We start from the raw sequence: 115343 nt of genomic DNA on the forward strand, positions 1-115343 counted from the left end.
GCATGGTGCTCACCGTGGGGGCGGAGCCGCAGCCGAGTTGACGTCCGGGCCGTGGGACGGCGCCGGAAGGCCGCCTCCGGTCTCCTCGGTGGCGGCTCCCAGCGCCGGCCGACGGCGTCCCCGCGTCGGCTCCGCGTCCGCCCGCGCGCCGGCCCGGAGCCGATCCGGGCCGGCCCGCGGGCGCCCCGGCGGCGGCGTCCCCACGGTGCGTCCTCGCCCGCGGTCAGGGCCCCGGAGGGAGCCGGCCGGGTGGGGTGCGCTCCGCCACCCGGCCGCCCGGGCCCGCCGGGGTCCGTGCGTCAGTGGCCCCCGGCCGGCCGCGGGGTGAAGTAGTGGCCCTGGTCCAGGTCCTCCAGCAGCCCGGGCCCGGTCGGCTGCCAGCCCAGCAGCTCGCGGGTGCGGGTGCTCGACGCGCGGGTGTCCATGGCGTAGAGCCCGCCGAGCCAGCCGAAGTGCCCCTCCGCGTCCTGCGGCGCGACCGGGACGGCCGGCAGGCCGAGGTTCGCTCCGATGGACTCGGCGATCGCGCGCGTCGGCACGCCCTCTTCGGCGACGCCGTGCAGCACGGTGCCCGCCGGAGCCTGCTCCAGGGCCAGCCGGAACAGCCGCGCCGCGTCCGACCGGTGCACCGCGGGCCAGCGGGCGGCACCGTCGCCCACGTAGCCGGCGGCGCCGCGCTCGCGGGCGATGCCCACCAGGAGGGCGATGAAGCCGTGGTCGCCCTCGCCGTGGACCGTCGGAGGCAGCCGCACCACCGACGAGCGCACCGCGTGCTCGGCGAGGTCCAGCGTGGCGCGGGCGTTGGCGGCGCGGGGTGCGAAGGGGGAGCCCAGGGTCAGGGCCGGGAAGTCCTGCTCGGTGGCCACCTGGCCCGGCGTGAACCCGGCCACGCCGGAGGCGATGACCAGCGGCCGGCCCGATCCCTCCAGCGCGGAGCCGAAGGCGGCGACGGCCCGCGCGTCGATCGCGGCGGAGGTGGCGAAGTCCGGGAAGGCGTGGACGAAGGCGAGGTGGACGACGCCGTCGCTCTCCGCGGCGCCCTTCCGTAGGGCGTCGAGGTCCTCCAGATCGCCGCGGAGCACCTTGGCCCCGGCCGCGGTGAGGGCCTCCGCGGAGGCGTCCGACCGGGCGAGGCCGGTCACCTCGTGCCCGGCGCCGAGGAGTTCGGGGACGACGGCGGAGCCGATGAAGCCGGAACCGCCGGTGACGAATACGCGCATGGGAGTCCTTCCGTGTCCGACCGCTGCCGGCGAACTGCCGGGAGCGATTCGTTGTCAGCGACTGACATCAACCGTAGCACCCGATGTCAGTCGCTGTCATGGTGATGGGCGTCGCGTAGAATCGCGGACATGGGACGTTGGGAGCCGAACGCGCGCGGTCGCCTGGGGAAGGCGGCGATGGAGCTGTACGCCGAGCGCGGCTTCGACCAGACCACCGTCGCGGAGATCGCCCGGCGCGCCGGGCTCACCGAGCGCACGTTCTTCCGCCACTACGCCGACAAGCGCGAGGTGCTCTTCGGCGGTGCGCCCTTCATGGAGGAGCAGTTCGTCGGCGCGGTCGCGGCCGCGCCCGCGCCGGCCGGACCCATGGACGCGGTCGCCGCCGGCCTCTACGCCGTCGGCACCATGCTCCAGGAGGGGCGGGAGGCCGCGTCGCTGCGGCAGTCGGTCATCTCCTCGCACCCCGAACTCCAGGAGCGGGAGCTCGTCAAGCTCGCCTCGCTGTCCGCCGCGCTCACCCGGACGCTGTGCGAGCGCGGAGTCCCCGAGTCGGACGCGAGTCTGGCCGCCGAGGCCGGGATCGCGGTGTTCAAGGTCGCCTTCGGCCGGTGGATCGCGGACCTGGACGGGCCGGAGCTGCCCCAGGTCATGCGCGAGTCGCTGGACGAACTGCGGACCGTGGTGGCGGGGGACGGCTCGGCCGCGAGCTGAGGCCGGCGGATTCGGAGCCGGATTGGGAGCCGGATTCGGAGCCGGAGCGGCCGCTGGGGCGGCTCCGTCGCCACCCGCCGGGGCGGGAGCGGGGGCAGGACCAACGGCGGTGGCCTACCCGGTAGTTGGTCGGGTTTCAGCGGGTGGGACGGGGTCGGCCTTGTCGGCCGAACGGCGGCATGGCTACTGTCGTTTCGTGGTTCTCGAACCATCGAATCAGTGCCCTGTGCCCCGTCGCCCGACCCGAGGGAGACCGCGACCATGAGCCAGCCGCCGACCCACGACTTCCCCTTCCCGCCCGGCCCGCTGGCCGAGCCGCCCGAGCAGTACGCGGAACTCGGCGCCGGCTGCCCGGTCTCCCGGGTCCGGCTGCCGAGCGGGGACCAGGCGTGGTACGTCACCGGATACGACGAGGTGCAGGCCGCGCTCTCCGACGGCCGCCTGTCGCGTGCCGCCCTGCGCGAACCCGGAGCGCCCCGCGTCGTCACGGGGCCGGACTTCTCCGACAACCCCTACAACCTGCTCAACCAGGAGGGCCCCGACCACAAGCGGCTGCGCCGCCTGATCAGCCCGGCCTTCACCCCCCGTCGGGCCGCCGCGCTGCGCGGCACCGTCCAGCGGATCGCCGACGAGCTGATCGACGACCTGGTGGCCGCCGGACCCGCGGGCGACCTGCACCGGGACTACGCCGCCGTGCTCCCCGTCCACGTCATCTGCGCGCTCATCGACGCGCCCCGCGAGGACCGTCCGAAGATCCAGCTGTGGACCGACCGGCTGGTCAGCATCACCGCGCACACCCCGGAGGAACGGCTCTCGGCCCGCGAGGAGTCGGCCGCCTACGTGGCCGCCCTGATCGGGCAGCGCCGCGCCGATCCCGGTGACGACCTGCTCAGCGAGCTGATCAAGGCGCACGACGAGGGCGACCGGCTGACCGGGCAGGAGCTGGTCTGGCTCGGCATCAACCTGCTGGTCGCCGGGCACGACACCACCGTCGGCGCGATCAGCCGCGGCCTGTTCGCGCTGCTCCGCCACCCCGAGCAGTACCGGCTGCTGGCCAAGGCCCCAGACGACCGCGGACTCCTCGGCCACGCCGTCGACGAGCTGCTGCGCTACGCGCCGCCGTCGGACTTCGGGTTCATCCGGGTGGCGACCGAGGACCTCACGATCGGCGGGGTGGACGTCGCGGCGGGCGAGGGCGTCATCCCCGCGATGCACGCGGCGGGACGCGACTCGCGCCATGTCACCGACCCGGACATCCTCGACCTCACCCGCGGCGACGCCAACCACCTCGCCTTCGGCCACGGCGCGCACTACTGCCCCGGCGCGGGCGTGGCCCGCCTGGAGCTGGAGATCGCCTTCGGCAGCCTGGCCCGCCGCCTGCCGGAGCTGCGGCTGGCCGTCCCGGAGGACCAGGTCCGCTGGATCGGCGGCCTCCTGACGCTGCGTCCGGAGGTGCTGCCCGCCGAGTGGTGACGGGCCCCGGAACCCGGTGGGCGCGGCGGACGGGTCACAACGCCGGGGCGGCGGCGAGCAGTTCTCGCGTCCACGGGTCGGCCGGACGGGCGAAGACCTGCTCGACCGGCCCGCTCTCCAGGACCCGCCCGTCGCGCATCACCATCACCTCGTCCGCGATCTCGCGGATCACCGCGAGATCGTGCGAGATGAAGAGCATGGCCAGGCCGAGCCGGTCGCGCAGCGACCGCAGCAGCTCCAGGACCTGGGCCTGGAGCGAGACGTCCAGCGCGGAGACCGGTTCGTCGCAGACCAGCACCCGCGGCCGGGCCGCCAGCGCCCGGGCGATGGCCACCCGCTGGCGCTGCCCGCCCGACAGCTCGCGCGGCCGGCGCCGCAGGTGGCTGTCGGAGAGCCCGACCATCGCCAGCAGTTCGGCGCATCCGGCGGCCCGGTCCGCGCGCGGTACGCCCGCCGCGGCCAGCGCCTCGCCGAGCAGCCGCCGTACGGCGTAGCGGGGGTCGAGGGCGCTGAGCGGGTCCTGGTCGACGAGTTGGACGAGCCGCCGGCGCGGCCGTCTGGCCCGCTCCGGTATCCCGCTCCACGCGGCGCCGTCGAGCAGGACGGTACCGCCGTCCGGCCGTTCCAGGCCCAGCACCAGCCGGGCCAGCGTCGACTTGCCCGACCCGGACTCCCCGACGACGCCCAGGGTGCGGCCGGGGGTGAGGGTGAGGGAGACCTCGCGCACCGCGTCGCGCCAGCCGCCGTCGGGGCGGCGGTAGCGGAGGCTCAGGCCGCTCGCCGACAGGACGGGCCCCTGGCCGCCGGCCCCGGCCGCACCGGTTGCCCCGGCCGCACCGGTTGCCTCGGTGACTTCGGACGCCCCGCCTGGCTGGGCGGCACGCGGCGCCGGACGCCGGCCCGGTACGGAGTCCAGCAGGGCGCGGGTGTAGGGGTGTCGGGGCGCGGTGAGGACGCGACGGGCGGGCGCCTGCTCGACCACGACGCCGTCGCGCAGCACCGCGATGTCGTCCGCCACCTGTGCCACCGCCGCGAGGTCGTGGCTGATCAGCAGCACCGCCGTGCCGGCGTCGCGCAGCTCGCGCAGCAGCGCGAGGACGCGGGCCTGCACGGTGGCGTCCAGCGCGGTGGTGGGCTCGTCGGCGATCAGCAGCCGGGGGCCGCCCGCCAGGGCCGAGGCGATCAGGGCGCGTTGGCGCAGGCCGCCGGAGAGCTCGTACGGCCGCTGGCGGGCACGCTGCGCGGGCTCGGGCACCCCCACGGAGTCGAGCAGTTCCAGGACGCGGGACCGGACCTCGTCCCGGGGGGCGCGGCGGTGGGCGGTGAGGGCCTCGGCGATCTCGCGGCCGATCGGCCGCAGCGGGTCGAGCGAGACCAGGGCGTCCTGGGAGACCAGCCCCACGTGGGCGCCGCGCACCGCCCGCCACTCGCGCTCACCGTGCCGCCGTACGTCCTGGCCGCAGATGTCCAGCCGCTCGGCCCGCACCCGCGCTCCGTCGCCGACGAGCCCGAGCAGGCTCCGCGCGGTGACGCTCTTCCCCGAGCCGGACTCGCCGACCAGCGCCAGGCAGCGGCCGGCGGCGAGGCGGAAGGAGACGCCTCGGACGGCCTCCACGGTCCCGCCGGGCGTGTCGAACCGTACGTGCAGGGACGCGACGTCCGCGACGAGCGAGGAGCCGGGGACGCTGTCGACGGGGGCGTCGTCGACGGGGTCGGGGGCACGCGACGGGCCGCGGGCTCCGGTGACCGCGGGTGCGTCGGCCGCGCCGGCCGTGTCGGTTGCGCCGGCTGTCCCGGTGGTGCCGGCTGTCCCGGTGGTGCCAGTGGTGTCGTCCGTGTCGGACATGGTCGTGGACTCCTCTTCGGAGAGCGAGTGAGGTACGGGCTCGGCCCGCGTGGCGCACGCCGACGGGGAGCCGGGCGGCTCGCGGGGGAGCGGTGCGCGGGTCCGGCCGCGGCGACGCCGTCGGCTCCGGCCCGGCTCCCGCGCCGGACCCGCCCCGGGGGCGGGTCCGGCGGACGGCTCACGTCGCGGCGCGGCCCGCGAAGCGGTGGTGCAGGGAGCGGCCCGTGACGCTGATCGCGACCGCCGCCACAGTGACCGCCAGGCCCGGGAAGACCCCGATCCACCAGGCGATCGGCAGGTACTGCTGGCCCTGCGCGAGCATCGCGCCCCACTCCGGAGAGGGCGGCTGCGGGCCGAGGCCGAGGTAGCTGAGCGCCGCCCCGGAGGTGATCGCCGAGCCGGTGCCGATCGCCGCGACCAGCGCCAGCGGCCCGACGGTGTTGGGCAGGACGTGACGGGCCGCCAGGACCACCGGGCGCTGGCCCAGGCACACCGCGGCCCGTACGTATCCGGACTGCCGGACCGACAGCGCCTGGCCGCGCACCAGCCGCGCGTACCCCAGCGCGGCCGGAACCGCGATGGCGACCGCCTCGGCACCCGCCCCGCGCCCCGCCACGGTCAGGACGAGCAGCGACACCAGCAGCGCGGGCAGCGCCAGCAGCGCGTCCACCAGCCGCATGAGGACGGCGTCGACCACCCCGCCCGCCAGCGCCGCGACCAGCCCGACCAGCAGCCCGGCCACCGCGGCCAGCGCGGTCGCGCCCAGCCCGGTGGCCAGCGACGTGCGCGTGCCGTACACCACGCGGGTGAGGACGTCGCGCCCCAACTGGTCCGTGCCGAACGGGTGCGCCGCGCTCGGCGGCCGCAGCACCGCGTCCAGGTGCGGCGCCAGCGGCGACCCGTCGCCGAAGAGCCACGGCAGCGCCGCCACCGCGGCGAGCAGCAGCAGGACGAGGACTGCGAGCACGGTGCCGGGCCGAGGGCGCCGCCGCCCCCGGGCCCCGGCCAGGGCCCGGACCGGCACGCCGTCCGGTGGCGCGCCGCCGCCCCCGCGCGCCGTGGTCCTCTCCTCGACGTTCGTCATACCGCCGCCCTCCGCACCCGGAGCCTGGGATCGACCGCCAGGCACAGCAGGTCGACGACGGTGCTCACCACCGCGAAGGCCGCCGCCGCGGCCATCACCACGCCGAGCACTACGGGGATGTCACGCGAGGTCACCGCTTCGAGCGCGACCTTGCCGAGGCCGGGCCGCGCGAAGACCGTCTCCACCAGCACCGCCCCGCCGAGCAGGTGCCCGACGAACCAGCCGGCCAGGTTGAGCGCCGGCAGCGCCGCGTGCCGCAGGGTGTGCCGGGCGCGTACGGCGCGCTCGGACAGCCCCCGCGACCGGGCGGTGAGCGTGAACGGCTCCTGCCAGGCGGCCTGCATACCGTCCCGCAGCACCTGGGAGAGCAGCCCGGCGGCCGGCAGTGCCAGCGTCACCGCCGGGAGGAGCAGCGCGGCCAGGCCGCCCTCCCCGGCCGCCGGCAGCAGCCGCAGCCGGAAGGAGAAGACGGTGAGCAGCAGGATGCCGAGCCAGAAGGACGGCAGCGAGATCGCCGTCAGCTCCACCCCGGACACCAGGCTCCGCCCGAACCGGCCCACCCGGGCCAGCGGGCCGCGGCCCGCACCGGTGCCGGCGGTCGCCAGGGCGAGCAGCCCGGCCACCAGCACGACCAGCACCGTCGCCGCCGCCGCGAGTTGGAGGGTCGGTCCGAGCTGCTCCCCGATGATCGCGGTCACCGGCCGCTGCTGCTGGTAGGAGGTGCCCAGGTCGCCGTGGAGCAGCCGGCCCAGGAACCGCGCGTACTGCACGGCCAACGGCCGGTCGAAGCCGTAGTCGTGGCGGATGCGGTCGGCCATGCCGGGCGAGGCCTGGTAGCCGTTGCCCAGCATGATCTGCACCGGGTCGCCGGGCAGCAGGTGCAGCACCAGGAAGGCGACGGAGGCCGCCGCCCACACGACCAGCAGCGCGGCCGCGACCCGGCCGGCCAGGTACCTCGCGACGCCCGCGCCGGCCCTCATCGGCGCGTGGTCCAGGCGCGGGCGAAGAGCGGCCACCCGGAGACGTCGAAGGTGATGCCGTGCAGCGACTTCGAGGCGCCGACCAGGTAGGAGCCCACGTACACCGGGACGGTCACCGCGTGGTCGATCACCCACTGCTGCACCTTGGCGTAGTCGGCCCTGCGCTGAGCCGGGTCGGTGGTGGACGCGGCGGCCAGCAGCCAGGAGTTGACCTGCGGGTCGTCGGTGCGGGCGGCGTTCTGCCCGCCGTGCTCCGGGTTGGCGCCGCCGAGGTAGAAGCCGCGCAGGATGTCGCCGTCGCCGCGGGCCCAGCTGACGTCGAGGATGTCGTAGTCGCTGGTGTAGGCGTCCTTGTAGTAGGTGCCCTCGTCGGTGACGACCTGCTTGAGCTGGATTCCGACGGCCTTGGCCTGGGCCTGGAAGCCGTCGGCGAGGGCACCGCGCTCGTCGCGGACGCTGGCCGCCGCCACGGTGGGCCACACCAGGGTGAGGCGCCTGCCGTCCTTGGTGCGGTAGCCCTGGGCGTCACGGCCGGTCCAGCCCGCCTGGTCGAGCAGCGACCCGGCCTGCTTCGGGTCGTACGTCCAGGTGTTCTCCAGCGCCGCGTCGTAGGAGTTGGGGGTGGAGGGGCTCAGCGGGCTCCACGCGCGCTGGTAGACGCCCAGGTAGACGGCCTTGACCAGGCCGCCGATGTCCAGGGAGTGCAGGAGGGCGAGCCGCACCCTCTGGTCTTCGAGGGGTCCCCGGACGGTGTTGAGCTGGAAGCTGTAGACCTCCCCGGGCGCCTGGTGGGAGAGCAGCTGCAGCTGCGGGTTGGCGCGGACCGAGGCGGCGGCGGTCACCGGCAGCACGGCCGCGTCGATCTGGCCGCTGGTCAGGGTGCCGACGCGGGTCGTGTCGTCGGTGAGGAAGCGGATGGTGAGGGTGGACAGGTGGGCCGGGCCGGTCGGGCCGCCGTCCTGGGGGCCCCACCTGTACGCGGGGTTGCGGCTGAGGACGAGCTGCCGCCCGACGGTGCGGGAGGTCTCCTTGAACGGCCCGGTGCCGACCGAGTGGGTGCCGGCCGCGCACAGCGCGCTCTGCCCGGCGGCGAGGGCCTTGGGCGACTCGATGCCCAGGTAGGTGGTGCTGACGCCCTGGAGGAACGGCGAGAACGGGCTGCCGAAGGAGACCCGCAGGGTGTACCTGCCGGTGACGGTGGTGCCCTTGTAGTCGGGCCCGAACAGGCTTGCCGCGTACTGGGACTTGGTCGCGGGGGCGGTGATGTGGTCGAAGTTCGCCTTGACCGCGGCGGCGTCCAGGTGGGTGCCGTCGTGGAAGGAGACGTCGTCCCGGAGGGTGAAGTCGTAGGTGCGGCCCCCGTCGCCGATCTTCCAGGAGCGGGCCAGCCACGGGTGCGGGATGCCCTTGGCGTCCTCCTCGACCAGGGAGTCGAAGACGCCGCGCTGGATCACCGCGGTGGCGTCGGCGGGGGAGACGTGCGGGTCGAGGCAGGACGGCTCGACGTTGATGGCGTAGGTGGCGTTCCCGCCGTCCACGGGCTCGGCCGAAGTGTCGGCGGCCGTACCGGCGGTGGAGCTGGTGGCGGTGCAGCCCGCGGTGGCGCTGAGCACGACGGCGAGCAGGGCGGCGCCGGCGGCGGTCGCGGCGCGGCGGAGCGGGGTGGGCATGGCTGATCTCCTCGGGAACCGGTGGCGGTGCGGGGGGCCGGACGGAGCGGTCGGCCCGGACACGCCGCGGCGCAGACCCGGAGCAGATCGATGTGGCGCCGCCGGACCAGCGGCGGCGTGCGGCGGGACGGCATCCGGATCAGCCTTCCGCCACGGCCGCCGCCGGCATCGCGACGCGCCGGCCGGCGAAGTGGCCCGCGGTGTCCTCGCCGCGGAACAGGCCCTCCGGCGACGCGAGGCAGGCGCGCACCGGCGCGGGCCGGCGCAGCGCCGCCGGCGAGGGCGGCCGGCGGCCTCCGGTCGCGACGCCGGCTTCCCGGGCGACCCGGACGGCCGGGAGGGGCGGCGAGGTCGTCATGAGTGCCTCCGACTGACGGGGAGCGGTCGCGCACAGTCTGCGGTGCGCGGCCCTCGGGGTGCCTCGGCCGCAAGGCGGGACTGCGGCACCGGCCGAAAGGCCGTCAGAATGCGCCCGTCACCCGGACTTTGGGCCGGACCGGCCTACCAGCGGTCCCAGTGGACGACCTGGTCGAGGTCCGCTCGCGGGCCCGGCCGGAAATCGGTGCCGACGGTGTGTGCGAGCGGGATCAGCGCCGCCTGCTGCACCTCCTGGTAGTCGATGCCGAGCAGTTCGGCCGCCTTCTCCTCGTAGTGCAGGTGCGGGGTGGTCCACGCCGTGCCCAGGCCCCGGGAGCGGGCGGCGAGCATGAAGCTCCAGACGGCCGGCAGGATCGAGCCCCAGGTGTTGGCCTGCTCGACGACGGACGGCGGCTGCGCGGAGCGCACGGACCGCACGCACGGCACCACCATCACCGGCACCTCGTGGAGGTGCTCGAAGAGGTGGCGGCCGCTGGCCATGCCGCGCTGCCGCGAGGCGGTCCCGGCGGCGCGGTCCACCCCGTCGTCGGAGATGTGCTGGGTGGGGTGGGTGAGGCCGAGCCGGTAGAGGTCGGCCAGCCCGGCGCGCAGCCCGGCGTCGGTGACGATCACGAACTCCCAGCGCTGGCGGTTGCGGCCGCTGGGCGCCTGGGTGGCCAACGCGAGGCACTCCTCCAGGAGTTCGCGGGAGACCGGGCGGGTCAGGTCGAGGCGCCTGCGCACCGCGCGGGTGGTGGACAGCAACTGGTCGGGGGAGAGGTCGAGCACGGTCGGCTCCTTGGGAGGTGGTCGGTGCCGCTAGTTGTTTGACGCAACCGAAACATTCAAATTAACGGATCGGGGGTCCGGCCGCGCCGGAACCGGCAAGCCCGTCCGAACCGCCCGCCGCGGCCTGTTGGGCGGCGCTGGTGGAGGCGCTGCGCGAGGAGCTGGGCGGGCGGCTGCCCTTGGGCGGGGCGGGCGGCACGACGCCCAGGGCGTCCACGAGTACGGCCGGCCCGGCGCGGCCGCCTGCCGGCCGTGGAACGAGCCGCGCACCGGTCTGGGCGCCGTCTTCCTCGCCCGGCGGCCGCCCGCCCCGGGCGGTACGTACCGGTGGCGGCCCGCCCGCGCGGCCTCCTCGCCGAGTCGGTGCGGGACGAGGCGTGACGCCGACCCCCGCCGGAACCCGCACGCGCCTCACGCGAACCGGAGCCGACGTACCGCCGGGTTGTCGGGGCCTGGTGCGCGGGCCGCCGGTGAGGGCACCGCGCGCCGTCCGCGTCGTCGGTCCCCGGGCGGGGCCGAACCCCCGACCTCGGTCGAGCTTGCCCGGGCGCGGACGGGGCGGATAATTTTCGTCCATGGTTCACAAAGCTTCGAACGATGCCGCCGTCCCGCCCCCCGTCTCCCGGTACACGCACCTCAACTCCGTACCCGCCGACCACGAACTCGTCCTGATCTCCGGCCAGGTGGGCAACCTCCCGGACGGTTCGCTGGCCGGGGAGGACGCGCAGACGCAGGCCGCCCAGGTGTTCGCCAACATCGAGGCGCTGCTGAGGGGGATAGGGGCCACCCCGGCGCACCTCCTCAAGTTCACCAGCTTCGTCGTCGGCCGCGAGAGCCTCGCCGCCTTCCGGGAGGCCCGCGACCGGTCCTTCGACGCGTGGTACCCCGAGGGCACCCCCGTGCCGGGCCACACCCTCGCCATCGTCGCGGGGCTCGCCGACCCGCGCCTCCTGGTCGAGGTCGAGGCCGTGGCCGCAGTCCCCCGAGCCGCGCAGCCCACGGACTGAGCGGACGTGTCCGCCACCGTGGACAGTTCGCGCTTCCGGCGGCTCTTCCCCGCCCTGCGGCGGCAGGTCTGGCTGGACACCCCCGGCAGCCCGCCGGCCGCGGCGCCCGTCGCCGAGGCGCTGCGCGCCGCCGTCACCGAGTGGAGCGACGGCGCCTTCCAGTGGACCGACTGGGACGCCGAACCCGCCAATACCCGGGCCCAGTTCGCCGAACTCGTCGCAGCGCCGCCCGAACAGGTGGCGCTGCTCGGCTCCGTCGCCGAGGCCGCGGCGACGGTCGCCGCCGCGCTCCCGCCGGGACGCGTCGTGGTGTCGGCCGACGAGTTCCGCAGCAACCTGCTGCCCTGGCTCGCGCTCGCCCGGGACGGGGGGCGCCACGAGGTGACCGTCGTGCCCGCCGAGGCGGGCCGCACCCGCAGCGAGGGCCTGGTCGCCGCGCTCGACCGGCCCGCCGTGCTGGTCGCCGTCAGCGAGGTGCTCTCGTTCGACGGGGTGCGTGCCGATCTGCCCGCCCTGCGCCGGGCGGCCGACCGGGCGGGTGCCCGGCTCTTCGTCGACGCCAGCCAGTCGCTCGGCGCCCTGCGCCCGCCGCCGCCCGACGCCCGCCCCGACTACCTCGCCGTGCACGGCTACAAGTGGCTGCTGTGCCCGCGCGGTGCCGCCTGGCTGACCGTACGGGCCGACCGGGTCGGCGAACTGCGCCCCCTCCTGCCGGGCTGGAAGTCCACCGCCGGCGGCTACTTCGGCCCGGTCCCGTACGCGCCGGGCGCGGCGGCGCTCGACACGTCGACGGCCTGGCTGCCGTGGATCGGCGCCCGCGCCGCGCTCCGCCTGCTGTCCACCCTGGACCAGGCCGCCGTCGAGGCGCACTGCCTGCGCCTGGCGGCGCGGTTCACGGCAGGGGCCGCCGAGGCCGGGTTCACGCCGCCCGCCGAGGGACCGGCCAGCCAGATCGTCGCCGTCCGCGTCCCCGACGGCCCGGCCGCCGCGGCCGCGCTGCGCGGGGCGGGCGTACGCGCCGGGGTGCTCGGCGACCGGCTGCGGGTCGGCTTCCACTACTTCAACGACGACGAGGACGTCGACCGCGTCCTGGCCGTACTGCGCCTCCTGCGCGCAAAGGCCGCACAGGCGTGACGAACCATCAGCTGCACTCCGAAGACCCCTGGTTGAGCTGGAACGGCACCATCGGGCTGCGGCGCGCCGACCGCTCCGTCCGGGCGGCGGAGTCCCGCCGGGGCGGAGCGGTCGGCTACGGGCTGGTGGAACGCGGGGCGAACCGGGACCGAGGCACGGGGACGGGGGCCGGTGCCGGCGCCGCCCGGTACGGTGCTCGCGGTGCGGTGGGCCGACCGGTGGGCCCACCGCGGCCGGTTCAGTCCACCAGCGCCTGGTAGGCCAGCTGCCGGACCCGCGAGTAGAGCGGATGACGCCGTACGGGGACGAGCTGGGCGAAGAACAGCCCGATCAGCCGCTCCACCGGGTCCACCCAGAAGAACATCGACGAGGCCGTGTACCAGGAGAACTCGCCCTCGTTGGAGATCACCTTGGCGGCCGCCGCGTCCTGGACCGTGGCGAAGCCGAAACCGAAGCCGAGGCCGCCGAACGAGGGCAGGCCGAAGAGCACCGGCCGTCCGATGGTGGCGAGGTCGGCGCCGCCCGGCAGCTGGTTGCGCGTCATGTAGCGGACGGTGCGCGGGGAGAGCAGGCGTACGCCGTCGAGTTCGCCGCCGTTCAGCAGCAGGTGCAGGAAGCGGTGGTAGTCGCCCGCGCTGGTGATCAGGCCCGAGGAGCCGGACAGCAGGCGGGGCTTGACGGTGGGGTTGCCGCCGAGGGCCTCGTTGCGCACCGCCTTGCCGTCGGCCGGGTTGGCGGCGTAGAGGCCCGCGAGCCGGTGGGCGTCGGCCTCGGGGACCCAGAAGCCGGTGTCGGTCAGGCCCAGCGGCTCGAAGACGCGCTCGGCGAAGAACCGGTCGAGGGTCTGCCCGGAGACGATCTCGATGACGCGGCCGAGGATGTCGCTGCTCACGCCGTAGTTCCACCGCTCACCCGGGTGGTGCAGCAGCGGCAGCCCGGCCCAGGTGTCCACGGCCGTGGCGAGGTCCATCTCCGGCGGGGCGCTCCACTCGAAGCCCTCGGCCGTGTAGATCTCGTCGACCGGGTGGGCGTGGTGGAAGCCGTAGGTGAAGCCCGCGGTGTGGGTGAGCAGGTGCCAGATGCGGACCGGTTCGGCGGCGGGCACGGTGACCGGGGCGGCGACCGGGCCGCGCTGGTAGACGCGGACGTTCGCGAGGGAGGGGATGTAGTCGGAGACCGGCTCGTGCAGCCCCAGGCGGCCCTCCTCGTAGAGGATCATCGCGGCGACCGAGGTGATGGGCTTCGTCAGCGACCAGGTGCGGAAGAGGGTGTCCGACTCGACGGGCAGGCCGGCCTCCTTGTCGCGGTGGCCGGCGGTCTCCAGATGGGCGATACGGCCGTCGCGGCTGATCAGCGACAGCCAGCCGGCCAGCCGGCCGTCCTCGACGTAGGCGCCGAAGTGGCTGCCGATCCGGGCCAGCCGTTCCGGGTCGAAGCCCGCGTCCGCGGGGTCGATCTCGACCTTCAACTCGGCCATGAGTTACGTCAACTCCCTCTGTAGGCACAACTCTTGCCGTTACGGGGAACTCACCCTATCGTTTGTTTCATGGTTTTGGAACTCTCGAATATGAGGCTCCATGCGAACGTCCCAGGAGGGTCGATGTTCGACTATCGAGGCCACTTCTCCCTTCGGCTCGACGAACTGCGCGCGACCGGCGGCTACCGGAACTTCCTCGATATCGAGCGGGTCGCGGGGTCCTTCCCCGCCGCGATCCGCCACCGCGGGGCCGGCGAGCCGCAGCCCGTCACCGTCTGGTGCAGCAACGACTACCTGGGCATGGGCCAGCACCCCGAGGTGCTCGCCGCCATGCGCGCCACGCTCGACGCCACCGGCGCGGGCAGCGGCGGCTCCCGCAACATCTCCGGCACCAGCCACCTGCACGGCCGGCTGGAGGCCGAACTCGCCGACCTCCACGGCAAGGAGAGCGCCCTGCTCTTCCCCTCCGGCTACAGCGCCAACGACGCCGCGCTCACCGTCCTGGGCAGGCTGCTGCCCGGCGCGGTGATCCTCTCCGACGCGCTCAACCACGCCTCACTGATCGCCGGTATCCGGCACAGCGGCGCCGACAAGCGCGTCTTCCGGCACAACGACGCCGCCCACCTCGACAGCCTGCTCGCCGAGATCCCCCGCGACCGGCCGAAGGTGGTGGTGCTGGAGTCCGTCTACTCCATGGACGGCGACATCGCCCCGCTGCGGGAGCTCGCCGCCGTGGCACGCCGGCACGGCGCCCTCACCTTCCTCGACGAGGTGCACGCGGTCGGCATCTACGGCCCGCGCGGCGCCGGCATCGCGGCCCGCGACGGCGTCGCCGGCGGCTTCGACGTCGTCATGGGCACCCTCGCCAAGGCGTTCGGCGTCGCCGGCGGCTACATAGCGGGCGACGCGGAGATCGTCGACGCGGTCCGCAGCTTCGCCTCCGCGTTCATCTTCACCACCTCGCCCGCCCCCGTCGTGGTGGCCGGCGCGCTGGCCGCCGTCGTCCACCTCAAGCGCTCCACCGTCGAGCGCGACGTCCTGTTCCGCCACTCCGCCCTGCTCCACCGGCTGCTGCGCCAGGCCCGCATCCCCGTGGTCTCCGACGCCACCCACCTGGTGCCGGTGCTGGTCGGGGACGCCCGGCAGTGCGCCCGGATCGCCGCCGACCTGCTGGAGGAGTACGGCCTCTACGTCCAGCCGATCAACGCGCCCAGCGTGCCGGCCGGCACCGAGCGGCTGCGGGTCACCCCCACCCCGGCGCACACCCCGGAGCGGATCGAGGAGTTCGCGACCGCGCTGGACAAGCTGTGGACCCGCCACGGCCTGCCGCGTCTGGAGGCGCCCCGCGTCGCCGACCGCTCGGACGCCCTGCTGCTCACCCACTGACCCACGGACCCGCCGACCCCCCGGCCCACCGTCTCCCCGACCCGCCGTTCCACCGACCTGGAAGCCTCCCAAGGAGATCCGCGTGCCAGAGCCGCAGAGGCGCTTCGGCCTCACCCTGCCCGTCCCCGTGCTCTCCCTGCCCGAACACCGGCAACTCATCGAGGAGTTGCCCGACGCCGGATACACCGACGTGTGGACCGGCGAGGCGTCCGGGGCCGACGCCTTCACCCCGCTGGTGCTGGCCGCGGCCTGGAGCGACACCCTGCGCCTGGGCACCGCGATCGTGCCCGTCCACACCAGGGGGCCCGCCGTTATCGCCCAGCACGCCGCCGCCCTCGCCGAGCTGGCGCCCGGCCGGGTCGTGCTGGGCGTCGGCTCGTCCGGACCCGCCTTCGTCACCGCCTTCAACGGCATCCCCTTCAGCGAGCCGTACCGCAGGGTGCGCGACACCCTGCGGTTCCTGCGCGGCGCCCTGGACGGCGACTACGTCACCGGCGACTTCGACACCTTCAGCATCGGCGGCTTCCAGCTCGGCCGGCCGCCCGCGGTGCCCCCACCCTGATGACGGGCGCGCTGCGGCCGGGGATGCTCCGGCTCGGCTGGCGCGAGGGCGGCGGGGCGATCACCAACTTCCTCGGCCCGCGCGACATCCCGGCGGTGCGCGGCGCCGTGGACGGCCTCGGCCTGCCCGACCGCGAGCTGGTCTGCCGCATCTTCGTCTGCCCCACACCGGACACCGCCTACGCGCGGGCGGTGGGCCGCTCCATGCTGGCCCGCATCCTGACCCGGCCCACCTACCACGCGTTCCACGCATGGCTCGGCCGCGGCGACCTGATGAAGGAGACGGTGCGCCGCGCCGAGGCCGGCGACTGGGCGGGGGCCGCCGCGGCCGTCCCCGACCAGATCGTCGACGACCTCCTCGTCCACGGCGACATCCCGACCTGCCGCGCCAAGATCCAGGCGTACGTCGAAGCCGGTGTCGACACCCCGGTGTTGATGTTCAGCGGGCTGCCGGAGCACCGGCTCGACGCGTCCGCGATCAGCGAGCTGGTTCGGGCGCTCGGCCCTGCGGCTTCGGACTGACGTCCTGCTCCTCGCCGCGCTCGCGGACCAGGAACACCACGATCGGCACCACCACCACGGCGCACCCGCCGCACAGCACGCCCACCGCCCAGAACCCGGCGCCGGCGCTCAACAGCGCCGCCGCCGCGGCGGTGCCGGCCATCATGCCGCCGTACTGCGCCGAGGAGTTCAGTGCCAGGGCCGTCCCCCGGGCCCGCGGGCTCAGCTCGCTGACCAGCGTGGTCAGCGAGGACTGGCCGAACCCCACCGCCAGGCCCCACACCGCCTGGACGGCGACGGCCGCCGGCAGCGAACCGGTCAGCAGCGAGAAGGCCACCACCGAGCCGGCGGCGACCGCCGAGGCCGCCGCGATGATGCCGCGGCGGCCCACACGGTCCGCGATCCGCCCGCCGTACACGTTGCCGATCACGCTCGCCGCGCCGCCGCCGGCCAGCGCCAGGCCCGCCTCACCGGGCGTCAGCCCGAACTCGCGGTTGTAGAAGAGGCCGGCGTTGGCGAACATCCCCTGGAGCCCCGCCGTCCACAGCAGCGTGGACAGCAGGGTGAACACCACCGGCGGCAGCGACAGGGCGGTCCGCAACCGGCTCGCCCACTCCCGCACCGGCCCGGTCGAGGGGTCCGCCACGGCCGGCGGGGCGTCCGGCAGGGCCGCCCACACCGCCGCCAGCAGCACCACGGCGGCGACCGCGACCAGCCGGAACGTCCACCGCCACGACACCACCTGGGCGATGGCCGAGCCCAGCGGCACGCCCAGCACCGAAGCGGCCATCATGGCGCCCACCACGATCCCCATGGCCGCGCCCCGCCGCTCGTACGGCACCCGGTCGGAGATCAGGGCGAAGATGCTCGGGACCACCATCGCCGCCCCGACCCCGGAGACCGCCCGGAAGACGAGGATCAGCGCGAAGCTGTCGCCCGTCCCCGTCAGGGCGGTGCCGCCGAGGAAGACCAGCAGGCCGGCGAGGATCATCCGCTTGCGGCCCCAGCGGTCGCAGATCGGCCCGAAGAGCGGCGCGCCCAGCATGAACAGCAGCGCGTACGCCGTCACCAGCAGGCCGCCGTAGTCGGTCGTGGTCCCGGTGGCCCGGGTGATGGACGGCGCGAGCGGCGAGACCACCAGCGAGTCCAGCCCGACGAAGAAGCCGCAGACGGCGCAGAGCCACAGCCAGGTCCGGCCGCCCTCCCCGGAGTTCCCCGCGTTCTCGGCGCTGTCGCGTTCTTCGACTTCCCTGTCGCCCTTCTCTCCGGTGCCTTCGGTGGAACTGGTGTCGCTCACAGTACGATCCTCACGTTGTACTCGGTCAGCCATCGGTTGAGCAGCAGTGCCCGCGGCAGCCACGGCGGCGGGGTGAACGTGCCGTTGGTCCACGGCCCGTCCGGTGACGCCAGCCGGCGCAGCGCGTCCGCGTCCAGCAGGGCGAGGGCCGGCGCCGACGGCTCGTCGTCGACCAGCCGCAGCACCCCCGCCCGCACCGCGTCCAGGTACTCGGGGCTCTGCCCGAAGGGGAAGCCGCTCTTCGGGCGCCTGACGACCAGCTCCGGCAGTAGGCCGGAGACGGCGTCCCGCAGCAGGCTCTTCTCCACCCCGCCGGTGCGGCGCAGCGACCACGGCACGTTCCACACGTACTCCACCAGCCGGTGGTCGGTGAACGGCAGCCGCACCTCCAGGCCGGAGGCCATGCTCATCCGGTCCTTGCGGTCGAGAAGGAACGGCAGGAACCGGGTGAGCTGGAGGTACGTCACCTCCCGCGCGCGCCGCTCCGGCCTGCTCTCCGCCCCCAGGTAGGGCACCTCGGACAGGGCCTCCCGGTAGCGGGACTCCAGCGCCGCGTGCAGGTCGAGCTTCTGCCGCAGCTCCGGCGCGAGCACCGCGTTGCGGTCGGTGACCCCGGCCGACCACGGGAAGGAGCCGCTCGGCCGCTCCGCCTCCGCGCGGAACCACGGGAAGCCGCCGAAGATGTCGTCGGCGCCCTCGCCCGACAGCGCCACCGCCACGTGGCGGCGCACCTCGCGGAAGAGCAGCAGGAGGGAGGCGTCGAGGTCGCCCACCCCGGGCATGTCCCGGGCCCGCAGCGTGGCCCCCAACTCAGCAGCCAGCGCGGGGGGTTCGAGGAGCACCTCGGTGTGTGCGGTGGCCAGGTGGCCGGCCACCGCCCGGACGTACGGGGCGTCCCGGTCGACGTGGAGCGCGTCGGCGGCGAAGTCGCGCTCGCCGCCGGCGAAGTCCACCGAGTAGGTGCCGAGCTTCCCGGCCCGGCGGCGACGGCGGTCCGCGGCCGCGAAGGCGGTGATCGCGCTGGAGTCGATACCGCCGGACAGCAGCGCGCCGAGCGGCACGTCCGCCCGCGACCGCGCGGCCACCGCGGCGTCCAGCAGGTCGCGGACCCGCTCCACCGTCTCCGCCGGGCTGTCGGTGTGCGGCTGCGCGGTCAGCTGCCAGTAGCGCCGGTGGTGCGTCTCACCGCGCGCGAAGCAGACCGTCCAGCCGGGCCGCACCTCGTGCAGGTGGCGCAGCACGGCGTCGCCCGGCCGCTTGCCCGCGACGATGAACAGGTCGGCCAGCCCCTCCGGATCGACCTCGGCGGTGAAGCCCGGGTGGGCCAGCAGGGCCTTCGGCTCGGAGCCGAAGACCACCCCGCCGGGCACCTCGGCCCAGTAGAGCGGGGTGACACCCAACCGGTCCCGTCCCAGGACGAGTTGGCCGCGCCGACCGTCCCACAGGGCGAAGGCGAAGTCGCCGACCAGTCGGGCCGCGCCGGCCTCGCCCCACTCCAGGTGGGCGCGCAGCACCAGCTCGGCGTCGGTCGGGTTGGCCAACCGGTGGCTGTGCCGGGTGAGTTCCTCGCGCAGATGTGCCGTCTCCAGCAGTCGCCCGTCGAACACCGCCGCGGAGGGGGTGGGCGTGAAGACGGCGGAGAAGGGTCGGACGTCCGCCTGACCGTCGACGCCCTCCAGGCGCGCGGCGGAGCGCGGCAGCGCGGCCGCGTGCAGCCGGTGCCCGAGCGCGGCGCGCGGGCTGTGCCAGCCGCCGCCGGCCTCCGGGCCGCGGTGCCGCAGCGCGTCGGTCATCCGCCGCAGCAGTACCCGGTCGTCGGCGGCGACGGGGCCCTCGGCGGGGCGGGAGAAGTCCACGAAGCCCGCGATGCCGCTCATACCGCCACCCCCACGCTGCGCAGCGTCTCCCGGACGATCCCGTTGATCGGCTCGGGGAGCCGCTCCCAGTTCCGGCTGTCCGTCACGTCCAGCACCCGGGAGAGCTTCCAGCCCAGGTACTGGCCGAGCGAGGCCAGCGGAGGCAGCTTCTCCACCGCCCGGACGGCCAGCTCGTGGCGGGGGAAGAGCGGTGCGAGCCGGCCGGCGAGCGCCGCGCCCCACTCCTCGTCCGGTTCACCGGCGGTGGTGGTCAGCACGACCACCGTCTCCTCGTGCACGACGAGCATGTAGTTGAAGACGGCGGGCCCCGGCGCGTCCTCCGTCCACAGCGCGGCCTCCAGGTCGTCCTGCCGGATGCCGTTGCCGTCCAGGGTGATCACGTCCTGCGCGCGGCCCAGCGTGCGCACCCCGGCGGTCCGCACCCCGCACGGGCACGGCGAGGGGTCTATCTCCACCAGGTCGCCTATGCGGTAGCGGATCAGCGGCCGGGCCGGGATGTCGAGGGTGGTGACGATGAGCCGGCCCCGGTCAGGCCGGTCCCCGGCGAGCCTGATGCCCGTGCCCTCGGCGTCGTCCTCCAGCTCCAGCAGGTAGCTGTGCTGCTGGAGGTGGAGCCGGCGGTGCTCGCAGGTGACGGCTATCGTGCCGGTCTCGGACGAGCCGTAGCTGCACACGTACGCCCGGGCGCCGGTCAGCCGCTCCAGATGGCGGACGAACGCCGGCCCGGTCTGCTCGGCCATCAGCAGCAGCCGGTCGAAGCGGGGCGCCGGGTGGCCGTTGCGGTGCGCGAACTGCACCAGCTCCAGCAGCCGGGAGGGCGGGCCGACGAAGACGTTGGCCCCCAGCTGGTCGACCAGCCGCAGCACCCGCGTGTAGTCGCCGGTGATGTTGTCCACCCAGGGGCGGAAGGAGAGGATCTGGAGGTACTCCAGCACCTTCTCGAACTGGTAGGCGGCGGGCGCGAAGGGCGCGTTGATGAGGATGATGGCCCGGTCCGACGGATCGAGCAGCCGGGCCCACAGCTCGCCGATGTTCACCGTGTTGATCAGCAGGTCGTCCAGCGCCTTCGGCGCGGCGACCGGCTCCCCGGTGGTGCCCGAGGACTCGTAGTAGTGGAGGAAGTCGCCGAGCCGGCGGGTGAACGCCGTCGGTCCCGACCGGCTCAGCTCGCCCTTCTCCAGCAGCGGCAGCGCCGGGAAGACCTCCTCCAGCGCCCGCCGCGGGGTCAGCCGACCCTGTGCGGCGTCGTCCACCAGGCCGCGGGGGAGGGTGTCCCGGTACAGGGCCGAGTCGCGGGCGGCGGCGAGGGTGGCCACCAGCTTGGCGCCGTGGACGGCCGGCAGGTCGGCGTCGCCGGCGGCGACCGACCGGACCTGGGCGGCGTGCTCGCGCGCCCGCCGGGCCACCTCGTCCAGCACCTTCTCGTCACGCAAGAGCAGCACGGGGGTCTCCGTTCCCGAGGTCGTCGGAGTCGGTGAAGAGCGGGTCGGCGACACCGGTCGCCCGGCGCAGCGCCCCACTGCGGATGAGCCCGGCGACGGCGGTGATGTCGCGGTCCATCCGCCGGTCGCCGGTGAGGAAGGGCACGTGCCGCCGGATCAGCGCGTGGGCGCGGCGCACGGCCGGGGAGACCGAGTCGATGCCGCGCAGGTCCAGCGCCTGGGCGAGGGCGATGAGATGGATCGCCGTCACCTGGCCGGTCAGCTCGGCGATGGTGCGGGCGTCGCGGGCGGCGATGGTGCCCATGGACACCTTGTCCTGGTTGTGGGCCTCCGTCGAACGGGAGAAGACGGTGGCCGCGCTCGCGGTCTTGAGCGCCTCGGCGGTGACGGCGGAGGCGGCGATCTGCATGCCCTTGAAGCCGTGGTGGAGACCGGCCTCGTCCAGTGCCGCGGAATGGGCGATGAGGTTCGGGGTGAGCCCGTTGTTGAACTTCTCGTCCACCACCAGGGCAAGTTGACGGTCCATCAGGTCGGCGATGCTGGCCAGTGCCGGCTTCAGGGCGTCCATCGCCTGCCCGACATGCCCGGCGTAGAAGTTGCCGCCGTGGTGCACCTCGCCGCCGCCGTCCTCGTCGCCGGGGACGAACAGCGGGTTGTCGGTGGCGGAGTTGACCTCCACGGTCAGCCACTCGCGCACCCACGACAGGGTGTCGCGCAGCACCCCGACGACGTGCGGGGCACAGCGGATCGAGTACTTGTCCTGGATGCGCTCGCCCAGCAGCTGGTGGCTGCGGCCGCCGAGCGGGCTGTGCCGGACGAGGATCTCGTCGTAGCTGGTCGACAGCGCGGACCCGGCCAGCAGCTCCCGCACCACCGCCGCGCTGCCCAGCTGGCCCGGGTGCGGCTTGGCGGCGTGCAGGGCGGGGTGGAAGTGCGAGCCGTTGCCGAGGAGCGCCTGCCCGGCCATGGCCGTCGCGAGGTCCGCGGCGTGCGCGATCTCCTGGGCGTCCCAGGCCGCCAGCACGGCGAAGGCGGTGGTGAAGGAGGTGCCGTTGATCAGCGCCAGGCCCTCCTTGGGCTCCAGCACCGCGGCGGTCAGGCCCTCGTCGGCGAGCGCGGCCGCGGCCGGACGCGGCTCGCCCCGGTGGCGGACCTCCCCCTCGCCGAGCAGGGCGGCGGCCACGTAGCACAGCGGCACCAGATCCCCGCTGGCCCCGAGCGATCCGCGCTCGGGCACCAAGGGGGCTATGCCGGCGGCAAGTTGGGCCAGCAGCAGGTCCACCACCTCGGGGCGGATCGCGGACAGCCCGCGGGCGAGGCAGTTGGCGCGGATCAGCTGGGTGGCGCGGACCACTTCGTCCGCGGCGTCGGGGCCGACCCCGTTGAGGTGGTAGAGGACCAGGTTGCGCTGGAGCGCGGCCGCCCGGTCGGGGGCGATCTGGCGGGTGACGGAGTCGCCGAAGCCGGTGGTGACCCCGTAGACGGGGACGTTCGCGGCCAGGAGCTGGTCCCGCAGCGCGACGGAGGCGCGCATACGGCGTTCGGCGTCCTCGGAGAGGACGATCCGGGGCGGCGGTTGGGGTGCGGACGGGCGTGCGGTGGCGACGACGTCGCGCAGCCGCAGTGATCCTCCGTCGAGCACGAGCTGGGCGTGGGGCGTGGTCAGAACCTCGGTCACGGTGCTTGGGCCCTTCGGTGCGGACAGCGGTGGAGTCCTCGACAGGCGAAGTGATCGATACCGGCAGTCTCGCCCGGCGGCGGCCCCGCCTGCTTCGGGCGTAAGAGCGGAATCAGGTACCGGCCCAAGTGCCGGGGAGCCGCCGGTCGCGCCGGACTTTGGGCCTGGACCGTCCTGGTCGGGAATCGCTTGCTGTTCGGAGGTGCGCGGGGGATATCTTGGGGGCATGGATACGGCGATGGCCGAGTCGTGCGCCCCCCAGCCGTTGGCGGTTCACGCCACCTGTGCCTTCGTGGTCAGCTGCTCATGTCGCCGTCGCGCGGGCCGCTGTACCGCCTGAGCGGCGTTCCGCGGCGTCTGCCGCCGTTGGCGCAGGATACTGATTCGGCGAAACTGAAACCATCGAACTTTAGGCGGGCATCGGCGCGCGCCCCGTACCCGCGGGCCGCTTGCCGCGCCGTCTCAACAGGGGAGAGCCCATGTCCAGGTCCTACACAACCCCGGAAGCCTCCGCCCGTCCGGTCAGCGCCCTCCCGCCGCGCTGCGACCCCGCCGCGCCGAGCGCCACCCGCGTGCTCCTGGGAGCGGGGAGCCCGGTGGTGCGGGCCGGGCTGCGCACCATCTTCCTGGCGGCCGGGGGCATCGAGGTCGTCGCCGAGGTCTGCAAGGGACGGCACGTCCTGCGCAAGGCCGCCGAGGCCCGCCCGGAGGTGGTCGTGCTGGAGGACGGCGGGCTGGACGGCGACGTCGCCGACCTCGTCCGGACGGTGGTCGCGCGCGGCGCCGGCGACGTCGGCATCGTCGTCCTGACCGGCCGCGAGGAGGTCCGGGTGGGGGCACTGCTGCGGGCCGGGGCGAGCGCGCTGGTGAACCGGGACGGCAAGGAGCAGGAACTGCTGGCCGCGGTCGGCGCGGTCGCGGCGGGGCACGCCTACTTCTCGCCGCCGCTCGCCCGCATCGCCCTCGACCTCACCACCCCCTACCTGCCCGCCCAGCCGGGCGACGGACCGGCCGCCGCCGGCGCGCTGCGCGAACTCACCCCCCGGGAACGGGAGATCCTCGACCTCGTGGCCACGGGGATGTCCAACGCGGAGGTGGCAGCGGAGCTGCACCTGAGCGAGAAGACGGTGAAGTTCCACGTCTCCAACGTGCTGGCCAAGCTCCAGGTCCGCAGCCGCACCCAGGCCGTCGTCTACTTCCGCACGCTGCCGGCGGCCGCCTCCTGATCCCGCGCCCTCCGGACGGCGCCCCCACGCCATGGTTGAGTATCCTGGAACCGTCAAACGACAAGGCCGTGAGAGTCGGGTTTCCAGCCGATGGGCCGTGGATCCGGAAGGGGGCGCCGCCCATGCGCACACCGAGCCACCCCAGGGCCGAGGAGATCGAACTGGCCTCGCTCTTCCACGCGTTCAGCGACCCGGTGCGGCTGGCCATCGTGGGACTGGTCGCCACCAGTGAGCTGTCCTGCGGCGCGATGGAGATCCCGCTGTCGAAGTCGACCCTCTCGCACCACCTGAAGATCCTCCGCGAGGCCGGAGTCACCTCCACCCGCATCGAGGGCACGCACCGCTTCATCTCCGTACGGCACGACGACCTGAACGCCCGCTTCCCCGGACTCGTCGACGCGATCCTCGCCCAGCTCCCCCACTCCCCGCTGACCCTGATCGGCGCGAGCGGCTGAGCCGGGCGCGCGGCCGTACGGCGCGTCCGGGGAGCGACGGCGCACGACCGGCGTGCGGACGGGACCTCCGCCGGCACGTTCCCATGAAAGCCCGGGAATCGGGCAGGCGCTCTTCACAACACCGGTGAGGAGGCGTTGAGATGGGGATCACCTTTCGGAAGTCCTTCCCGATCTTTCCCGGGGTGCGGCTGAACATCAACCGGCACTCGTGGTCGATCACCATGGGCCGGCGCGGCGGCCCCCACTACACGCGGTCGTCCACCGGCCGGCGGACCGTCAGCTCGGACCTTCCCGGCCCCTTCGGCTACCGCCGTACCACGCGACACTGACGACCTGTCAGCATGCCTGCCGGTCGGCGTCGTTGGGATGAGCTGACCACCGGGAACGGCGGAGTGCCGGAACAGGTTGCCGCGGGGACAGGGGGTACGCCGGCCCCGGGCGGGGCGTCAGGTCGGCGGCCAGGGGCGGGCCACCGCGCCGAGCCGGTTCCAGGCGTTGATCACGGTGATCGCCCAGACCGGTTCGGCTGGTTCGGCTGGTTCGGCTGGTTCGGCCGGTTCGGCCGGTTCGGCCGGTTCGGCGTCGGTGAGGTGCGCTCTGGCCTCGTCCAGTGCGGAGTCGGAGACCGGCCCGTCGGTGAGCCGGGTGGCGCCTCGGCCGGCGCGACGGCTGCCCGCTCCCGCGCGGTGAGAACGGCGTCTCGGTCCACACCGGCAGCGCGTAGCGGCGCTGCTCGCTCTCGCCGCCGGGCCGGGCCCTCTTGGCATGGGTGTCCACGCGGTAGGCGCGGCCGTCGAGTTGGGAGGCGCGCAGCCGGACCAGCTCCAGCTGTGGCGCCTCCAGGCCGACCTCGCGGGCGGCGGCGTCCAGGGCGTCCACGGCCCGGTTGGTGTTGCGGGGCGGGGAGCCGACGGCCAGCCGGACGGGCGGTACGACACGGACGGCTCACGTCGGGGCCGAGGCCGGGCCGGTGGGCGCGGCGGGTGCGGTGTTCGTGCTCATGGGTCCTCACCCGGAAAGCAGGTGGACCGCGGATAAGATCCGTGTCCATGTCCGCATCGTGGTCCACGTCGAGCGCGGCCGGCGTCGACCTCCACCTGGATCTGCGGCTCGACCTGCCGTCCGGGTCGCGCGGTGGCCGCCGCGCGGCGCTGGAGCAGGCGCTGCGCGACGCCGTCCGCGACGGGCGTCTGGCCCCCGGGGCCCGACTGCCCTCCACCCGCAGGCTTGCCGTCGAGGTGGGCGTCGCCAGGGGCACCGCCAAGGCGGCCTACGACCAGTTGGTGGCCGAGGGGTACCTGGACGCGCGGCAGGGCTCCGGCACCGTCGTCGCCGAACGGGCCGCCGCAGCCCCGGAGCACCCCGCCGGCCCCCGGCGCGAGCCCCGGACGCCCCGTTCGACCTGCGCCCCGGCCGCCCCGACGTGGGCTCGTTCCCGGTGGCGGCCTGGCTGCGGGCCGGGCGCCGGGCGCTGACGGCGGCCCCCTCCACCGCGTACGACTACGGCGACCCGTGCGGCCGGCCCGAACTGCGCACCGCGCTCGCCGAGTACCTGGGCCGCGCCCGCGGGGTGGCCGCGGATCCCTCGCGGATCGTGGTGACCTCCGGCTACGTCCAGGCGCTGGCGCTGCTGGTGCGGGCGGCGGCGCGCACCGTGGCCATGGAGGACCCGGGGCTGCCCTTCCACCGGGAGGTGGTCCGCCGCGCGGGCGGCCGGGTCGTACCGCTGCCCACCGACGCGCACGGTGCCCGTACCGACACGCTCACGCTCGGCCTTGAGGACGCGCCCGGGTCGCTCCGGCCGGACGCGGTGGTGGTCACCTCCGCGCACCAGTACCCGACGGGCGTCACCCTGCACCCGTCGCGGCGGCACGCGCTGACCGCCTGGGCGCGGGAGAGCGGCGGACTGGTCGTCGAGGACGACTACGACGGCGAGTTCCGCTTCGACCGCCAGCCCGTCGGCGCCCTCCAGGGCACCGCGCCGGACCACGTGGTGTACGTCGGCACCGCGTCCAAGACACTCGGCCCCGCGCTGCGGGTGGGCTGGATGGTGCTGCCGCCGCACCTGGTCGCCCCGGTCGCCGAGGAGAAGCTGCACACCGACTTCCACACCGACGCGCTCACCCAGCTCACCCTGGCCGAGCTGATCCGCACCCACGGCTACGACCGCCACGTGCGCGCCGCCCGGCTCCGCTACCGGCGCCGCCGCGACCTGCTGGTGGCCGGCCTCGAACGTGCCTTCGGCACCGGCGGCCCCTACGGCCTGGAGGGCGTCGCGGCCGGCCTGCACGCGCTGGTCACCCTCCCCCCGGGTGAGCTGACCGAGGCCCGCCTCCAGCGCCGCGCCGCCCGCGCGGGCGTGGCCGTCGGCCTGCTGGGCCACCACTGGCACGATCCCGGCCCGCATCACCGCCAGGGCCTGGTCGTCGGCTACGGCACGCCCGGCGAGGGCCGGTACGCGCAGGCGCTGGACGCCCTGCTGCGCGTCCTCACCCAGCCGTGACGGCCCGCGAGGTGCGGTGCCCCCCCACGGGTGCCCTCAGCCTCCCGCCTCGCGGTTGACGACGGTTGCGGAGCGCGCCGGCGTGCCGTCTGCGACCGGCGGCCCCCGCCCCCGCGCGTGGCACACCGCCGTTCGGGTCAGTCGTCTGCCGCGACGAGGAGTGTGATCCGTCCGGCGGAGCGGTCGATGAGCACGAACGCGTGGAGGCCGATGTGCGCCCCTCCCCAGTCGTGGAAGGCGTCGCTCCCCAACCCGCGAAGACGGTGGATCCGGCCGGCTGCCGTCAAGGGCCGGACACCTCCCGCAGCGGATCCGCCTCCAGTGCGACAGGTACCTCCAGGTGGAGGTCCGCCCACCCCCGGACCGGCCCGCTGCGGGGCCCGAACCGGGATGCCGGGACCGACCCGACGGCCGGGCCGGCGCCCACGGCACGGCCGGCCCGAGTGCCGTGGACCCGCGCTCCACGGGCCCGAGCGCAGCCGGCGCGTCCGAGCGCCGCCGTCTCCGCGCCCCCGCCCGCGCCCGTGACCGCCGACACGCACCCGCGCCGTCCCCGGGAGGGTGCCGTGTCGCGGGCACACTGCTGACGTGGAACGGGTGGAATGGAGTGCGCGGGCCGGGGCAGGCACCCGGTACCGGGCACAGGCCGTCGGAAGGGGCACGGTGGCGACCAGTCAGGACACGGCGGAAGAGGCGCGGCGGCGCCCTGCCGGGGTCCGGCACGCCGCGTCCCTGTGGCGCTTCGGCCGCACCTTCGGCCGCGCGCTGGCCGCGTCCTGGGACAAGGACGTCACCGAACGGGCCGCCGCCCTCACCTACTACGCCGTGCTCGCCATCTTCCCGGCGATGCTGATGACCATCTCCCTGCTGAGCATGGCCGGCGGTCCCTCCGAGGCCAGCCTCGCCGACGGGCTCACCGCGCTGATGCCGGCCGAGTCCCGGACGGTGGTGGCCTCCGCGCTCCAGGACATGGCCCGCGACCACTCGGCGACCCTCTCCCTGGCCGTCGGCGGGGGACTGGGCGCGATGTGGTCGGCGTCCAGCTACGCCGCCGTCTTCCGCCGCGCCCTGCACGCCATGTACGGCACGGAGGCCCGGCCGTCGGCCCTGCGCGCGGCCCCGCGGGTCGTGCTCACCTCCGCCACGCTGCTGGTGCTGCTCGTCGCGGGCGCGGTGACCCTCGTGGTCAGCGGCGCCCTCGCGCACCACCTCGGCTCGCTGCTGCACATGAACGGCCCCGTCCTCGCGGCCTGGCACGTGCTGCGCTGGCCACTGCTGCTCGCGGTGGCCGCCGCGCTCGTCCTCGTCCTCTTCCGCAGCGGTCCGCGCGGCACCCGGTCGCTGCGCGCGATGGCGCCCGGCGGGGCGCTCGCCGTCGGCCTGTGGCTGGCCGGCTCGGCCGCCTTCGCCGCCTACACCGGGCGGATGGGCACGTACAACCGGCTCTACGGTCCGCTGGCCGGGACCGCCGTGTTCCTGGTGTGGCTGTGGTTCTCGAACCTGTCGCTGATGATCGGCGCCCACTTCAACGCCGAGCACGCCCGCGGCCGCGCCACCCGCACGGCGCGCGAGAAGCCGTCCGCCGGCCCCGCGCCGTCGGCCCCGCTCCCGGATGCCGACGCGCCGACCCCGGCCGCCCCCGCGGGCCGGGCCGGCCGCGGGGCCGCGCCCGGAGCGGGCGGCCTCCGGCGCCGCTGAGCCGCGGGTGGCCTCGCCGAGCACCCGGCGGGGTCCCGTCCCGCCGCCGGAAGCGTGCCCGGCACCGTGCTGACGGGTGCGAGGATGGCGCCATGCGATCGGAACCCCCGTTCGGGGAGCGGCTGCTGGCCGAGGTGGGAACGCCCCGGCGGGTCCGGCTGCTGGACAGCAGCCCGCGCTCGCACGTCTGGCAGGCGGAGGTGTCCGGTACGCGCGTCGTCGTCAAGCAGCTGGTGGACGCGCCCGAGGCGGACGAGCGCTACGCCCGCGAGACCGCTGGGCTGAGCCTGGCCGGGCGGGCCGAACCCCCCCTGGTTCCGAAGCTGCTGGGCGTCGACCCGGAGCGGCGCCTGCTGGTCCTGGAACACGTCGAACACCGGCGGCCGGGCGAGGACTGGGTGGTCGGGTACGCCACCGCCCTGGCCCGGCTGCACGCGGTGGCCGTCGGCCCTGACAGCGACGCCGCACCCGTCCTGCCGGCCTGGTCCGGCCCGACCGGGGCCGACGCCGACGCCTTCCTGAGGCTCGCGCACGCCCTCGGCGTAGAGGAACCAGGCGGCGTGCGAGGCGAGTTGGACGACCTCGTGGACCGCCTGGGCCGAGGCGGCGGCCGCTCCCTGCTGCACGGGGACCCCTGCCCGGGCAACGACCTGCACACGGCGGAGGGGGTCAGGTTCATCGACTTCGAGCAGGCCGCGCTCGGCGACGGCATCGTCGAACTGGCCTACCTGCGGGTCGGCTTCCCGACCTGCTGGTGCGCCACCCGTCCGCCCCGGCCGCTGCTCGACGCGGCGGAGGCCGCGTACCGGACCGCCTGGCGCGAGGCCACCGGAACCGAGGCCGGAGGCGGTCTCGCCGACGCCTGCGCGGGCTGGCTGCTGCGCGGCGACGCCCTGGTCGAGCGGGCGCTGCGCGGCCGGGCGGACCACTTCGCCCGGGTCGTGGACGGCGACTGGAGGTGGGGCACCGCCACCGCCAGGCAGCGGCTCGTCCACCGGCTGGGCGTCGTCAGCGCCATGGCGGAGGACGCGGCGGCGTTGCGCGCCTTCGGGCAGCTCGCAGCCGCCCTGCGTGAACGCCTGCCGGCGGTCTGGCCACGGACACGGCCGCTGCCCGCGCGGGGGCGGTAGCGGCGCGGAGGTCCATCCAGGCGTTCCGGGACGCGGTAGGCGGTCCGTGCGCGGACCATTGACGCGGTGTGCCCGCGTGGCTAGCGTCGCGAGAGCGTTCTCCACCGCCGTCGGCTGCCCCCACTGTTTCCGGCCAGGCCAGGAGCCCCATGCGTGCCCGTCCGCCGTGCGTCGCCGCCCGCGTCCTGACAACGATGTCCAGCGCATCGTCGCGGGACGCCGCGCGCGTGCGGCCCGACGGACCCGCCACCTCCGCCGCGCCCTCTCCTCCGGAAGCGGCCTCCGACAGCCGGTGCGCGCGAACACCCGCCCCCTGACGAAGGGTTGCCCCCCATGGCCCGTCAATGGCGCTCCGCCGTGCTCTGCGTCCTCGCCCTCCTCGCCGCGCTGCTGGCCGCCGTGCCCACCGTCGCCCGAGCGGCCGGGCCCACCGCGATCACGCTGGACGGGACGAAGGGCGGGCGGACCTTCGACGGCATCGGCGCGATCAGCGGCGGAGGCGGCAACTCCCGTCTGCTCAGCGACTATCCGGCCGCGCAGCGCTCGCAGATCCTGGACTACCTCTTCAAGCCCGGCTACGGCGCCGACCTGCAACTGCTCAAGCTGGAGATCGGCGGTGACGCCAACTCCACCGACGGGTCCGAGCCGTCGATCGAGCACACCAAGGGCCAGATCAACTGCGACGCCGGCTACGAGTTCCAGCTCGCCGAACAGGCCCGCGCGCGCAACCCCGCGATCAAGCTCTACGGGCTGGCCTGGGCCGCGCCCGGCTGGATCAGCGGCGGCTTCTGGTCCACCGACACCATCGACTACCTGATCTCCTGGCTCGGTTGCGCCAAGCAGCACGGCCTGGACATCAGCTACCTCGGCGGCTGGAACGAGCGCGGCCACGACGCCGGCTGGTACGTCCAGCTGCGCTCCGCGCTCGACGCCGCCGGATACGGGTCCGTGCGGATCGTCGCCGACGACAGCGGCTGGAGCGTCGCCGACGACATGGCCGCCGACCCCGCCTTCGACGACGCCGTCTCCGTCATCGGCGCCCACTACCCGTGCGAGGGCGGCGACGGCGGCAGCGCCGACACCTGCTCCAGCACCGACACCGCCAAGAACAACGGCAAGCCGCTGTGGGCCTCGGAGAACGGCTCGCAGGACATGGACTCCGGCGCGCCCGCCCTGGTCCGCTCCATCGTCCGCGGCTACGTGGACGCGAGGATGACCGCCTACCTCAACTGGCCCCTGGTGGCGGCGATCTACCCCAACCTGCCGTACGCGACCGTCGGGTTGGCGACCGCCGGCTCGCCCTGGTCCGGCCACTACAGCGTCGGCGAGGACACCTGGGCCACCGCGCAGTTCACCCAGTTCGCCCAGCCGGGCTGGACGTTCGTCGACTCCGCCTCCGGCTACCTCGGCGGCGCCGAGTCCAACGGCTCCTACGTCAGCCTGAAGTCGCCGAACGGAACCGACTGGTCCACCGTCCTGGAGACGACCACCGCCACCGCCGCGCAGACGGCGACCCTCCACGTGCAGGGCGGCCTGTCCGCCGGCACCGTCCACGTGTGGGCCACCGACGTCGACAACCCCAGCGCCGCGACCGACCTCGCGCACACCCAGGACCTCACCCCCTCCGGCGGCACCTACACGCTGACGCTCCAGCCGGGCTACGTCTACACCGTCACCACCACGACCGGCCAGGGCAAGGGCACCGCCGCGGCGCCCGCCGACCACGCGCTCGCGCTGCCCTACTCCGACGGCTACGACGCCGACGCCACCGGCACCGAGGCCCGCTACCTGTCCGACATGCAGGGCTCGTTCGAGGTCCGGCCGTGCGCCGCGGGCCGCTCCGGGCAGTGCGTGCAGCAGGTGACACCGGTCAAGCCGATCGAGTGGCAGGACGACTCCGACGCCTTCACCCTCGGCGGCGACCCCACCTGGTCGGACTACACGGTGAAGACCGACGTCGACCTCCAGCAGGCCGGCACCGTCGACCTCCTGGGCCGTGCGAACACCCAAGCGCGGCCGCAGAGCCACCAGGCCGGGTACGAGCTGCGGATCGCCGACACCGGCTCCTGGTCCATCGTCCGCGGCTCCACCTCGGGCACCCTGACCACCCTCGCCTCCGGCAGCCACGCCGCGCTCGGCCTGAACACCTGGCACACCCTCGGGCTCGGCTTCTCCGGAGACCGGATCACCGCCACCCTGGACGGCGCCACCCTCGGCACCGCCACCGACAGCGCCTACCACACCGGCCAGATCGGCTTCGGCACCGCCGGCTACCAGACCGACCAGTTCGACAACCTGTCCGTCACCGCCAACCCGCCCGGTGACATCGGCGGCGTCCTCAAGGGCCGCCAGTCCGGCCTGTGCGCCGACGTCACCGCCGCCGGGCACGGCGACGGCACCCCCGTCGCGCTGTGGGACTGCGACGGCGCGGCCAACCAGCACTGGACAGCCACCCCGGCCGGCCAGCTCACCGTCTACAGCGACAGCACCTGCCTGGCCCCGGCCGGCGGCGGCACCGCCGACGGCACGGCCGTACAGATCCACGCCTGCGACGGGAGCACCGCGCAGAAGTGGACGGTGAAGGCCGACGGCAGCGTCGTCAACGCCGCCTCCGGCAGCTGCCTGGACGCCACCGGCCAGGCCACCGCCCCCGGCACGGCCCTGGAGCTGTGGGGGTGCAACGGCGGACCCAACCAGCTGTGGGACCGCGGTGACACCAGCGGGCCGCTGCGCGGGCAGGACTCCGGGCGCTGCGTCGACGTCCCGGCCCTCAGCCAGGACGACGGCACCCGGCCCGCGCTGTGGGACTGCAACGGCGGCGGCAACCAGGTGTGGACCTCCACCGCCGGCAACCAGCTGACCGTCTACGGCACCAAGTGCCTGGGCACGGTCGGCGGCGCCACCGCCGACGGGACCGCTGTGGAGATCCGCGCCTGCACCGGAGCCGCCACGCAGGCGTGGCGGGTCCGCTCCGACGGCACCGTCGTGAACGTCGGCTCCGGCACCTGCCTGGACGTCACCGGCGGCGGCACCGCCGACAGCGCCCCGCTGGAGATCTGGACCTGCCACGACGCCGGCAACCAGAAGTGGGCCCGCGCCTGACCCGGGTTCCGTCAACCCGCCGCGCCCCCGCGGCCCCCTCTCGCGCGGGTCGCGGTGGGAGGTCCGGGGAGCGCCGGCCGGGTCCGGCGGGCGCCCCGGGCGGCCGGCGGCTCCTCTCCTGGGGTGAACGACGGTTGTGCCTGGCCCGTCCGGGCGGCGCGGGCCGATAGGAAGGAGAGCGGCAGGTCGGACCGGGCAGAGGAAGAGGGCTGGGGCATGGACGCGGACAAGGGGCGGCGCCCCCGCCGGACACCCAGGCCCCGCCGGGAGTCCGGCGAACGAGTCGACCGGCTCTACCGCACCCTGCTGCGGCGTCAGAAGAGCGCGCTGTCGCCGCAGGACGTGGCGGTCGCGGACCTGCCGAAGGTGCGCATCGCCGTCGGCGCCGCCGCGCTCGGCAACACCATGGAGTGGTTCGACTTCGGCGTCTACGCCTACCTGGCCGGCACCCTCGGGAAGGTCTTCTTCCCGTCCGGCTCCTCGGGCACCCAGGTCGTGTCGACGTTCGCCACCTTCGCCGCCGCGTTCCTGGTGCGGCCGCTCGGCGGGTTCGTGTTCGGGCCGCTCGGCGACCGGATCGGGCGGCAGAAGGTGCTGGCCATCACGATGATCATGATGGCGGCCGGCACCCTCGCGGTCGGCGTACTGCCCAGCTACCACACCGCCGGGTTCGCGGCGCCGGTCCTGCTGCTGGTGTGCCGCCTGGTCCAGGGGTTCTCCACCGGCGGCGAGTACGCCGGCGCCACCACGTACATCGCGGAGTTCGCGCCCGACCGGCGGCGTGGCTTCCTCGGCAGCTGGCTCGACTTCGGCACGTTCGTCGGGTACTCGTTCGGCTCCGGCCTGGTCACCGTCCTCACCGCGACCCTCGGCAGCGGCCGGCTGGAGGACTGGGGCTGGCGCATCCCGTTCCTGGTCGCCGGCCCGCTGGGCGTGATCGGCCTGTACATGCGGCTGAAGCTGGAGGACACACCCGCCTTCAAGGAGGAGGCCGAGGCCGCGCAGGCCGCCTCCGAGAAGGAGGCGGAGGGCGCGCCCGTGGAGGAGGCCCGGCAGTCCGGCCACGGGCGGCTGCGCGACATCTTCGCCCACCACTGGCAGGCCATGCTCATCTGCATGGGCCTGGTCCTGCTCTACAACGTCACCAACTACATGGTGACCTCCTACCTGCCCACCTACATGACGTCCACCCTGCACCAGGACGACACCACCGCGCAGCTGCTGGTGCTGGGCACGATGCTGCTCGTGGTCCTCACCATCACCCTGGTGGGCCACAGCTCGGACCGGTGGGGCCGCAGACCGGTGTTCATGGTCGGCAGCGTCGCGCTGGTGGCCCTGTCCGTTCCGGCGTTCCTGCTGATCCAGCAGGGCGGCATCGCGCTGCCCGCGGTCGGCTGCGCCATCCTCGGCCTGCTCCTCGTCACCTACGCGGGTACGTCGGCGGCGACGCTGCCGGCGCTGTTCCCGACCCGCATCCGCTACGGCGCGCTGTCCATCGCGTTCAACATCTCCGTGTCGCTGTTCGGCGGCACCACCCCGCTCGTCACCTCGGCGCTGGTGGCGGCCACCGGCGACAAGATGGTCCCGGCGTACTACCTGATGGTGGCCGGCGTGGTCGGGCTCGTCTCCACCTTCTTCCTGTGGGAGACGGCCGGACTGCCGCTGAGAGGGTCCCGGGCGATGGTCGAGACGCCCGGACAGGCCCACCGGCTGGTGGCCCGCAGCCGCACGGCGGCCGGTCGGCAGGCGCGTGACGTGTGGCTGCGCATCCGCGGCCGCGGCGGACACCACGACGAGTAGGGCGCCGGCCGCCGCGGGACGGAGGCGGTCTGACGGGCCGCCGGCGAAGGAGGGCGTCCGCCGCCTCTGGGAGACCCCTACGGCGGGGGCTGCTTGTACGACCGCACCGCCTCGGTGGTGGCCGCCATCGCCTCCGTCGTCTGGTCGTAGGTGCGCTGGGCCACCGCGACGTAGAGCAGGTCGAGCACGGCCATCTGGGCGTGCCGGCTGAGGATGCTGGCGTGCCCGGGCGCGTCGGTGGGCACCGCCGTGGTGAGCAGCAGGTCGACGCGGCGGGCCAGCGGCGAGCGCGGGTCGTTGGTGAGGCCGACGGTGGTGGCCCCGCGCCCGGCGGCCTCACCGGCCAGGTCCACCACCTCGCGGGTGCTGCCGCTGTGCGAGATGGCGACCATGACGTCCAGCGGGCCGAGCAGCGCGGCGCCGGTGAGGGCCACCTGGGTGTCGCTCCAGGACCACACGGGAACGCCGATCCGGAAGACCCGGTGCTGGAACTCCGCGCCCATCCCCGCGCTGCCGCCGGTGCCGCAGATCTCCACCCGGCGGGCTCCGGCGATCGCGGACGCGGCCCGTTCGACGGCCGGCAGGTCCAGCCGGGCCAGGGTGTCGCCGACGGTGTGCCGCACGGCGGCCGAGATCGCGTCGGCGACCTGGGCGAGCTCGTCGTCCTCGGAGATCTGCCGGCCGATGTTGGCCTGCCACGTCTCACGCCCGGAGCGTCCGGTGTCGGAGGCCAGCGCGATCCGCAGCGACGCGTAGCCGGGCAGCCCGAGGGAGCGGCAGAAGCGGGTGACGCTGCCCGTGGAGACGCCGCAGGCGTCGGCGAAGTCGAGGATGGTCATCCGGGCCGCGGCCGCCGGGTCGTCCAGGATCAGCGCGGCGGCGGCCCGCTGTGCCTCGGGCAGCCCCGGCAGGAGGGCGCGGATGCGCTCGACGACGCCGTCGTCGGCGAGCTCGAAACCTGGACGCATGGGGCGAACCTCCCGGGAGGCGTGAACAATTATTCTTCATTTCATGGTGATGCTGTGTCAATTCCCTTGCCTGAACGCTGTCTGACCTCTTGACGGCAACCGGAAGCAGCGTCCAGAGTCCTCCGCCAGTGGAGAATAATTTTTCTTCGACTGGGAGCCCCGCCATGACATCCCCTGACGCCGCCGGCCGCACCACCACGCCGCGCGCCCGCACCCTGCCGAGATCGCTGGCCGCCGGAGCGGCCTGCCTCGTGCTGACGTCCGCCGTCCTCGCCGGTACCGGCGCCGCCGCCGTGGCCGCCACGACGGGCACCGCCGCAGCCACCACGGCCGCCGCCGCGCCCGCCGCGATCCCCGCGCTCGACGCCTGGACGCCCGCGCGCGGTTCGCTGCGCCTCGGCCCGACCACGCGGATCGCCACCGACGCCGCCGACCGCGCCACCGCGGCCACCCTCGCCGGGGACCTGCTGCAGGCCCGCGGCTGGCACGTGCCCGTCGTCAACGGCCCCGCCCGGCCCGGCGACATCGTGCTGCGCGCCGACGCCGGGAAGACCGCCCTCGGCGCGGAGGGGTACACCCTCAGCATCGGCTCGCAGGCACTGATCACCGGCCGCACCGACGACGGCGTCTTCTACGGCACCCGCACCCTCCTGCAGATGCTCACCGCCGGAACCACCCTGCCGGCCGGCAGCACCACGGACGTGCCCAGCGCCAAGGAGCGGGCCGTCGGCGTCTGCGCCTGCTACACGTACAACACCGACGCCTGGTTCGACCGCCTCATCAAGGACATGGCGTACCTCAAGCTCAACACCCTGCACGTCGAGCTGAAGGTGAAGAGCACCGAGTACCCGGGCGTCAACACCTTCTCGTACTACACCCCGGCCGAGGCCAGGTCCCTCGTGGCGCTGGCGGCGAAGTACCACGTCACGGTGATCCCGGAGATCAACTCGCCCGGCCACACGGACCCGTACATCGCCGACTACCCCGACCTCCAGCTCACCGACAAGAACGGCACGAAGGACCCGACGCGGCTGGACGTCACCAACCCCGACGCGTTCACCTTCTACACCCACCTGGTCGACGCCGACCTCAAGCTCTTCCCCGGCCCCTACTTCCACATGGGCGCCGACGAGTACATGGTCAACTCGGCCTACTCCAACTTCCCCCAGCTGCTCGCCTACGCACAGGCGAAGTTCGGGCCGAACGCCACCGCGCAGGACGCCTACGTCGACTTCGTCAACCGCGTCGACGACTACGTCCGCTCCAAGGGCCGCACCCTGCGGATCTGGAACGACGGCCTGACCGGCGCCAACACCGTGCCGCTCAACAAGGACATCGTCATCGAGCACTGGCTGCCCGAGCAGGAGACCACCCAGCAGCTCCTGGACTCCGGCTACCAGGTGATGAACGCCAGCGACTCCTGGTACTACGTGCGCGGCGGCTACCAGCCCCCGGCCAAGAGCCTGTACGAGTCCGACTGGAACCAGCTCGACTTCGCCGACCAGACCGTCACCGACCCCGACGGCCGCGTCACCGGCGCCGAGTACATGGTCTGGCCGGACAACTACGGCAAGGAGAACGAGAACACCACCCAGACCCAGATGTTCGACTCCCTGCGCGTCTTCGCCCAGGAGGTGTGGGGCAGCCCCCGGCCCACCGCCGACTACGCCGGCTTCACCGCCATCGCGAGCGCCCTCGGCCACGCCCCGGCTACGGCCCCGACTGGGTGCAGCCGCTGGCCGCCGGCACCTACAAGCTGACCGACGCCGGCCGCGCCCTCGGCTCCGCCGCCACCCCGGGCACCGCGCTGGCCACCGGCTCCACCGCCGGCAGCTGGAGCCTGGCGCCGACCAGCGACGGCTACTACACCCTCACCGACACCGCCACCGGGCTGTGCGCCGACGTCAAGCACGGCACCACCAACGGCATGGGCGTCGTCGAGCAGGAGGGCGCCGGCGCCACGGCCGAGACCTGCGCCCCCACCGAGAGCCAGAAGTGGCAGCTGGAGCCGGTCCCCGGCGGCTACCGGATCGTCGACGCCATCACCCAGCAGGCGCTCCAGGCGCCGGCCGCCGGAGGCCCCGTCGTCCAGCAGCCCCGCGACGCCGCGCGCGGCTACGTGTGGCGCTTCACCACCATTGGAGGCAAGAAGTGATCAGCCGCCGGAACCTGTTGCGCACCGGGACCGCCGCCGCCGTGGCGGCCGGCAGCGGGCTGAGCGCCGCCACGGCCGCCCAGGCCGCGCCCGCCGGCGGCGCGGACGCCGTATCGCCCGCCGGCTCCGGCCCGATCCGGCCCGCCTCCGTCATGCCGGTCGAGGCCGGTGACACGGCGGAGCAGATCCTCGCCAAGGCCGCCGCCATCGTCCCGCGGGCACCCCAGGTGGCCTGGCAGCAGCGGGAGGTGACCGGCTTCACCCACTTCGGGATGAACACCTTCACCGACCGCGAGTGGGGCTCCGGCTGCGAGGACGAGGCGTGGTTCGACCCGGCGGACGCGGACGTCGACCAGTGGATGCGCGCCTACAAGGCGGCGGGCATGAAGCAGGTGATGCTCACCGCCAAGCACCACGACGGCTTCGTGGTCTACCCCACCCGCTACTCCAACCACTCCGTCATAGCCAGCCCCTGGTGGTACCGCGGCGGCACCCCCGACGCCGAGGCCACCCGTGCCCGCGCCCGGGCCGAGGCCGCCCGCGGCACCGACCCGTCGGCCTACTGGCGCATCCGCCAGGCCGGCGACACCAACCCGCACGGCGACATCCTCGGCAGCTACCTGAGCGCCGCCCGCCGGGCCGGCCTGCGGGTCGGGGTGTACCTCTCGCCCGCCGACGGCTCCGAACTCCCGCACGCCTGGCACCAGACGTTCGTCCAGCAGATCGTCGCCAAGCACGACGCCGGCCACTCCCTCAGCATCGAGGAGCAGTCGACCTACGACGACCGCGACCGCACTCCGGCCGGCATGGGCCGCTACGGCAGCGGCAGCGCCGTCACCACCCGCACCATCCCCACCCTGGTCGAGGGCGACGACCGCGCGCAGGCACTGGCCGCCGGCCGGCTGCCGAAGTTCACGGTCTCCTGCGACGACTACAACGCCTACTACCTCAACCAGCTCTACGAGCTGTTCACCCAGTACGGCCCGATCGACGAGCTGTGGCTGGACGGCGCCAACCCGTGGACGTCCAGCGGCGTCACCGAGACGTACGACTTCACCACCTGGTTCAAGCTGATCCACGCGCTCTCCCCGGACACCGTCACCTTCGCCGGACCGCAGGGCACCCGCTGGGTCGGCAACGAGGACGGGGCCGCCCGCACCACCGAGTGGAGCGTCACCCCCGCCACCGCCGACCCCGCCACCGCCCACGGCGAGGGCCTGCTGCCCAACGGCGCCCAGGTCGACGACATCGGCTCGGACGCGGCACTCACCGCGCCCGGCGTCCGCTTCCTCCAGTGGTTCCCCGCCGAGGCGGATGTCTCCATCCGCCCCGGCTGGTTCTGGCATGCCGACGAACAGCCCAAGACCGCGGCGCAGTTGACCCAGATCTACCGCGACACGGTCGGCCGCAACGCGGTGATGCTGCTCAACGTCCCGCCGGACAAGGCGGGCCGCGTGGACGACGCCGACGTCGCCGCGCTGACCGCCTTCGGCAGCGCCGTCGAGGCGACCTACGGGCACGACCTGCTGGTCCGGGCCAGGCCCGCGGCGCTGGCCCGCACCCTCACCGACGGGCGGCTGGAGACCTCCTGGTCCCCGTCGCGCGGCGCCACCACCGGCACGGTGGAGCTGGAACTCGCCTCCGGCACCGTCTTCGACCAGGTGCGGCTCGGGGAGGACATCCGCACCGGCCAGCACGTGCAGGCGTTCACCGTCTCGGTGTTCGACGGCACCGCCTGGACCACCGTCGCCGAGGGCAGCACCATCGGCTACGCGCGCGTCCTCCAGGTGGCCCCGCCGGTCGGCGCCAGCCGGCTGCGGGTGGCCGTCACCCGCTCCCGCGGCCCGTTCCGACTGGCCACGCTGGGCCTGTACCGGACGGCGCCGACCGCCGGCTGAGCGAGGCGCGGGAGGGGAGGGGCCGCGCCGGCGGGCGCGGCCCTCCCCTCCCGGCGTCCCCGAGCCCGGCCCGCGGGCTTCCGACGGCCGGGCCGGCCGGGGCGCCTCACGCACACGCCCGGGCGCGTTTTGCCGCCCGGCCGGGCGTGTGCGGCGGCCGGCGGGCACGGGGAGCGGCGGCCCCGCCGCACGCCCCTTGGCCGGGCGCGGCGGGCCGCCGCACCGCCTCTCCCGCGCTTCCGCACGCCGGGCCGCGGAGTGTGAGCGCCCCGCGTGGCGCGGGGCATGTTCCAGCGCGAGGCCGGGAGGGTCCCGGCGGGCCGGGAGGGGACATGACGCCGGAGCACGCTGACGTCGTCGGGGTCGGGGTCGGGGTCGGGGTCGGGGTCGGGGTCGGGGTCGGGGTCGGGGTTGCGTTTGCGGTCGGGGTCGGGGGAGGGGCATGGGCGATCGGCCCGGCCGCTGCGCGGTGGGCCGCGCGGCGGGGCCGCTCCGCGGTGGTCGCCGAGCGCCACCGGTTCGGCCACGGGCCGGGCGGCTCCGGCGAACCGGAACGGCCCTTTCCCCTGGGGGCGTTGACCCGGCGCCTTCCGGACGCCGAGCCGTTGGTGCCGCGGGCGGGCGGCCGGGCGTCCACGTTCGTGCCCGCGTCCGGGCGCGGGTGCGCCGACCCCGAACTGGACGGAGCGGCCGGGCCGGCAGGTGCCCACGACCCGGCACCGGCGCTGTGACGCCGCCGGCCGGGCCGGGCAGGCCCGCGGAACCGGTGTGGAGACGCGCCGGGAGCGGCGGTCCGCCCCGTACGGCGGGCGGGGCGGGCGGCGCGGGCGCCGGCAGGGCGGAGGTCAGGAGCATCGCCGCGGCCGGCGGCGTCACCGTCCACGTGGCGACCGCGGCGGGCGGCCCGGGCCGCCCGCCGCCGGCCAACGGCGGGCTGCGGGTGCTGCCAGGCCGCGGCGGCACCGCGGACGGCGTGCTCGGCCCGCGGCGGCTCAGCGCCCGGCTGGCCACCGAGACCCTGGTCGGACACCAGGTCCACCACACCGGGTTCTGGGGCGCGAAGATCGTCGTGTCCGGAGCCCCCACCGTCGACGCCACCCTCCTGCGGCTGGTCGCGGCCGTCCTCGACGGCTACGGCGGCACCGTGTACACCGGCGCCGACATGGGTGTGACCACCGAGGACATGGCCGCGCTGGCACGGCTGAGCCCGTACGTGCTCAACGCGGTCGGCAGCGGCGTCGGCCCGCACACCGCCACCGCGCACGGCGTGCTCGGCGCGATCGAGGCATGGGCCGGGGGCCCGACCGCCGGGTTGCGGGCCCTGGTCCACGGCACCGGCAAGGTCGGCTCCGTCGTCGCCCGCGAACTGGCCGCGGCCGGCGCCACCGTGTTCACCTACGACACCGCACCGGGCGCCGCCGCCCTCCCCGGCTGCCGCCCCGTACGGGCCTGGGCGGACACCCCCGTCGACGTCTTCGTGCCCTGCTCGGTGAGCGACCTCATCGGCCCCGCGCTGGCCGGCAACCTGCCGTGCGGGGCCGTCATCGGCTCGGCCGACGCGCTGCTCGCCGACGAGGCGGCCACCGCCGCCGTGCTCGACCGCCGCGGCGTCACCTACCTCCCGACACCGCTGGTCAACGCGGGCGCGGTCATCGTCGACTCCATCGAGCACTACGCCCCGGCGGCCTTCCGGGAGGCCGCCCCGGGGGAGGTCTACGCCTTCGTGCGGCAGAACGTTCGGGCCGCGGCGGCCGCCCACCTGGAACGGGCCGGGAAGCGGCCGGCCGGCACCCCGCTCCACCTGCCCCCGGCACCGGACGGCGAGGTCTGCGGCCTGCGGTTCGCCGCCGGCCGCGGACCGCAGCCGGCCCTGGACGCCGGGCGCGGCGCTCCGGCGGTCCCCGGCAGAGCCGCGCCGCCCCCGACCCCGGGGCCGTCCTGCCGGGTCCCGCCCCCGGCGGTGTCGCGGCCCCGCCCGTCGGCCCCGGCTGAACGGTCGAGGCGGACGCCCTCGCGCGGAGGCCGGACCCCTCCAGCGGCGGCGCCGCGTCGCCCGGCCGTCCGCCCTGCCGGGCTGGAGCAGCGGGCGCAGCCCTCGTCAAAGCGGTGCCCTACACGGTTGAATGGCCCGCATGACCACGCTGGCCTGCCTGTCCGCCTCCTCGGCGGTCCGACCTCCGCACCGGACGGCACTCCTGTCGGCCCGCACCTGCGAACGCCCGACTGCCCCGGCCGCCCCGGCCGCCATGGACGAGCGCGGCCGGTGGGCCGCCGTGCCGAACGGGGGCCTCGCGTGAACGTCGCGAAGCGCCCTGCCACGGGCGCGCTGGTCGGCCTCGCGCTCGGCGACGCCCTCGGGTTCCCCACCGAGTTCAACTCCGTGGAGATGATCGAGGCCAAGTGCGGCCCGTGGCGGACCATGGAGCTGCCGTCCCCGGCGTTCATCACCGACGACACGCAGATGACGCTCGCCTTCGCCCGGGGCCTGCGCACGGCCGCCGCACGCGGCCCGGTGACAGAGGCGAGCACAGCGGGACCGGTACGCGACGAGTTCGTCGCCTGGTGGCGCTCACCGGACAACAACCGCGCGCCCGGCGCCACCTGCCTGAGCGCCTGCGCGGACCTCTCCCGCGCCGACCTGCGATGGCAGCAGGCCAGCCGCATCGGCTCCAAGGGCTGCGGGGCGAACATGCGGGTGGTCCCGGCCGCGCTGCTGCCGGGCCTGGACGAGTCCGCCCGCTCCGGACTGGCCCAGTTCCAAGCCGCGTTGACGCACGGCCACCCCACCGGCCTGGCCGCCTCCGACCTGACCGCGCACACGGTCCGGCTGCTCGCCGACGGAGTCCGGCCCTCCGAACTGGTCGCCCTGCTGCGCGGATACGCCACCGAGCGCCGCGCCGCCTACCGCGAGGACTGGCTCGGCGACCTGTGGCAGCACGGCCACGACCCGGACGCCGCGCGGTTCACGGCACGCGGCTGGGACGAGTGCCTCGCCGCCCTCGACCGGCTGGAGCAGGTCCTGGCCGCACCCGATCCCGAGGCCGACCCCTGCCTGGCCACCGGCGCCGGATGGATCGCCGAGGAGGCCCTGGCCACCGCGCTGCTGTGCTTCCTGCTCTTCCCGGAGGAGCCCGTGACGACCCTGCGCCGGGCCGCCTTCAGCTCCGGCGACTCGGACTCGCTGGCCTGCCTGGCCGGTGCCTTCGCCGGCGCGTACCACGGCGCCGACGCCTGGCCGGCGCCGTGGGTGGAGCGGCTGGAGCACCGCGACGAACTCCTCGCGATCGGCGCGGCCTGGGACAGCGGCCGGCTCTGACCAACGGCGTCCCGCGGCAGGCGGGTTCCGACACCGAGCACGCACGGACGTGCCGTCCGCGCCGGCCGCGCCGGCCGCGCCGGGCCACCGCGGCTGACCGGCGGCACCGGGGGCCCGGGGCCCGGCGGCCGGGCGGCGTCACGCGGAGGGCGTACGGTCCAGGTGCTCCACGTCCCGGTCCTCCATGTCCCGGTGCTCCACGTCCTGCGGCCCCGGCTCCCGGGGCGCCTGGTCGAGGGGAGCCCCGTCGTGCCGGGCCGCGGGCCGCCGGGCCCGCCGTACGTCGCGGGCGACGGCCCAGGCGTCCGCCACCGGGCCCATGTGCGTGAGCTTTTCGGGGTTGAGCACCAGGCGGATCGCCTGGACCCGCCCGTCGAGCACGTCGAGCGCCATGGTGTGGAGCACCCTGCCGTCCCGGTCGCGGAAGACCGCTCCCGGCTGGCCGTTGACCTCCTGCGGTGTGAACCCCACGTCGATCCGCGCCATCAGCGGGAAGACGGAGGCGAGCAGCCGCGCCACCTTCTCGGCGCCTGCGACGGCCCTGGCCAGCTGCGGGGCCTTGCCGCCGCCGTCGCCGACCATCGCCACGTCGGCGGCGAGGAGTTCCCGCAGACCCTCGACGTCGCCCTCGCGCAGGGCGTCGAAGAACCGCGTGGCCAGCTCCTCCCGCTCGCCGCGGTCCGCGGTGAAGCGCGGCCGGCCCGCGGCCATGTGGCGCCGTGCCCGCACCGCCAGCTGACGGCAGGCCGCCTCGGAACGCCCCACCGCCGCCGCGACCTCGGGAAAGCCGAAGTCGAACACCTCCCGCAGCACGAACACCGCCCGCTCCAGCGGGCTGAGCCGCTCCAGCAGCAGCAGGGCGGCCATCGACACCGAGTCGGCCAGCTCCGCCGACCGCTCCGGGTCCTCGTAAGGGTCCGCCAGCAGCGGCTCGGGGAACCACGGCCCGACGTAGCTCTCCCGCCGGACCCGGGCCGAACGCAGCACGTCGATCGAGATCCGCGTCACCACCGCCGACAGGAAGGCCCTGGTCGACCTGGGCTGCGTCGGATACGCCTCGAAGCGCAGCCAGGTCTCCTGGACCGCGTCCTCGGCCTCGCCCACGCCGCCCAGTATCCGGTAGGCGATCGAGAACAGCAGCGGGCGCAGCTCCTGGAACTCCTCGATCCTGCTGCTCATGCCGGCTCCTCCCGCACAGCCATCACCCTCCACGACCAACCCCCGACTCCTCAACCCCTTTGCAGCGGCGTCCTGTTCGTCGAACCTCATTCTGAAACCCACTCCGCGGACCGTCAGGTCGGCGTGACCAGCGTGACCTGTGAGTGACTGCGTGACCGGCATGACCAGCGTGACTTTCATGACCGGCATGACTGTCATGACCGGCGTGTCCGGCGTGTCCGGTGCGACCGACGGAGCTCCGGGCGTCAGTGGACGAAGGACGCCGGACCGAAGCGTCCCCACGCGATGAACGCCGCGAGCGCGAGGTAGCCGAGGTTCAGCACCACGAACGCGATCTCCGCGCGGCGGCCGTGGGTGATCATCGCGCCGACCATCAGCGCGACCCAGCAGACGGCCGTCACCGGAACCAGCACCGACGCGATGTGCAGCGCGCCCGGCAGCACCAGCCCCGCCGCGGCGAGGAGTTCGAGGACACCGAGGGCCTTGACGAAGCTGTCGCCGGCGTCCCCGGTCCACCCTCCGCCATGGGCCGCGGCCAGCTTCTCCCTCGGTACGAACGTCTTGCTGACGCCGCCGGCCAGGGCGACCACGGCCAGCAGCCCGGTACCGATCCACAGGGCGAGGTTCATCTTCCACTCCTTCAGCAAGGTTTGGCTTCGTCCGTACGACGAGACGGCCGCCTTCGCCTGTGACATCCGCGAACGCCCGGACCGTGAGCCGTCCGCGAGGGCCGCTCTCCTGCGGATGCCGCGCCGCCGGGCCGATCCACGTCCTCAACCGTGCCCAGGAGCAGACCGGTTGACGGAAGGCGGAAGCGGAGACAGGGAAGCAACCTTCCTGCGGCTTCGCCGGTCGAAGAGTGCGATCGATGTCGACACCAGGAGGCCCACCGATGTTCTCCCCGCGTTCCGCCGCCCGTTTCCTGGCGCCCCCCGCCGCGGCCGCCCTGGTACTCCTCGGGACGGCGGTGCCGGCGGCACACGCCACCCCCCGGCACACCACTCCCAAGGCCACCGCCCCCAAGGGGAGCGACTTCAACGGCGACGGCTACGCCGATCTGGTCGTCGGCGTACCGGCCGCGACGGTCTCGGGCGCGGCCGGCGCCGGCTACGTCGTGGTCATGTGGGGCTCGGCGCACGGAGTCTCCACGACCGACCGCCAGGTCATCAGCCGCTCCACCGCGGGCGTGCCAGGGAACGCGACCCTCTCCGAGGGGCTCGGCTCCCACGTCTCCAGCGCCGACCTCGACGGCGACGGCTACGCGGACCTCGTGATCGACAGCGTCGAGGGCACATCGCTCGTCCTGTGGGGCGGTCCGAAAGGGCTGTCGCAGCCCGTAGAGCTCACCGGCTACGACTTCTCGGCCACCGGCGACTTCAACGGCGACGGCAGGCAGGACCTGCTCGTCCTGCACACCGGCGGTGGCGGGGACGAACCGCTGGGCACCAAGGGCGCCATCTGGGACGGCCCGATCTCCCGCACCGGAAAACCCGCGTCCACCAGGGACTTCGGCAACGAGGACACCCGTTTGGACAACGTCCTGGAGGCCAGGTCCGGGGACATCAACGGCGACGGTGTGGACGACCTCGCGCTCTCCGTCTGGATCGGCCAGGACGACAACGAAGTCCAGGTCTACCTCGGCAGTCGCGACAACGGCCCCGTCACCAAAGGACGTTACGTCGACGGGCTGCGGGGCCACGGCCACGCGGTCGCCCTGGGCGACGTCAACGGCGACGGGTACGCCGACATCGTCGCCGGCGTACTGGACAGCGGTGGTGCCGGCAAGGTCGTCGTGGACTACGGCTCCGCCGACGGTGTCGCCCGCACCGGGCAGACCACCCTCGACCAGAACTCCCCCGGGGTACCGGGCGTGAACGAGTCGGAGGACTACTTCGGCATGTCGCTCGACGTGGCCGACACCAACGGCGACGGGTACGCCGACGTGGCCGTCGGGGTGTCCGGCGAGGCGCTGGGCGACATCTGGGACGCGGGCGCGGTAATCCTGATGAACGGCTCCGCCCGGGGCCTCACCGGCACCGGAGCCGTGACGTTCACCCAGCACACCAAGGACGTGCCCGGCGCCGCCGAGACCGGCGACCACTTCGGCGACCAGGTCCGGCTGCTGGACACCAGGAAGTCCGGCCACCCCGACTTCTACGCCACCGCGGACGGAGAGAACTCCAGCACCGGCGCTGTGTGGGACCTCCCCGGCACCGCCAACGGCCCCACGGCCACCGGCTCCTGGGCCTTCGGCCCGCCGGCACCGACGTCCCCTCACACCTGGCCCGATTCGGCACCTACCTCCACTGATCCCCTCCCGCTCGGGTTCAAGATCCCCGCAAGCGCGGGGACGACACACCGGACCGCGAACGGCCGCGGTGCCGGAGAGGACGACCCCCGCGCGTGCGGGGACGACAACCCCACGCGCCTTCGCTGAGGCCGGCTACCAGGACCACCCCCGCGCGTGCGGGGACGACGGCGGTCGACGCAGAGCCCGAGGAGATGTTCCAGGACCACCCCCGCGCGTGCGGGGACGACCAGCACGCCGACTCCGTCGCCGCCGGATGGCAGGGACCACCCCCGCGCGTGCGGGGACGACGGCACCACCCGCACCACCCGCCCCTGCCCCGGGGGACCACCCCCGCGCGTGCGGGGACGACTAGCCAAACTGGTCAATCTGCAGCTCAGGGAGTGGACCACCCCCGCGCGTGCGGGGACGACTTCACGCCGTGCTTGCGGGTCGGGCGGCCCAGCGGACCACCCCCGCGCGTGCGGGGACGACGGTGATGGTCATGTGGGTGATGCTCCTCTCGGGGGACCACCCCCGCGCGTGCGGGGACGACCGGGGGGTGGTGAGAATGGCGATTCCCGGCAACGGACCACCCCCGCGCGTGCGGGGACGACCAGGTGACGGCCGTGTCGGGGGTAAGCCAGTGAGGACCACCCCCGCGCGTGCGGGGACGACGCGGCGACCAGCCGCGGCATAGACGTGTCCAGCGGACCACCCCCGCGCGTGCGGGGACGACGTGAAACCGGGCGAGAAGGACGCGGTGAAGTCCGGACCACCCCCGCGCGTGCGGGGACGACCAGCGTGCGGATATCCGCACGGGGCGGCGTCGCGGGACCACCCCCGCGCGTGCGGGGACGACGCCTGCTTGCGCTCGTCGTCGCCCCACGTGATCGGACCACCCCCGCGCGTGCGGGGACGACCCGGCGTTCTCCGAGTCCGGAGCGGTCGGCGGGGGACCACCCCCGCGCGTGCGGGGACGACTAGGGGCACCGGTAGGTGTAGCCCTGCACGTACGGACCACCCCCGCGCGTGCGGGGACGACATGTTCGACCTCGGAGTCATCCGGCACCGCAACGGACCACCCCCGCGCGTGCGGGGACGACCGCGCCGCCGAACTCGACCTGCGAGCCTGGCACGGACCACCCCCGCGCGTGCGGGGACGACCTTGAACACGACGTTCTGGTTGTAGTACCCCGCGGACCACCCCCGCGCGTGCGGGGACGACGGTGATGGTCATGTGGGTGATGGTCCTCTCGGGGGACCACCCCCGCGCGTGCGGGGACGACGCCGACGTGTTCTTCGCCACCGATCCCGGCGAGGGACCACCCCCGCGCGTGCGGGGACGACGACGGCGGCACACCTTCCAGACACGAGGGAAGGGGACCACCCCCGCGCGTGCGGGGACGACGTGATGCAGCCCACCGCCCTCCTCCTGGCCAGCGGACCACCCCCGCGCGTGCGGGGACGACCGCTTCCACGATTTTCGGGTCCACACCCCCGATGGACCACCCCCGCGCGTGCGGGGACGACCGTTCAACGCGTCCTGGTCGGGGGCCACCGCCAGGACCACCCCCGCGCGTGCGGGGACGACCGGCATCCCCTCCGTGAGCCTCTACACGGAGGAGGACCACCCCCGCGCGTGCGGGGACGACCGCGTCGAGCTGCAGCTCGGTTCCCTCCACGGCGGACCACCCCCGCGCGTGCGGGGACGACCGGATCTCGGCGTCGGTGAACTCCAACACGGTGGGGACCACCCCCGCGCGTGCGGGGACGACTGACGTCATGGCGCCGTGGCGGCGTGGCGTCATGGACCACCCCCGCGCGTGCGGGGACGACACCACGAGCGGCTCTGGAACGCGCTCGACGCGCGGACCACCCCCGCGCGTGCGGGGACGACTACGTCCGGGCCCTGGTCCTCGGGCTCGGGCGAGGACCACCCCCGCGCGTGCGGGGACGACGTCCGTGCAGGAAGAGGGGTATCGTGCAACACCGGACCACCCCCGCGCGTGCGGGGACGACACCCGAAGGGACCTCCCCAGTGAGCATCAGCACGGACCACCCCCGCGCGTGCGGGGACGACACTTCGTGACCTGCGGCGATGCTAGCGCGGGTGCCGGTTTTCGTTCACCTGCTTCGGTGTCATGCTTCCGCGTCCGGGGGCTGTGTCAGTGGTGTCACCTAGGGTCAGGTCCACTGTACGCACGCTGGTTGGGGAGTTGGGGAACGTGGTGGAGGAACGGTCGGTCGTCCGGCTCATGCGGTTATGGGGTGTGCCCGAGGAGACGGCCCTGCGGGTGGGGCGGTTGTGGGGGAAGTCGGCTGCGCGCAACGGGGGCAGGACGCACCTGCTGATCGGTCATCTGCTGGACACAGCTGCGGTGGCCGGAGTGATGTGGGACCGGTACCTGGCGCCGTCGTTCCGGCGGCGGCTGGACGAGATCAGCGGTGGGCGCGGGCGGGCGTGGCTGATGTGGGTGTGCGGGATCCATGACTGCGGGAAGGCGTGTCCGGCGTTCCAGGCGATGGATCCCGCCGAGGCGGCGCCGGTGCTGGCGGCCGGGCTGACGTGGGGGCGGTTGGCGGCTGGTCGGGAGAAGCGGTGGCGGCACGACGTCGCGGGTGCGGCGATGCTGCTGCCGCGGTTGCGTGACGAGTGGGGTGATCCGGAGGCTGCCGCCTGGTTGTGGCCGCTTGTGGCGGGACACCACGGGAGCTATCCGTCCATCCTGGGCCTGGAACCGCCGCAGCGGGACGCGTTGGGCAGGGGGGCGGCCTGGGCGGAGACGCAGCGTGCGCTGGTGGACGTCTTCACCCGAGCCGTGGGGTTCGAGGATCTGGCGGCGGCACGGCCGCTCGCGGCGCTGCGCAAGGCGGAGCAGTTGGCGTTGTCGGGCCTGGTCGTGATGGCGGACTGGATCGCGAGTGACAGCGAGCAATTCGAGGGGCTGGGCGATGCCGGTGACATCTCACCGGCCGGGTCGTGGCGCCGGGCCGAGGCCGCGTGGCGGCGTCTGGGTCTGCGCGGCGGGTGGGGCGGGTTGACCGTGCCCGCGTCCGTGCAGGAGCCGTTGCACGGCCGGTTGGGCGTTCGGCCGCGTGCGTCGCAGGTGGAGTTGGTGGAGCGGGCGTGGGCCCTGCCGGCCCCGGGGCTGCTGGTGGCCGAGGCTCCGATGGGTGAGGGCAAGACGAAGGCGGCCCTCGCGGCGGCCGAGGTGCTGGCGGCCCGCTTCGGCCTGGACGGCGTGTTCGTGGCGATGCCGACGCAGGCGACGAGCGATCCGATGTACGCGCAGGTGCTGGAGTGGGTGCGGACGTTCGATCCCGCGTTGGAGCCCCACGTCGCCCTCCTGCATGGCAAGCGGCGCTTCAACCCGAGATGGCGCGAGATCTGGGAGGCCGGGCGTTCGGCCGGGACGGGCGAAGCCGACGAGGCGCCGGCGGACCCGTGGGACGTGTACGGCGCGATCGACGAGGACGACGACTTCTTCGGCCCGGGACGCTCCCACAACGCGGTCGAGGAGGCCGGACAGGCCAGAGAGGCCGCGGAGGGGGAGAACGCGGGTCCGGCCCAGTGGTTCCTGGGCCCCAAGCGGGGCCTGCTCACCGCGTTCGCCGTCGGCACGGTGGACCACCTGCTGTACGCGGCGACGCGTACCCGACACGTGATGCTGCGGTTCGCCGGGCTGGCGGGGAAGGTCGTGATCGTGGACGAGGTGCACGCCGCCGACGTCTACATGCGGCAGTTCCTGCTGGAGGCTCTGCGCTGGCTCGGGCAGGCGGGGGTACCGGTGGTGCTGCTGTCGGCGACGCTGCCGCCCGCGCAACGGCAGGCTTTCGTCGACGCCTACCTCTCGGGTGCCGTGGGCGCCGCGGACGTGGTGCAGCCGGTGCCCCCGCCGGCCGGCTACCCCTGCGTGACGTCGGCGCATGCGGCGGAGGGGCGGCCGGTGGCGGAGAGTTCGCGGGTCGCGGTGGCGTCCTGGCGGGAATCGGTGCCGACGCGGATCGCGTGGTTGCCGGACACGTCCAAGGACGGAGCGGTCGTGGCCGACGCGGTGCGGGACGCGGTGGCGGACGGCGGGGTGGTGCTCGTCGTCGTCAACCAGGTGGACCGCGCGCAGGCGATCCACCGGCGGCTGGAGCGGGACGGCTTCGACGGGCGGCTGTTCCTGCTGCACGGGCGACTGTGCGCCACCCACCGTGCGGACCGGAGCGCCGAGTGCCTGCGGCTGATGGGCCCGGAGGCGGGGTCGGAAGGGGCGGACCGGCCCGGGCGCATGGTGGTGATCGCCACCCAGCTCGCGGAGCAGTCCTTCGACGTGGACGCCGACCTCCTGATCACCGACCTCGCGCCGACGGACCTGCTGCTCCAACGGATCGGCCGGCTGCACCGGCACGCGGGCACGCGGCGTCCCGCGGCTCACGCGACGCCGCGCGTCCTGGTGACGGGAGTGGCCGCCGACCGGCAGGGGCGTCCCTGCTTTCTCCCCGCCTCGGAGGGGATCTACGGTGCGTGGCCTCTGCTGCGCGCGGCGGCCCTGGTGGCCGAGGCGGCGGGCCCGCTGCGCCCGGACCGCGGTGTCTCCGGCCGGGAGCCGGCCCCGTGGAGTGTTCCGGCCGACGTTCCGGACCTGGTGGCCCGCGCCTACGGGGATGCCGAAGTCTGCCCGCCGGAGTGGGACGAGTCCGCGGCTGCCGGCGTCTGGCGCGCCAAGGAGGCCGAACGGCAGAAGAAAGCGGAGGGGTTCCTGCTGACGCGAGCCCGCGAATGGGGGACGACGACCTTGGAGGGACTGCACTACGGCGGCGTCCGCGTCAGACGGGAGGAGGAACTCGACGCCTTGGTACGCGACGGCGAACAGGGGGTCGAGGCCGTGATCGTGCGCCGCGTGCCCACAGGCTATGCGGCCTTCGACGGCACGCGGCTCGGCGTGCACGGCGAGGTCCTGGACGAGCCGGTGGTCGAGCGACTGCTCGGCGGATCGGTACGGCTCCCCGTCGGTCTGGCGGAGGAGGCCGGACGGGCGTTGGATCCGCTTCCGGGCTGGACCGCCCACCCGTGGCTGCGTTACGCCCTGGCGCTGGTTCTGGAGGAGGACGGCTGGGCTCTGGTCGGCAAGGACCGCGTGTCGTACGACGACGGGTTGGGACTGGTCGTCGAACGGGGGTGAGCGCGGGGCGCCGCCACCTCCGCGCGGCGCCGTGCGGGCACCCCCGTACCAACGGGGGTGCACACCATGCCGTCACGGCACGCCTGGTCACTGAGGTGCGGTTGGCGCCCACAAACGATCGCGCATCGCACATAAATGGCCACAGCTTGAAGTGGCGGCTGGTCATATGCAAGAGTGATGAACTGACTGATCTCCTAACTTATGCCGAAAAAGCATGAGTTGGGCTTGTGGAGTGAGGGTCCTCCAGCGGGCCCTGCTCACCTGGGAAGCGGGAGAGGGAAGCACCGTGGAATCGACAGGCGATCTCGTCCAGGGCGGCTGGCTGCCGGCCGTCCGGACGGATGGCGAACTCCGCAGCGCGGGCTTATGGGAGGTGCTGTCCGAGGCACACGCCGTCCGGCGCATGGACCTGCCGGTGCCCATGATGCTGGCGGCACTGCTGCGACAGCTGCTGCTGCCGGTGACGGTGGACGCGCTCGGCGCGCCTCGGACCCGCGCGGAGTGGGGAAGGCGGTTCGCTCAGGGGCGGTTCTCCCCGGAGGAGGTCGAGCGGCTCGCCGACTACCTCGGCCCTCGCTACGGCAGCCGTTTCCGGCTCCTCGACGCCGAGCGGCCGTTCGCGCAAGTGGGCGGGCTGACGGCGCTCAGCGGCGACGCCAAGCCGTCCACGCTGCTTGTCCCGTCGATCGCCTCGGGCAACAACGTGCCCCTGTTCAGCGCGCTCAGCGAGGCCGACCACCTCGACCTGACCCTGCCCCAGGCGGCGTTGTGGCTGTTGCACGCGCACTGCTGGGACACCGCCGCGATCAAGACCGGAGCTGTCGGCGACGGGCAGGCGAAAGCCGGCAAGACGACGGGAAACCCGACGGGACCACTGGGCCAGCTCGGCGTGATCGTTCCCACGGGCAGCACGCTGTACGAGACGCTGCTCCTCAACACCCCGGTCGTGCCCGACGGGCTCGACCCGGCCGACCGTCCCCAGTGGGCGTGGGACGAGCGCCCCGCGACGGCCGGTTGGAGGGCGCCGTCAGGGCCCGAGTGGTCCGCGCGGAACGTCGGCGGCCTCCTGGACCTTCTGACCTTCCAGTCCCGCCGAATCCGGCTGATCTGCACCGAGACCGAAGAGGGCCCGCGCGTGCGGGAGGTGGTCGTCTGCGCGGGGGACCGCCTCACGGAGACGCCGCAGGTCGAGCCGCACACGGCGTGGAACCACACGGCCAAGCCCAAGGCGGGCCAGCCACGGCACCGACCCCGCCGCCACTTCTCCGGGCGCGCCGCCTGGCAGGGCCTCGACGCCCTCCTCGCGCTCGCCCTCCCCGAGGACAGCGACGGCCCCTTCACCTCCCTGCTGCTGCGTCAGATCGGGGCCCTGCACAGTGAGGGCCACCTGCCGGCCGGCTACCCGCTCGGAGTGGAGACCAGCGGGCTGGAGTACGGAAACCAGTCAGCCGTGGTGGAGAACGCCATCACCGACAGCCTCCCCCTCCCGGTCGCGGCCCTCACCGCCACCGACCCCTGGCTGCGGAGAGCGCTGCTCGACTGTGTCGAGCAGGCCGATCGGGTCGGTCGCGCGCTGGACATGCTCAACAGCGATCTTCGGCGCGCGTCCGGCGGGGACCCGCTGCCCCGCAACAGCGGCGACCGCCCCTCGGCCCGCTTCCTGCACGCCGTGGACGCCAGTATGCGGCGCCTGCTGGCCGGACTGAGCACCGTCGGCGACGACGACCTGCTGGAACGTGCCCGACTGGCCTGGGAGCTGACCTTGCGCCAGGCCGCGGTCGCGGAAGCCGACAGCCTGGTGGCGGCCACCCCCGCCCGAGCGGTGATCGGCCGGAAGGTGAGAGTGAACGGCAAGGAGACGGTCTTCCGCAGCGGCAGGGCCGGCGCGGCCTTCCACGGTGCCCTGCGCCAGATCCTGGCCAGAGTCGCCGAAGCCCGTTCCGCACGAGGGGACGACGCCGCGTGAACACCACGACCACCACGACTGGCCGGTCCTACCGGCCCTACTTCTGGGACGAGTTCACCTCCGCCCCCGCCCCCCGCGGGGACGGAGGCCAGTCACTCCCGGCCTGGGCCGAAAGGGGCCTGCGCAGCCTGCGGGACGGTCTGGGCCGCGAGCCGGGAAGCGTGCCCTCCATGCGGCAACTTCACCGGGTGCGACCGACCGACGCGGACCGGAACGCCGATCGGCTTCCGGCGTCGTACCGCGCCGAGCACGCCGTGCTCACCCTCTTCGGCCTCCACCAGACCGGCGCCGCCCATTCGGCGCACCGGCCGGGGGTCGGACTCGGGACCGCGTGCCGGGGCCTGCGCGGCTCGCTCTCCGAGGCCGCGGTCCGACGGCGCCTGGCCGCCGCGGCCACCGCGCAGGACCTCGACGAACTGGTGCAGCACCTGCGGGGAATCGTCCCCCTGCTGCGACAGGCCGACACCGGCCTGGACTACACCCGCCTGTACCGCGACCTGTGCGACTGGCTGACGCCCCGGCACACCAAGGTGCTGCGCGCCTGGGGCCTGCAGTACACCGACCCGACCGGCGCCCCGGCCGAGACCCGCGCGGACGGCCCGCAGGGTGCGAAGCCCCGCACCGCGGACCAGCCCCTCTGGGCCACCTTCGACCCGAAGAGCGGCAGCGCGGGCGCCGACCTGGCGGCGCTGCGATCCGGTCTCGGCGCCGAGGCCGGCACCGTACCGGCGATGTGGCGGTTCTACCGCACGAGCCTGTCCACGGAGCTGCGGGCCAAGGGCGCTCTCACCCGCGACCTGGTGGCCGAGCACACCGCCCTCGCCCTCTTCGGGGTGCACCAGCACGGCAGGCGCGTACCGATGCACACGCACGGAGTCAGCCCCGGTGCCGCCTGCCACCGGCTCCTCGCGAGAGACGGCCAGGCGGACCGCACCGCGATCGAGCGCCGGCTCGGCGTCCTGCTGACCTCCCTGGACGGCGAGGAACTGGCCCACCACCTGCGCGGGCTGGTCACCCTGCTGCGGGCGAAGGACATCGGGCTCGACTACGACGCCCTGCGACGGGCGCTGCGGCACTGGGACGACTCCGAGGGAGCCGAGGAGCAGTCCCGCATCCGAAGCCGGTGGGACCGCGACTTCCGCGTCGGCGACGCGCCCCCGCGCGACTGACCGACCGCCGTCCCGGCCACCGGACATCCAGCTGCCACCGGCTTCGTAAGAGCCGCTGCCCTCCTGCACCGACGGCCCCGACATCTCCGGGCGCCCGTGCCGGAGCGGCCGCGCGCACCCAACTGCCCTTCCCACACGCCGAACGGCGTCACCTCCCGTACCCAAGGAGCCGATCATGCCCAACCCCAACCCCAACCCCAACCTCTTCGTCGAGGCGCACATCCTGCAGAGCCTTCCACCGTCCAACATCAACCGAGACGACTCGGGCACGCCGAAGCAGGCGCAGTACGGTGGTGCCCGCCGCGCCCGCGTGTCGTCCCAGGCGTGGAAGCGCGCCACCCGGATGGAGTACGCCAGGGCGGAACCCGCATGCGACCGCGCCACCCGCACCAAGCGGATCGCGGCCCTTCTCTCCGACCGTCTGGCCCAGCCCGCCGCCGACGGCGGAGCCGCTCTGGAAGCCGCCCAGGCCAGCCGCCTGGCCGCCGCCCTGCTGGAGCCCCTCGGCATCAGCAAGTCCACCAAGAAGGACGACCACTCCGCCTACCTGCTCTTCTTCGGCAAACGCCAACTCGACGCCGTCATCGGGCTCCTCGACGGGCGCGCCGCCGACCTCAGCGCCCTCCCGGACAAGGAGCTCAAGGCCGAGATCGACACGCTGCCCGTGGTCTCCGCCCTGGCCACCGGGCACCCCGCCGAGGTCGCCCTGTTCGGCCGGATGGTGGCCGACCTCAAGGACCTCAACGTCGACGCCGCCGTCCAGGTCGCCCACGCCCTGTCCACTCACGCGGTACGCACCGAGTTCGACTACTACACCGCCGTCGACGACGAGAACGTCGAGGACAGCGGCGCCGGCATGATCGGCACCGTGGAGTTCAACTCCTCCACCCTCTACCGCTACGCGGTCCTCGGCGTCCACCAGCTCCGCGACAACCTCACCTCGCCCGAGGCCACCCGCGACGCCGCCGTCCGCTTCGTGGACGCCTTCACCCGCTCCATGCCCACCGGACACCAGAACACCTTCGCCCACCGCACCCTGCCGCACCTGGTCCTCATCACCGTCCGGACCGACCAGCCCGTCAACCTCGTCTCCGCCTACGAGGAGCCCGTCACCGGCCACGCCGGACTGGCCGCCGAGTCCGCCGCGCGCCTGGCCCGGGAGCTGAAGGAGGTCGGCGAGACCTGGGGCACGGTCCCCTCGCGGACCCTGGCCACCTACGCCCTGGAGGGCGACAAGCTCTCCGAGAGCTTCGGCCCGTCGCTTCCGTTCCCCGCTCTCCTCGCCTCCGTCGGGGACCTGGTCGCCACCTGGCTCGCCACGGGAGAGATCACGGCCGCCATCCCCGCGCAGGCCACAGCCGGCGCCGCCGCCACCACCGTCGACGTCACCGCTGGAGCGGTCGAGTGACGACCGACCAGGCCGTCCTCGTCCTGCGACTGGCAGCGCCCCTCCAGTCCTGGGGCGGGCCTTCGCGCTACAACCGCCGCGACACCCTGTCCCAGCCCACCAAGTCCGGCGTCCTCGGAATGCTGGCCGCAGCCGACGGACGCTCCCGCGAAGCGTCCATCACCGACCTGCTGGGGCTGCGGCTGGGCGTACGAGTCGACCAGCCCGGCAGCCTCCTGCGCGATTACCACACCGTCAGCGACCACCGTGACGTGCCCATGCTCGCGGCCAAAGTGGACGCCCGAGGGGCGCAGAAGAAGACCAGCCCCGCGAAGTACACCGGCGTCACGCAGCGCACCTACCTCCAGGACGCCGTCTTCGTCGTCGCGCTCCGCGGCCCCGCCCAGCTCCTTGAGGGTCTGGAGCACGCCGTGCGCCACCCCGTCTTCCCCCTTTCGCTCGGCCGCCGCTCCTGCCCCCCGCCGGCCCCGTCAGCCGGGGGCTGCGCGCCGACGCCGAACTCGCCGACGTCCTCGGCGACGTGCCCTGGGAGGCGTCCGAGCACCGCCGCAAGCAGATCCGGGGGCACGAGGTCCCACTGGAAGCCACGATCGAGGACCCCGAAGGTCCACTGACCGAAGACGACGTGCCCGACAGCTTCGACCTCAGGACCGGCACCGTCTTCGCCCGGCGCTCCGTGCGGCACCTGTGGGTCACGGTCCCCACCGGCCACCCGGCGCCCAGCACCGCCGCCGCTCCGTCCGCCGACCCGGCCGCCTCAGGCCACGACCCGTTCGCCCTCCTGGGCTGGTGACACCGAATGCCGTACCTGTCGAAGATCGCCCTCAACCCCGGCCGCCGCGGCGGCCTCGCCCTCCTGTCCAACCCCCACCGGCTGCACGCCGCCGTCCTGAACGGCCTCGCCGAACAGCCCGTACGCGAACGCGTCCTGTGGCGTGTGGAGAGCGACACCCCCCACCGCACGGACGTCCTCGTCCTCACCGAGAGCCGCCCGTCCTGGCATCGGCTGGTCGAAGACGCCGGCTGGCCCGGTGCCGACGGCGGCGACCCGCTCATCGCCGACTACACGCCCTTGCTGGAACGCCTCGTAACCGGACGGGAGTTCGCCTTCCGTCTGACCGCCAACCCGGTCCACAGCGTCCAACGCCCCGAACGGCCCAGCGCCGAGCAGACGCAGCGTATGAAGGCCGACACGGACGCCCCGGAACGCCGTCGCGGATTCCGTGTCGCGCACCGCACCGCCGCTCAGCAACTCGACTGGCTCCTCGGCCGCGCCGAGCGCAACGGCTTCACGATCCCCCTTACCGAAACCGCCCCCGGCATCGACCTCGGCACCAGCACCCCCACCAGCGAAGCCCCTGCCGTCTCCCTGGTCGCCCGCGACATCCTGCGCTTCCGCAAGCACCGGAACGGCCCGCACGTCACCATCTCCAGCGCCACGTTCCAGGGCAGACTGCGCGTCACCGACGCCAACGCCCTGCGCGAGGCCCTGCTCAGTGGCATCGGCCCCGCCAAGGGCTACGGCCAGGGCCTTCTCACCCTCGCGCCCCTGCCCGGGGAGGCCGCACGTGGCTGAACCCTGGTGGCGCACCGGCCCGCAGGACGTGCACAGGCTGGAGGACCGCGTCTCCAGCCTGTACGTCGAGCGGTGCCACATCGACCGGGACGACAACGCCATCGTCCTCATCAACAAGGCCCGTGTCGTCCACGTCCCCGCGGCCTTCCTCGCCGTGCTCCTCGTCGGACCCGGCAGCCGGATCACGCACGCCGCCGTCACCCTCCTCGCCGACTCCGCCACCGCGATCTGCTGGGTCGGCGAGCACGGCGTACGCCTGTACGCGTCCGGCCTCGGCACCACCCGGAGTGCCCAGCTCCAACTACGGCAGGCGTGGCTCGTCACCCGCCCCAAGGAACGGGTCGCGGTCGCCCGCCGCATGTACGACCTGCGCTTCCCCGGAGAGAAGACCGCCGGACTGACCCTCCAGCAACTCCGCGGCAGAGAAGGCACCCGCATCCGCAAGCTCTACGCTGCACACGCCGCGCGCACCGGCGTCCCCTGGTCCAAACGGGAGTACAAGGCCGGCGACGCCTTCGCCGCAGGCGACGACGTCAACCGCCTGCTGTCGGCGGCCAACTCCGCGCTCTACGGCATCTGCCACGCCGTCATCGCCGGCATCGGCGCCAGCCCGGCCCTCGGCTTCGTCCACACCGGCTCCGCCCTGTCCTTCGTCCTGGACGTCGCCGACCTGTACAAGGCCGAGTTCACCATCCCGCTCGCCTTCGACTTGGCAGCCCAGGGCCTGACCGCCGAACGCGACGCCCGCACCGCCCTGCGCGACGCCGTCGTCCAGGGCTCACTCCTGCCCCGCGTCGTCGCCGACATCAAGCAACTCCTCGTCCCCGAGGGCGCGGACCTCCCGGAGGAGGAAGCCGGCGGACTCTGGGGCGACGGCGACACGGTTGTCAGCGGCGGCCGCAACTGGGGCGAAGCCTTTGCCCCGGGCGAGCACCTCACGGTGATTCCGCCCCAGCCGGAGCCCCAGCAGTCCCCACCGGAGGCGGAAGGCGCCGGCCCGGAACAGGACCGGCAACGGTGAGCGCCGCAACAACCGTCGTCGTACTGATCGCCGCTCCACCCGGCCTGCGAGGCCACCTCACGCGGTGGTTCGCCGAAGTAGCCCCCGGGGTCTTCGTGGGCACCCCCAACTCCCGCATCCGCGACCGCCTCTGGACCATCCTGGCCGAACGCATCCGTGACGGCCAGGCCGTGATGGTCGAACCCGCCCCCACCGAACAAGGCTGGACCGTCCGCACAGCGGGCCGAGACCGCTGGACGCCCGTCGACTTCGACGGCCTCACCCTGATGGCCCGCCCCCGGGGTAGCTCAGCGGCACCGGGCTGGCAGCCGACGCGGCAAGTGAAGGAAAACCCGTGATCCCCGGGACATCAGCCCAGCTCACGAAGTGTCCTCCCCGCGCCCGCGGGGGTAGTCCAGCCGCGGACTCGTCCCACTCCGGCGGGCAGACGTCCTCCCCGCGCCCGCGGGGGTAGTCCCCGCCCCTGTAGCGGGCACGAACCACCCCCCGAGTCCTCCCCGCGCCCGCGGGGGTAGTCCTCGGGGTGCTGCTGCTGGCCGATTTGCATGAGCGTCCTCCCCGCGCCCGCGGGGGTAGTCCCGCCGGTACAGTGGGGACCGCTGAGCCCACCTGGGTCCTCCCCGCGCCCGCGGGGGTAGCCCGATGATCAGGAGGTCCGTACTGGTCGGCTCCGGGGTCCTCCCCGCGCCCGCGGGGGTAGCCCGGTGGACCCCAGGTAGACGACGCTCGGGCCGCGGTCCTCCCCGCGCCCGCGGGGGTAGCCCATCGAACCCTGTACCGGGGGTGGCAGCAGTGCCCGTCCTCCCCGCGCCCGCGGGGGTAGCCCGTCCTACGGGCACCAGACGGTCAAGACGGTGACCCTCCTCCCCGCGCCCGCGTGGGTAGCTCCAGTCAGCCGGGTACGGCGGTGGGACACGAAGACCTCCATGCGGTGTGGGCCTGGGCAGCTCCACCGCATGGAGGTCTTCGCCGTGATCAAGTGCTGACGGCGTCAACAACGCTCGTGGTCAGTACGGTTAGTCGCCTCCGCCTCCGGAGCCGCCACCGGAGCCGCCGCCGTCACCTCCGCCGGAGCCCCCGCCGTCGCCGCCGCTGCCTGAGCCGCCGTCTCCGCTGCCGCCGCCGTACCCGCCGGAGCCGTCACCGCCTCCGCCGTAACCACCGTCGCCTCCGCCGTAACCGCCGTAGCCGCTGTCGCCGCCGTAACCTCCGTCGGAGGAGCCGCCGTACCCGCTGTCACCCCCGCCGTAGCCGTCGCCTCCGCCGTAGCTGCCGTCGGAGGAGCCGCCGTCGTCGCCGGAAGCCGCGGCGCTGCCGTCATCGCCCGAGTCCGACGCGGCGGCCGAGTCCGTGCCGTCGTCGCCGGGTGCGGACGCGGCGGCCGCATCCCCTGCTGGGGCTGCCGGGGCTGCGGGGGCCGCCGGAGCGGAATCCGCAGGGGCTGCCGGGGCGGAATCCGCCGGGGCTGCCGGGGCTGCCGGGGCTGCCGGGGCGGCGGCAGGAGCCGCGTCGTCTGCGGCAGCGGGAGCCGCCGCAGCGGGTGCGGCCGGTGCGGCCGGTGCTGCGGGGGCCGCCGGTGCTGCGGGAGCCACCGGTGCCGCCGGTGCCGCGGGGGCCGACGCGGTCGTGCTCGTGGTGGTCGCGCCCCAGGGCGAACCCAGCATCGCGCCCGGCGTGCCGGCGATCGACCCGCTGTAGGCGCTCGCGGAGACGCTGGTCCCGGGCGGCCCGGAGATGCTCGCGGGAGCGGCGCCGGGCGCCTGTGCCGTGGCGGTTCCGCCGTCGGGAGCCGAGGCGGTCGCCGAGGAGACGCCGCCGAGCGGGCCGCCGATGCCGGTCGAGGTGGCCGAGGTCGGTCCGGAGCTGCTGGTGGCGGACGCCTGTGCGTTGCTGCCGCCGGCTTCGCTGCCGGCCGCGGACGAACCGGCCGCGGAGGTGCTCGCCGACGCGCCGGTCGCGCCGATACCGGCCTTGGCGGCGCTGCCGAGCGGCCCCGAGGCCGCGCTCGCGGAGGTGTCGCCGCCCGGGCTGGAGGCCGCCGCCGAGGAGGAGACGGCGCCGGAGTCCGCGTTGGCGCCGGAGAACCCGCCGCCCTTGGTGCTCGCGGAGGAAGCGGCGCCGGCCTGGCTGGAGCCGCTGGTCGCGTTGGCGCCCTGGCCGCCGCCGTAGGCGTCGGATGAGGCGGTGCCCTTGCTGGTGGACGCGTTGGAGTCGGCGCCGGAGCCGCTCCCGGTCGCGGTGGCGTCTCCGACCGAGAGGCCGCCGCCGGGACCGGCCTTGGCGGCGCCCGCGCCGGCCGAGTTCGTACCGCTGCCGTACGCGTCGGCACCCGCGCCGGTCTTCCCGTCTCCGACGCTCGCGCCGGCGGCGGCCGGGGCGCCATGGGAGCTGTTCCCGTAGGTCGCCCCGAGTCCTATCGCGCCGGACTCCGGCCCCGAGCCGTTGCCGCTCCGGCCGGCCTGCCCGCTGCTGTCGCTGCCGTACGAGCCCGCCCGTGCCCCGCCGTTCGCACCCGGCGGATCCGCGAGGGCGCCCCCGGTCAGGTGCAGGACGCTCAGCACCGACGTCGCGGTCAGGATCGACGCCGTGCGCAGCGCGCGCCCCTTTCGGCCTCCCCCCGTACGGTCCGCCGGCCGGCCCGTACGGGTCACCGGAGGTCGGGCGCCATCCTCCGGTGACGACTCTTCTGCTGCCATGCGCGGCTTCCTTTCAACGACACGTTCCTGGCACGTTCCTGACGCGTTTTTGACGTGTTCCCGGCGTGTTTCCCCGCCCGTTCCACAGGCCGCTCCTCGTACCGACTGCACCAGCAGCACCGGTGTCCTCGGTGGTGTCGGCCGCACCGACACCTTCGCGTACCGCCTTCCCGTTGGGCAAGGGCTCACGCGCGGACCGCGCCCCGTACCCGCGCCGGTGGTAGGGGCGGGTACGGGGCGCGGAGGTGGGGCCGACGCCGTCGGGGGGGGTGCCTCTATGTCTTTCGTCAAGTTTGGGGTGGTCATGCGGTGGCTGCATCGGATTGGGGTGGGTCGTAGAAGGTTCCGTCGCGGAGCATGGCGAACAGGACGCTGATGCGGTGGCGGGCGAGTCGGAGGAGGGCTTGGGTGTGGGTTTTGCCGCGGGTCCGGCATTTGTCGTAGTAGGTGCGGGAGGCGGGGTCGTGGAGGGCGGCGAAGGCGGAGAGGAACATCGCGCGTTTGAGCTGGCGGTTCCCGCTTCTGGGGGCGTGCTCGCCGTGGATCGAGGTTCCGGAGGATCTGGTCGCTGGTGCCAGGCCGGCGTAGGAGGCGAGGTGGGCGGCGCTCGGGAAGGATCTGCCGTCGCCGACGGTGACCAGGAGGACTGCGGCGGTCCTGACGCCGACGCCGGGCAGTGACGTCAGGACCTGGGAAAGAGGGTGGGCCTCCAGGAGTTCGCTGATCTGGGCTTCCAGGGCTCGGCGTTGCTCGTGGACGGCCGCGAGGGAGCGGGCCAGGGACGGGACGACGATGTCAAGGGTGCCGGTGCCGGGGACGGTGACGGTCTGTTCGTCGAGGGCGTCGAAGATGTCGTCGATGAGTCGGGTGGCCATGCGGGGGGCCTTGGGGCGGATCAGTTCGACGAGCTTGCGGCGGCCGGCTGTGCGTAGGGCGGTCGGGGATCCGTGGCGTTCCAGGAGCCAGGTGACGGCCTGGTGGTCCAGACGCGGGCCCAGGACGCGTTCGAGGCTGGGGTGGAACTGGGTGAGCAGGCCGCGTATCCGGTTGGAGGTGCGGGTGGCCTCTGCTGCGAGGTCCTGGTCGAAGCCGATGAGGACGGTGAGTTCGGCGGTGATCTCGTCGGTGAGTTCCAGCGAGCGCAGGGTGTGGGGCATGGTGCGGGCGGCGTCTGCGATCACTGCGGCGTCTTTGGCGTCGGTCTTGGCCTCGCCCGGGTAGAGGTCGGCGATCCGGCGCATGGCAAGGCCCGGCAGGTAGGCGACCCGGCAGCCCGCGTCGCGGGCCACGGCCAGTGGCAGGGCGCCGATCGAGGCGGGCTGGTCCACGACCACCAGCACGGTGCCGAACTTCGCCGCGAGCTTGCCGAAGACCGCCCGCAGCTTCGGTTCGCTGTTGGGCAGCTGCTTGTCGAAGACCGTCTTGCCGGTCGGCGTCAGGCCGTGCCCGTGGTGGGTGCTCTTGCCGACGTCCAGTCCGAGGAAGACGCCCACACCGCTTGTGTCGATCACCGTGCCCCCACATGCTCGTTGCCTGCTGGCCTGGGCATCGGGGCCGTTCTCGCGCATCCACGTTATGCAGACCTGCCGCCCGCGGATGGCCGGGCATTGCGCCGGGCCGGGCGGCGGCCGGACCTCTCATCAGCGTCTCCGACGGCACCCCTCGGGCCCGGTGACACCACCCCCCAGGTCATCCGATCGACAGGGGGCAAAAGTCATACCGGGCCCGGAGGCCAGCGGCCCTCTTGCAGGACCACGAAAAACATAACGGGGGCGGCGGGCCGGGGGCTGGCGGTGCGCACCCGCCAGCGGTCAGTTCGCGCAGGTGAGTTGGGCCAGCCCCCAGTCGGCGTGGTCGTAGTTCTTGCCGTCGCCTCCGTCACCGGCCGCCAGTGTCAGGGTGTGCACGCCGGTGACGTCGGCGGTCAGGTCGGTCGCGTCCTGGCCGCCGTGGAGCACGCCGGTGGCCGCGAGCTGCCTGCCGTCGCCCAGCACGGTGAACGTGACGCTGCCCTGCCCGCTGGTCTCGTCGTCGACGCCGACGTGGGCCTCGAAGCGGGTGCAGCGGCCCTGGACGTCGATCTGCACCTGGGCCGGCGCGTTCATGCCCAGGCCCTTCGGGTACACGGTGGCGCCGATGGTCAGGGGGTGTCCGTCCTGCCCGCCGGCCTCGCCGTTGGACTGGTCGCGCTCGACCGGCCCGTAGCCGTTGGTCTCGGTGAGGAAGGGCTGGTCGCTGGCGTAGACGGTGCCGTGCAGCGGGATGGAGACCCGCGCGATCTCCTCGACGTGGATGGGCGGTGCCTTCCCGCCGGCCGGGTTGGCGTAGGTGGCCACCACGGGTACGTCGACCTCGCCGCCGGGCTGGTCCTTGCCGACCGTCACGGTCCAGCGGCCGTCGAGCGCCCTGCCCGCCGGCAGCGAGCCGGCCGTCACGTCCCGGCCCGAGGCGGTCCAGCCCGCGGGGAGCCGGTCGCGGTCCACCGTCAACCGCACCTGGCGCAGGGCCGTTCCCTGCGGCAGTTCGAACGTCGCGTCGATCCCGACCTTCGCGCCGGGGCCCGCGGTCGTGGCCGACGGGTCCAGGGCCAGGGAGGTGGCGGGCGCCGTGATCACCGGATGGTCGCAGTCGGTACGGCCCTTGGTCGCGGGGCAGGCCAGGGCGACGAACCCGCCGTTGGCGGCTGCCGGGACGTCGAGGGTCTCCTTGGCGGTCACCGTCCGCACGGTGCGCTGGAGTTGGCCGTCGCTGTCGCCGACCGTCTCCAGTAGCCACGTGCCCTTGCCGAGGAAGCCGAGCGGTGCCGTCATCGTGTCGCCCGGGCCGGCCAGGATGCCGCCGACGAACCAGCGGTCGCCGTTGCGGCGGGCTATGACGGCCTGCCGGTCGCCGGCCGGCTGCTGGCCGGGGCCGCCGGATACCAGGTGCGTCTCGTCCCAGGTGGTGGGGAGCTGTTCGAGGTAGCGCTCGGCCACCGGTTGGGCGGCGAACCCCTCGGGGTTGTCGCCCAGCGACGTCCAACCGGACTCGTAGACCACGGGAAGGGCCAGCTCGTGCGCCAGGGAGTCCTGCCGGTTCGGGCGGGAGAACCACGTCGGGGTGTAGTCCATCGAGCCGACGATGTTGCGGGTGAAGGCGAGGAAGATGTCGCGGGTCGGGTTCTGCCCGTTCTCCTCACCGCGGACCGCCTCGACGCTCATCACCTGCGGCCAGGTGCGCTGCAGGCCGCGGGGGATCGTCGCGCCGTGGAAGTCGACCATCAGCCGGAGCCTCGCCGTGTCCCGCAGAATCGCGTCGTACCACTGGAAGGTGGACTGGGAGTCGGAGTACATGTAGTCGACCTTGACGCCCGCGACGCCCCACGCCTTGACCTTGGGGAGCCAGTCGTCGCGCTGCTGCTGCGTCTTGAGGTCGTTCCAGTCGAACCACAGGATCACGTCCACACCGCGGGCCCGCGCGTAGCGGACCAGCTCCGGGACCCAGCTCGCCTGCCATCCGGCGTCCACCAGGGTGTACTGGAGCCCGTGTTCGGCGGCGTAGTCCACGAAGTCGCGCTGCCGGTCGTAGTCGCCGGGGCTCGAACCGTCGCTGAGCCAGGACCAGTCGTCCACGCCCGGCCGTATCCAGGAGGTGTCCTCGACCTTCGAGGGCGGCGCGAGGTCGTCCACGAGGGTGGAGCCGACCAGCGTGTCCAGGTCTCCCACGATCGCCGTGCGCCACGGCGTCGCCAGCGGCCCCTGCGAGGTGACGGGCGCGTCGTCCGCGAGCGCGACGGAGTACGCGCCGCTGCCGTCCACATGGTCGAGGTGGCTGCCGGAGTACCGGCCGTCGACGTCCGCCTCCGTCAGCAGCACGTATGTGCCGCCGACCTGGAACAGCGTCGGGTAGCCGAACGAGCAGGTGTCGCCGGTGCAGGTCCGGGGCTGCGCAGTGTTGGCCGCGCCCGCGGTGGTCTCGGTGCGCTCGGTCTCGTAGCTGGTCGCGTAGGGCTGGACCCATGCCTCGGCGTCCGTCGGCAGGTCGAACGTCGACGCCTCCTGGGTCACGGTCACCGTGCCCTTGTCGTCCAGCAGGTACCGGTAGGCCACACCGTCGTCGGACACCCGCACGGCGACGCCCAGTTGGGCTCCGTCGGCGCCGCGGAAGGTGAACGTCGCCTCCCGCATGGTGGCCGAGCGCCGCAGCTGCTTCCCCGTGGTCATCCGGTAGGACTCGTGAACCGTGCGATCCTGACGTCTGATCAGTTCCAGACCCGTCGTCAGATCGTGCTGGTCGGTACGGATGCCGAGTCGGCCCGGCAGCAGCACGGGCGCGCCGCCGCGGTCGACCGCGAGGTGGAGCTCGCCCGCGGAGTCGAGGTCGAGCTGCGCGGTGAGCGTCGAGCGGCCGGGGTCGTCCACCGTCCACGTGTCGGTCGAGTGCGGTGCGGCGGTGGACGGCGCGGCAGCCGCCACGACCAGTCCGCTGCCCAGCAGCGCCGACAGGGCCACGCCGGTCACCACCCGCCGGAGTCTTTCACGCCTGAGTCGCATGCATGTCCTTTGCCGTGGACTGCCGGACGCCGCCGGAAGCGATCCCTGCTCTGTCTCCACTACGGGCTCGACAGTCGTTGGATGAACAACTACGAACGTTTTCCGAGGTTTTCCATCACATGTCACCGGAGTCCCACACGTGCGTCAAGCGTTTGGACCGAGTTGGATCGAGCTCGCCGCGGCTGGCTCCCGCTCGTGCCGCGGGTGGTGCCGACGGACGGGCCCGGCGCGGGCGGCACCGGACGGTCGTGGGCGGGGCGGACCTCGTCCCGGAAGCACGGCTGCCGGCCCGGCGCGGCTTGGACCTCATCGGCGGTGCCCGGCGCGGGGCAACGCCTCGGCCGGGCGGACCTTCACCGCGCGGCACACCTCGGCCGGGCGGACCCTCACCGCGGGGCGTGTGACGCGCGGGCGCGGGCTGCTCGCCCGGGCGCCCGGGAAGAGCGGCTGGCAGCCGCCGAGCGGGCGGGCCGCGCCAGCCGCGGCGGCGTCCAGCGCCTGGTCGGCGGCGCGACGTGGGAACCCCGAGGCGCCCCGACGTCGCCAAGACCCCCGACGTCCCCGGTGAGGGCGATGGCCGCGTGTGCCGCGCGCGTGCTGACCGCGGCGCGGCCGGAGACGGTTCCACCCTCGAACGGCGGCCTCCGGATCCAGGCCGCGGCCTCCCCGCTCCCGGCTCCCTGGCCTCCCCGCTCCCGGTCGGCGGCGCCGGGGCGGCCCCTGCCTGCCGTGGTCCGCCCGCAGGGGGAGGGTGCGGGGGTGGGGCGGGGCGGCGCGCCGAGCTGTGGGCCTTCACGCCGGCGGCCCGGGTGTCCGGGCCGGTCCGGTGGTCGACGTCCGTCTGGGCGGGCCGGGAAGGCGCGCCCCGGCGATCACACCTCAGACGTTCTTGATCGCCGAGATGTCGAAGTTGAGCTTGATCTTGTCGGAGACCAGGACGCCACCGGTTTCCAGCGCGGCGTTCCAGGTCAGGCCCCACTCGGAACGTGAGATCTCCGCCTTGCCCTCGAAGCCGACCCGCTCGTTCCCGAAGGGGTCCTTGGCGGCGCCGTTGAACTCCAGGTCGATGGTGAGCGGCTTCGTGGTGCCGAGGATGGTCAGGTCGCCGGTGATGCGGTAGTCGTCGCCACCCAGGGCCTCTGCCGCCGTCGACCGGAAGGTCATCGTCGGGAACTCGTCCGTCGTGAAGAAGTCGGCGCTCTTGAGGTGGCCGTCGCGGTCCGCGGAGCCGGTGTCGATGCTGTCCATCGTGACGTCGAGGGTCGCCGTGGACCGCTCCGGAGCCACGCCGTCCAGGTGCAGCGAGCCGGTGAACTCGGAGAACTTGCCCTTGACGTTGGTGACCATGGCGTGGCGCGCGACGAAGCCGATGGTGGAGTGTGCCGGGTCGAGCGTGTAGTCGCCGGTCAGGGCGGCCAGGGCGGGGTTCACGGCCGACGGCGTCGCGGCGGTGGTGGTGGCGGTGGCGGTGGCGGTGCTGGTGCCGGCAGTGCTCTTGCGGCTGAAGATACCCATGACGTGCTCCTGGGGACGGGCGCGACTCCGGGGTGGAGCCTCGACATTCTGTTGAACATTCAACCGCTTCAACGAGGGTGGTCGCCGGAGTATTCCGTCCGCGGCGGATGTTTTTTCCGCCTCCGAATGGCACGTAGGGTGACCGACGCTGTGCGGAACGCGGCGACAGTGGGCAGTCGTGAGGCGGGACGGGGGCCGAGGGCCGCAGGGAAGCCCCGGGCTCCCCTGCGGGATCGGCACGTCCTCCGACGAGGGTGCGGCCGGGCCGCGACGCGCCTCGGGAGGCGGTGGGGAGGGCGTGGATACTGGCCCCATGCGCATCGACTTCGACCCGCGACAGCAGGGCCGCAACGACTTCTACAAGCTCATGACCTCGGTCATCGTGCCCCGGCCGATCGCGTGGGTGTCGACCACGTCCGCGTCCGGCACGGACAACCTCGCGCCGCACAGCTTCTTCAACGTCGCCTGTGTGGAACCGCCGATCGTGCAGTTCGCGTCCGTCGGGCGGAAGGACTCGGTGCGGAATGTCGAGGAGACCGGGCAGTTCGTGGTGAACCTGGCGCCCGAGCACCTCTTCGAGCAGGTCAACGCGACCGGAACGGCCTTCCCGCGTGAGGTCAGCGAGTTCGACCAGGTCGGTATCGCCCGCGAACCCAGCCTGCGGGTCAAGCCGCCCCGGGTGGCCGCGTCGCCGGTCGCGCTGGAGTGCGAGCTGCACAGCACCCTGCGGCTGGGAGACTCGACGGTGGTCTTCGGGCGCGTGGTGCACGCCGCGGTCTCCGAGTCGGTCATGGTCGACGGCCTGCCGGCTGTGGAGCGGCTGCGCCCGCTGTCCCGGCTCGGCCGCGACGAGTGGGCCACCGTCGGCGAGATCCTGGAGATCAAGCGCATTCCCGTCGAGGAGTGGCCGAACCCGTTGGGCTCCTGACCGGTCCCGTCGGGCCGCCCGGCCGACGCGGTTGGGGCTCCTGGCCGGTGCCCTTGGGGGCTCCTGGCCGGTGCCGCGCCCGGTGGCCCTCCGTCGGCGGTGACCGGTCAGCCGGCAGGGGCGTCGACTCGCTCCTCGACCGGCGCCGCCGCGCGGTCCGCTGAACGGCGGGAGCGGCGCGCCCAGGCCGTCGCGGCCACCGCCGTCACCCCCAGAAAGCCCAGGGCCAGCAGGAACACCGGCGAGGTGGGCGAGGCGGCGCGGGCTCCGGCGACGACGTACGCGGCGGTGTTGGCCACGCTCCCGACCGCCGTCGCGGCCAGGAACGGGCCCAGCCGGGCGCGGGAGAGGGCCGCCGCGTAGTTCGCCGCGGCGAACGGCACGCCCGGGAAGAGGCGCAGCGCCAGGGTGCTGCGGAAGCCGTGGCGGCTCAGTTCCTGGTCCAGCGAGAGCACCCACCGCCCCCGCAGCAGCGGCCGCAGCGCGTCGCGCCCCAGGTACCTGCCGAGCAGGAAGGCGAGCCCGGCGCCCAGCACCGTGCCGCCGACCGCCGCCGGGAGGCCCGCCTGGATGCCGTACAGGGCTCCCGCCGCTGCGTTGAGCAGCGGGCGCGGCACGAACGCGACGGTGGCCAGGCCGTAGGCGAGGGCGAACACCAGGGCGGCGCCGGAGCTCGACGTGTGCGGCGGCCAGCCCTGCGTCAGCAGCCGTTGCGGGTGGCAGGCGAGCGCCACCCCGATCGCGGCCCCCAGCACCGCCGCCAGGAGGGCGAACCGGGCCCAGGGGGACGCGGCCGGCCGCAGCCGCCGCACCGCCCGTCCGGGTGCCGGGTCCGGCGACGGCACCGGCCCTGGCCGGAGAAAGGCCGGGCCGGAGGACGGGAGCGGAGCCCCCTCGGCCCGGCTGTCGGGTGCGGGCGCGGGTGCTGGCGGCGGCGCTGTGGCGGAGTCGGGCACCCGGCGAGCGTAGCCGAGCCGTCGGCAGTGGTCACCGGCCCGCGTCACCGGGCGGGCGGGACGGGCCCGGGCCGCACCCGATCCGCACGGCGCGCGCCGTGCGGGGCGGTCCGTGGGGGAGGCGGGGCGGAGCCGGGCCTCAGGCGGGGCGTCGGGCGCCCGGGACCGCCGGACGGTGAAGGCGCCCCCGGGCGGGGCGCGCCCTCACTGTCCGGTCCGGCACCGTCACGAGTGTTCGAGAACCTCGTCGCGCACCCGCGGGCCGCCCTCGGCGACGACGGGGGAGACGGTGGACGCCGCGCCCGGACGGCGGTCCAGCACCCCCGCGGTCACCGCGATGCCCAGGCCGACCACCGCGAGCACCGCGCCCACCAGGGCGGGCGACGTCCAGCCCCAACCGGCCGAGATGGCCGCGCCGCCGAGCCACGCGCCACCCGCGTTGGCCAGGTTGAACGCGGAGTGGTTGGAGGCGGAGGCGAGGGTGGGGGCGTTGCGCGCCTTGTTCATCACCAGCACCTGGAGCGGTGTGGTGGTCATGAACCCGACCCCGCCCAGCAGGACCACCGCCACGGCGGCCGTCACCTTGTCGTGCGCCATGAAGGGGAAGACCACCAGCACCACCGTGAGGGCGGCCAGCGAGCCGTAGAGGGTGGGCCGCAGGGCCCGGTCGGTGAGCGGTCCGACGGCCAGCGCGCCCAGCGTCATGCCGATGCCGAAGAGCGCCAGCAGCAGGGTCACCGAGGAGTCGGAGTACCCGGTGACCTTGGTCATCATCGAGGCCAGGTAGCTGTAGACGGCGAACACGCCGGCGAAGCCGAAGACCGCGGTCAGCAGCCCGAGCACCACCTGGGGTTCGCGCAGCGCGCGCAGCTCCGGGCCGACGCCGGCCTGCTGGCCCTCCGGCAGCCGCGGCACCAGCAGCCCGAGCGCGGCCAGGGCCAGCAGGCCGACCGCCGCGACGACCATGAACGTGGCCCGCCAGCCCAGGTGCTGGCCGAGCGCGGTGGCGGCCGGCACGCCGACGATGTTGGCCACCGTCAGTCCGAGGAACATCCCGGCGACCGCGCGGGCCCGCCGCTCGGGGGCGACCAGCCGCGAGGCGACGACCGCGCCGACGCCGAAGAACGCGCCGTGCGGCAGCCCGGAGACGAACCGTCCCGCCAGCAGCGTCCAGTAGCCGGGGGCGAGCGCCGAACCGAAGTTGCCCACGATGAACAGCCCCATCAGCAGCAGGAGCATCTGCTTGCGGGGCAGGCGCGCGCCGAGCGCGGTGAGCAGCGGCGCGCCGACGACGACGCCCAGCGCGTAGGCGGATACGAGGTAGCCCGCGGTCGGCACCGACGTTCCGAGGTCACCCGCGACGTTGGGCAGCAGACCCATCATCACGAACTCGGCGGTGCCGATGCCGAAGGCACTCACCGCCAGGGCGAGGATGGCCAGGGGCATGGAAGGTTCCTCCACGGAAGACAGAGACACACGGAAGACGGAGACGGAAGACGGGTGGCGCGGGCGGGCCGGCGACCCCGGAACGCCTTAAGTTTAGCTGCGGAACAAAGTCTGCCACCACCGGAATTCCTCCATGTCACACCCGGGTGACGAGAACTCGACGTTCCCGTATCCGGGAGGTGCGGAGCCGGTCCGTCCTCCCTTCGGGAGCCCCGGCCTCCGCGCACCGTGGCCGCGCCGCCGCCCGTGGCCGCGGCGGTGCGGCCACGGGCCGTACGAAGCCGCCGGCGGGACGACGGGACTTGCGGGCGGCGGACGGCGGGCCCGGCGCACAGGAGGGCGCGGGCCCCGTGGAGGGCGCGGCGCGGGCGTCCGGACGGAGGGGGCACAATCGTGGCGTGCACGACGAGCCGACCCCCGTGACCCGCCGTGTCGACCTCGGCACCGCCAAGCTCCTGCCGGACCTGGACCGGCCCCGCGCCTGGCTGCTGACCGTGGACGACGCCCCCCAGTCGTACGTCGACCTCGACGACCCCGAGCACCTGGAGTTCGAGTACGTACGGCGCGTCGCCCACGTGGCGGAGGCCGCCTGCGCCGCGCCCGTCGACGTGGCGCACCTCGGCGGCGGGGCTCTCACCCTTCCCCGGCGGTTCGGCCGGACGCTGCCGGGATCACGCCAGGACGTCGTCGAGTTCGACCGGGGCCTGGCCGCGCTGGTCGCCGAGCACCTTCCGGTCGCCGACGACGGAGTGCGCACCTGGACCGAGGACGCCCGGGAGTGGCTGGCCGGCAGGCCCTCGGGGAGCCTCGACCTGATCGTGGCGGACGTCTTCGGCGGCGCGCGGGTGCCGGCCCGGGTCACCTCGGTCGAGTTCGCCGCGCAGGCGGCCCGGGTGCTGCGCCCGGACGGCGTCTACGTCGCGAACCTCGCCGACCGGGCCCCCTTCGCCTTCCTCGGCGGCCAGCTGGCCACGCTCCGCGAGGCGTTCGGGCCCGAGGCGGAGCTGGCCGTCCTCGCCGAACCCGGCGTACTGCGCGGGCGCCGCTACGGCAACGCCGTGGTGGTGGCCGCCCGGCGCCCGCTGCCGTGGGCGGACCTCACCCGCCGGTGCGCCGGCGACCCCTTCCCGGCGCGGGTCCTGGACACCGCCCAGGCGCTGCGCGCCTTTCCGGGCGCACCGGTGCGGGACGGTTCGGCGGCCGACTCCCCGCCCCCGCCGAGCGGGGCCTTCACCGTGGGGTGAGGCCCTCGCGGCGCCACGGCGGGCGGCGCGCCCAGCGCGGGGCCGTCCCAGTCCGCCCGGTTCAGGGCCGCCCCAGCTCGGGCCCGCCCGGTTCAGGTGCCGCCTGGTTCAGGCGCCGGCCGTGGCTTCGGCCTCGGCGACCGCGGCCTTCCCGCCCGCCGCGGGGACGTGGCGACGCTCAAGGCGTCGCACCTCCGGCAGCACCAGCACCAGGCAGGTGAGCAGGACGACCAGCCCGGCCGCGCCCCACAGGGTGTGCGTGCGCCCGAACGCCGACGCGGCCGGACCCGCCAGCGCGGCGGCGACCGGCGTCAGCGAGACGGAGCCGAGCCAGTCGTACGCCGACACGCGCGACAGCTTCTCCTCCGGGATCTCCTGGTGGAGCGCCAGCATCCAGCCGACGGCGAAGACCTCGATGGCCGTGCCCGCCGCGAACATCATCAGCGACAGCAGCCAGGTCGGCACGACGAGTGCCAGCGCCACCGGAGGCAGCGCCAGCGGGAAGACGCCGAGCGTCCCCACCAGCAGCATCCGGCGCGGGCGCCAGCGCATCATGAGCAGCCCGCCGCCGACCGTGCCCGCGCCGGCCGCGGCCAGGGCCAGGCCCCAGGGCCCGGCACCGCCGAGGTGCTCCCGGGCGACCAGCGGGCCGTAGACCGACTCGACGGCCATCACCACGCTGTTGACCACGCCGAACTGCACCACGATCCCCCACAGCCACGAGCGGGAGGAGAACTCGCGCCAGCCGTCGCGCAGGTCCGACAGGACGCTTCCGGAACGCGGCCCACTCTCGCGGGCCGAGACGCCCAGCCGTGAGCGCATCGCCGCCGCCAGCGCGAAGCAGGTCGCGTCCACGGCCAGCACCCAGCCCGGACCGACGGCGGCGACGAGGGCGCCGCCCACCGCCGCGCCCATGATCATCGCGCCGTTCATGGAGAGCCGGTACGCCGAGAAGGCCCGGCTCGCGTGCGCCGGATCGACGCTGGAGAGCACCAGTCCCTCGGAGGCGGGGGAGAAGAACGCCTGGCCGACGCCGCCCAGCCCGACCAGCAGCGCCATCGTCCACAGGGACGGCGAGCCGGTCAGCACCAGCAGGGCGAAGGCGGCCTGCGAGGCGGCGTTGAGAACGTTCGCGCCCACCATGACGCGCTGCCGGGGCAGCCGGTCGGCCACCGCCCCGCCGACCAGGAGGAACACCACGAGCGCCAGGACCCTGGCCGCTGTCACCAGGCCGACGTCCGTGGCGTCGCCACCCTGGTCGATGACCGCGTAAACGGCGGCGATGGAGGCGCCGGCGTTGCCGAGGTTGGATATGAAGGAGGCGCCGAGGACGAGGCGGAAGTCCCGTCCGACCCACTCCGGCGGCTTCGGCAGCAGCCTGCGGCGGCCGGCTGCGGGTGTGGGGGAGGAGGGCGGGGCGGCGGTACTCACCGAGGCACTATCCCTGACGAGGGGCTTTCGCCGCCACCTGGTCCCCGTCCGGGGCCCGGCGCCGGCCCGGCGGCCCGCGCCCGCCGCCGGCTCCGTCCGACGGTGCGCGCGCGTCCCCTCATGGGCGTAAGAGGGGACGCGCCACGGTTGGCGCGCCACGGTTGTAAGGGGACGTCCCCCTGCGATGTACCCCTTACAACCGCTGGCAAGAGGGGCCCCACTCCGTACGCCGCGGCCGCCCATCGGCCTCGGACGTGTGGCGGCCGGTGCGGCGCCGGAGCGACGGGGGCCGTGAGTTCCGTACGCCGTGGCCGGTGATTCAGTCCTTGAGCGGCCGGATGGTGCTCTTGATCCTGTCGACGACCGACTGGGCGAGCTGGTCGTTCATGCCGGTGTCGGCGTAGAGCACCCACACGACCGGGGTCGGGAGCCTCTGCGACGGGTCCATCCACGCCACCGTGTAGGCGATGCCGCCGGGCGGCGAGCACTTGTCGGCCTTGGGAAGGCCGGTGGCCGTCGCCTGGGCCTGCCAGCCGGAGATCCCGTGGTCGTTGTGGAACGCCCGGCTGTCCTCGGCCTTCGAGAAGGTGCCCTTGCCCTTGTCCTGGTAGGCCCAGTACGCCCACGACGCGGCCTCGGTCTCCGCCGCCTCGCGCAGGCTCCCGGCGCCCGCCGCGCCCTTGGTGCCCACGGCGCCCCGGTCCGCGCCGACGGAGTCGCCCGGGTCGCACCAGTCGTGCTGGTAGTACGCGGGGGAGCTCATCACCTCCTGGGGTTTGCCGTTGTCGTCCTCGAAGCCGATGCTCATGCTCTCCGCGTCCACCGTCCAGTCCGGCGGAACGTCGAAGGCGACGTTCCGCTCGCCGCCGCGGACCACCTTCCAGCCGGGTATGACGGACTTGACGCCGACGGAGTCCGGGGCGCCGCGAGGGTTGTCGGTCTGGCCGCCGTCATCCGACCGCGGCGCGGAGGGGGACGGTGCCGCAGCGCGCGTCGCGGTGGTGGCCGCCGTGGTGTCCTTCGCGGCCGGCCTCCCGCCGCCACCGCCGGTCAGGACGGTCACCCCCACCCCGACAGCGGCGGTCACGGCGACCGCCGCGACGACCGAGAGGACAACCGTGGTCCGGTTGCGGCCACCGCCCTGCGGCGGGAGACCCGGCGGCGGGGTGCCCGGCCCGAACCGCCACTGCGGGTGTCCGGCAGGGTGGGGGTAGGGCGGGGTCGGCGGACCGAACCCCGGGGCCGGCTGCCGGTAGGGACCCGGTTGGTAGGGCGTCCGCGGCTGCTGCGGAGGGTGGCCCTGGGCGGGCTGCCGCGCGTGGCCGTGATCCTCGTTCGGGCCGGCGGACGGCGGCGGCGCGTAGGGGCTCCGCGGCGGCGGACCCGGCGGCGGGGGCTGCCGGAACGGCCGCGAGTACCGCGGGGTGGTGGGGGGATCGCCCTGCGGACACCGCTCGCCCCCGGACTGCTGGTCTCCTGGCCACATGGCGGGAAACAGTAGGGGAGGCTCCGTCGGCAATGCACCTCCGGATTTCCTACCCGTTGGTAACCTGACGGTATGCCCGAGATACAGGCTCAAGACGCCCTGGCGGACGGTGCTTCCGCCGCCGCACCCGCGACTCCGGTGACTTCGACGGCCCAGGCGGACGAACCGGCCCGCCCCGCCGGTCCGGACGGCGCCCCCGCGCCCGACGAGGCCACCCGCTCACTCGGCGCGCTGCTCGCGTCGACCGTGCCCATGGTCGCCACGCTCAAGCTGGAGTACGTGGAGGTCACCCCGGAGCGTGCGGTGCTGCGGCTGCCCGATCAGCCCGAGTACCGCAACCACGTGGGCGGCCCGCACGCGGGAGCCATGTTCACCCTCGGCGAGTCCGCCTCCGGTGCCGTGGTGCTGGCGGCGTTCGGTGACACGCTCGGCAGGGCCACCCCGCTGCCGGTGCGCGCGGAGGTCGACTACCGCAAGATCGCCCGCGGCGACCTCGTCGCCACCGCGGTGCTCGGCCGCCCGGCGGGCGAGGTGCTCGCCGAACTGGACGCGGGGCAGCGCCCGGAGTTCCCCGTCGAGGTCTCCACCGTCCGCCCGGACGGCGCCGAGACCGGGCGGATGACGGTGGTGTGGACACTTCGGCCCAACGGCTGAGCGGTCCGGGGCCGCGGCCCGCCGACCCGTCCTGGGCGCCGGTCCCGGACGCCGGTCCTGGACGCCGGCCCGGCGTCCAGGACGGGGGCCGTATAGGGCATGCGGGGGTGCGCGGCAGGTGCTGCGGGGTGGTCGGGGCGACCGGCGCCGGCGGTCCGCCGCAACGGTGGGATCGCGAGCGGAATACCCGATCATCCGCCTGTTGTTCGGTTGTCGGGTGGTTGCGGCCGACCGGGTCCGCGGACCCTTCGGCTAGGCTTCCCGTAGCGTCGGCGCCCCAGGCTGACGCGGACCACCGTCCGACACGGGAGGGCACCGGCAGTGAACGCGCAGGGCTGGCTGGACGGCCTTCCCCCGCTGGCCGTCTACCTGACGGTGGGTCTGGTGGTCGGCGTCGAGAGCCTCGGCATCCCGCTGCCCGGCGAGATCGTCCTGATCACGGCCGCCCTGCTCGCCTCGCAGGGCCACGCCGACCCGTGGCTGGTCGGCGCCAGCGCCGTGCTGGGCGCCGTGGCCGGCGACTCCGTCGGGTACGCCATCGGGCACAAGGGCGGCAGACCCCTGCTGGACTGGTGCGGCCGCCGCTTCCCGGGGCACTTCTCAGAGGCCAACATCGCCGCCGCGGAACGCTCCTTCGAGCGCTGGGGGATGTGGGCGGTCTTCTTCGGCCGCTTCGTCGCGCTGCTGCGGATCTTCGCGGGCCCGATGGCCGGCATCCTGAAGATGCGCTACCCGAAGTTCATCGCGGCCAACGCCCTGGGCGGCGTGGTGTGGGCCAGCGGCATGACCGCGATCATCTACTACGTCGGCGTCGTCGCCGAGCCGTGGATCAAGCGCTTCGGGTACTTCGCCCTGGCCATCGCGGTGCTCCTCGGCATCGCCTCGGTGGTCGTCGTCAAGCGCCGGTCCGCCCGGGCGCACGAGGCGGCGCAGGCCGAGGCCGCCGACGGCCGGCGCGAGCCCGCCCGCACCCCGGCTGAATAGCGCCGCTCGAACAGCCCCGACCGGTGGTCCCTGCGGCGCGTGTCCGAGGTCCCACCTCTCCCGTCCTCCTCCGGACCTTCCTCCGCGGGCTTCACGTGCGGGCTTCCCGTCGTGCGCCCGGACGGAGCGCCGTGCCTGCCGGTGCGGCGGCAGCATGCCGGGTGCGCCGAGCCGGAACGGCCGCCGGGCGGTGTGGCCGCCGGGCGGACGGTTCGGCAGCCGTGCCCACCGGCAGGGCGCGGCCCGACGATCCTCCTCCGCGCCGGCCTGGAGCCGCCGCCCGTCACACGAGGCGGTGCCGCCCGCGGCGCCGTGGGTCGTGCGGCCGCGGAGCCGCGGGACGGGCTGAGATGCCGCACCTCGCAACCGCCCGTCGCGGCGAGCCGGTTGGCCGACCGTGCCGACCGCGCGGAACCGCGCCCCTGGGCCACTCGCCGTGGCGGCTGACGGCGCGCTCCCGCGCGGCCTCCGACAGCGGCCGCGGCGGCCCAAGAGGGGAGCGCAGCGTATACGGTGGGCCCGTGGCCGAAAACGAGAACGTGTTCTCCTCCGCGGTGTCCCGTGTGGCGGCCTGGCGCCGACGCGGCACGACGCGACTGGTGCACCGGATGTGGCGCCACGTCCAGGAGGCCGGGGCGGTCACCGCCGAGCGGCCCGGGCGACTGCGCTTCGGCAGGATCGGCTGGGGCACCCGCCTGGCCTTCCCCCTGGGCACGGTCTTCGGGGAGCACTGGATCCACCTGGGAGCCTGCTGCATCATCGGCGAGCAGGTCACCCTGACGGTCGGGCTGGCACCGGCGGAGTTGGACTACGGACCCGATCCGGTGATCACGATCGGCGACGGGGTCGTCCTGGGGCGCGACAGCCACGTGGTGGCGCTGGCGCCCATCACCCTCGGAGACAAGGTCTACTGCGGGCCCAACGTCTACATCACCAGCACCAACCACTCCTACCGGGACCCGGAGACGGCGATCGGCGAGCAGTGGCCCCACGCGGCGCCGGTGGAGATCGGGGCGGGCAGCTGGCTTGGCGTCAACAGCGTCGTGCTGCCCGGCGCGCGGCTGGGCCGCAACGTGGTCGTCGCCGCGGGCTCCGTGGTCCGCGGCGAGGTGCCCGACCACGCGGTGGTGGCCGGCGCGCCCGCCCGCATCGTCCGCCGCTGGACACCCGAGGCCGGCTGGCAGCCACCGCTGCGCCCGGCACCCGCGATCCCGGGCGCCGACGGCGGCTCCGCCTCCGGCCAGGACGGCGGCTCCGGCTCCGCCCCCGCCCGGGAACCGGCCGGGGAGCCGGGCACGGTCCCGGCTCCTGGCGATCCCGCCGCCGTCCCGCCCGAGCGGCGGCTGGACCTCGACGGCTTGGAGGAGCCCGCTGGCGCCTGAACCCCGGGCCGGGCGGACCGTACCCAGCCGCCAGCCGCCAGCCGCCAGCCGCCAGCCGCCAGCCGCCAGCCGTCGACGGGCGGCCGGGGAGGACCCGGCCGCGGGGAGGCGGGATCAAGCGCACTGCCGCGGGCCTCGGAAGCCCTTTGCTAGATTGCCCGCCATGCGAGCACCGATCGGTTCCTTCGAGGACGCCCGACCCGCCACCGAGCGCAAGGACCTCCTCCCGCCGACGGTCGCCGGCGCCGTCACCTCCGACATGCTGCATGTGGACACCGACCCGGCCAAGGCCGACACCGCCGACTTCGTCGCCACCTACGGCGCCGACCTCGACGGCTGCTCCGCCAACTGCGTCGTCGTCGCCGGCAAGCGCGGCCAGGACGTCACCCTGGCCGCCTGCCTGGTGCTGTCCACCACCCGCCTGGACGTCAACGGCCTGGTCCGCCGCCACCTCGGCGTACGCAAGGCGTCCTTCGCGCCGATGGAGACGGCGGTACGCGAGACGGGCATGGAGTACGGCGGCATCACGCCCGTCGGGCTGCCCGTCGGATGGCCGCTCCTCGTCGACGCCGCCGTGGCCGCCGCCCCCCACCTGGTGGTGGGCAGCGGTGCCCGCCGGGGCAAGCTCATCGTGCCCGGCCCCGTGCTGGCGGCGCTTCCGGGTGCGGTCGTCCTCGACGGCCTCGGCATCCCCGTCCCGAGCTGACCGCGACCGGTCCTCCCGCGGACCGGCCCTACAGCCGGGGAATCTCGATCGCGGGGCAGCGGTCCATCAGCATCTCCAGGCCCGCCGCGCGCGTCCGGTCGTAGGCCGCCTCGTCGACCACGCCGAGCTGGAACCAGACCGCCTTCGCACCTGCGGCCACCGCCTCGTCCGCCACCGCCCCGGCGAGGTCGGAGTTGACGAAGACGTCCACCACGTCCACCGGGAACGGTATGTCGGCCAGGGACGCGTAGCCCTGCTCGCCGTGGACGGTCTCGGCCCTGGGGTGCACGGGCACGATCCGCTTGCCGAACCGCTGGAGCACTCCCGCCACGCCGTAGGCGGCCCGCGAGGTGTTGTTCGACAGGCCCACCACCGCCCAGGTGTCACCGCTCTCGGTCAGGATCCTGCGTACCGTCGCCGCGTCGCCGTACACCCCTCGGCCCTCCACTCCCGCACGTCCTCCGTGCCGCGCGCAGGGCGCGGCTCTTTCCACGGGCGGCAACACGCTCCGGAACGGAGCCATTCCCCCGGGTCAGAGGTTCAGCCGTTCGGCGCAACCGCCTACCCTGGCCAGGTGGAGGATCGGTATCTGACGGTGGCCCGGGTCGGCACGTACGAGAGCGAGGTCAAGCGCTCCCGCTTCCTGTGCACGCTCGCCCCCGCCGAGAGCGAGGAGGCCGCGCAGGAGGCGGTGCGGGCCGTGCGGCGCGAGCACCCCGACGCCACCCACAACTGCTTCGCCTACGTCGTCGGCGCCGACGGGCGGTGGCAGCGGGCCGGCGACGACGGCGAGCCCGGCGGCACCGCCGGAACCCCGATGCTCCAGGTGCTGCTCGGCCGGGGCGTCCGCGACACCGTCGCCGTCGTCACCCGCTACTACGGGGGCGTCCTGCTCGGCGCCGGCGGCCTCGTCCGGGCCTACGGCGGCGCCGTCTCGGCCGCCCTCGACAGCGTCGGCACCGTCGAGCGGCGGCGGCTGGCGCTGCTCACCGTCACCGCCGGCCACGGCCGGGCCGGCCGGCTGGAGAACGACCTGCGCGCCGCCGGCCACACCCTGCGCGAGGTCCGCTACGGCGCCGAGGTCACCTTCCACCTGGCCGTACCCGAGGGCGACGTGCCCGCCTTCCGCGGCTGGCTCGCCGACGCCACCGCGGGGTCGGCCACCTGCGCCGCTGACGGCTCGGCCTTCGTCACCCTCTGACGACCCGCCCTGGTCCGCCGGACCCCTCCGGACCCCGTGACACCCATGGGGGCGGTCCCCGGCTGCCGCGGCCCCGCCCTCTAGACTCCTGGTGATCCCTGCCGCGCGGCCCTCGGGGCCACGCCCGAGGACGGGGACGGCCGCCGCGCGGGGGCCGGCGGACGGGACGGAGCGGCAGGTGGGAGCGCGGTGAGATTCCTGCACACCTCGGACTGGCATCTGGGCCGGTCCTTCCACCGGGTGAGCCTGCTCGACGCCCAGCAGACCTTCCTCGACCACCTCGTGGCGACCGTGCGCGACCGCGAGGTGGACGCCGTCCTCGTCGCGGGCGACGTCTACGACCGGGCCGTACCGCCGCTGGCCGCCGTCGAGCTGTTCGACCAGGCGCTGCACCGGCTCGCCGACCTCGGCGTCCCGGCGGTGATGACCTCCGGCAACCACGACTCGGCCCGCCGCCTGGGCGTCGGCTCCGGGCTGATGGGCAGGGCCGGCATCCACCTGCGCACCGACCCGGCCACCTGCCACCAGCCCGTGCTGCTGTCCGACCGGCACGGCGACGTCGCCGTCTACGGGCTGCCCTACCTCGAACCCACACTGGTCCGCGAGGAGTTCGGGGCGCGCACCGCCGACCACACGGCCGTGCTCGGCGCCGCCATGGACCGGGTCCGCGCCGACCTCGCAGCCCGGCCCGACGGCACCCGCGCGGTCGTCCTCGCGCACGCCTTCGTCATCGGCGGCGCGGGCTGCGACAGCGAACGGGACATCACCGCCGGCGGTGTGGCGGCCGTACCCGCCGCGCTCTTCGACGGGGTGCACTACGCCGCCCTCGGCCACCTGCACGGCTGCCAGACGATCAGCGAACGGGTCCGCTACTCCGGCTCCCCGCTGGCCTACTCCTTCTCCGAGGAGCACCACCGCAAGAGCATGTGGCTGGTCGAGCTCGGACCCGGCGGGGAGATCACGGCCGAACGCGTCGACACCCCCGTGCCCCGGCCGCTGGCCCGGCTGCGCGGCCGCCTCGACGACCTGCTCGCCGACCCGGACCTGGACCGCCACGCCGGTTCCTGGGTGGAGGCCACCCTCACCGACCCGTTCCGCCCGCACGAGCCGATGGCCGCGCTCGCCAAGCGCTTCCCGCACGTGCTCACCCTCGCCTTCGCCCCCGACCCGACCGGCGACGACCCGCTCGCCAGCTACGCGGAGCGGCTGCGCGGCCGCACCGACCAGCAGATCGCCGAGGACTTCGTCGTCCACGTCCGCGGCACCGTCCCCGACCCGGGCGAGCGCCTCGTGCTGCGTGACGCGCTCGACACCGTCCGGGCCGACGCCGTGGGAGCGGAACGCGACTGATGCGCCTGCACCGTCTGGAGATCACCGCCTTCGGGCCCTTCGCCGGCACCCAGCACGTCGACTTCGACGAGCTGTCCGCGGCCGGTCTCTTCCTGCTGCACGGCCCCACCGGCGCCGGCAAGACCTCCGTCCTGGACGCCGTCTGCTACGCCCTGTACGGCCAGGTGCCCGGCGCCCGCCCCGCCACCCGGCTGCGCAGCGACCACGCGGCGCCCGGTACGGCCACCGGCGTGGTCCTGGAGCTGACCGCCGGCGGGCGGCGGCTGGAGATCACCCGGCGCCCCGAGCAGCCGCGGGCCAAGAAGCGCGGCACCGGCACCACCGTGGACAAGGCCGTCACGCTGCTGCGCGAGCACACCGGCGACGGCTGGCGCGGGATGTCCACGTCCCACCAGGAGATCGGCGAGGAGATCCGGCAGCTGGTCGGCATGAGCCGCGAGCAGTTCTGCCAGGTGGTGCTGCTGCCGCAGGGCGAGTTCGCGACGTTCCTGCGGGCCGGCGCCGCCGAGCGCGCCGACCTGCTGGGACGGCTCTTCGACACCGGCAGGTTCCGCGCCGTGGAACGGCGGCTGCGCGACCTGCGGCACGCCGCCGAGCAGGGCGTCACCTCGGGCGACGCCGACCTGCGCGACCTGGCCGCCCGGATGCGGCAGGCCGCCGGCCCGCTCCCCGCCGATCCCGCCTCCGACACCGCTCCGGCCGCTTCCGACGGCGGCGGTCCCGGCGATCCCGGCGCGCACCTGCTCACCCGCGCCGCCCTTCTGCGCTGCGAGGCCCGCGAGGCGCACACCGTCGCGTGGGCCGGGACACGCGCGGCCGAGGAGGCACACCACGCCGCCAGTGGCGCCGCCGACGCCGCCCGCGCCCTGCACACGCTCCAGCGCCGCCACCGCGTGGCAGTCGAGCGCGCCGCCGCCGTCGCCGGGGAACAGCCCCGCCGCGCCGCCGCGCGCGCCCGCCTCGACCGCGCCAACCGGGCGCTGGCCGTCGAACCCGCCCTGGCGCTGCGGGAGAAGGCGGCCACCGGGTACGAGGAGGCGCTCGCCGCCGCCGAGGAGCTCCGGCGCTCCCTGGCCCGCGCCGGTGAACTCCCGCCGGCCGCCGTCGTCCCGGCCGCCCGCGCCGCGCACCCCTCCCGCGAGACCGCCCCGCCGCAGCCGGGCGCGGCGCGGACGCGGAGCGCGCCGCACCGGCAGAGGGCGCGGGCGAACAGCGCGGCCACGGCGGCGCCGAGGCACTGACCGAGCGCGCCGGGCTGCTGCGCGAGGAACTCGGCGGACTGGCCGGCGCGGAGGAGGCCGAGGAGCGGGCCGCCGCCGTACGGGCCCGGCTGGCGGGCCTGGAGGCCGAGGAGCGCGCCGACGAGACCGCCGCCCGCGAGGCCCGGACCTGGCTGGAGCGCTGGCCCGGCGAACGGGCCCGGCTCCAGCAGCGGGTGGACGCCGGAGCCGGCGCGGCCGCGCAGGCCGTGGAACTCGCCGGCCAGGCCGCCGCCGCCCGCGCCCGCGCGCGGGCCGCCGCCCGGCGCGACGACCTCGGCGAGCGGCTGGAGCGTGCCGAGGACGCCGCCCGCGCCGTCCGCGACCGCGCCGCCGACGCCCGCGACCGGTGGCAGGACGCCCGCGAGGAGCGCATCGCCGGGATCGCCGCCGAACTCGCCGCCGGCCTCGCCGAGGGCGAGCCCTGTCGGGTCTGCGGCTCCGGCCACCACCCCGCTCCGGCCCGCCCCGCCGGACGCCAGGTCACCCGCGCCGACGAGGACGCCGCCGGCCGCGCCCACCAGCAGGCCCAGAGCGCCCACGAGCAGGCACGCGACAACGCGTCCCGGCTGGCCGCCGAACACGCCGCCGCGACCGCCGAGGCGGGTACCGCCCCGCGCGCCGACCTGGACGCCGAGTACGCCGTCGCCGCGGCCCGCGCGGAGGACGCCGCCCGCGCCGCCGCCGACCTGCCCCAGGCCCGCGCCGCCATGGAGAGCGCGGAGGGGGAGCGGGACCGGCGCACCGACCAGCACCGGCGGGCGGCCGGCCGGGCCGCCGCCCACGCCTCGCTGCGCGAGGAGCTGGAGGAGCAGCGGCTACGGCTGGAGGCCGAACGGGACCGCGCCCGGGCCGGCCACACGACCGTCCGCGACCGCCGCCTCGGCCTCGGCGAGCGCATCGGCCTCCTTGACCGCGCCGCCCACGCGCTGCGTGAGCGCTCGGGGGCCGCCGACCGGCTCGCCGAGGCCGAGGCGGCGGTCGAACAGGCCGCGGCCGGAGCCGGATTCGGCTCCGCCGAGGAGGCGCGTGCGGCGCTGCTGCCGACCTCGGAGCTGTGGCGGGTACAGCGGCAGGTCGCGGAGTGGACCAGGCAGGAGGCGGCCGCGGAGGCCGCGCTGGCCGAGGAGGAGCCGGCCGCCGCCGCACTGCTGCCACCCGCCGACCCCGCTGCCGCGCAGGCCGCCCAGGAGGCGGCCCAGCGGCGACTGCGCGCGACCTCGGCCGCCGAGTCGGCCGCCGCCGACCGCTGCCGCGACCTGGACCGGCTCGGCCGGCAGGCCGACACCCTGGTCCGCCGGCTGGCCCCGCACCGGGCCGAGACAGCCCGGCTGCGGCGCCTGTCGGATTTGGTCTCGGCCACCTCCGCGGAGAACCGCTACCGGATGGAACTGGAGACCTACGTGCTGGCCGCCCGGCTGGAACAGGTCGCCGCCGCGGCGAGCGTCCGCCTCCAGCGGATGTCCGGCGGGCGCTACACCCTCGTCCACACCGACGCGCGGGCCGGCGGTCGCGGCAAGTCCGGCCTCGGCCTGATGGTCGTCGACGCCTGGACCGGCAGCGAGCGCGACACCGCCACCCTCTCCGGCGGCGAGACCTTCTTCGCCTCCCTTGCGCTCGCCCTCGGACTGGCCGACGTCGTCACCGACGAGGCCGGAGGCGCCCGTCTCGACACCCTCTTCATCGACGAGGGCTTCGGCAGCCTCGACGACCAGACCCTCGACGAGGTCATGGACGTGCTGGACACCCTGCGGGAACGCGATCGGGCGGTCGGCATCGTCAGCCACGTCGCCGACCTGCGCCACCGCATCCCGGCCCAACTCCGCGTCGCCAAGGGCCGCGACGGCTCCACGATCCGGCTGCGCACCGCCGCGGGCTGACCTGCCGCCCACGCCAACCGCGGACCCGGCGCGCCCCCTACGTCGGGCCGCTTGTCGTGCTCCCCGTGCGATCGCGTTCCAGGCGGACGAGCGGCGCCCGCGCCGGTCCTTCGGCGAACGCGCCACGGGATCGCGTGGCGGCCGGGACGGCCGCGCGGCCGCCCGCTTCGGGGACCCGGCGGATCGCGAGGTAGAGGTCGAGGGGCCGAGGGACCAGGCGTAAAAATTGATGTCCGGGTTGATAAAATCAAGGATCGTGCGTTGTGGGATCAGAGAAGTCAAGGTACAAAGGATGTGTGGACGCGTAGTCGAGAGCAGGGGAGTCGCCGGGTGGACTGGCAGGAACTCACGGACCTGACGCGCGGACAGCCGTTCGTCGTCGAGCGGGTCCGCCTTGTGGGCAGCGGCATCGCGGTCGAGGGGCAGTTCGAGCCGCCGCAACTGGCCCGACTCGGCGCCGACGACCAGGTGTTCGTCGCCGCCTTCGTGAGGTCGCACGGTTCGATCAAGGAGATGGAGCGGACCTTCGGGGTGAGCTACCCGACGGTGAAGTCCCGGTTGAAACGGATCGCCGAGCAGCTCGACTTCGTCGACACCGACCCGGCGCCCGACGCCGCCGACATCGTCGACCGTCTGCGACAGGGGGAGATCAGCGCCCAGGAGGCGCTGGCCGAGCTGGAGGGGTACCGGTGATCCCGCAGCTGGTGACGATCCGTCATCGTCGTCCCGATGGAAAGCGGTTGCGGTTGTACATCCCCGTCCTGCCGGTCCTGCTGGTGCTGTCGCCACTGCTGGTGGTCGCCGCGCTGGGCGGGCTGGTCGCCTGTCTCGCCACCCGGGTGAGCCCGACGGGCGCGCTGCGCGGCGTCGGGCGGCTGCTGTGGGCACTGCCCGGCACCCGGATCGAGATCGAGCAGGGGCGAACGGCCGTACTGGTAAGCGTCAGATGAGTGAGGAAGGAAGAGCGACCGTGGACGAGCAGCGCCGCCAGATCCTGCAGATGCTGGCCGACGACCGGATCACCGTGGACGAGGCCGTGCGGCTGATCGACGCCCTCGACCGAGGACGGTCGGAAACGCCCCCGGGGACGGCGTCCGGCCCGAAGTCCCGGCCCAAGTACCTGCGTGTGGTGGTGAATTCGACGGACAGCTCCGGTGACGGGCCGAGCCGGGTCAACGTGCGGGTGCCGCTTCAGCTGCTGCGCGCCGGGGTCCGGCTCACGAGCCTCGTCCCGCCGCAGGCGCTCGCCAAGGTCAACGCGGAGCTGAGCAGGTCGGGCGTGCCGATCGACCTCGCCGAGCTCAAGCCGCAGCACCTTGAGGAGTTGATCGACCAGCTCGACGAGGTCCACGTCGACGTGGACGACCCCGAGTCCATGGTGCGGGTGTTCTGCGAGTAGCACCACCGCGGGGCCGGCGGTGAACAGGCGGACCGGTGCGTGGAGGCGACGCGGCGGCGTACGGCGGCGAGCGTTCGTCGCGGTCCGCTCCCTGCGGCTCCGTCCTGCACCGTTCCGTTCTGTGCCGTTCCGGGCGTGCGATCCTGACGGATCGCCAGTTTCTGCCCGCGGTGGATCACGGACTCACCGCGGGCGGGTCGCACGGGGCTCCGTGACGGCGCCGGCGCCGATGTCGGATGCCGACGGCGAAGGACCGCTCACCGGCCGCCCTCGGCGCGGACGGCCTCCCCGTCGGCCGACGCCCGTGCGCCTCCGGTGATCACCGCGCCGGTGCCCGCCGGGTGCCGAGGCCGCACACCGCGGGCCCGCCCGCTCCCGGCGGTCCGGCCGGCTGCGTCGGGAGCGGTCGGGAGGCCCTCCGCCCACCGGTTCCCGGACCGGTCACACAGGCAGGCCCGTCAGTTCGTACGCCCACAGCTCGCCCCGGTCGGACACCCGCTCGAAGCCGATGCGTTCCAGGACGGCCTGCGAGGCGCGGTTGCCCGGCACCGTCGCGGCCAGCACCACGACGACCTGCGGCTGGGACAGCGCCCACACGCACAGGGCCCGGGCCGCGTCGGTGGCCCAGCCGTCGCCGCGTGCCGAGGGGGCGAGGTCGTAGCCGATCTCCACCGCGCCGCGGTCCGGCGGGCCGTGGAAGCCCGCGCCGCCCACCGCCGTGCCGTCCGCGGTGCGCTGGATCGCGAACAGCCCCCACCCGGGCTGGTAGACACCCGCGGCGGCCGCGGCCACCGTCATCGAGGCGGCGCTGATCGTCCCCTCGCCCGGCACGGCGTCCACCCAGGTGAGCCCGGCCGGCTTGCCGTCGGCCAGCTGCGCCGCCTCCTCGGGCCCCTGCTCGCGCAGGGTCACCCGTCCGGCGGTCAGGACGAGCCGACCGGCGTCGTACGCGGTGTGCAGCGTCATCGGGCGGAAACTCCTTGGAGCGGCGGCGGAAGGGGGCCGGAACGGGGAGCGGCGAGCGGTTGTCGGGACGGCGTCGGGCGGGTGGTGAGTCCCGCTGCGGGAACCCTACGCCCAGCGGGGCCCGTCCGGGTGGCCGTTGTCCACAGGCCGCGTCGGGAACCTCGCAGGCGACGAGGCCGCCCCGTCACCGCGCCGCGCGCGGGGACGCGCCCACCACCCGCACGAGAGGTTCGGCGCCCCGCCCGCCGGGCTGTCGGGGCCCGCGGGGCAGCGGGCCGAGCGGGGTGCGGACCGGCGGCGGCGCGCCGTCTCCCCGGAGGCGCCGCGCGGGCGCGGGTTCCGGGGAGACGGCGCGGAGGAGACGGGTCCCGGGAGAGCGAGCCGGGGCGGGGTCGGGCCGGGTCGGGGTCAGGCCGGGCGTTCGACGGCGGTCCAGGGCAGTTCGGAGGGCCGGCCGGAGGCCGCCGCGGGAAGGGCCGCCGTGATCACCAGGGTGCTCTCCTCGACCTGGAAGTCCAGCGGCAGGTCGAGGGACCGCATCGCGGCCACCATGGCGGTGTTGGTCGAGCGGGTCACCGCGTAGACGCTCTCCCGTCCGGCCGCCGCGGCCATCTCCACCAGCTTGCGCAGCAGCAGCCCGCCGACGCCCCGGTGCTGCCACGCGTCCTCGACCAGCAGCGCGACCTCGCTCTCCGTGCTGCCGGCGCCGTCCGAGCCGTCCCAGAGGAGGTGGCCCAGGGCCACCAGCCGTCCGGAGGGGGTGCGCACCCCCAGGGACTGGCCGAAGCGCGGGTTGAGCAGGTGCGAGACGTAGCGGTCGGCGTCGCCGACGGGGCCGTGGTAGCGCATCGCCAGGCTGTCGGCCGAGCAGCGGCCGTGCATGGCCAGCGCGGCCGCGTGGTCGGCGGGACCGGCCGGGCGGACGCCCACCTCGTAGCCCTCGGGCAGGGCCAGGACCTCCCGGCCGCGCGGCAGCCGCACCCCGAGCCGCGCGTCGAGCTCCACCAGGGCGCGGGCCCGGGCGAACTCCGTGGGGGTGAACGGCAGGTGCTCGCGGCGGACGGTGATGGTGCCGCCGGACGGATCGGGCAGCCGCATCACGGTCGGCCGGGCGGCGTCCGAGCCTTCGCGACCCCGGCCCCCGGCGCCCGCGGCGGCCTCCGCGCCGTGCCCGGCGGGCGAGGTGAGGATGGTGCAGCGGCCCAGCAACTGGCGCAGCGCCAGCGGCAGCTCGGCCGGGTCCAGCGCGGTGCGGGTCGCCAGGGTGAGCATCCGGGTCGGGGCGTCGACCAGGTCGTGCGCGTCGGCCCGCTCCAGCCAGGTGTCGGTGCCGCCGGCCTCGTCCACGGTGAGCACCAGCGCGGCCGGCGTGAGGCCGGCGGGGGCCCGCAGCAGGAACTCGTCCACGGTGCCATCGGCGAGCGGGTGCGTCTGGAGGGTGATGATGTCGACGCGGCCGGCCGCCAGCGCCGTGGAGACCCGGCCGAGGCTGCCGGGCGCGTCGCGGACCGTGGTGCGCAGCCGCCACAGCGCGGGCTCCCGCTCGGGCTCGGCGGCGGCCTTGCCGACGGCCGCCTTGACCGCGGGCGCGGCCGCCCGGGCCCGGTGCCGGGTCCAGCGCGCCCACCCGACGTGGAAGGCGGCCGCCATCAGCAGGGCCGCGGCGGAGGTGGCGAGCAGCACCCGCCCGTCGGGGCCGTGGTCCACCAGGTCGGCCACACAGTCCGCGGCGGCCATCGCGGCGAAGACCGCGGCGACCTCCACGAGTTCACGGCCCCAGTGGCGGCGCGGCGCGGAAGGGGAGGGAGGGGTCGAATCCGGCATACGGCTACTGTGCCGAAGCCGTGTTGCGCGATCACGAATTCCCCGTGTCAGCCGGGTAAAGGAGTGATTGTCCGGGTCGGCGGGCATTCGGCAGCCGCCGCCGCCCGTCCGGTGCCCCACCCGCCGGGTGCCGCCCGTCCGGGAGCCACCCGCCGCGGTCCGTCGGCGCCCGGACAGCCTACGCCCCGCCGCGCGGCACGGCAGCCGTTCCGCCGGTCTGCCGTTCCGCCGGTCGGCCCGTCCGCAGCCCGGCGGTGGCCGATGTCCCGGCGGTGTCCCGGTCCGGCGGCCCAACCCGTTCCCCGCCCGCCGGTACGAAAAGTACGCCGCATGCAGGCAGGAGCGGGGAACTCCGCCGGTGGCCCGGTAGTTGTGGTGGTACGGGCCGGTGGCGCACCGGCCCGGCCAACGGCTCCGGCCGGGCGCCCCCGTCCCGGTCGGAGCTGCCCCGCGCTCCTCGCGGGGCACTACGCATGGGCCCGCTCTCGGCGCGGCACATCGGGGAGCCCACGGCGAGTCGCGGGAACGCGGCCGCCCCGGGCGACCGGACCTGCCCGGTTGGTAGCGTCGCCGGCATGGGTGAGGACCGGGTACTCGAAGCGCTGCGCCAGGAGGCCGAGGCGCTCACGGATGCCGTGTCAGGGCTGTCCGAGGCTGAGTGGGACCTCCCGACACGCTGCACGCCGTGGACGGTACGTGACCTGCTCGGCCACGTCTGCGTCGCGATCGACCGGCTTCCGGGGATGCTGGACGCGCCGGCGCCGGACGGGGCCGCCATCTCCGCGGCGCGGTACTACCGCCCGGACGACCGCTTCTCCCCCCGGACCGACAGCGCCCGGATCGCCCTGGCCCAGGAGCGGGCGGCGGAGTCGGCCGGCGGTACCGCGTTCGCCGACGACTTCGCCGCGGTCTGGCGGCGGGCCGACCGGCTCTGCCGGGCCCAGCCGGCCGGCCGCACCGTACGGACGCGTCATGGCGATGCCATGCTCCTGTCGGAGTTCCTGCTCACCCGAGTCGTGGAGGTCGCCGTCCACGGCCTGGACCTGGCCGACGCGCTCGGACGTGAACCGTGGCTCACCCCGGCGGCCGGGGACGCCGTACTGGCGTTGCTTCTCGGCGCGGAGCGGACGGCGGCCGCCGACACGCTGGGCTGGAGCCGGCCGCGGTTCCTGCGCAAGGCCACCGGCCGCGAGCCGCTGGACGCGGCCGAGGCCGCACGGATCGAGGAGCTCGGCATCCGATGGCTCGCCCTGGGCTGACGCCCGCGCTCGGCCGCGACGCCCTTCCTCGATCCCTCCGCCACCGCGTCCCGGGCCGGGGGACACCCGCGGCCGGGGCCCGTCTCGCGGGACCCGGCCACGCGGTGGAGGCGCCGGCGGCACCCCGGGCGGCGGCGTGCCGGTGGACGGCCCGCTCGGACCGGGGGCCGGCGGCCCGATCGGCGGTCAGTTCGCGCCGAGCGCCTGCTGGAGCGGGTGGATGGCGAAGTACGCCAGGAAGAAGACCGACACCACCGCCACCAGCGGATGGATCCGCCGCCACTCGCCCAGCACCAGCCTGATCGCCACGAAGGACAGGAGGCCCGCGCCGATCCCGTTGGTGATGCTGTAGGTGAAGGGCATCACCGCGATGGTCAGGAACGCCGGGATCGCCGTGTCGTAGCTGGTCCAGTCGATCAGCCGCACCTGCGCGATGAGCAGGAAGCCCACCGCGACCAGCGCCGGCGCCGCCGCCTGCGAGGGCACCACCCCGGCCAGCGGGGACAGGAACAGCGCCACCGCGAACATCGCGCCCGTCACCACGCTCGCCAGCCCCGTACGGGCCCCCTCGCCGACACCCGCGGCCGACTCCACGTAGGCGGTGTTGGAGGAGCAGGACGCCGCCCCGCCCGCCACGGCCGCGGCGCCGTCGATGAACAGCACCCGGCCGATGTTCGGTACCCGGCCCTTCGCGTCCAGCAGCCCGGCCTCGCTGGAGACGCCCACGATCGTGCCCATGGCGTCGAAGAAGTCCGACAGCACCAGCGTGAAGACGAACAGCACCGCGGTCACCACGCCCGCCTCGCGGAAGCCGCCGAACAGGCTGAAGTGGCCGAGCAGGCCGAAGTCGGGGCCGGCCACCACCTTGTGCGGCACCTTCGGCACTGTCAGGCCCCAGGCCGCGGCGGGGACGTCCGCGACGGCGTCGACCACGATCGCCACCACCGTCATCGTGACGATGCTGATCAGGATCGCGCCCTTGACCCGCCGCGCCACCAGGGCCACCGTCAGCAGCACGCCCGCGCAGAACACCAGCACCGGCCAGCCCGTCAGCGACCCCGAACCGCCCAGCTGCACCGGCGTGGTGGTGCCGGCGGCGTCCGGGACCCGGCTGGCGAAGCCGGCGTCCACCAGTCCGATGAACGCGATGAACATACCGATGCCGGCACCTATAGCGTGCTTGATCGGTACCGGGATCGCCTCCATGATCGCCTGCCGCAGCCCGGTGGCCACCAGCACGCAGATCAGCAGGCCCTCCAGGACGACCAGGCCCATCGCGTCCGGCCAGCTCATCCTCGGCGCCAGCTGGAAGGCGACGACGGCGTTGAGGCCGAGCCCGGCCGCCACCGCGAGCGGCAGGTTGCCGCCCACGCCCATGATCGCCGTCATCACGGCGGCCACCAGCGCGGTCGCGGTCAGCAACTGGTCCGGCGCCAGGTGGTGGTGGAACTTGTCCGTCGCGCTGCCCAGGATGATCGGGTTGAGCACGAGGATGTAGGCCATGGTGAAGAACGTGGCCAGCCCGCCGCGCACCTCCCGGCCCGGGGTGGACCCCCGCTCGGCTATCCGGAACCAGCGTTCCAACGGGCCGCCGGGCGGCGGAGGGGAGTCGGCTTCGGGCCGCGGGGTGTCGGTGACAGGACCGGGCATGGCGCTCCTCGGGAGGTTCGGACCCGCGGCCGCCGACGGCGCCCGACCCGGACATGCCCCGCCCCGGCCCCGCAGGCCCCGGGAGCCGGGCCGCCGGGGCCTGCGGCGGGTGCGGAGCCCGCGGTGCGGAAGGGAACCCGGAAGGCCGGCGCCGGCCGGAGCCGGCGGAAACGGACGGCGCCGGCCGTTCGCGGGCGGACGGTTCGGCGCCGGGGGACACGGATTGTGCCCTCGGGCGGGCGCGCGCGGGTTTCCCCGGCGTTACGGTCTGCGCCGCGGCCCGTACCACCGTCGGGTTTCAGCCATGTTCAGGTCAACCCTCGTGCGCCCCTCCGTGTCGGCCGGCGCCGGCGCCCCCGCCTCGCCCGTCACAGGCCGCCGGCCACCCGCAGCACCGTGCCGGAGGTGTACGAGGCGTCCGGCGACAGCAGCCACGCCACCGCGCCCGCGACCTCCTCCGGGTAGCCCGGCCGCCCCATGGGGATGCGGCCCCCCGCCTTGAACGGCCGCTCCGGGTCGCCCATCGCCGCGTGGATGTCGGTCACGATCATCCCCGGCTGCACGGAGTTGACCCGGATGCCCTCCGCGGCCAGCTCCTTGGACAGGCCCAGCGTCATCGTGTCCACCGCCGCCTTGCTCGCCGCGTAGTGCACGTACTCGCCCGGGCTGCCCAGCGTCGCACCGCCGGAGGAGACGTTGACGATGGCGCCGCCCGCGCCGCCGTAGCGGGTGGACATCTCCAGCACCGCCCGGCGCGCGACCATCAGCGCGCCCATCACGTTGACGTCGACGACCCGCCGCATCACGTCCACCGGCGTCTCGGCGAACCGTCCCAACGGGCCGGTGATGCCGGCGTTGTTGACCAGCCCGGTGACCTGGCCGAGTTCCGCGCGCACCGCGGCGAAGAGGGCGTCCACCTGCTGCTCGTCGCTGGTGTCGACCTGGTGGACCAGGCAGCTCCCGCCCGCCTTCCGGATCGCGGCGGCCACCGACTCCGCCGCGTCCCGGGCCTTCTCGTAGCCGATCGCGACCGCGTGCCCCTCCGCGGCCAGCCGCGACGCCACGGCCGCGCCGATGCCCCGGCCGCCTCCCGTGACCACCGTGACCCGGGCCTGCTCCTGTCCGGCCTCCGCTTCCACCTGTCCACCCCCAGCTCCGGTCCCGACGGGACCCGCCTGATCGTCCATGTGATCGTTCCGACCGTTCTGGACGATCACCTGATCGTTGTCGAACGGGGAACGCTACCGCAGGCGCGGCGCCGGTCCGGCCGGAGGCCGCGCCGGGGGAGCGGATTGGTCTTGACCAAGCTCGCGCCACGCCTCTATCGTCCTCGTAGTGAAAGGACCTTTAATAAACAGGGGTTCTGAAACAAGGCTCCACAAGGCGCGGCGGACCTCTACAAGGCTCGGCCGGGCACAGCGGGAAGAAGCGGGCGCACCAGCGCCCGACCGGGTCGGGACGGCCCGGAACGGCCAACGAAGGCCCGCGCGCGGTACCGCCGCGCGGGCCCCGTCGATTGCGAGGACAGGGTGGGGACCACGCAGCTCGAAGCGGCGCAGGAGCCGAAGTACTGGCACCTGAAGACCGTGCTGAACGACGCCCTGGACTCGGAGTTCGAGGTCGGCGAGATCCTGCCCAACGAGCGGGACCTGGCCGCCCGCTTCGGCGTCGCGCGGGCCACCCTGCGCCAGGCGCTGGAGCAGCTCGAACTCGAAGGGCGCCTCCAGCGCCGCCGTGGTGTCGGCACCACCGTCGCCCCGCCCCGCATCGGGGTCCCGGTCGGCCCGTCCGCGCACACCTGGCCCGGCGCCGGCCGCGACGCCTGGGCCACCGTCGGCTGCGCCGAGGCCGTCGCGCCCGCGCAGATCGCGTCGGTGCTCGGCACCGGCTCCGACGAGCCGGTGCACACCGTCCGGCGGCAGCGCGTCATCCAGGGCCAGCAGATCGCCACCGAGCTGCTGTACGTGCCGGCCGGCTCCGTGCCGGACCTGTCCGGCATGCTCAGCCCCGCCGACCACGCCCCGGCCGTGCTGCGCGAGCTGCACGCCCTGGCGCTGGAGAGCGAGGACCGCTCCGTGGAGCTCGGCTCCGCCCGCGCGGAGGACGCGCGGCAGCTCGACCGGCTGCCCGGAGCGCCCGTCCTCGTCGTCACCACGCGGTACTTCGCCGGCGGCCGGGTCGCCGCCGTTTCCGTCGCCACCTACCGGGCCGACACCTGCCGGCTCACCTTCGGCGACTCCGGCACCCTGGAGGTCCTGCACCAGGAGCCCGACGAGGACCGCGCGGCGTCCTGACCCGCAGTAGGGCCGGACCCTCTGGTCCGGCCCTTCCGATCCGGTCTTCTGCCCCTTCCACCCGGTGTCCGCTTCACCCGGCGCCTGCTCCACCCGGTGTCCGCCCGACGCCGGTTCGGCGCGTGGCCGCCGAACGCGCCCGCCGCCCGTCCGCGTGTCCGGAGCCGCCCGCACCGCCCCTGACGCCCCGCCGGCCGAACCCCCTCCCGGCTGTCGGGCGCCGCCGGGGTGCCGTACCCGAGGTACGGCGCCCCGGCTTCCCGCTTTCGGGCCAGGTGCCGCGTCGGCCGCCCCCCGATCGGGCCGGCCCGGCGTGGTGCGAGGTGCGGCGTCCCGTGTCAGGGCCTTCCAGGCGGCCGGCCAGGACGCCGCCCCCGCTCGCGCCGGCCCACCCGCACTCCGACAGCGCTACCGGCCCGGCTGGGGCGGGCCCGACGGCCGGTGGCCGGGGGCGACCCGGCGGCGGACCGGTGGGACCCGACGGCCGCTCGGCGGCTCCGTCGCAGGCCCGCGGGCCCAGCCGCCGTACGACCGGGGCTCAGTAGCGGGCCAGCGCCGTCTGCTCGACGGCGAACAGCTGCTCCTCCACGTGGTCCAGCGCCAGCCGCAGCGCCCCCGTGGCGATGGCCTCGCGCCCGAGCGCCGAGAGCACCACGTTCGGCGGGCGCAGGCAGTAGCGGGCCAGCTCCGCCTTCATCGGCTCCAGCACCCCGTCGAGCCCTGCCGCCCAGCCGCCGATCACCACCAGCTCCGGGTCGATCGCCAGCACCAGCGCGGCCACGTCGTGCACCAACCGCTGGATGAACCGCTCCATCGCGTCCTTGGCCTGGACGTCGCCCTCCCGGGCCAGGGCGAACACCCGGGCCACCGCGGGCTCGTCCAGCGGGTGCAGCGGCTTGCCCGTCGTGGAGAGCAGGTGCTCGGGGGTGACCTCGCGGCCCAGCAGGTGCAGCGCCCCGATCTCGCCGGCCGCGCCCCCGAACCCCCGGTGCAGCCGCCCGCCGATCAGCGAGCCCGCGCCGGGACTCAGCCCCGCCAGGACGAAGACCACGTCGTCCGTGCCGACCGCGGCGCCCTTCCAGTGCTCGGCGACGGCGGCGACGTTCGCGTCGTTCTCCACCAGGACGGGACATCGGAACGACCGCTGCAGCCGCTCGCCCAGCGGCAGCCCCGTCCAGCCCGGCAGCGCCGTGCCGAGCCGTACCTCGCCGCCGGCGGCCACGATGCCCGGGCTGCCCACTCCGACCGCCCACAGGGTGCTGCGGGCCACGCCGGAGCGGCGCAGCAGGTCGGCGACGGTGGTGCGGACGCGGTCGATCCGGTCGTCGGCGCCGGCGTCCTCGGCCACCTCGTGGCCCAGCGAGCCGAACACCTGCCCGCTGAGGTCGGAGATGACCACCCGCACCTGGTGCGAGCCGATCTCGATGCCCAGCAGGTGCCCCGCCTCGGCGTGGAAGCGGAACCTGCGCGCGGGCCGCCCCTGCCGACGGCTGTCGCCGGGGTCGGCCGCCGCCTCGACGACGAGGCCGGAGTCGCTGAGGCCCTCGATGACCCCTTCGACCGTGGGCCGCGACAGCCCGGTGGACTGCACCAGCTCCGTGAGCGACGGCGTCTGGGCGCCGCGCAGCGCGTGCAGGACGACCGCGGAGTTGATCCGCCGGAGCAGGGACGGGTCCCCGCCGGTGAGGCGCCCCAAGGTTGTCCTCCCAGACTGTGCCTGTGTGTGGCGGATCGTACCCGCCGCAAGGGCCCGCGGCGAGTGCCGCCCGGTTCCGTTCCTGTTGCCCTTGGTTCACCCCGTACCATGCCCGCCGCCGGCGCGCGGACCGCCGGCGCGGACGCCGCCGGGACGCCGGGCCGATCCGGAACGCCGACGGGGCGTGCGTGCGGCGGGTTCCGGACCGCCGGCCGGACTGCCCTCCCGCGCCGTCCGGCCCGCGGCCCCTACGCGGCCAGGGCCGACGCCTCCCGCAGCCGGGCGAACTCCTGCGCCAGTGCCGCCGGCGTCCAGTGCGCGTTGAGGCCGCTCGGGCTCGGCAGCACCCACACCCGGGTGCCGCCGAAGGCACCAGGCTGCGGGCCGACCCGGGCGCCGCGCTCACCGAACGCCGTGCGGAACGCGGTCACGCCGAGGACCGCCAGCCAGTCCGGCCGGTACTCCTCGACCTTCGCCACCAGCCGCCGCCCGCCGGCCACCAGCTCCTCGGCGGTCAGCTCGTCGGCCCGGGCGGTGGCCCGGCCCGCGACGTTGGTGATGCCGAGGCCCAGCTCCAGCACCTGCTCCTGCTCGTCGGGCCGGAACCGGCGCGGGGTGAACCCGGAGGCGTGCAGGGCAGGCCAGAACCTGTTGCCGGGGCGGGCGAAGTGGTGGCCCCGCAACGCGGACATCAGGCCCGGGTTGATGCCGCAGAACAGCACCCGCAGCCCCGGCCGGACGAGGTCCGGCAGGGTCAGCTCCCGGGCCCGCGCCAGCTCCTCGGGTGTCAGAGGATCGCCCCCGGCCGGTATCCGGCCGCGTCGGGGTGCGCCTTGACGACGTCCTCGACCCGCCGGACCACCTCGGCGACCTGGCCGGCGGCGGCGCCGGTGAACGACAGCCGGTCGGCCATCAGGTCGTCGAGGGCGGGCCGGTCCAGCGGGATGCGCTCGTCGGCGGCCAGCCGGTCGAGCAGCTCGTTGCGCTCGGTGCCGAGCTCGCGCATGGCCAGCGCGGAGGCCACCGCGTGCTCCTTGATCGCCTCGTGGGCGACCTCCCGGCCGACACCCGCCCGCACCGCGCCCATCAGCACCTTCGTGGTGGCCAGGAACGGCAGGTAGCGGTCGAGCTCGCGGGCCACCACGGCGGGGAACGCGCCGAACTCGTCGAGCACCGTCAGGAACGTCTCCAGCAGCCCGTCGAAGGCGAAGAACGCGTCCGGCAGCGCGACCCTGCGCACCACCGAGCAGGACACGTCGCCCTCGTTCCACTGGTCGCCGGCCAGCTCGCCGGTCATCGAGGCGTAGCCGCGCAGCACCACCATCAGGCCGTTGACGCGCTCGCACGAGCGGGTGTTCATCTTGTGCGGCATCGCCGAGGAGCCGACCTGGCCCGGCTTGAAGCCCTCGGTGACCAGCTCGTGGCCGGCCATCAGCCGGATCGTCTTCGCCAGCGAGGACGGCGCCGCCGCCAGCTGCACCAGCGCGGTCACGGCCTCGTAGTCCAGCGAGCGCGGGTAGACCTGGCCGACGGAGGTGAACGCCCGGGCGAAGCCCAGGTGGTCGGCGACCCGCTGCTCCAGCTCCGCCAGCCGCCCGGCGTCGCCGCCGAGCAGGTCCAGCATGTCCTGGGCGGTGCCGACCGGGCCCTTGATCCCGCGCAGCGGGTAGCGCTCCAGCAGCGCCTCCAGCCGGCCGAAGGCCACCAGCAGCTCGTCGGCGGCGGTGGCGAACCGCTTGCCGAGGGTGGTCGTCTGCGCGGCCACGTTGTGCGACCGGCCGGTCATCACCAGCTCGCCGTACTGGGCGGCCAACTGCCCGAGGCGGGCCAGGACGGCGACGGTGCGGTCGCGCGCGAGTTCGAGGGAGAGCCGGATCTGGAGCTGCTCCACGTTCTCGGTCAGGTCGCGCGAGGTCATGCCCTTGTGGACCTGCTCGTGGCCGGCCAGCGCGTTGAACTCCTCGATACGCGCCTTCACGTCGTGCCGGGTGACCCGCTCCCGCTCCGCGATGGAGCCGAGGTCGACCTGCTCCAGCACCCGCTCGTAGTCCTCGACGGCGCCCTCGGGCACCTCGATGCCGAGGTCGCGCTGGGCGCGCAGCACGGCCAGCCACAGCCGCCGCTCCAGCACCACCTTCCGCTCGGGGGACCACAGGTCGGCGAGCTCCGGCGACGCGTAGCGGCCGGCAAGGACGTTGGGGATGCGGGGCTTGGCAGTCACGAGACGAGAGTTTACCCGCCGCCCGTACCCGTCGCGGCTCCCGCAGCGTCCGGGAAAGCCCTGGTCAGTGGCGGCCGACCCATTCCGCGCCGCACCGCCCGCCGGACGGGCGTGACCCGCCGGCCGCGCCGGGCGGCTCCCACGACTGGCACGCGGCCTCCGGGCGGAGCGTCGGCGCCCCGCACGGACGGCGCCACCCGCACCGGCTGCCCCTGTCCGACACTGTCCGACACTGTCCGGCGGCGTCCGGCGGCGTTCGAGCTGTCCGGCGGCGTCCGGCGGCGTCCGTCACGGGCAGCTCCGGCAGAGTGGACAGGCACACGGCGGCCACGCCATCGTGAACACCGGGGAGCGGGCGGGTCCCAGCCGCTGCGCCGGGCCGACGTCCCTCCGCTCACGGGTCGCCTGGTCCACCCGGTAGACGCGGATGGTGAGCCCCGGATGGCCGGGCCGCTCGGGCGGCGTGGTGTCGGGCCGCGCGTCTTCCGAATCGTGATCGGTCATTCACTGACCGTAAGGATAAGGCGGGGTGTGGCTCGATGGCACTTTGACCAGCCGTCAAGCCGAAGTGCCACTTGCCGCAGCCGCTACAGCGGGAGCGCCACCGCGTCCGCGAGCACCCGCACGCGATCGGCTCCGCCGTGGGCCTTGCGGTCCTTGTCGCCATCGCCAACGCCGGTGTCCACACCACCACCGGCCCGGACCTCGTCCCCGGCCTGCACACCGCGGGATACACCGCCGCCGCCCTCACCCTCCTCGGCGTCGCGATCGCCCTCACCCTCCGCGGCCCCGGCTCCACCCCCACGCACGGTGCGACCGGCGCGGAGCAACCGGCGGAAACGGGCGTCTCCGCCTGAGACCAGGACCGCGCCGATCGCCTTCGCCCGCCGCGAGGGTGATCGGCCGCGTCCGGCGGCGATGCCGGTGCGGCCGGCGGTGCGGGGCCGGTGGCGGCGGGGAGGTCAGCTTCAACAAGGTGCTAGCGCAAGGTATGTGACGTGTCGTCGCCTCGCTGCCGCGCGGCTCGGTGCCCGCCGACTTCCGTCACCTCCCGCCGGCGCTACGACGGCGTTTCGGCGGGGGCCGGGGCGCCGGGCGCGTCAGCGTAGGGGAGCAGCTCGGGGCGCTTGGGCGGCAGGCCGTCGCCGCTGGAGCGGCCGGTCAGCCGGCGGCCGATCCACGGCAGCAGGTGGTGGCGGGCGAAGCGCAGGTCGGCGGTGCGGCGGGCGGCCCAGCCGGCGCGCACGGCGGGCGGCAGCGGGTCCAGCCAAGGGGACTCGGCCGGGCCGCCGAGGGCCTGCCACACCGCCTCGGCCACGCGCGTGTGGCCGTCGTCCGTCAGGTGCAGCCGGTCGTCCGCCCACATCCGGCGGTCGCCCAGCACCTCCGCGCCGTACAGGTCCACCACGACCGCGCCGTGCCGCTCGGCTGCCGCCGCGACTTCGGCGAAGAGGCGGTCGATCCGCGGCATCACGCGGGTGGCGACCGGACCGCGGCGGATCGGGCTGCGCATCAGCACCAGCTGCCCGCAGGCGGGGGCCAGCCGCTCCACGCAGGAGGACAGCAGCGCGCACACCGCCTCCACGTCGCACCCCGGGCGCAGCACGTCGTTGAGGCCGCCGACCAGTGTGACGAGGTCGGGGCGCATGGCCACCGCCGCGTCCACCTGCTCGTCGGCGATCTGCCGGATCAGCTTCCCGCGCACCGCGAGGTTCGCGTACCGGAAGCCGGGCGTGCCCGCGGCCAGCCGCCCCGCGAGCAGGTCCGCCCAGCCCCGGTAGGAGCCGTCGGGGAGCCGGTCGGACATGCCCTCGGTGAACGAGTCGCCCAGGGCGACGAAGCTGGCGAAGCCCGGGACGGCGGAGACGGCGGGGGCGCTGGAGCGCGGCGGCGGTGTCTGCATGGCGCGCCGATCCTATGCGAACGCCCGGCGGCCGGTCCCGCCCGCCGGGCCGCCGGCGCCCAGGGAGCCGGTACGAGGACGCCGCGCACGGGAGCCGGCGGGACCTCCCGGTTCAGCCGCGGCCCCGGCCGACCAGCTCCTTCAGCACGTCCTGCATCGTCACCAGGCCCACCCAGCTCCCCTCCCCGTCCACCACGGCCGCCATGTGGGCGCGCGCGGCCCGCATCGCGGTGAGCACGTCGTCCAGCGGGGTGGCCGCGCCGACCCGGGGGATGGGGCGCAGCGCCGAACGGGGGATCGGCGCGCTCCGCTGCTCGGCGTCCAGCGCGTCCTTGACGTGGAGGTAGCCCAGAACCCGCCCGTCGTCGTCGGCCACCGGGAAGCGGGAGAAGCCGGACTCCGCCGCCAGCCGCTCCAGGCCCTCGGCGGTCACCCCCAGCCGCGCGGGCAGCACCCGGTCCGGCGGCAGCAGCACCTCGCCGACCGGCCGGCGGCCCAGCGCCAGCGCGTCCCGCAGCCGTTCGGCGGCCCGTTCGTCCAGCAGCCCCGCCGCTCCGGCGTCCACCACCATCCGGGACAGCTCCGCGTCGGAGAAGACCGCCCCCACCTCGTCCTGCGGCTCCACCCGCACCAGCCGCAGCCCGGCGTTGGCCAACCCGTTCACCCCGGCGATCAGCGGCCGCAGCACCCGGGCCACCGCCACCAGCGGCGGGCCCAGCAGCAGCGCCGCGCGCACCGGGTCGGCCAGCGCCACGTTCTTGGGCACCATCTCGCCGAAGAGCATGTGCAGGTAGGTCGCCAGGGCCAGCGCGAGGGCGAACGACACGACGTGCACCGTGCCCTGCGGCACGCTCAGCGCGTGGAAGAGCGGCTCCAGCAGGTGCGAGATGGCCGGTTCGGCCACGATGCCCAGGACCAGCGTGGAGGCGGTCACGCCCAGCTGGGCGGCGGCCAGCATCACCGAGACGTGCTCCAGCGCCCACAGCACCCGGGCCGCGCGCCGGTCGCCGCGCTCCGCGCGCGGCTCGATCTGGGCCCGCCGCACCGACACCAGCGCGAACTCGGCGCCGACGAAGAACGCGTTGGCCACCAGGGTGAGCAGCCCGACCAGCAGCTGGACGAAGATCACCGGCCGCTCCCGCTCCCGCTCCCGCTCCCCGCGCCCCGCCCCGGCCGCCGCTCCGCCGCCCCCGTCCGTGCCGGGCGGCGCCGCGCGCCTCAGGGGACGGCGGCGCCGGCCGCGGGTCCGCCCCGGCCGTCGTCCGCCGCGCGCCCGTGTCGTACGGCGGCGACACCAGCAGCACCCGCGCCGCGCGGTGGCCGGAGGCGTCGGTGACCTCCATCCGCCAGCCGCCCACCACGGCGACGTCGCCGCGGCGCGGGATACGGCCCAGCCGGTGCGCGATCAGACCGGCCAGCGTCTCGTACGGGCCCTCGGGGGCGCGCAGGCCGATCCGCTCCAGCCGGTCCTCGGTGCGAGCCGCGCCGTCGGCGTCGTAGGTGCGGCGGCCGTCCGGGTCCTCGTGGAGGAAGAGCAGGTCGGGCAGCTCCTGCGGGTCGTGCTCGTCGCGGACCTCGCCGACGACCTCCTCCACGATGTCCTCCAGCGTGACCACCCCCGCGGTGCCGCCGTACTCGTCGATCACCACCGCCATCGACGTGCGGCTGGTGAAACGGTCCAGCAGCCGGTCCACGCTCAGCGACTGCGGCACCAGCAGCGGTTCGCGCAGCAGCGTGGTGACCGCCGTACGGGCGCGCCGCCCGGCCGGAACGGAGAGCACGTCCTTGATGTGGACGGTGCCGACGACCGCGTCGAGGGTGTCGCGGAAGACCGGGAACCGGGACAGGCCGGTGGCCCGCGCCGCGTTGGCCACGTCCTCGGCCGTCGCCTGCTCCTCCAGCGCGGTCACCTGCACCCGCGGCGTCATCACGTGCTGCGCCGTCAGGTCCGACAGGCCGATGGTGCGCACGAACAGCTCGGCGGTGTCCGCCTCCAGCGTGCCGGCCCGAGCCGAGTGCCGGGCCAGCGCCCGCAGCTCCTGCGGGCCGCGCGCGGAGTCGAGCTCCTCGGCCGGCTCCAGGCCCATCCGGCGCAGCACCCGGTTGGCGGTGTTGTTCAGATGGTGGATCAGCGGGCCGAACGCCGCCGTGAACGCGCGCTGGAGCGGTGCCACCCGCTTGGCCACCGGCAGCGGCCGGGCGATCGCCCAGTTCTTCGGCACCAGCTCGCCGATCACCATGAGCGCCACCGTGGACAGCGCCGTACCCAGCACCAGCGCCAGCGAGGACACCGCCGACGCCGGCACCCCGGCCGCCCGCAGCGGGCCGCGCAGCTCCCCGGCCACCGAGGACTGCGCGAGCATGCCGATGACCAGCCCGGTCACCGTGATGCCCAGCTGCGCGCCGGACAGCTGCACGGTCAGCGACCGCACGCCCGCGAGTACCGCTGCCGCGCCCCGCTCGCCGTTCTCCGCGGCCCGCTCCACCTCGCCGCGTTCGACGGTGGTCAGCGAGAACTCCGCCGCGACGAACACGCCGCAGACGAAGGTGAGCAGCACGGCCACCGCCACGAGGAGCGCTTCGGTCATCGGAACACCTCGGTCCCATGATCGGACAGGCCCGGACGGCACGCATGGCGCGGGCGTCCGCCTGTGTGTCCGCCCGTGTGCCAGGAGAGCCGCGCGCGTCGCCGCGGCCGTGGATCGGCAGTGGTTCGGTCGTGCTGTGTCAGTGGTTCGTCAGTGGTTCGGCCGTGCCCGCGGTCGTCGGTCCGGTGAGCCCCCGGACTCGCGGGCGCCGGCGTCAGACCAGCGGCTTCGTCCAGCGCCGCCACTGCTCCTCCGGCCCGTAGCCCGCCGCCTGCCAGGCGTGCTGCGCCAGCTCGTTCTCCACCAGCACCATCGCGTCGCCGCGCCGCCCGCCCACGGCGAGGAACCGCTCCTCGGCCGCCCTGAGCAGTACCCGGGCCACGCCCTGGCGGCGCGCCGCCGGCAGCACCGCCAGCCGGTACAGGTGGCACCGCCAGCCGTCGAACCCGGCGATCACGGTGCCGACCAGCTCGCCCTCGCGTTCGGCCAGCAGCAGGGCCTCCGGGTCGCGCCGCAGCAGCGCGGCCACGCCGTCCTCGTCGTCGGAGATGCTGGTGCCCTCGGCGGCCGTCTGCCAGAAGGCCAGTACGGCGGGCGCGTCGTCGAGCCCGGCCGGGCGGACGCGTACCTCACCCCCCGTTACGGCGATGGGACCGCCGTGCGTGGCGTGGTGGTGGTGTCCGTCGCGCGGCAGATCGCTCATACGGGCCAGCCAACCAGCGGGGCGCGGGCGGCTGCCGGGCATTCCGCGATGCGGGACGGCGGAGCACGCCGCTCCCGCGTGCCACGCGGGCCGACCTCCGGACGGCCCATCGGACGGGGAGCCGCCGCGGATGCCCTTGCCGGTACTAGCGCCAGAGCGCTAGCGTGAGGGTATGGCGAAAACCCAGTTGAACGTGCGGGTGGACGAAGCCACCGCGGAGACCGCGCGGGAGCGCGCCTCGCAGCGCGGCATCAGCGTGAACCGCTACATCGAGGAACTCGTCCGGCAGGACGAGGGCGAGGCCGGGCGGGCCTTCGTACAGGCCGCCGCCGACTTCATGAAGCGCTACGAGGCGGTCTTCGCCGAGGGGGAGGCCCCCGTCCACGGACCGGGCGCACCTCTGCCGGACCCGCTCGCCCTACCGGACGCACTGGCCGCCGCGGTGCCCGACACGCCGGCCGCAGCCGGCTCCCTCGGAGGCGACGAGCCGCGTTGACCCTCCGGATCGACCTCGCCTGGCTGCTGATGGTCGCCGAGCACAACACGCCCGGGGACCCCCAGGTCACCGACTGGGGCGCGCTGGTCGCCGCGGTCGAGCGGCACCGCGCCGAGATATTCGGCCGCCCCGTCTACGACGACCCGCACCTGCGCGCCGCCGCGCTCCTTCAGCTCCTGCTGCACCTGCCGGCCCTGGAGCGCGCCAACGCGCTCTTCGCCACCGCGGTGGCGTACGCCTACCTGGTGGCCGACGGCCTGAAGGTGGCCACCTCGCCCGAACAGGTCCGCGACCTGGCCCGGCTGGTCCGCGAGGACCACGCCGACCTGCCGAAGATCGCCGCCGCACTGCGCACCTGGACCTCCTGACCCGACCCCTCCAACGGTCCACCGGCCCCGATCCCCGCCGTCGGCCCTCGACCCCGCCCGGCCGGGCACCCCGGCGCACGTCCTCCGCGGTGCCCGGCCGGACGGGGAGCCGCCACGGTCCGTACGACGGAAGCCGCCGGGGACCGTGAGCGACGGCTCCCAGGTGGTCCCGCCGGCCGGTTCCCACCTGCGTCGACCTGCGCCGGCCGGTTCCTGCCCGCGCCGTTACGCCGCGGGTCCGGTCCCGGCGCCGGCTGGGACGTCCGACCGCTCCGGGCCGGGGGCGGCGTCCGCGCTCCGGCCGGCCCCGCCGTTCAGCGGTGCCGGCGCGTACACGTGGGCGAAGGCCGCGCTGTCCCAGACGCCGCCGAGCTGCGGCGCGAGCCAGTTCAGGGCCGCGGCGCGGAACTCCTCGGGTGCCAGGCCACCCACCCCCTGCGGCAGCGCGCCCAGCAGCGGAGCGCCCGCCGCGCCCGGGAGGTCCGAGACGTTGCAGCGCTCGGCGAGGTCGGGCGTGCCGGGCCAGGAGCCGACGACCAGGCCCAGCAGGTTCAGCCGCCGGGCCCGCAGCGCCTCGGCGGTCAACGCCGTCGCGTTGAGGGTGCCCAGGCCCGCCCGCGCCACCAGAAGGACCCCGGCACGCATCAGCGCGGCCGCGTCGGCGAGCGTGTGGCCCTCCTCGTCGTAACGCACCAGCAGGCCGCCGGCGCCCTCCACGAGCACCACGTCGTGCACCGCCGACAGCTTCGCCGCGGCCTCCGCCACCTCGGCGGGCGTCACCGGGGCACGGCCCGAACGCCGGGCCGCCCGCTGCGGTGCCAGCGGCTCGGGGTAGCGGGCCAGCTCCACCGCGGTGACCGCCCCGGCCAGCCGGGCCACCTCGGCCGCGTCCCCCGGCTCCTCCTCGGCCACCCCCGTCTGGGCCGGCTTGAGCACCGCCACGCTCAGCCCCTGGGCCAGGGACGCGGCCGCCACCGCGGCCGTCGCCACGGTCTTGCCCACCTCCGTGTCCGTCCCGGTCACAACGACGATCGCCATACCTGTCTCCGTCCCGCACGTTCCCAAAAACCAGCACCCCGGAGGGCGTCATCCCGCGAGCGCCGCGGCCCGCACCCCCGCGCAGACCGCCGCGACGTCCGCGTCCCCGGTGACGTACGGCGGCATCGTATAGACCAGGTCCCGGAAGGGCCGCAGCCACACCCCGGCCCGCACCGCCGCGCGGGTGGCCGCGGCGATGTCCACCTCGTGGTCCAGCTGCACCACGCCGATCGCACCCAGCACCCGCACGTCCCGCACCCCGGGGCACCGGCCAGGCCCGCCAGGCCCGCCCGCAGCCCCGCCTCGATCCGGCCCACCTCCGCCGCCCAGTCCTGGCCCAGCAGCAGCTCGACGGAGGCACAGGCCACCGCCGAGGCCAGCGGGTTGCCCATGAACGTGGGCCCGTGGGCCAGCACCGGTACATCGCCGCGGGAGATGCCCCGGGCCACCTTCTCGGTGCACAGCGCCGCCGCCAGGCTGAGGTATCCGCCGGTCAGGGCCTTGCCCACGCACATCACGTCCGGCGCGATCCCGGCGTGCTCGGCCGCGAACAGCCGGCCGGTGCGCCCGAAGCCGGTGGCGATCTCGTCCAGCACCAGCAGCACGTCGTGCTCGTCGCACGCCTCCCGCAGCACCCGCAGGTACGCGGGGGAGTGGAAGCTCATCCCGCCCGCGCCCTGCACCACCGGCTCCACCACGACGGCGGCCAGCTCGTGCGCGTGCCGGGCCACCAGCTCCCGCAGGTGGTCGGCGTAGGCGGGCGACGGCTCGGCGTCGAAGCCCGGCGGGGGAGCGTCGGCGAACACCTGCCGGGCGAGCGCTCCGGACCACAGGTGGTGCATGCCGCCGTCCGGGTCGCACACCGACATCGGCTGCCACGTGTCGCCGTGGTACCCGCCGCGCCAGGTCAGCAGCCGGTGCTTCTCCGGCCGGCCCAGCGACCGCCAGTACTGGAGGCACATCTTCAGCGCGACCTCCACCGACACCGAGCCGGAGTCGGCCAGGAACACGTGCCGCAGCGGCTCCGGGGTGATCTCCACCAGCCGCGCGGCCAGCCGCACCGCCGGCTCGTGGGTGAGGCCGCCGAACATGACGTGGCTCATCCGCTCCAACTGCCCGCGCACCGCGCGGTCCAGCACCGGGTGCCGGTAGCCGTGCACCGCCGACCACCACGAGGACATGCCGTCCACCAGCTCCTCGCGGCCCTCGGCCGGGGCGGCCAGCCGCAGCCGCACCCCCTCGGCGGAGGCCACCACCAGCGGCTCCTGGCGGCCGGGCATCGGGCCGTACGGGTGCCACACGTGCTCCCGGTCCAGGTCCAGCAGCTCCGGGACGGGCATCGGGGGCGGCCCCTCAAGGCCGGCGCGGGGCGCGGGCGCCCTTCCGGTGCCCGCGGTGCTTGAGGTGTCCGCGGCCGGGCCGGTCAGCTCCTCGGCAGGGGCGTCACGCATTGGGGGGCAGGTCCGTTCCCGCGCCCCTGCGCCGCACCGCCACCAGGTCCCGCCGGGCCCCGGCACGGGACCGCCGCCCTCCCCGCGCCGCTCACCGGGCTCCGTGTCCTCGGCGTCCTCGGCGTCCTCGGCGCCCGCGCTGTCCGCGGCGGCCTCCACGTCCGCCCCGGCATCCGGTGCCGCGTGGCCGCCGCACCCGCCGCAGCCGTCCGTGCCGCCGCACGCGTGCGCGCCGTCGACGTCGCCGTGGTGGCCGCCGCACAGCCGCGCCGCCGCCATGTCCGCGCGGTGGGCGGGAAGGGTGGCGGTGTCCGCGCCCTCCACCTCGAAGCCGGCATCCGCGATCATGTCGAGGTCGGCCTGTCCCGCCTGGCCCTCACTGGTCAGGTAGTCGCCCAGGAAGATGGAGTTGGCCAGGTGCAGTGCCAGCGGCTGGAGGGTGCGCAGGTGGACCTCCCGGCCGCCGGCGAGCCGCACCTCCACGTCGGGGCAGACGAAGCGGACCATCGCCAGGATGCGCAGGCACCGCTGCGGGGTGAGGTTCCACTCCTTCGCCAGCGGCGTGCCCTCGAACGGGATGAGGAAGTTCACCGGCACCGAGTCCGGGTCCAGCGCGCGCAGCGCGAAGACCACGTCCACCAGGTCCGCGTCGCTCTCGCCCATGCCGGCGATCAGCCCCGAGCACGGCGACAGGCCGGCCGAACGGGCCCGCCGCACGGTGTCGACGCGGTCGTCGTAGGTGTGGGTGGTGGTGATGTCCGCGTAGGTGGCCTCGGACGTGTTGAGGTTGTGGTTGTAGGCGTCGGCGCCCGCGTCGCGCAGCCGCTCGGCCTGGCCGTCGGAGAGCAGGCCCAGGCAGGCGCAGACCTCCACGCCCTCGTTGCCGTCCTTGATGGCGGCGATGGTCCGCGACACCCGGTCCACGTCCCGGTCGGTGGGGCCGCGGCCGCTGGCCACCAGGCACACCCGCTTGGCGCCGCCGGCCACCCCGGCGGCGGCCGCCCGCGCCGCCTCGTCGGGCTTGAGCCAGCTGTAGGTGAGCACACCCGTCTGCGAGCCGAGCCGCTGCGAGCAGTAGGAGCAGTCCTCCGGGCACAGGCCGGACTTGAGGTTGACGAGGTAGTTGAGCTTCACCCGGCGGCCGAACCACTGCCGGCGCACCCGTCCGGCCGCCGCGACGACGTCGAGCACCTCCTCGTCGGGCGTCGCCAGCACAGCCAGCGCCTCGTCGCGTGTGGGCGGCTCGCGGCGCAGCCCCTTCTCCACCAGTGCGGTCAGCAGGTCCATGCGGGCCATCCTTTCGCACCGGCCGAGAGGCGGCCAATGGCGCGCCGTACAACGTGCACGGTGTCCGATGTGGGGATTCGCACACCACCCGCGACCCCGCTGACCGGCTACGTTGCTCGACGTGAAGAGCAACCCGCCCCCCTCGGACCCGTTCGGGTGGATCGCCGAGCAGGACCGCGGCCGGCGCGCCGCCGGCCTGCGCCGCGAACTGCGCCCCCGCCCCGCCGACCAGCCGCTGCTGGACCTGGCGGGCAACGACTACCTCGGGCTGGCCCGCCACCCCGAGGTGGTGCGGGCCGGCGCGGACGCCTGCCTGCGCTGGGGCGCCGGCTCCACCGGGTCCCGGCTGGTCACCGGGAGCACCCGGCTGCACGCCGAACTGGAGGCGGAACTCGCCGCGTTCACCGGCTTCGAGGCGGCCCTGGTGTTCGCCTCCGGGTACGCCGCCAACCTCGCGGCCGTCACCGCGCTGGCCGGCGCGGGCACCCTCGTGGTCTCGGACGCGGCCAACCACGCCTCCCTCATCGACGGCTGCCGGCTCGCCCGCGGCGCCACCTCGGTGGTGCCGCACGCCGACGCGGACGCGGTGCGCAAGGCGCTCGACGGCCACCGCGGGCCGGCGCTGGTGGTCAGCGACGCCGTCTTCTCGGTGGACGGCGAGGCGGCGCCGCTCCCCGAACTGGCATCCTGTGTGCGCGCGTTCGGCGCTGCGCTGCTGCTGGACGACGCGCACGGGCTCGGCGTCGTGGGTCCGGAGGGGCGCGGCAGCGCCCACACGCACGGGCTCGCGGGGGCGCCGGACGTGGTGTGCACGGCCACCCTGTCCAAGGCGCTCGGCGCGCAGGGCGGCGTGGTGCTCGGCCCGGCGGCCGTCATCGAGCACCTGGTGAACGCCGCCCGCACCTTCATCTTCGACACCGGCCTGGCCCCGGCCGCCGCCGGGGCGGCGCTCGCCGCGCTGCGGCTGCTGCGCCGCGAACCCGAACGCGCAGGCCGCGCCCGGGCGGTGGCCCGTGCCTTCCACGAGCGGCTGACGGCGGCGGGGCTGCCGGCGGTGGAGCCCGACGCGTGCGTGGTGTCGGTCCGGGCACCGTCACCGGCCGCCGCGGCGCGATGGGCGGCCGACTGCCGTGCCGCGGGCGTGGCGGTGGGGTGCTTCCGGCCACCGTCGGTGAGTGACGGGATCTCGCGGTTGCGGCTGACCGCCCGCTGTGATCTGACGGAGGAGCAGATCGGTCTCGCCGTCGAGACGGTGGTCCGTACCGCGCCCGCCGGTTGAGACGCAGGCCGGACGGGCGGGGCGGGCGAGGGACGCTGACGGCCCGGAGCGGGCCGGCTGAGGGACCCGAGGGGCGTCGGTGGCCGCTGGAGGGCCCGGGCGCCCGCGGCGCGGCCGGCGCCGGGAGAGTGGACCTCCCGGCACCGGCCGCTCGGGCCGCGTCACCCCCGGGTGAACGACCCGTCGGCGGCGGACCGGACGAACTGCCCCCACGCGTCGGCTGTGAACAGCAGCGCGGGGCCGGCCGGGTCCTTCGAGTCGCGCACGGCCGTCAGGCCGGACCCGAGGTCCGCTGCCTCCACGCAGTTGTTGGCCGCGGTGCTGTGACTGCTACGCCGCCAACTCGCACCGGAAAGCGTCACGGCGGAGGCGATGAAACGGGGAAGCGCTGTCATGAAACCTCCTTACGGATGTCGGTGATCATTGCCGCCGACTCCTCCCGCGGAAGAGATCGGTCACTCAATCGGAGGAAGGCATCCGTGTAGGCCGCGATGTCCTCTTTCCGATCAACGTAGAGACTACTCGTCAAGTGGTCGACAACGACAACATCGAGATCAGCCGTGTTCGGAAACGAGAAGATGACGAAAGAATTCGTCAGTCCCTGGTGGCCGCCCGCGGAGAACGGCAGAACCTGCAAGTGCACCTGCGGAAGCCGGGTGGCCTGTTCGAGATGGGCGAGCTGCTCCGCCATCACCTCGCGCCCGCCCACCTCGCGCCGCAGCACCGCCTCGTCGAGCACCGCCCACAGCTCCAGCGGGTCGGCCTGGTGGAGCACGGCCTGCCTGGTTATCCGCACGTCCACCAGGGCGTCCGCCTCGCTCTGCGCCAGGCCCGGCATCACGTCCCGGGTCAGCGCGCGGGCGTACGAGCGGGTCTGGAGCAGGCCGGGCACCACGCTGTTCTCCATCGAACGGGCCCGGCAGGCACCGGTCTCCAGGGTGATGAAGTCGCGGTACTCCACGGGCAGCACGTCGCGGAAGTCGTGCCACCAGCCGCGCTGGTAGCCGTGGCCGGCCAGGGTGCTCAGCAGCTCGCGCACGTCGCGGTCGCGCACCGCGTACACGTCGAGGAGTACGGCCACGTCCTCGGCGCGCACCCCGCTGCGGCCGGTCTCGATGCGGCTGACCTTCGACTGGTGCCAGCCCGCAAGCTGCGCGGCCTCGCCGCTGGTCAGGCCGGAGAGGTCGCGCAGCCTGCGCAGTTCCTCCCCGAGTCTGCGCCGGCGCACGGCCGGAACTCGTTCCATTGTGGTTCGCGCCTCCTGGAGTCGGCGGGATGCGGTCGATCCCTCGGTACGGGTGCTTCGGGTCCGGTGGTGGCCGGCCCGGTCCCGGACCGATCCTCTGAGATACGCCAGTCTGCCGACCTGATGCGCTCTCCCGTAGCAGAGTTCACCGTTTCGAGCGACAGATATATGCATCGCACTCTGTGTCGCGCGCAATAGCGGCACGATGGACGACACTCTGGCGCGAACCGTCCGCATCCGGCCATCGGGTACGGCGACGCCCGCGCACCGGAGACCCGTCACGGCGGAAAGGAACAGCGTCGCCATGGCAGACCTGCAAGAAGCCGTCGTCACCCTGCCGAGTGCCCCGGCATCGGTGTCGGCGGCCCGGAGGTACGTGTGCGACCGGCTCGCCGAGTGGGGCCTGCCCTCCGACGCGCCGGCACTGGACTCGGTACGGCTCATCGTCTCCGAACTCGCCACCAACGCCGTCCTGCACACCTGCGGACGGTCGCCGGAATTCACCGTCCTGATGCGACTGGAGCACAGCGAGCGGCTGCACATCGGTGTGCGCGACCGCCACCCGCGCTGGCCGCGGCTCCAGCCCGCCGACGAGCCGGGGGAGGCGTGCCCCCTGGCGGACTTCGACCTCGACCCCTGCGCCCTCGACCCCGGAGATCTCGACCCCGGCGCCGGCTACGGCGGCGACCCGGGTGCCGGCGGGCGGGAGGACGGCGGCCGCGGCATGGTGATCGTCGGTCACCTCGCCGACGAGTCGGGCGGCGCGCTGCGGATCACCCCGACAGAGGAGGGCGGCAAGACCGTGTGGATCGTGCTGCCCTGGACGGTCCGCGTCCTGTGAGAGACGCGTCCGGTGGGCTGGTCCCGGCGGCGCGGCCGCGGATCACCCTCGGCGCACGCGCCGTTCCGGCCGTCGGCGGTCCGCCGCCTCGGCCCGCCCCCGACCCGCTCGCGGCGCGCCCAGGCGCCGGGCCGGCGCTCACGGGCGGGAGCGGCGCGCCCCGTTGCCCGAACCCTCGCCCAACCCGCCGGTCGGTCGGCCGCGTCGGCCGCGTCGGCCTATTCGGCTCTGTCCGACTCGTCGCGGTCCTCGCTCCCGTCCGCGGGCAGGAGCAGCACCTCCGCGCCCACCGGTACGAAGCCCGCGGCGAGGAAGGCCCGCAGGCTCGCGGCGTTGCCCGGCGCGATCTGCGCCCACAGGTACGGCCCCGGGCACAGGTGCCGTGCCGCCAGGGCCAGTTCGCGGCCCAGGCCGCGCCCCCGAGCCTCGGGTTCCACCTCGGCGGCCACCTCCCAGCGGCCGGCGACTCCCCGGCCGAGCAGCATCGTGGCGCCGGGCACCGTCCAGGCCCGGACGTCGTCGCGGTGCCGCAGCGCCCGGGTGATCCGGGGGTGCGCGCGGTCGGTCGTCTCCACCAGGGCGCCCGGCGGCGGTCCGGGCAGGGACGGGGCCGCGGCGAGCACGTCGACGTTGTTCACCACCCGCCCGGTGCGGGCCGAAAGCGCTGCCAGGAAAGGCGGGTTGAGGGGCGCCGAAAGGTCGCCCGGCGGCAGTGCGTCCCACAAGGGCGCGGCGTCCGCGGCGGTGGCCCGCGGGCCGAGGTCGGCGAAGACCACCGTGTGCGCGGTGAGGGCGAGTACCCCCGCGTCCCGCTGCGACGGCTGCGGTACGAACTCCACCGCGCCGTCCGGCGGCGGGAACACGCCCCGCGCCGCCAGCTCCAACACCTCTCCCAGTACGGCGCGTCCACCCTCGCCCGCGTCCATCCGGCGTCCTCCCCCGTGGTATCCGCGTGGTATTCGGCGCCTGACCGCCTCGGGACCGGCGGACTCATGCTGCCATGGTGCCAAGAGACTCGGACGCGCCCGCTGACGGGTGGCGTCGGCCCGAACCGCTCCCGGGCGGCCGGGCGGCCGGGCAGGCGGCCGAGCGGGCGACGGCACCTCGGCCCCGGCGGCGGGCCCCGCCCGACCCCCGTGCCGTGTGCCGGGCCGAGCCACCCCGGGTGGCCGAGCCGACGCGGCACGCTGTGCCCCACAGCCGGCGGGCCCACCGCGCGGGGCGCCGCGGCCACCGGCCCGCACCGGGGCGCGCGTCGCGTTCTGCGGCTGCCCTTCGCGTCGTCGGGGCTGCGGGCGGCCGCCGGTGCCGCGTGCGGCTCCGCCCCGCCCGGCACGGGCCGAACGGCCGGGGCTGCGGGCTGCGGGACGCGCTGGCCCTGCGCCGCCGACTACCCGTGGAGGGGACCGCTGATGGAGGGCACTTCAGGTGGTCACCCGGCCGTACCACACCGCCCGGGTCCAGATGTGTTCCAGCCGGACCGACGCACCGGTCTTGGGAGCGTGCCAGATATTGCCGTGCCCGGCGTAGATCCCCACGTGGTAGACGGAGGAACCGGACGAGCCGGAGTGGAAGAACACCAGGTCGCCCTTCTTCCGGGAGCGCGCCGAGATGTGCTTGGTGCGGTTGTACTGCTGCGCCGCCGTGCGCGGCAGGGTCTTGCCGGCCCGCTTGAACGAGTACATCGTCAGCCCCGAGCAGTCGAAGCGGTACGGGCCGGTGGCGCCCCACTGGTAGAGCGCCCCCTTCTTCGACGCCGCGATCCCCAGGGCCCTGGCGCCCAGGGCGGCGGCGTCCGCGTGCTGCGCGGCACCCGGCAGCAGGCAGGGGACGGCCACGGCCGCCGCGGTCAGGAGGGAGGCGGCGCCGAGCCGTGAGAGCCGCGAGGGGGCCGGCGCGGAGCAGAGGCGGTTGGGCGTGGACATGCGCAACCCTTCGTCATCAGCTTGCGAAGGATGACCTGTCGGGTTCGAGCTGGCGAAGAGATGCCCGGCCGCGTGGTGCGGCTTCACCCCAAGGGCCGCCGGTGCGCCTGGCCGGCGCGCTCCGGTACGGGCCCGTCGTGCTGGGTCCTCCGCTCCTGCCGTTGCACTCGTGTCGACCTGGCATCCGGACGGCGGCAGGACTGGGCGTCCACCCGGACCGCCCCGCCACGGCGGCGGGGGCTTGTCGTCACCACGGATCGTTACGCACGCACCCTCTCCGCGGCGGCACAGAAACGCCCTGTGTGACACTCGTCACAACCCCGCCGTCCAGGTGGAATACGTCCGCCGGGCTCCGGTTCCGCACTCGCTCCGAGCCGTTGACCTGGTGCGACTCCTGCCCGATGGGCGAAGTCCAGTCGACACGCGCAAGAGGGGGCACCGCCGCGGGCGCCGACCCGGTACGCCATCGGGTGGATCGGCGACCCCCCGGCCGGGCGCGTCGCCGGTCACGCGGCGGTACGACGAGCCCGGTCGGGGGGGCCTTCCGGCGGTCCGGTGGGCGCGGCGAGGGGCCGCGTGCCACCCGTGATTCACCCGGGCGGCGGAGCGGCCGCCTCCGGCGGCACGGTCACGCGCGCCGCGCGCCGCTCCCCGTCCAGCACCCGCAGCGCACGCGCCAGTGTCGCCTCGTGCAGGCGGGACTCGCCCCGCACGTGCATCACCGTCAGCGCCTCACGCAGCGCCACCGCCCGCGCGGCCAGGGCCTGGGCTGCCCGCAGCGCCGCGTAGGTGTCGGTGCAGCGGGCGGGGTTGATCCGCCCGAGCTGGTCGACCACATCGAGGTAGCAGTCGATCAGCTCACCCTCGGCGCGGGTGAGCGCGGGCAGCGGAGTCGGCTCGGGCCGGGGCATCTCCGGGACCACGGGAGGTCACCGCGCGGGGCCGAGAGGGGTGGTCTTGCGGCTGGCCGTCACCTGGTCCACCAGGCCGTAGGCCAGGGCGCCCTGGGCGTCGAGGATCTTGTCGCGCTCGATGTCCGCGGCCACCTGCTCCTGCGTCCGGCCGGTGTGCCGGGCCAGCAGCACCTCCAACTGCTCCCGGGTGCGCAGCAGCTCCTTGGCCTGGAGCTCCAGGTCGGAGACATCGCCCTGGACCGCCTCGGACAGCGACGGCTGGTGGATGAGGACGCGGGCGCCCGGGGTGATCATCCGCTTGCCGGGGGCGCCGGCCGCCAGCAGCACCGCGGCCGCCGACGCGGCCTGGCCGATGCACACGGTGGCCACGTCGCAGGTGACGAACTGCATGGTGTCGTAGACCGCGGTCATCGCGGAGAACGAGCCGCCGGGCGAGTTGATGTAGAGGTTGATGTCCTGCTCGGGCGCGGAGCTCTCCAGGTAGACGAGCTGGGCCATCACGTCGTTGGCCGAGGTGTCGTCGATCGGCGTGCCCAGGAAGACGATCCGCTCCTGGAGCAGCTTGGAGTACGGGTCCATCGTGCGCTCGATCCCGCTGCTGCTGCGCTCGGTGAACTCGGGCAGCACGTAGCGGGCTTCGGCGGACCGGACGGCGGCCGCCCCGGGCGGTACGAGGGGAGCCGGACCGTCCGTGGTCCAGGCGGACGCACCGGACGGGCCGGACGCACCGCGCCGGTCGGCGGGAGGGGAGGACGAGGACGGGCGGTAGGGCACAGCGCACACCTCCATCGATTCAAAATGTACAGGACGTACATCTCGTTATGATGGTGAGCATGGCTCACGACGTCCCAGTGACACAAGCGCGCGCGCAGCTCGCCGAGCTCGTCAACCGCGTGGTCTACGGCGGTGAACAGGTGGTGCTGACCCGCCACGGCAAGCCCCTCGTCGCCCTCGTCTCCGCGGCTGACCTGGAACGACTGCGCGAGCTCGACGCCCGGGCCGAAAGCCTGACGACCAGTGTGCTCTCCTCCGTGGAGGCCCCGGTGTCCGCCAGGGGCGAACGCCAGCGGTTCGGCATCGCCGCCGAGCAGCGCGGCGCGCCGGCGGGCGACCGCCGCCCGTAACACGCGTTCATCCCGGTGAAACCGCGCGGACGTAACCTCACGGCTCCCGACACCGACCGGGCTCCCCGGCCGGTCCCGGAGACGGCGAGGTGCTGCGGTGCGGTTGACCCCCCAGGAGCAGGAGCGGCTGCTCGTCCACGTGGCCGCCGACGTCGCCGAGCGGCGGCGGGCGCGCGGCCTGCGGCTGAACCACCCCGAGGCCGTCGCGCTGATCACCGCGCACGTCCTCGAAGGCGCCCGCGACGGACGCACCGTCACCGAGCTGATGGCCTCCGGCCGCACCGTGCTCGGCCGCGCCGAGGTCATGGAGGGCATTCCCGAGATGGTGGATCGGGTGCAGGTCGAGGCGACCTTCCCGGATGGCACCAAGCTGGTCACCGTCCACCAGCCGATCGTCTGAGGGGGATGCCGTGATTCCCGGGGAGATCCTGCCGGCTTCCGACCCGCTGCCGCTCAACGCCGGACGGCCCGTCACCCGGCTGACCGTGCTCAACGCCGCCGACCGGCCCGTCCAGGTCGGCTCCCACTACCACTTCGCCGAGGCCAACCCCGGCCTGCTCTTCGACCGCGGCGCCGCCCGCGGGCAGCGGCTGCACATCGCGGCCGGGACCGCTGTGCGCTTCGAGCCCGGCATCCCGGCCGAGGTCGAGCTGGTGCCGATCGCCGGCCTGCGGATCGTCCCCGGCCTGCGCGGGGAGAC

General features: G+C 74.8%; 94 protein-coding genes, 7 pseudogenes and 2 CRISPR repeat arrays (2 of these 103 only partly in view). Of the genes and pseudogenes, 54 read left to right on the plus strand and 47 right to left on the minus strand.

Going from position 1 to position 115343, the window contains the following annotated elements:
• Positions 1–41, plus strand: partial view of an alcohol dehydrogenase catalytic domain-containing protein gene (locus tag BS72_RS30465; RefSeq protein ID WP_037915086.1) — the 3' portion only. 994 nt of this gene lie to the left of the window's left edge; the window shows 41 of its 1035 coding nt (coding positions 995–1035); its start codon lies off the left edge, out of view; its stop codon occupies positions 39–41.
• Between the two features lie 258 nt (positions 42–299).
• On the opposite strand, the gene BS72_RS30470 is transcribed toward BS72_RS30465, so the two are convergent.
• The gene (locus tag BS72_RS30470) at positions 300–1220 is read right to left on the minus strand and encodes an SDR family oxidoreductase (protein ID WP_037915089.1); all 921 of its coding nucleotides are present in this window, start codon (positions 1218–1220) and stop codon (positions 300–302) included.
• A gap of 129 nt (positions 1221–1349) precedes the next feature.
• Between BS72_RS30470 and BS72_RS30475 the strand changes: the two genes are divergently transcribed.
• Positions 1350–1931: a TetR family transcriptional regulator gene (locus BS72_RS30475; RefSeq protein WP_037915092.1), complete on the plus strand. Its 582-nt coding sequence runs from the start codon at positions 1350–1352 to the stop codon at positions 1929–1931.
• Between the two features lie 261 nt (positions 1932–2192).
• Positions 2193–3404: a cytochrome P450 gene (locus BS72_RS30480; protein ID WP_037915095.1), complete on the plus strand. Its 1212-nt coding sequence runs from the start codon at positions 2193–2195 to the stop codon at positions 3402–3404.
• A gap of 34 nt (positions 3405–3438) precedes the next feature.
• Here BS72_RS30480 and BS72_RS30485 read toward each other — a convergent pair whose 3' ends face one another.
• The 6 genes from BS72_RS30485 to BS72_RS30510 all read right to left on the minus strand — a co-directional run bounded on the left by BS72_RS30485 (position 3439) and on the right by BS72_RS30510 (position 10130).
• Complete coding sequence (locus BS72_RS30485; protein WP_078901760.1) at positions 3439–5250, minus strand: dipeptide ABC transporter ATP-binding protein; 1812 nt, start codon at positions 5248–5250, stop codon at positions 3439–3441.
• 178 nt (positions 5251–5428) lie between these two features.
• Positions 5429–6334, minus strand: coding sequence for an ABC transporter permease (locus BS72_RS30490; RefSeq protein ID WP_051951851.1), 906 nt, complete (start codon positions 6332–6334; stop codon positions 5429–5431).
• Complete coding sequence (locus BS72_RS30495; protein WP_037918407.1) at positions 6331–7314, minus strand: ABC transporter permease; 984 nt, start codon at positions 7312–7314, stop codon at positions 6331–6333. The genes BS72_RS30490 and BS72_RS30495 overlap by 4 nt, the downstream gene beginning before the upstream one ends.
• Positions 7311–8984: an ABC transporter substrate-binding protein gene (locus tag BS72_RS30500; RefSeq protein ID WP_037915099.1), complete on the minus strand. Its 1674-nt coding sequence runs from the start codon at positions 8982–8984 to the stop codon at positions 7311–7313. The genes BS72_RS30495 and BS72_RS30500 overlap by 4 nt, the downstream gene beginning before the upstream one ends.
• A gap of 139 nt (positions 8985–9123) precedes the next feature.
• The gene (locus tag BS72_RS30505) at positions 9124–9342 is read right to left on the minus strand and encodes a hypothetical protein (RefSeq protein ID WP_037915102.1); all 219 of its coding nucleotides are present in this window, start codon (positions 9340–9342) and stop codon (positions 9124–9126) included.
• A gap of 143 nt (positions 9343–9485) precedes the next feature.
• A complete protein-coding gene (locus BS72_RS30510) occupies positions 9486–10130 on the minus strand; it encodes a nitroreductase family protein (RefSeq protein WP_037915105.1) in 645 nt (214 codons plus the stop codon).
• 575 nt (positions 10131–10705) lie between these two features.
• On the opposite strand from BS72_RS30510, the gene BS72_RS30515 reads away from it, so the two are divergent.
• The gene (locus BS72_RS30515) at positions 10706–11137 is read left to right on the plus strand and encodes a RidA family protein (RefSeq protein WP_037915107.1); all 432 of its coding nucleotides are present in this window, start codon (positions 10706–10708) and stop codon (positions 11135–11137) included.
• A gap of 6 nt (positions 11138–11143) precedes the next feature.
• The gene (locus tag BS72_RS30520) at positions 11144–12271 is read left to right on the plus strand and encodes an aminotransferase class V-fold PLP-dependent enzyme (RefSeq protein WP_232792581.1); all 1128 of its coding nucleotides are present in this window, start codon (positions 11144–11146) and stop codon (positions 12269–12271) included.
• 238 nt (positions 12272–12509) lie between these two features.
• Here BS72_RS30520 and BS72_RS30525 read toward each other — a convergent pair whose 3' ends face one another.
• On the minus strand, positions 12510–13748 hold the full coding sequence (locus BS72_RS30525; RefSeq protein WP_037915110.1) for a serine hydrolase domain-containing protein: 1239 nt from the start codon (positions 13746–13748) through the stop codon (positions 12510–12512).
• Positions 13749–13871: 123 nt separating this feature from the next.
• Here BS72_RS30525 and hemA point away from each other — a divergent pair, with 123 nt between their 5' ends.
• The 3 genes from hemA (at position 13872) to BS72_RS39365 (ending at position 16217) form a co-directional block, all read left to right on the plus strand.
• Positions 13872–15134: a 5-aminolevulinate synthase gene (gene hemA / locus BS72_RS30530; protein WP_037915113.1), complete on the plus strand. Its 1263-nt coding sequence runs from the start codon at positions 13872–13874 to the stop codon at positions 15132–15134.
• Between the two features lie 82 nt (positions 15135–15216).
• Positions 15217–15696, plus strand: a complete 480-nt coding sequence (locus tag BS72_RS39360; RefSeq protein ID WP_265736816.1) for an LLM class flavin-dependent oxidoreductase — start codon at positions 15217–15219, stop codon at positions 15694–15696.
• Positions 15696–16217, plus strand: a complete 522-nt coding sequence (locus BS72_RS39365) for an LLM class flavin-dependent oxidoreductase (RefSeq protein ID WP_265736817.1) — start codon at positions 15696–15698, stop codon at positions 16215–16217. The genes BS72_RS39360 and BS72_RS39365 overlap by 1 nt, the downstream gene beginning before the upstream one ends.
• Here the strand turns inward: BS72_RS39365 and BS72_RS30540 are convergent.
• The 4 genes from BS72_RS30540 to BS72_RS30555 are packed head-to-tail and all read right to left on the minus strand — an operon-like array spanning position 16174 to position 22490.
• Positions 16174–17493, minus strand: a complete 1320-nt coding sequence (locus BS72_RS30540) for an MFS transporter (protein ID WP_051951852.1) — start codon at positions 17491–17493, stop codon at positions 16174–16176. The genes BS72_RS39365 and BS72_RS30540 overlap by 44 nt on opposite strands.
• The gene (asnB, locus tag BS72_RS30545) at positions 17490–19370 is read right to left on the minus strand and encodes an asparagine synthase (glutamine-hydrolyzing) (protein WP_037915116.1); all 1881 of its coding nucleotides are present in this window, start codon (positions 19368–19370) and stop codon (positions 17490–17492) included. The genes BS72_RS30540 and asnB overlap by 4 nt, the downstream gene beginning before the upstream one ends.
• Positions 19367–20812: a phenylacetate--CoA ligase family protein gene (locus BS72_RS30550; protein ID WP_037915119.1), complete on the minus strand. Its 1446-nt coding sequence runs from the start codon at positions 20810–20812 to the stop codon at positions 19367–19369. Before BS72_RS30550 ends, asnB begins: the two co-directional genes overlap by 4 nt.
• Entirely contained in the window at positions 20796–22490 is a 1695-nt protein-coding gene (locus BS72_RS30555) for an HAL/PAL/TAL family ammonia-lyase (protein ID WP_051951853.1), read from the minus strand. Before BS72_RS30555 ends, BS72_RS30550 begins: the two co-directional genes overlap by 17 nt.
• Positions 22491–22969: 479 nt before the next feature.
• Between BS72_RS30555 and BS72_RS37585 the strand changes: the two genes are divergently transcribed.
• The 3 genes from BS72_RS37585 to BS72_RS30570 all read left to right on the plus strand — a co-directional run bounded on the left by BS72_RS37585 (position 22970) and on the right by BS72_RS30570 (position 24500).
• Positions 22970–23716 (plus strand): response regulator transcription factor, encoded by a 747-nt coding sequence (locus tag BS72_RS37585; RefSeq protein WP_051951854.1) that lies wholly within the window; start codon positions 22970–22972, stop codon positions 23714–23716.
• A gap of 122 nt (positions 23717–23838) precedes the next feature.
• A complete protein-coding gene (locus BS72_RS30565; protein ID WP_037915122.1) occupies positions 23839–24171 on the plus strand; it encodes an ArsR/SmtB family transcription factor in 333 nt (110 codons plus the stop codon).
• 140 nt (positions 24172–24311) lie between these two features.
• Positions 24312–24500: a DUF4236 domain-containing protein gene (locus BS72_RS30570; protein WP_037915125.1), complete on the plus strand. Its 189-nt coding sequence runs from the start codon at positions 24312–24314 to the stop codon at positions 24498–24500.
• 7 nt (positions 24501–24507) lie between these two features.
• Here the strand turns inward: BS72_RS30570 and BS72_RS34925 are convergent, their stop codons facing one another.
• Positions 24508–25050, minus strand: a complete 543-nt coding sequence (locus BS72_RS34925) for a carboxymuconolactone decarboxylase family protein (RefSeq protein WP_232792582.1) — start codon at positions 25048–25050, stop codon at positions 24508–24510.
• A gap of 170 nt (positions 25051–25220) precedes the next feature.
• On the opposite strand from BS72_RS34925, the gene BS72_RS38985 reads away from it, so the two are divergent.
• Positions 25221–25646 (plus strand): GntR family transcriptional regulator, encoded by a 426-nt coding sequence (locus BS72_RS38985; RefSeq protein ID WP_232792583.1) that lies wholly within the window; start codon positions 25221–25223, stop codon positions 25644–25646.
• A complete protein-coding gene (locus tag BS72_RS30575) occupies positions 25595–26674 on the plus strand; it encodes an aminotransferase-like domain-containing protein (RefSeq protein ID WP_232792584.1) in 1080 nt (359 codons plus the stop codon). The genes BS72_RS38985 and BS72_RS30575 overlap by 52 nt, the downstream gene beginning before the upstream one ends.
• A 137-nt stretch (positions 26675–26811) precedes the next feature.
• Here BS72_RS30575 and BS72_RS36885 read toward each other — a convergent pair whose 3' ends face one another.
• Positions 26812–26961, minus strand: a complete 150-nt coding sequence (locus tag BS72_RS36885; RefSeq protein WP_157856365.1) for a hypothetical protein — start codon at positions 26959–26961, stop codon at positions 26812–26814.
• Between the two features lie 376 nt (positions 26962–27337).
• Here BS72_RS36885 and BS72_RS30585 point away from each other — a divergent pair, with 376 nt between their 5' ends.
• From BS72_RS30585 to BS72_RS30600, 4 genes are all read left to right on the plus strand, one after another.
• Positions 27338–28372, plus strand: a complete 1035-nt coding sequence (locus BS72_RS30585; protein WP_051951855.1) for a YihY/virulence factor BrkB family protein — start codon at positions 27338–27340, stop codon at positions 28370–28372.
• Positions 28373–28464: 92 nt separating this feature from the next.
• A complete protein-coding gene (locus BS72_RS30590) occupies positions 28465–29502 on the plus strand; it encodes an aminoglycoside phosphotransferase family protein (RefSeq protein WP_037915128.1) in 1038 nt (345 codons plus the stop codon).
• Positions 29503–29835: 333 nt separating this feature from the next.
• A complete protein-coding gene (locus BS72_RS39370) occupies positions 29836–32604 on the plus strand; it encodes a ricin-type beta-trefoil lectin domain protein (protein ID WP_051951856.1) in 2769 nt (922 codons plus the stop codon).
• A 216-nt stretch (positions 32605–32820) separates the two neighbouring features.
• Entirely contained in the window at positions 32821–34404 is a 1584-nt protein-coding gene (locus BS72_RS30600; protein WP_078901763.1) for an MFS transporter, read from the plus strand.
• A 77-nt stretch (positions 34405–34481) separates the two neighbouring features.
• On the opposite strand, the gene BS72_RS30605 is transcribed toward BS72_RS30600, so the two are convergent.
• Complete coding sequence (locus BS72_RS30605) at positions 34482–35372, minus strand: MurR/RpiR family transcriptional regulator (protein WP_051951857.1); 891 nt, start codon at positions 35370–35372, stop codon at positions 34482–34484.
• A 164-nt stretch (positions 35373–35536) separates the two neighbouring features.
• Here BS72_RS30605 and BS72_RS30610 point away from each other — a divergent pair, with 164 nt between their 5' ends.
• The 5 genes and pseudogenes from BS72_RS30610 to BS72_RS30625 all read left to right on the plus strand — a co-directional run bounded on the left by BS72_RS30610 (position 35537) and on the right by BS72_RS30625 (position 42741).
• Entirely contained in the window at positions 35537–37132 is a 1596-nt protein-coding gene (locus BS72_RS30610) for a beta-N-acetylhexosaminidase (protein ID WP_051951858.1), read from the plus strand.
• Positions 37099–37527, plus strand: coding sequence for an RICIN domain-containing protein (locus BS72_RS34930; protein ID WP_051951859.1), 429 nt, complete (start codon positions 37099–37101; stop codon positions 37525–37527). The genes BS72_RS30610 and BS72_RS34930 overlap by 34 nt, the downstream gene beginning before the upstream one ends.
• Positions 37527–39425: an alpha-L-fucosidase gene (locus tag BS72_RS30615; protein ID WP_407639067.1), complete on the plus strand. Its 1899-nt coding sequence runs from the start codon at positions 37527–37529 to the stop codon at positions 39423–39425. The genes BS72_RS34930 and BS72_RS30615 overlap by 1 nt, the downstream gene beginning before the upstream one ends.
• Positions 39426–40608: 1183 nt before the next feature.
• Positions 40609–41187: pseudogene (locus tag BS72_RS39685) on the plus strand (hypothetical protein); the annotation flags it as partial.
• Between the two features lie 531 nt (positions 41188–41718).
• Complete coding sequence (locus BS72_RS30625) at positions 41719–42741, plus strand: ADP-ribosylglycohydrolase family protein (protein WP_037918430.1); 1023 nt, start codon at positions 41719–41721, stop codon at positions 42739–42741.
• Positions 42742–42879: 138 nt separating this feature from the next.
• On the opposite strand, the gene BS72_RS30630 is transcribed toward BS72_RS30625, so the two are convergent.
• The gene (locus BS72_RS30630) at positions 42880–43920 is read right to left on the minus strand and encodes an RNA polymerase sigma-70 factor (protein ID WP_078901765.1); all 1041 of its coding nucleotides are present in this window, start codon (positions 43918–43920) and stop codon (positions 42880–42882) included.
• Positions 43921–44165: 245 nt separating this feature from the next.
• Entirely contained in the window at positions 44166–44549 is a 384-nt protein-coding gene (locus BS72_RS30635; protein ID WP_037915137.1) for a DoxX family protein, read from the minus strand.
• A gap of 263 nt (positions 44550–44812) precedes the next feature.
• On the opposite strand from BS72_RS30635, the pseudogene BS72_RS40110 reads away from it, so the two are divergent.
• From BS72_RS40110 to cas2e, 10 genes and pseudogenes are all read left to right on the plus strand, one after another.
• Positions 44813–45907: pseudogene (locus tag BS72_RS40110) on the plus strand (FG-GAP-like repeat-containing protein); the annotation flags it as partial.
• A gap of 401 nt (positions 45908–46308) precedes the next feature.
• A CRISPR array of direct repeats spans positions 46309–48290; the repeat unit is 28 nt; unit sequence GGACCACCCCCGCGCGTGCGGGGACGAC.
• A gap of 175 nt (positions 48291–48465) precedes the next feature.
• Complete coding sequence (locus tag BS72_RS30650) at positions 48466–51381, plus strand: CRISPR-associated helicase/endonuclease Cas3 (protein ID WP_037918436.1); 2916 nt, start codon at positions 48466–48468, stop codon at positions 51379–51381.
• A 286-nt stretch (positions 51382–51667) separates the two neighbouring features.
• A complete protein-coding gene (gene casA / locus BS72_RS30655) occupies positions 51668–53347 on the plus strand; it encodes a type I-E CRISPR-associated protein Cse1/CasA (protein WP_037918439.1) in 1680 nt (559 codons plus the stop codon).
• Positions 53344–54516 carry a type I-E CRISPR-associated protein Cse2/CasB gene (casB, locus tag BS72_RS30660; RefSeq protein WP_037915146.1) on the plus strand — a complete coding sequence of 391 codons (1173 nt, stop codon included), beginning with the start codon at positions 53344–53346 and terminating at the stop codon, positions 54514–54516. The genes casA and casB overlap by 4 nt, the downstream gene beginning before the upstream one ends.
• A gap of 175 nt (positions 54517–54691) precedes the next feature.
• Entirely contained in the window at positions 54692–55924 is a 1233-nt protein-coding gene (cas7e, locus tag BS72_RS30665) for a type I-E CRISPR-associated protein Cas7/Cse4/CasC (protein WP_051951860.1), read from the plus strand.
• Positions 55921–56538, plus strand: a complete 618-nt coding sequence (cas5e, locus tag BS72_RS30670) for a type I-E CRISPR-associated protein Cas5/CasD (protein ID WP_322942556.1) — start codon at positions 55921–55923, stop codon at positions 56536–56538. The genes cas7e and cas5e overlap by 4 nt, the downstream gene beginning before the upstream one ends.
• Positions 56539–56549: 11 nt before the next feature.
• Positions 56550–56717, plus strand: a complete 168-nt coding sequence (locus tag BS72_RS39690; protein WP_322942557.1) for a hypothetical protein — start codon at positions 56550–56552, stop codon at positions 56715–56717.
• A gap of 6 nt (positions 56718–56723) precedes the next feature.
• Complete coding sequence (cas6e, locus tag BS72_RS30675; protein WP_037915149.1) at positions 56724–57500, plus strand: type I-E CRISPR-associated protein Cas6/Cse3/CasE; 777 nt, start codon at positions 56724–56726, stop codon at positions 57498–57500.
• Positions 57493–58521, plus strand: coding sequence for a type I-E CRISPR-associated endonuclease Cas1e (gene cas1e, locus BS72_RS30680; protein WP_051951861.1), 1029 nt, complete (start codon positions 57493–57495; stop codon positions 58519–58521). The genes cas6e and cas1e overlap by 8 nt, the downstream gene beginning before the upstream one ends.
• On the plus strand, positions 58518–58859 hold the full coding sequence (gene cas2e / locus BS72_RS30685) for a type I-E CRISPR-associated endoribonuclease Cas2e (protein WP_037915151.1): 342 nt from the start codon (positions 58518–58520) through the stop codon (positions 58857–58859). The genes cas1e and cas2e overlap by 4 nt, the downstream gene beginning before the upstream one ends.
• Before the next feature lie 30 nt (positions 58860–58889).
• Positions 58890–59409: a CRISPR direct-repeat array (repeat unit 28 nt; unit sequence GTCCTCCCCGCGCCCGCGGGGGTAGTCC).
• Between the two features lie 128 nt (positions 59410–59537).
• Here cas2e and BS72_RS37590 read toward each other — a convergent pair.
• The 4 genes from BS72_RS37590 to BS72_RS30705 form a co-directional block, all read right to left on the minus strand.
• Positions 59538–61217, minus strand: coding sequence for a hypothetical protein (locus BS72_RS37590; RefSeq protein WP_198545985.1), 1680 nt, complete (start codon positions 61215–61217; stop codon positions 59538–59540).
• Positions 61218–61519: 302 nt separating this feature from the next.
• Positions 61520–62728: an IS110 family RNA-guided transposase gene (locus BS72_RS30695; protein WP_037910641.1), complete on the minus strand. Its 1209-nt coding sequence runs from the start codon at positions 62726–62728 to the stop codon at positions 61520–61522.
• A gap of 300 nt (positions 62729–63028) precedes the next feature.
• A complete protein-coding gene (locus BS72_RS30700) occupies positions 63029–65749 on the minus strand; it encodes a glycoside hydrolase family 97 catalytic domain-containing protein (RefSeq protein WP_232792585.1) in 2721 nt (906 codons plus the stop codon).
• Positions 65750–66628: 879 nt separating this feature from the next.
• Positions 66629–67264 carry a YceI family protein gene (locus tag BS72_RS30705; RefSeq protein WP_037915157.1) on the minus strand — a complete coding sequence of 212 codons (636 nt, stop codon included), beginning with the start codon at positions 67262–67264 and terminating at the stop codon, positions 66629–66631.
• Between the two features lie 313 nt (positions 67265–67577).
• On the opposite strand from BS72_RS30705, the gene BS72_RS30710 reads away from it, so the two are divergent.
• Positions 67578–68192: a flavin reductase family protein gene (locus BS72_RS30710; RefSeq protein WP_037915160.1), complete on the plus strand. Its 615-nt coding sequence runs from the start codon at positions 67578–67580 to the stop codon at positions 68190–68192.
• Between the two features lie 107 nt (positions 68193–68299).
• Here the strand turns inward: BS72_RS30710 and BS72_RS30715 are convergent, their stop codons facing one another.
• Positions 68300–69037 carry a TVP38/TMEM64 family protein gene (locus BS72_RS30715; protein WP_051951862.1) on the minus strand — a complete coding sequence of 246 codons (738 nt, stop codon included), beginning with the start codon at positions 69035–69037 and terminating at the stop codon, positions 68300–68302.
• A gap of 336 nt (positions 69038–69373) precedes the next feature.
• Positions 69374–70594 carry an MFS transporter gene (locus tag BS72_RS30720; protein WP_037915162.1) on the minus strand — a complete coding sequence of 407 codons (1221 nt, stop codon included), beginning with the start codon at positions 70592–70594 and terminating at the stop codon, positions 69374–69376.
• Positions 70595–70992: 398 nt separating this feature from the next.
• Here BS72_RS30720 and BS72_RS30725 point away from each other — a divergent pair, with 398 nt between their 5' ends.
• Positions 70993–71838 carry a spermidine synthase gene (locus BS72_RS30725; protein WP_037915165.1) on the plus strand — a complete coding sequence of 282 codons (846 nt, stop codon included), beginning with the start codon at positions 70993–70995 and terminating at the stop codon, positions 71836–71838.
• A 108-nt stretch (positions 71839–71946) separates the two neighbouring features.
• On the opposite strand, the gene BS72_RS30730 is transcribed toward BS72_RS30725, so the two are convergent.
• Both BS72_RS30730 and BS72_RS30735 read right to left on the minus strand, forming a co-directional pair.
• Positions 71947–73269, minus strand: a complete 1323-nt coding sequence (locus tag BS72_RS30730) for an MFS transporter (RefSeq protein ID WP_232792586.1) — start codon at positions 73267–73269, stop codon at positions 71947–71949.
• A gap of 319 nt (positions 73270–73588) precedes the next feature.
• Positions 73589–74356: a hypothetical protein gene (locus tag BS72_RS30735; protein WP_157856366.1), complete on the minus strand. Its 768-nt coding sequence runs from the start codon at positions 74354–74356 to the stop codon at positions 73589–73591.
• A 630-nt stretch (positions 74357–74986) separates the two neighbouring features.
• Between BS72_RS30735 and BS72_RS30740 the strand changes: the two genes are divergently transcribed.
• The 4 genes from BS72_RS30740 to BS72_RS30755 all read left to right on the plus strand — a co-directional run bounded on the left by BS72_RS30740 (position 74987) and on the right by BS72_RS30755 (position 78481).
• Positions 74987–75409, plus strand: a complete 423-nt coding sequence (locus tag BS72_RS30740; RefSeq protein WP_037918456.1) for a DUF4442 domain-containing protein — start codon at positions 74987–74989, stop codon at positions 75407–75409.
• Between the two features lie 321 nt (positions 75410–75730).
• Positions 75731–76393: a DedA family protein gene (locus BS72_RS30745; RefSeq protein ID WP_037915170.1), complete on the plus strand. Its 663-nt coding sequence runs from the start codon at positions 75731–75733 to the stop codon at positions 76391–76393.
• 521 nt (positions 76394–76914) lie between these two features.
• Positions 76915–77775 carry an acyltransferase gene (locus tag BS72_RS30750; protein WP_232792587.1) on the plus strand — a complete coding sequence of 287 codons (861 nt, stop codon included), beginning with the start codon at positions 76915–76917 and terminating at the stop codon, positions 77773–77775.
• Positions 77776–77938: 163 nt separating this feature from the next.
• Positions 77939–78481 (plus strand): YbaK/EbsC family protein, encoded by a 543-nt coding sequence (locus BS72_RS30755; RefSeq protein WP_037915173.1) that lies wholly within the window; start codon positions 77939–77941, stop codon positions 78479–78481.
• 28 nt (positions 78482–78509) lie between these two features.
• Here the strand turns inward: BS72_RS30755 and BS72_RS30760 are convergent, their stop codons facing one another.
• Complete coding sequence (locus BS72_RS30760) at positions 78510–78914, minus strand: CoA-binding protein (RefSeq protein ID WP_037915176.1); 405 nt, start codon at positions 78912–78914, stop codon at positions 78510–78512.
• Between the two features lie 141 nt (positions 78915–79055).
• Here BS72_RS30760 and BS72_RS30765 point away from each other — a divergent pair, with 141 nt between their 5' ends.
• The 6 genes and pseudogenes from BS72_RS30765 (at position 79056) to BS72_RS30795 (ending at position 85570) form a co-directional block, all read left to right on the plus strand.
• Complete coding sequence (locus BS72_RS30765) at positions 79056–79682, plus strand: YigZ family protein (RefSeq protein ID WP_037915179.1); 627 nt, start codon at positions 79056–79058, stop codon at positions 79680–79682.
• A gap of 189 nt (positions 79683–79871) precedes the next feature.
• Positions 79872–81032 carry an exonuclease SbcCD subunit D gene (locus tag BS72_RS30770; protein ID WP_037915182.1) on the plus strand — a complete coding sequence of 387 codons (1161 nt, stop codon included), beginning with the start codon at positions 79872–79874 and terminating at the stop codon, positions 81030–81032.
• Positions 81032–84171 (plus strand): annotated as a pseudogene (locus tag BS72_RS40175) (AAA family ATPase). Before BS72_RS30770 ends, BS72_RS40175 begins: the two are co-directional and overlap by 1 nt.
• A 330-nt stretch (positions 84172–84501) precedes the next feature.
• Positions 84502–84864, plus strand: a complete 363-nt coding sequence (locus BS72_RS30785; protein ID WP_037915188.1) for a DUF2089 domain-containing protein — start codon at positions 84502–84504, stop codon at positions 84862–84864.
• A 47-nt stretch (positions 84865–84911) separates the two neighbouring features.
• Positions 84912–85121, plus strand: a complete 210-nt coding sequence (locus BS72_RS30790) for a hypothetical protein (RefSeq protein ID WP_232792588.1) — start codon at positions 84912–84914, stop codon at positions 85119–85121.
• Between the two features lie 20 nt (positions 85122–85141).
• Complete coding sequence (locus BS72_RS30795) at positions 85142–85570, plus strand: SHOCT-like domain-containing protein (protein WP_037915194.1); 429 nt, start codon at positions 85142–85144, stop codon at positions 85568–85570.
• 441 nt (positions 85571–86011) lie between these two features.
• On the opposite strand, the gene BS72_RS30800 is transcribed toward BS72_RS30795, so the two are convergent.
• Positions 86012–86536, minus strand: a complete 525-nt coding sequence (locus tag BS72_RS30800; RefSeq protein ID WP_037915197.1) for a GNAT family N-acetyltransferase — start codon at positions 86534–86536, stop codon at positions 86012–86014.
• Between the two features lie 408 nt (positions 86537–86944).
• Positions 86945–88360, minus strand: coding sequence for a GNAT family N-acetyltransferase (locus tag BS72_RS30805; protein ID WP_051951863.1), 1416 nt, complete (start codon positions 88358–88360; stop codon positions 86945–86947).
• A gap of 575 nt (positions 88361–88935) precedes the next feature.
• Here BS72_RS30805 and BS72_RS30810 point away from each other — a divergent pair.
• Positions 88936–89619 carry a maleylpyruvate isomerase N-terminal domain-containing protein gene (locus tag BS72_RS30810; RefSeq protein WP_037915199.1) on the plus strand — a complete coding sequence of 228 codons (684 nt, stop codon included), beginning with the start codon at positions 88936–88938 and terminating at the stop codon, positions 89617–89619.
• 186 nt (positions 89620–89805) lie between these two features.
• On the opposite strand, the gene BS72_RS30815 is transcribed toward BS72_RS30810, so the two are convergent.
• Positions 89806–91269, minus strand: coding sequence for an NCS2 family permease (locus tag BS72_RS30815; RefSeq protein ID WP_037915202.1), 1464 nt, complete (start codon positions 91267–91269; stop codon positions 89806–89808).
• 368 nt (positions 91270–91637) lie between these two features.
• Positions 91638–92408, minus strand: a complete 771-nt coding sequence (locus BS72_RS30820; protein WP_037915206.1) for an SDR family oxidoreductase — start codon at positions 92406–92408, stop codon at positions 91638–91640.
• A gap of 390 nt (positions 92409–92798) precedes the next feature.
• Between BS72_RS30820 and BS72_RS30825 the strand changes: the two genes are divergently transcribed.
• A complete protein-coding gene (locus tag BS72_RS30825; protein ID WP_037915209.1) occupies positions 92799–93563 on the plus strand; it encodes a GntR family transcriptional regulator in 765 nt (254 codons plus the stop codon).
• Positions 93564–94101: 538 nt separating this feature from the next.
• Here the strand turns inward: BS72_RS30825 and BS72_RS30830 are convergent.
• The 4 genes from BS72_RS30830 to BS72_RS36895 form a co-directional block, all read right to left on the minus strand.
• Positions 94102–95259 carry an ROK family transcriptional regulator gene (locus BS72_RS30830; protein ID WP_037915212.1) on the minus strand — a complete coding sequence of 386 codons (1158 nt, stop codon included), beginning with the start codon at positions 95257–95259 and terminating at the stop codon, positions 94102–94104.
• 248 nt (positions 95260–95507) lie between these two features.
• Positions 95508–96050, minus strand: a complete 543-nt coding sequence (mug, locus tag BS72_RS30835) for a G/U mismatch-specific DNA glycosylase (protein ID WP_078901952.1) — start codon at positions 96048–96050, stop codon at positions 95508–95510.
• The gene (gene purB / locus BS72_RS30840) at positions 96047–97480 is read right to left on the minus strand and encodes an adenylosuccinate lyase (RefSeq protein ID WP_037915218.1); all 1434 of its coding nucleotides are present in this window, start codon (positions 97478–97480) and stop codon (positions 96047–96049) included. Before purB ends, mug begins: the two co-directional genes overlap by 4 nt.
• Positions 97481–97768: 288 nt before the next feature.
• Positions 97769–97984: a hypothetical protein gene (locus BS72_RS36895; protein ID WP_157856368.1), complete on the minus strand. Its 216-nt coding sequence runs from the start codon at positions 97982–97984 to the stop codon at positions 97769–97771.
• Positions 97985–98055: 71 nt separating this feature from the next.
• Between BS72_RS36895 and BS72_RS30845 the strand changes: the two genes are divergently transcribed.
• Positions 98056–98337: a hypothetical protein gene (locus BS72_RS30845; protein WP_037915221.1), complete on the plus strand. Its 282-nt coding sequence runs from the start codon at positions 98056–98058 to the stop codon at positions 98335–98337.
• 203 nt (positions 98338–98540) lie between these two features.
• Here the strand turns inward: BS72_RS30845 and BS72_RS30850 are convergent, their stop codons facing one another.
• The 4 genes and pseudogenes from BS72_RS30850 to BS72_RS30865 all read right to left on the minus strand — a co-directional run bounded on the left by BS72_RS30850 (position 98541) and on the right by BS72_RS30865 (position 102674).
• The gene (locus BS72_RS30850) at positions 98541–99383 is read right to left on the minus strand and encodes an SGNH/GDSL hydrolase family protein (protein WP_051951864.1); all 843 of its coding nucleotides are present in this window, start codon (positions 99381–99383) and stop codon (positions 98541–98543) included.
• Between the two features lie 112 nt (positions 99384–99495).
• Positions 99496–100512 (minus strand): hemolysin family protein, encoded by a 1017-nt coding sequence (locus BS72_RS36900; RefSeq protein ID WP_037915223.1) that lies wholly within the window; start codon positions 100510–100512, stop codon positions 99496–99498.
• Between the two features lie 157 nt (positions 100513–100669).
• Positions 100670–101971: pseudogene (locus BS72_RS36905) on the minus strand (hemolysin family protein); the annotation flags it as partial.
• A 214-nt stretch (positions 101972–102185) separates the two neighbouring features.
• Positions 102186–102674 (minus strand): GNAT family N-acetyltransferase, encoded by a 489-nt coding sequence (locus BS72_RS30865; protein WP_078901773.1) that lies wholly within the window; start codon positions 102672–102674, stop codon positions 102186–102188.
• Between the two features lie 172 nt (positions 102675–102846).
• On the opposite strand from BS72_RS30865, the gene BS72_RS39010 reads away from it, so the two are divergent.
• Both BS72_RS39010 and BS72_RS30875 read left to right on the plus strand, forming a co-directional pair.
• Entirely contained in the window at positions 102847–103170 is a 324-nt protein-coding gene (locus BS72_RS39010; protein WP_232792589.1) for a hypothetical protein, read from the plus strand.
• Complete coding sequence (locus BS72_RS30875; RefSeq protein WP_037915227.1) at positions 103167–103538, plus strand: hypothetical protein; 372 nt, start codon at positions 103167–103169, stop codon at positions 103536–103538. The genes BS72_RS39010 and BS72_RS30875 overlap by 4 nt, the downstream gene beginning before the upstream one ends.
• Positions 103539–103763: 225 nt before the next feature.
• On the opposite strand, the gene bioD is transcribed toward BS72_RS30875, so the two are convergent.
• The 3 genes and pseudogenes from bioD to bioB form a co-directional block, all read right to left on the minus strand.
• A complete protein-coding gene (gene bioD, locus BS72_RS30880; protein WP_078901774.1) occupies positions 103764–104576 on the minus strand; it encodes a dethiobiotin synthase in 813 nt (270 codons plus the stop codon).
• Positions 104577–104624: 48 nt separating this feature from the next.
• Positions 104625–105916, minus strand: a pseudogene (locus BS72_RS30885) (adenosylmethionine--8-amino-7-oxononanoate transaminase).
• A 103-nt stretch (positions 105917–106019) separates the two neighbouring features.
• A pseudogene (gene bioB / locus BS72_RS30890) lies at positions 106020–107314 on the minus strand (biotin synthase BioB).
• 121 nt (positions 107315–107435) lie between these two features.
• Between bioB and BS72_RS30895 the strand changes: the two are divergent.
• Positions 107436–108593 carry an 8-amino-7-oxononanoate synthase gene (locus BS72_RS30895; protein WP_037918480.1) on the plus strand — a complete coding sequence of 386 codons (1158 nt, stop codon included), beginning with the start codon at positions 107436–107438 and terminating at the stop codon, positions 108591–108593.
• A 161-nt stretch (positions 108594–108754) separates the two neighbouring features.
• Here BS72_RS30895 and BS72_RS30900 read toward each other — a convergent pair whose 3' ends face one another.
• Positions 108755–108988 (minus strand): DUF397 domain-containing protein, encoded by a 234-nt coding sequence (locus tag BS72_RS30900; RefSeq protein WP_037915229.1) that lies wholly within the window; start codon positions 108986–108988, stop codon positions 108755–108757.
• Positions 108985–109839, minus strand: coding sequence for a helix-turn-helix domain-containing protein (locus BS72_RS30905; protein WP_037915230.1), 855 nt, complete (start codon positions 109837–109839; stop codon positions 108985–108987). The genes BS72_RS30900 and BS72_RS30905 overlap by 4 nt, the downstream gene beginning before the upstream one ends.
• 304 nt (positions 109840–110143) lie before the next feature.
• Between BS72_RS30905 and BS72_RS34965 the strand changes: the two genes are divergently transcribed.
• Positions 110144–110680, plus strand: coding sequence for an ATP-binding protein (locus tag BS72_RS34965; protein WP_037915232.1), 537 nt, complete (start codon positions 110144–110146; stop codon positions 110678–110680).
• 218 nt (positions 110681–110898) lie between these two features.
• On the opposite strand, the gene BS72_RS30915 is transcribed toward BS72_RS34965, so the two are convergent.
• From BS72_RS30915 to BS72_RS30930, 4 genes are all read right to left on the minus strand, one after another.
• On the minus strand, positions 110899–111606 hold the full coding sequence (locus BS72_RS30915; RefSeq protein ID WP_051951865.1) for a GNAT family N-acetyltransferase: 708 nt from the start codon (positions 111604–111606) through the stop codon (positions 110899–110901).
• Positions 111607–112104: 498 nt separating this feature from the next.
• A complete protein-coding gene (locus BS72_RS30920) occupies positions 112105–112605 on the minus strand; it encodes a C40 family peptidase (protein ID WP_037915234.1) in 501 nt (166 codons plus the stop codon).
• A gap of 590 nt (positions 112606–113195) precedes the next feature.
• Positions 113196–113516 carry a hypothetical protein gene (locus tag BS72_RS30925; RefSeq protein WP_037918486.1) on the minus strand — a complete coding sequence of 107 codons (321 nt, stop codon included), beginning with the start codon at positions 113514–113516 and terminating at the stop codon, positions 113196–113198.
• An 18-nt stretch (positions 113517–113534) separates the two neighbouring features.
• Positions 113535–114308 carry an ATP-dependent Clp protease proteolytic subunit gene (locus tag BS72_RS30930; protein WP_078901775.1) on the minus strand — a complete coding sequence of 258 codons (774 nt, stop codon included), beginning with the start codon at positions 114306–114308 and terminating at the stop codon, positions 113535–113537.
• 44 nt (positions 114309–114352) lie between these two features.
• Here BS72_RS30930 and BS72_RS30935 point away from each other — a divergent pair, with 44 nt between their 5' ends.
• The 3 genes and pseudogenes from BS72_RS30935 to BS72_RS30945 all read left to right on the plus strand — a co-directional run.
• Positions 114353–114643 carry a type II toxin-antitoxin system Phd/YefM family antitoxin gene (locus BS72_RS30935; protein ID WP_037918492.1) on the plus strand — a complete coding sequence of 97 codons (291 nt, stop codon included), beginning with the start codon at positions 114353–114355 and terminating at the stop codon, positions 114641–114643.
• 97 nt (positions 114644–114740) lie between these two features.
• Entirely contained in the window at positions 114741–115043 is a 303-nt protein-coding gene (locus BS72_RS30940) for an urease subunit gamma (protein WP_037915236.1), read from the plus strand.
• A gap of 10 nt (positions 115044–115053) precedes the next feature.
• Positions 115054–115343, plus strand: a pseudogene (locus tag BS72_RS30945) (urease subunit beta); its annotated part runs 16 nt beyond the window's last position; the annotation flags it as partial.

This window comes from Actinacidiphila yeochonensis CN732 (genome assembly GCF_000745345.1).
Taxonomy (GTDB): Bacteria; Actinomycetota; Actinomycetes; order Streptomycetales; family Streptomycetaceae; genus Actinacidiphila; species Actinacidiphila yeochonensis.

Coding starts and splice junctions, on each gene's coding strand:
- BS72_RS30470 (WP_037915089.1), bottom strand. CDS start 1,220: ATGCGCGTATTCGTCACCGGCGGTTCCGGCTTCATCGGCTCCGCCGTC.
- BS72_RS30475 (WP_037915092.1), top strand. CDS start 1,350: ATGGGACGTTGGGAGCCGAACGCGCGCGGTCGCCTGGGGAAGGCGGCG.
- BS72_RS30480 (WP_037915095.1), top strand. CDS start 2,193: ATGAGCCAGCCGCCGACCCACGACTTCCCCTTCCCGCCCGGCCCGCTG.
- BS72_RS30485 (WP_078901760.1), bottom strand. CDS start 5,250: ATGTCCGACACGGACGACACCACTGGCACCACCGGGACAGCCGGCACC.
- BS72_RS30490 (WP_051951851.1), bottom strand. CDS start 6,334: ATGACGAACGTCGAGGAGAGGACCACGGCGCGCGGGGGCGGCGGCGCG.
- BS72_RS30495 (WP_037918407.1), bottom strand. CDS start 7,314: ATGAGGGCCGGCGCGGGCGTCGCGAGGTACCTGGCCGGCCGGGTCGCG.
- BS72_RS30500 (WP_037915099.1), bottom strand. CDS start 8,984: ATGCCCACCCCGCTCCGCCGCGCCGCGACCGCCGCCGGCGCCGCCCTG.
- BS72_RS30505 (WP_037915102.1), bottom strand. CDS start 9,342: ATGACGACCTCGCCGCCCCTCCCGGCCGTCCGGGTCGCCCGGGAAGCC.
- BS72_RS30515 (WP_037915107.1), top strand. CDS start 10,706: ATGGTTCACAAAGCTTCGAACGATGCCGCCGTCCCGCCCCCCGTCTCC.
- BS72_RS30525 (WP_037915110.1), bottom strand. CDS start 13,748: ATGGCCGAGTTGAAGGTCGAGATCGACCCCGCGGACGCGGGCTTCGAC.
- hemA (WP_037915113.1), top strand. CDS start 13,872: ATGTTCGACTATCGAGGCCACTTCTCCCTTCGGCTCGACGAACTGCGC.
- BS72_RS39365 (WP_265736817.1), top strand. CDS start 15,696: ATGACGGGCGCGCTGCGGCCGGGGATGCTCCGGCTCGGCTGGCGCGAG.
- asnB (WP_037915116.1), bottom strand. CDS start 19,370: ATGAGCGGCATCGCGGGCTTCGTGGACTTCTCCCGCCCCGCCGAGGGC.
- BS72_RS37585 (WP_051951854.1), top strand. CDS start 22,970: ATGTCCAGGTCCTACACAACCCCGGAAGCCTCCGCCCGTCCGGTCAGC.
- BS72_RS30565 (WP_037915122.1), top strand. CDS start 23,839: ATGCGCACACCGAGCCACCCCAGGGCCGAGGAGATCGAACTGGCCTCG.
- BS72_RS30570 (WP_037915125.1), top strand. CDS start 24,312: ATGGGGATCACCTTTCGGAAGTCCTTCCCGATCTTTCCCGGGGTGCGG.
- BS72_RS38985 (WP_232792583.1), top strand. CDS start 25,221: ATGTCCGCATCGTGGTCCACGTCGAGCGCGGCCGGCGTCGACCTCCAC.
- BS72_RS30590 (WP_037915128.1), top strand. CDS start 28,465: ATGCGATCGGAACCCCCGTTCGGGGAGCGGCTGCTGGCCGAGGTGGGA.
- BS72_RS39370 (WP_051951856.1), top strand. CDS start 29,836: ATGGCCCGTCAATGGCGCTCCGCCGTGCTCTGCGTCCTCGCCCTCCTC.
- BS72_RS30600 (WP_078901763.1), top strand. CDS start 32,821: ATGGACGCGGACAAGGGGCGGCGCCCCCGCCGGACACCCAGGCCCCGC.
- BS72_RS30605 (WP_051951857.1), bottom strand. CDS start 35,372: ATGCGTCCAGGTTTCGAGCTCGCCGACGACGGCGTCGTCGAGCGCATC.
- BS72_RS30610 (WP_051951858.1), top strand. CDS start 35,537: ATGACATCCCCTGACGCCGCCGGCCGCACCACCACGCCGCGCGCCCGC.
- BS72_RS30630 (WP_078901765.1), bottom strand. CDS start 43,920: ATGAGCAGCAGGATCGAGGAGTTCCAGGAGCTGCGCCCGCTGCTGTTC.
- BS72_RS30635 (WP_037915137.1), bottom strand. CDS start 44,549: ATGAACCTCGCCCTGTGGATCGGTACCGGGCTGCTGGCCGTGGTCGCC.
- BS72_RS30650 (WP_037918436.1), top strand. CDS start 48,466: ATGCGGTTATGGGGTGTGCCCGAGGAGACGGCCCTGCGGGTGGGGCGG.
- cas7e (WP_051951860.1), top strand. CDS start 54,692: ATGCCCAACCCCAACCCCAACCCCAACCTCTTCGTCGAGGCGCACATC.
- cas6e (WP_037915149.1), top strand. CDS start 56,724: ATGCCGTACCTGTCGAAGATCGCCCTCAACCCCGGCCGCCGCGGCGGC.
- BS72_RS37590 (WP_198545985.1), bottom strand. CDS start 61,217: ATGGCAGCAGAAGAGTCGTCACCGGAGGATGGCGCCCGACCTCCGGTG.
- BS72_RS30700 (WP_232792585.1), bottom strand. CDS start 65,749: ATGCGACTCAGGCGTGAAAGACTCCGGCGGGTGGTGACCGGCGTGGCC.
- BS72_RS30705 (WP_037915157.1), bottom strand. CDS start 67,264: ATGGGTATCTTCAGCCGCAAGAGCACTGCCGGCACCAGCACCGCCACC.
- BS72_RS30710 (WP_037915160.1), top strand. CDS start 67,578: ATGCGCATCGACTTCGACCCGCGACAGCAGGGCCGCAACGACTTCTAC.
- BS72_RS30720 (WP_037915162.1), bottom strand. CDS start 70,594: ATGCCCCTGGCCATCCTCGCCCTGGCGGTGAGTGCCTTCGGCATCGGC.
- BS72_RS30755 (WP_037915173.1), top strand. CDS start 77,939: ATGCGAGCACCGATCGGTTCCTTCGAGGACGCCCGACCCGCCACCGAG.
- BS72_RS30800 (WP_037915197.1), bottom strand. CDS start 86,536: ATGACGCTGCACACCGCGTACGACGCCGGTCGGCTCGTCCTGACCGCC.
- BS72_RS30805 (WP_051951863.1), bottom strand. CDS start 88,360: ATGCCGGATTCGACCCCTCCCTCCCCTTCCGCGCCGCGCCGCCACTGG.
- BS72_RS30810 (WP_037915199.1), top strand. CDS start 88,936: ATGGGTGAGGACCGGGTACTCGAAGCGCTGCGCCAGGAGGCCGAGGCG.
- BS72_RS30815 (WP_037915202.1), bottom strand. CDS start 91,269: ATGCCCGGTCCTGTCACCGACACCCCGCGGCCCGAAGCCGACTCCCCT.
- BS72_RS36895 (WP_157856368.1), bottom strand. CDS start 97,984: ATGACCGATCACGATTCGGAAGACGCGCGGCCCGACACCACGCCGCCC.
- BS72_RS30850 (WP_051951864.1), bottom strand. CDS start 99,383: ATGCAGACACCGCCGCCGCGCTCCAGCGCCCCCGCCGTCTCCGCCGTC.
- BS72_RS30865 (WP_078901773.1), bottom strand. CDS start 102,674: ATGAGCGATCTGCCGCGCGACGGACACCACCACCACGCCACGCACGGC.
- BS72_RS39010 (WP_232792589.1), top strand. CDS start 102,847: ATGGCGAAAACCCAGTTGAACGTGCGGGTGGACGAAGCCACCGCGGAG.
- bioD (WP_078901774.1), bottom strand. CDS start 104,576: ATGGCGATCGTCGTTGTGACCGGGACGGACACGGAGGTGGGCAAGACC.
- BS72_RS30900 (WP_037915229.1), bottom strand. CDS start 108,988: ATGACAGCGCTTCCCCGTTTCATCGCCTCCGCCGTGACGCTTTCCGGT.
- BS72_RS30905 (WP_037915230.1), bottom strand. CDS start 109,839: ATGGAACGAGTTCCGGCCGTGCGCCGGCGCAGACTCGGGGAGGAACTG.
- BS72_RS34965 (WP_037915232.1), top strand. CDS start 110,144: ATGGCAGACCTGCAAGAAGCCGTCGTCACCCTGCCGAGTGCCCCGGCA.
- BS72_RS30915 (WP_051951865.1), bottom strand. CDS start 111,606: ATGGACGCGGGCGAGGGTGGACGCGCCGTACTGGGAGAGGTGTTGGAG.
- BS72_RS30920 (WP_037915234.1), bottom strand. CDS start 112,605: ATGTCCACGCCCAACCGCCTCTGCTCCGCGCCGGCCCCCTCGCGGCTC.
- BS72_RS30925 (WP_037918486.1), bottom strand. CDS start 113,516: ATGCCCCGGCCCGAGCCGACTCCGCTGCCCGCGCTCACCCGCGCCGAG.
- BS72_RS30930 (WP_078901775.1), bottom strand. CDS start 114,308: ATGGAGGTGTGCGCTGTGCCCTACCGCCCGTCCTCGTCCTCCCCTCCC.
- BS72_RS30935 (WP_037918492.1), top strand. CDS start 114,353: ATGGCTCACGACGTCCCAGTGACACAAGCGCGCGCGCAGCTCGCCGAG.